Source organism: Arenibacter algicola, from assembly GCF_018860365.1.
Taxonomy (GTDB): Bacteria; Bacteroidota; Bacteroidia; order Flavobacteriales; family Flavobacteriaceae; genus Arenibacter; species Arenibacter algicola_B.
This window is the reverse complement of the sequence record NZ_JAHKPO010000014.1, coordinates 461372-576714: the sequence shown is the minus strand read 5'-3', so window position 1 is coordinate 576714 and position 115343 is coordinate 461372. Positions and strand designations below refer to the sequence as shown.

Annotated in this window: 108 protein-coding genes, 1 tRNA gene and 1 pseudogene (2 of these 110 running past the window's edge); 82 read left to right on the top strand and 28 right to left on the bottom strand. The window is 36.5% G+C overall.

All coding sequences use genetic code 11. From position 1 onward, the window contains the following. The 13 genes from KO529_RS13805 to KO529_RS13745 form a co-directional block, all read left to right on the top strand. Positions 1-342, top strand: the 3' portion of a protein-coding gene (locus tag KO529_RS13805) for a DUF1572 family protein (RefSeq protein WP_215948449.1). Its footprint begins 213 nt before the window's first position; only the last 342 of its 555 coding nucleotides appear in the window; the start codon falls outside the window, past its left edge; its stop codon occupies positions 340-342. Positions 343-359: 17 nt separating this feature from the next. Further along, positions 360-689, top strand: a complete 330-nt coding sequence (locus KO529_RS13800; RefSeq protein ID WP_215948448.1) for a cupin domain-containing protein — start codon at positions 360-362, stop codon at positions 687-689. Positions 690-996: 307 nt separating this feature from the next. Next, positions 997-1812: an alpha/beta hydrolase gene (locus KO529_RS13795; protein ID WP_215948447.1), complete on the top strand. Its 816-nt coding sequence runs from the start codon at positions 997-999 to the stop codon at positions 1810-1812. A 389-nt stretch (positions 1813-2201) separates the two neighbouring features. Beyond that, a complete protein-coding gene (locus KO529_RS13790; protein WP_215948446.1) occupies positions 2202-2774 on the top strand; it encodes a Crp/Fnr family transcriptional regulator in 573 nt (190 codons plus the stop codon). Positions 2775-2849: 75 nt separating this feature from the next. Further along, positions 2850-3539 (top strand): DUF4386 domain-containing protein, encoded by a 690-nt coding sequence (locus tag KO529_RS13785; RefSeq protein WP_215948445.1) that lies wholly within the window; start codon positions 2850-2852, stop codon positions 3537-3539. Between the two features lie 89 nt (positions 3540-3628). Next, positions 3629-5038: a S41 family peptidase gene (locus tag KO529_RS13780; protein ID WP_215948444.1), complete on the top strand. Its 1410-nt coding sequence runs from the start codon at positions 3629-3631 to the stop codon at positions 5036-5038. Between the two features lie 183 nt (positions 5039-5221). Then, positions 5222-7489: an amidohydrolase family protein gene (locus tag KO529_RS13775; protein ID WP_215948443.1), complete on the top strand. Its 2268-nt coding sequence runs from the start codon at positions 5222-5224 to the stop codon at positions 7487-7489. A 292-nt stretch (positions 7490-7781) separates the two neighbouring features. Beyond that, the gene (locus KO529_RS13770) at positions 7782-8519 is read left to right on the top strand and encodes a helix-turn-helix transcriptional regulator (RefSeq protein WP_215948442.1); all 738 of its coding nucleotides are present in this window, start codon (positions 7782-7784) and stop codon (positions 8517-8519) included. A gap of 72 nt (positions 8520-8591) precedes the next feature. After that, the gene (locus tag KO529_RS13765) at positions 8592-9125 is read left to right on the top strand and encodes a dihydrofolate reductase family protein (RefSeq protein WP_215948441.1); all 534 of its coding nucleotides are present in this window, start codon (positions 8592-8594) and stop codon (positions 9123-9125) included. Between the two features lie 10 nt (positions 9126-9135). After that, positions 9136-9546: a RidA family protein gene (locus tag KO529_RS13760; RefSeq protein ID WP_215948440.1), complete on the top strand. Its 411-nt coding sequence runs from the start codon at positions 9136-9138 to the stop codon at positions 9544-9546. Between the two features lie 4 nt (positions 9547-9550). Next, entirely contained in the window at positions 9551-9958 is a 408-nt protein-coding gene (locus tag KO529_RS13755) for an SRPBCC domain-containing protein (protein ID WP_215948439.1), read from the top strand. A gap of 197 nt (positions 9959-10155) precedes the next feature. Then, positions 10156-11256, top strand: a complete 1101-nt coding sequence (locus tag KO529_RS13750; protein ID WP_215948438.1) for a putative glycolipid-binding domain-containing protein — start codon at positions 10156-10158, stop codon at positions 11254-11256. 279 nt (positions 11257-11535) lie between these two features. Next, positions 11536-11718, top strand: a complete 183-nt coding sequence (locus tag KO529_RS13745; protein ID WP_215948437.1) for a hypothetical protein — start codon at positions 11536-11538, stop codon at positions 11716-11718. A 38-nt stretch (positions 11719-11756) separates the two neighbouring features. On the opposite strand, the gene KO529_RS13740 is transcribed toward KO529_RS13745, so the two are convergent. The 4 genes from KO529_RS13740 to KO529_RS13725 all read right to left on the bottom strand — a co-directional run bounded on the left by KO529_RS13740 (position 11757) and on the right by KO529_RS13725 (position 15776). Then, a complete protein-coding gene (locus KO529_RS13740) occupies positions 11757-12527 on the bottom strand; it encodes an SDR family oxidoreductase (protein ID WP_215948436.1) in 771 nt (256 codons plus the stop codon). A gap of 20 nt (positions 12528-12547) precedes the next feature. After that, on the bottom strand, positions 12548-13156 hold the full coding sequence (locus tag KO529_RS13735) for a GNAT family N-acetyltransferase (RefSeq protein WP_215948435.1): 609 nt from the start codon (positions 13154-13156) through the stop codon (positions 12548-12550). A gap of 32 nt (positions 13157-13188) precedes the next feature. After that, entirely contained in the window at positions 13189-13962 is a 774-nt protein-coding gene (locus KO529_RS13730) for a class I SAM-dependent methyltransferase (protein WP_215948434.1), read from the bottom strand. 605 nt (positions 13963-14567) lie between these two features. Beyond that, positions 14568-15776, bottom strand: a complete 1209-nt coding sequence (locus KO529_RS13725; RefSeq protein ID WP_215948433.1) for an MFS transporter — start codon at positions 15774-15776, stop codon at positions 14568-14570. Positions 15777-15861: 85 nt separating this feature from the next. Here KO529_RS13725 and KO529_RS13720 point away from each other — a divergent pair, with 85 nt between their 5' ends. From KO529_RS13720 to KO529_RS13650, 15 genes are all read left to right on the top strand, one after another. Further along, a complete protein-coding gene (locus tag KO529_RS13720; protein WP_215948432.1) occupies positions 15862-16656 on the top strand; it encodes an AraC family transcriptional regulator in 795 nt (264 codons plus the stop codon). A gap of 137 nt (positions 16657-16793) precedes the next feature. Beyond that, complete coding sequence (locus KO529_RS13715; protein ID WP_215948431.1) at positions 16794-17168, top strand: pentapeptide repeat-containing protein; 375 nt, start codon at positions 16794-16796, stop codon at positions 17166-17168. A 279-nt stretch (positions 17169-17447) separates the two neighbouring features. Then, positions 17448-17861 carry a RidA family protein gene (locus KO529_RS13710; protein WP_215948430.1) on the top strand — a complete coding sequence of 138 codons (414 nt, stop codon included), beginning with the start codon at positions 17448-17450 and terminating at the stop codon, positions 17859-17861. A 3-nt stretch (positions 17862-17864) separates the two neighbouring features. Further along, on the top strand, positions 17865-18098 hold the full coding sequence (locus KO529_RS13705; protein WP_215948429.1) for a hypothetical protein: 234 nt from the start codon (positions 17865-17867) through the stop codon (positions 18096-18098). Between the two features lie 440 nt (positions 18099-18538). After that, the gene (locus KO529_RS13700; RefSeq protein WP_215948428.1) at positions 18539-18871 is read left to right on the top strand and encodes a metalloregulator ArsR/SmtB family transcription factor; all 333 of its coding nucleotides are present in this window, start codon (positions 18539-18541) and stop codon (positions 18869-18871) included. Next, entirely contained in the window at positions 18861-19364 is a 504-nt protein-coding gene (locus KO529_RS13695; RefSeq protein ID WP_215948427.1) for an SRPBCC domain-containing protein, read from the top strand. The genes KO529_RS13700 and KO529_RS13695 overlap by 11 nt, the downstream gene beginning before the upstream one ends. 74 nt (positions 19365-19438) lie before the next feature. After that, positions 19439-20401 (top strand): SRPBCC domain-containing protein, encoded by a 963-nt coding sequence (locus KO529_RS23670; RefSeq protein WP_215948426.1) that lies wholly within the window; start codon positions 19439-19441, stop codon positions 20399-20401. A gap of 5 nt (positions 20402-20406) precedes the next feature. Next, complete coding sequence (locus KO529_RS13685; protein WP_187586625.1) at positions 20407-20790, top strand: DoxX family protein; 384 nt, start codon at positions 20407-20409, stop codon at positions 20788-20790. Positions 20791-20792: 2 nt separating this feature from the next. Then, positions 20793-21005 (top strand): DUF4287 domain-containing protein, encoded by a 213-nt coding sequence (locus tag KO529_RS13680; protein ID WP_215948425.1) that lies wholly within the window; start codon positions 20793-20795, stop codon positions 21003-21005. 51 nt (positions 21006-21056) lie between these two features. Then, positions 21057-21692 (top strand): DUF998 domain-containing protein, encoded by a 636-nt coding sequence (locus KO529_RS13675; protein ID WP_215948424.1) that lies wholly within the window; start codon positions 21057-21059, stop codon positions 21690-21692. Between the two features lie 5 nt (positions 21693-21697). Continuing rightward, positions 21698-22072, top strand: a complete 375-nt coding sequence (locus KO529_RS13670) for a DUF1801 domain-containing protein (protein ID WP_187586619.1) — start codon at positions 21698-21700, stop codon at positions 22070-22072. A 511-nt stretch (positions 22073-22583) separates the two neighbouring features. Beyond that, complete coding sequence (locus KO529_RS13665) at positions 22584-23159, top strand: Crp/Fnr family transcriptional regulator (RefSeq protein WP_215948423.1); 576 nt, start codon at positions 22584-22586, stop codon at positions 23157-23159. 82 nt (positions 23160-23241) lie between these two features. Next, on the top strand, positions 23242-23625 hold the full coding sequence (locus KO529_RS13660) for a VOC family protein (RefSeq protein ID WP_215948422.1): 384 nt from the start codon (positions 23242-23244) through the stop codon (positions 23623-23625). A gap of 20 nt (positions 23626-23645) precedes the next feature. Beyond that, positions 23646-24023, top strand: coding sequence for a nuclear transport factor 2 family protein (locus KO529_RS13655; RefSeq protein ID WP_215948421.1), 378 nt, complete (start codon positions 23646-23648; stop codon positions 24021-24023). Positions 24024-24056: 33 nt separating this feature from the next. Beyond that, a complete protein-coding gene (locus KO529_RS13650) occupies positions 24057-24305 on the top strand; it encodes a hypothetical protein (protein WP_252734397.1) in 249 nt (82 codons plus the stop codon). 45 nt (positions 24306-24350) lie between these two features. Here KO529_RS13650 and KO529_RS13645 read toward each other — a convergent pair whose 3' ends face one another. Continuing rightward, positions 24351-25349 carry a GlxA family transcriptional regulator gene (locus tag KO529_RS13645; protein ID WP_215948420.1) on the bottom strand — a complete coding sequence of 333 codons (999 nt, stop codon included), beginning with the start codon at positions 25347-25349 and terminating at the stop codon, positions 24351-24353. Between the two features lie 557 nt (positions 25350-25906). Between KO529_RS13645 and KO529_RS13640 the strand changes: the two genes are divergently transcribed. Next, positions 25907-26494: an SRPBCC family protein gene (locus tag KO529_RS13640; RefSeq protein ID WP_354667779.1), complete on the top strand. Its 588-nt coding sequence runs from the start codon at positions 25907-25909 to the stop codon at positions 26492-26494. A gap of 15 nt (positions 26495-26509) precedes the next feature. Then, the gene (locus tag KO529_RS13635) at positions 26510-26761 is read left to right on the top strand and encodes a hypothetical protein (protein WP_215948419.1); all 252 of its coding nucleotides are present in this window, start codon (positions 26510-26512) and stop codon (positions 26759-26761) included. 8 nt (positions 26762-26769) lie between these two features. On the opposite strand, the gene KO529_RS13630 is transcribed toward KO529_RS13635, so the two are convergent. Further along, positions 26770-27198, bottom strand: coding sequence for a DUF1330 domain-containing protein (locus KO529_RS13630; RefSeq protein WP_215948418.1), 429 nt, complete (start codon positions 27196-27198; stop codon positions 26770-26772). Between the two features lie 148 nt (positions 27199-27346). Between KO529_RS13630 and KO529_RS13625 the strand changes: the two genes are divergently transcribed. The 6 genes from KO529_RS13625 to KO529_RS13600 all read left to right on the top strand — a co-directional run bounded on the left by KO529_RS13625 (position 27347) and on the right by KO529_RS13600 (position 30014). Continuing rightward, a complete protein-coding gene (locus KO529_RS13625) occupies positions 27347-27673 on the top strand; it encodes an ArsR/SmtB family transcription factor (protein ID WP_215948417.1) in 327 nt (108 codons plus the stop codon). 3 nt (positions 27674-27676) lie between these two features. Then, positions 27677-28141 carry an SRPBCC family protein gene (locus KO529_RS13620; protein WP_215948416.1) on the top strand — a complete coding sequence of 155 codons (465 nt, stop codon included), beginning with the start codon at positions 27677-27679 and terminating at the stop codon, positions 28139-28141. Between the two features lie 6 nt (positions 28142-28147). Next, entirely contained in the window at positions 28148-28522 is a 375-nt protein-coding gene (locus tag KO529_RS13615) for a DoxX family protein (RefSeq protein WP_215948415.1), read from the top strand. A 5-nt stretch (positions 28523-28527) separates the two neighbouring features. After that, a complete protein-coding gene (locus KO529_RS13610; RefSeq protein WP_215948414.1) occupies positions 28528-28884 on the top strand; it encodes an iron chaperone in 357 nt (118 codons plus the stop codon). A gap of 5 nt (positions 28885-28889) precedes the next feature. Next, a complete protein-coding gene (locus KO529_RS13605; protein ID WP_215948413.1) occupies positions 28890-29249 on the top strand; it encodes a DUF4180 domain-containing protein in 360 nt (119 codons plus the stop codon). 390 nt (positions 29250-29639) lie between these two features. Further along, the gene (locus KO529_RS13600; protein WP_215948412.1) at positions 29640-30014 is read left to right on the top strand and encodes a VOC family protein; all 375 of its coding nucleotides are present in this window, start codon (positions 29640-29642) and stop codon (positions 30012-30014) included. 167 nt (positions 30015-30181) lie between these two features. Here the strand turns inward: KO529_RS13600 and KO529_RS13595 are convergent, their stop codons facing one another. Beyond that, on the bottom strand, positions 30182-30559 hold the full coding sequence (locus KO529_RS13595) for a Fur family transcriptional regulator (protein ID WP_187586584.1): 378 nt from the start codon (positions 30557-30559) through the stop codon (positions 30182-30184). Between the two features lie 90 nt (positions 30560-30649). On the opposite strand from KO529_RS13595, the gene KO529_RS13590 reads away from it, so the two are divergent. The 24 genes from KO529_RS13590 (at position 30650) to KO529_RS13475 (ending at position 57494) form a co-directional block, all read left to right on the top strand. Further along, positions 30650-31651: an NAD(P)/FAD-dependent oxidoreductase gene (locus KO529_RS13590; protein ID WP_215948411.1), complete on the top strand. Its 1002-nt coding sequence runs from the start codon at positions 30650-30652 to the stop codon at positions 31649-31651. A gap of 248 nt (positions 31652-31899) precedes the next feature. Next, positions 31900-32529, top strand: a complete 630-nt coding sequence (locus tag KO529_RS13585) for a class I SAM-dependent methyltransferase (protein WP_215948410.1) — start codon at positions 31900-31902, stop codon at positions 32527-32529. Between the two features lie 146 nt (positions 32530-32675). Continuing rightward, complete coding sequence (locus tag KO529_RS13580) at positions 32676-33491, top strand: AraC family transcriptional regulator (RefSeq protein WP_215948409.1); 816 nt, start codon at positions 32676-32678, stop codon at positions 33489-33491. 201 nt (positions 33492-33692) lie between these two features. Next, positions 33693-34061, top strand: coding sequence for a VOC family protein (locus KO529_RS13575; RefSeq protein WP_252734396.1), 369 nt, complete (start codon positions 33693-33695; stop codon positions 34059-34061). Between the two features lie 197 nt (positions 34062-34258). Next, positions 34259-35347, top strand: coding sequence for a helix-turn-helix domain-containing protein (locus KO529_RS13570; protein ID WP_215948408.1), 1089 nt, complete (start codon positions 34259-34261; stop codon positions 35345-35347). Between the two features lie 139 nt (positions 35348-35486). After that, positions 35487-37826, top strand: a complete 2340-nt coding sequence (locus KO529_RS13565; protein ID WP_215948407.1) for a TonB-dependent receptor — start codon at positions 35487-35489, stop codon at positions 37824-37826. Positions 37827-38554: 728 nt separating this feature from the next. Further along, positions 38555-39100 (top strand): pyridoxamine 5'-phosphate oxidase family protein, encoded by a 546-nt coding sequence (locus KO529_RS13560; protein WP_215948406.1) that lies wholly within the window; start codon positions 38555-38557, stop codon positions 39098-39100. Positions 39101-39215: 115 nt separating this feature from the next. Then, a complete protein-coding gene (locus tag KO529_RS13555) occupies positions 39216-39863 on the top strand; it encodes a hypothetical protein (protein WP_215948405.1) in 648 nt (215 codons plus the stop codon). Positions 39864-40367: 504 nt separating this feature from the next. Then, positions 40368-41591: an efflux RND transporter periplasmic adaptor subunit gene (locus KO529_RS13550; protein ID WP_215948404.1), complete on the top strand. Its 1224-nt coding sequence runs from the start codon at positions 40368-40370 to the stop codon at positions 41589-41591. Positions 41592-41711: 120 nt separating this feature from the next. Next, positions 41712-44900 carry an efflux RND transporter permease subunit gene (locus KO529_RS13545; RefSeq protein WP_215948403.1) on the top strand — a complete coding sequence of 1063 codons (3189 nt, stop codon included), beginning with the start codon at positions 41712-41714 and terminating at the stop codon, positions 44898-44900. 11 nt (positions 44901-44911) lie between these two features. Beyond that, a complete protein-coding gene (locus KO529_RS13540; protein WP_215948402.1) occupies positions 44912-46378 on the top strand; it encodes an efflux transporter outer membrane subunit in 1467 nt (488 codons plus the stop codon). Between the two features lie 254 nt (positions 46379-46632). Beyond that, on the top strand, positions 46633-47526 hold the full coding sequence (locus KO529_RS13535; RefSeq protein WP_227020828.1) for a helix-turn-helix domain-containing protein: 894 nt from the start codon (positions 46633-46635) through the stop codon (positions 47524-47526). A 128-nt stretch (positions 47527-47654) separates the two neighbouring features. Next, the gene (locus KO529_RS13530) at positions 47655-48335 is read left to right on the top strand and encodes an SDR family NAD(P)-dependent oxidoreductase (RefSeq protein ID WP_215948401.1); all 681 of its coding nucleotides are present in this window, start codon (positions 47655-47657) and stop codon (positions 48333-48335) included. A 447-nt stretch (positions 48336-48782) separates the two neighbouring features. Further along, complete coding sequence (locus KO529_RS13525; protein WP_215948400.1) at positions 48783-49334, top strand: dihydrofolate reductase family protein; 552 nt, start codon at positions 48783-48785, stop codon at positions 49332-49334. A 351-nt stretch (positions 49335-49685) separates the two neighbouring features. Further along, positions 49686-50243 (top strand): TetR/AcrR family transcriptional regulator, encoded by a 558-nt coding sequence (locus tag KO529_RS13520; RefSeq protein WP_215948399.1) that lies wholly within the window; start codon positions 49686-49688, stop codon positions 50241-50243. 11 nt (positions 50244-50254) lie between these two features. Next, complete coding sequence (locus KO529_RS13515) at positions 50255-51130, top strand: alpha/beta fold hydrolase (RefSeq protein WP_215948398.1); 876 nt, start codon at positions 50255-50257, stop codon at positions 51128-51130. 308 nt (positions 51131-51438) lie between these two features. Next, complete coding sequence (locus KO529_RS13510) at positions 51439-51867, top strand: DUF1330 domain-containing protein (RefSeq protein ID WP_215948397.1); 429 nt, start codon at positions 51439-51441, stop codon at positions 51865-51867. A 75-nt stretch (positions 51868-51942) separates the two neighbouring features. After that, a complete protein-coding gene (locus KO529_RS13505) occupies positions 51943-52743 on the top strand; it encodes a class I SAM-dependent methyltransferase (RefSeq protein ID WP_215948396.1) in 801 nt (266 codons plus the stop codon). A gap of 260 nt (positions 52744-53003) precedes the next feature. Continuing rightward, a complete protein-coding gene (locus KO529_RS13500) occupies positions 53004-53561 on the top strand; it encodes a helix-turn-helix domain-containing protein (protein ID WP_215948395.1) in 558 nt (185 codons plus the stop codon). A gap of 239 nt (positions 53562-53800) precedes the next feature. Beyond that, entirely contained in the window at positions 53801-54589 is a 789-nt protein-coding gene (locus KO529_RS13495; RefSeq protein WP_215948394.1) for a hypothetical protein, read from the top strand. A 207-nt stretch (positions 54590-54796) separates the two neighbouring features. After that, on the top strand, positions 54797-55480 hold the full coding sequence (locus tag KO529_RS13490) for a hypothetical protein (RefSeq protein WP_215948393.1): 684 nt from the start codon (positions 54797-54799) through the stop codon (positions 55478-55480). 216 nt (positions 55481-55696) lie between these two features. Beyond that, the gene (locus KO529_RS13485; RefSeq protein ID WP_215948392.1) at positions 55697-56242 is read left to right on the top strand and encodes a hypothetical protein; all 546 of its coding nucleotides are present in this window, start codon (positions 55697-55699) and stop codon (positions 56240-56242) included. 69 nt (positions 56243-56311) lie between these two features. Further along, positions 56312-56956, top strand: coding sequence for a hypothetical protein (locus KO529_RS13480; protein WP_215948391.1), 645 nt, complete (start codon positions 56312-56314; stop codon positions 56954-56956). Positions 56957-57236: 280 nt separating this feature from the next. Then, positions 57237-57494: a hypothetical protein gene (locus KO529_RS13475; RefSeq protein ID WP_215948390.1), complete on the top strand. Its 258-nt coding sequence runs from the start codon at positions 57237-57239 to the stop codon at positions 57492-57494. Between the two features lie 11 nt (positions 57495-57505). Here KO529_RS13475 and KO529_RS13470 read toward each other — a convergent pair. Next, positions 57506-58644: pseudogene (locus KO529_RS13470) on the bottom strand (IS3 family transposase). Positions 58645-58663: 19 nt separating this feature from the next. Here KO529_RS13470 and KO529_RS13460 point away from each other — a divergent pair. Then, complete coding sequence (locus KO529_RS13460; protein WP_354667783.1) at positions 58664-59743, top strand: AlbA family DNA-binding domain-containing protein; 1080 nt, start codon at positions 58664-58666, stop codon at positions 59741-59743. 140 nt (positions 59744-59883) lie between these two features. On the opposite strand, the gene KO529_RS13455 is transcribed toward KO529_RS13460, so the two are convergent. Beyond that, positions 59884-60168: a helix-turn-helix transcriptional regulator gene (locus tag KO529_RS13455; protein WP_215948388.1), complete on the bottom strand. Its 285-nt coding sequence runs from the start codon at positions 60166-60168 to the stop codon at positions 59884-59886. A 1134-nt stretch (positions 60169-61302) separates the two neighbouring features. Between KO529_RS13455 and KO529_RS13450 the strand changes: the two genes are divergently transcribed. The 3 genes from KO529_RS13450 to KO529_RS13440 are packed head-to-tail and all read left to right on the top strand — an operon-like array spanning position 61303 to position 68674. Next, the gene (locus KO529_RS13450) at positions 61303-64338 is read left to right on the top strand and encodes a SusC/RagA family TonB-linked outer membrane protein (protein ID WP_215948387.1); all 3036 of its coding nucleotides are present in this window, start codon (positions 61303-61305) and stop codon (positions 64336-64338) included. Positions 64339-64349: 11 nt separating this feature from the next. Then, on the top strand, positions 64350-65762 hold the full coding sequence (locus KO529_RS13445) for a RagB/SusD family nutrient uptake outer membrane protein (RefSeq protein ID WP_142188836.1): 1413 nt from the start codon (positions 64350-64352) through the stop codon (positions 65760-65762). A 20-nt stretch (positions 65763-65782) separates the two neighbouring features. Further along, the gene (locus tag KO529_RS13440) at positions 65783-68674 is read left to right on the top strand and encodes a M16 family metallopeptidase (protein WP_215948386.1); all 2892 of its coding nucleotides are present in this window, start codon (positions 65783-65785) and stop codon (positions 68672-68674) included. A gap of 92 nt (positions 68675-68766) precedes the next feature. On the opposite strand, the gene KO529_RS13435 is transcribed toward KO529_RS13440, so the two are convergent. From KO529_RS13435 to KO529_RS13420, 4 genes are all read right to left on the bottom strand, one after another. After that, on the bottom strand, positions 68767-69039 hold the full coding sequence (locus KO529_RS13435) for a DUF6520 family protein (protein WP_215948385.1): 273 nt from the start codon (positions 69037-69039) through the stop codon (positions 68767-68769). A gap of 124 nt (positions 69040-69163) precedes the next feature. Further along, on the bottom strand, positions 69164-69628 hold the full coding sequence (locus tag KO529_RS13430; protein WP_215948384.1) for a MauE/DoxX family redox-associated membrane protein: 465 nt from the start codon (positions 69626-69628) through the stop codon (positions 69164-69166). A 108-nt stretch (positions 69629-69736) separates the two neighbouring features. Next, positions 69737-70690 carry a helix-turn-helix transcriptional regulator gene (locus tag KO529_RS13425; protein ID WP_215948383.1) on the bottom strand — a complete coding sequence of 318 codons (954 nt, stop codon included), beginning with the start codon at positions 70688-70690 and terminating at the stop codon, positions 69737-69739. A 74-nt stretch (positions 70691-70764) separates the two neighbouring features. Next, positions 70765-71142, bottom strand: a complete 378-nt coding sequence (locus KO529_RS13420; protein WP_215948382.1) for a DUF7793 family protein — start codon at positions 71140-71142, stop codon at positions 70765-70767. 226 nt (positions 71143-71368) lie between these two features. On the opposite strand from KO529_RS13420, the gene KO529_RS13415 reads away from it, so the two are divergent. Then, complete coding sequence (locus KO529_RS13415; protein WP_215948381.1) at positions 71369-73795, top strand: aminotransferase class I/II-fold pyridoxal phosphate-dependent enzyme; 2427 nt, start codon at positions 71369-71371, stop codon at positions 73793-73795. A gap of 89 nt (positions 73796-73884) precedes the next feature. Further along, complete coding sequence (locus KO529_RS13410) at positions 73885-74730, top strand: RteC domain-containing protein (RefSeq protein WP_093979785.1); 846 nt, start codon at positions 73885-73887, stop codon at positions 74728-74730. A gap of 586 nt (positions 74731-75316) precedes the next feature. Here the strand turns inward: KO529_RS13410 and KO529_RS13405 are convergent. Together KO529_RS13405 and KO529_RS13400 are read right to left on the bottom strand one after the other, a co-directional pair. Further along, complete coding sequence (locus tag KO529_RS13405) at positions 75317-76537, bottom strand: site-specific integrase (protein WP_215948380.1); 1221 nt, start codon at positions 76535-76537, stop codon at positions 75317-75319. Positions 76538-76775: 238 nt separating this feature from the next. After that, positions 76776-76860 (bottom strand) — tRNA-Ser (locus KO529_RS13400). 109 nt (positions 76861-76969) lie between these two features. Between KO529_RS13400 and KO529_RS13395 the strand changes: the two genes are divergently transcribed. From KO529_RS13395 to KO529_RS13355, 9 genes are all read left to right on the top strand, one after another. After that, positions 76970-77728, top strand: a complete 759-nt coding sequence (locus KO529_RS13395; protein WP_215948379.1) for a sulfite exporter TauE/SafE family protein — start codon at positions 76970-76972, stop codon at positions 77726-77728. Between the two features lie 13 nt (positions 77729-77741). Next, complete coding sequence (locus KO529_RS13390) at positions 77742-78374, top strand: NAD(P)H-dependent oxidoreductase (RefSeq protein ID WP_215948378.1); 633 nt, start codon at positions 77742-77744, stop codon at positions 78372-78374. A 51-nt stretch (positions 78375-78425) separates the two neighbouring features. Beyond that, positions 78426-79631, top strand: a complete 1206-nt coding sequence (locus KO529_RS13385) for a DegT/DnrJ/EryC1/StrS family aminotransferase (protein ID WP_215948377.1) — start codon at positions 78426-78428, stop codon at positions 79629-79631. A gap of 214 nt (positions 79632-79845) precedes the next feature. Next, a complete protein-coding gene (locus KO529_RS13380) occupies positions 79846-82914 on the top strand; it encodes a SusC/RagA family TonB-linked outer membrane protein (RefSeq protein WP_215948376.1) in 3069 nt (1022 codons plus the stop codon). 17 nt (positions 82915-82931) lie between these two features. Then, positions 82932-84590, top strand: coding sequence for a RagB/SusD family nutrient uptake outer membrane protein (locus KO529_RS13375; RefSeq protein WP_215948375.1), 1659 nt, complete (start codon positions 82932-82934; stop codon positions 84588-84590). Positions 84591-84729: 139 nt separating this feature from the next. Beyond that, entirely contained in the window at positions 84730-86784 is a 2055-nt protein-coding gene (locus KO529_RS13370) for a glycosyl hydrolase 115 family protein (protein WP_215948374.1), read from the top strand. A gap of 10 nt (positions 86785-86794) precedes the next feature. Next, positions 86795-89101: a GH92 family glycosyl hydrolase gene (locus KO529_RS13365; protein WP_215948373.1), complete on the top strand. Its 2307-nt coding sequence runs from the start codon at positions 86795-86797 to the stop codon at positions 89099-89101. A gap of 108 nt (positions 89102-89209) precedes the next feature. After that, positions 89210-93268 (top strand): hybrid sensor histidine kinase/response regulator transcription factor, encoded by a 4059-nt coding sequence (locus KO529_RS13360; RefSeq protein ID WP_215948372.1) that lies wholly within the window; start codon positions 89210-89212, stop codon positions 93266-93268. A 139-nt stretch (positions 93269-93407) separates the two neighbouring features. Continuing rightward, positions 93408-94196 (top strand): 3-keto-disaccharide hydrolase, encoded by a 789-nt coding sequence (locus KO529_RS13355; RefSeq protein WP_215948371.1) that lies wholly within the window; start codon positions 93408-93410, stop codon positions 94194-94196. Between the two features lie 82 nt (positions 94197-94278). Here the strand turns inward: KO529_RS13355 and ribB are convergent, their stop codons facing one another. The 11 genes from ribB to KO529_RS13300 form a co-directional block, all read right to left on the bottom strand. Further along, positions 94279-95421 carry a 3,4-dihydroxy-2-butanone-4-phosphate synthase gene (gene ribB / locus KO529_RS13350; protein WP_215948370.1) on the bottom strand — a complete coding sequence of 381 codons (1143 nt, stop codon included), beginning with the start codon at positions 95419-95421 and terminating at the stop codon, positions 94279-94281. After that, entirely contained in the window at positions 95418-96833 is a 1416-nt protein-coding gene (locus KO529_RS13345) for an LptF/LptG family permease (protein ID WP_247097113.1), read from the bottom strand. Before KO529_RS13345 ends, ribB begins: the two co-directional genes overlap by 4 nt. A gap of 72 nt (positions 96834-96905) precedes the next feature. Then, entirely contained in the window at positions 96906-97550 is a 645-nt protein-coding gene (locus KO529_RS13340; protein ID WP_215948368.1) for a LolA family protein, read from the bottom strand. A 31-nt stretch (positions 97551-97581) separates the two neighbouring features. Beyond that, on the bottom strand, positions 97582-99969 hold the full coding sequence (locus KO529_RS13335; RefSeq protein WP_215948367.1) for an FtsK/SpoIIIE family DNA translocase: 2388 nt from the start codon (positions 99967-99969) through the stop codon (positions 97582-97584). Between the two features lie 128 nt (positions 99970-100097). Continuing rightward, on the bottom strand, positions 100098-100463 hold the full coding sequence (locus tag KO529_RS13330) for a diacylglycerol kinase family protein (protein WP_215948366.1): 366 nt from the start codon (positions 100461-100463) through the stop codon (positions 100098-100100). Further along, positions 100456-100962, bottom strand: a complete 507-nt coding sequence (gene tpx, locus KO529_RS13325) for a thiol peroxidase (protein WP_215948365.1) — start codon at positions 100960-100962, stop codon at positions 100456-100458. Before tpx ends, KO529_RS13330 begins: the two co-directional genes overlap by 8 nt. A 188-nt stretch (positions 100963-101150) precedes the next feature. After that, positions 101151-101408, bottom strand: coding sequence for a DUF6952 family protein (locus KO529_RS13320; protein WP_072861224.1), 258 nt, complete (start codon positions 101406-101408; stop codon positions 101151-101153). Further along, the gene (locus tag KO529_RS13315; protein WP_215948364.1) at positions 101389-101703 is read right to left on the bottom strand and encodes a thioredoxin family protein; all 315 of its coding nucleotides are present in this window, start codon (positions 101701-101703) and stop codon (positions 101389-101391) included. The genes KO529_RS13320 and KO529_RS13315 overlap by 20 nt, the downstream gene beginning before the upstream one ends. A 75-nt stretch (positions 101704-101778) precedes the next feature. Next, positions 101779-102423, bottom strand: a complete 645-nt coding sequence (locus KO529_RS13310; RefSeq protein WP_215948363.1) for a peroxiredoxin — start codon at positions 102421-102423, stop codon at positions 101779-101781. A gap of 386 nt (positions 102424-102809) precedes the next feature. Continuing rightward, positions 102810-104285, bottom strand: coding sequence for a Na+/H+ antiporter NhaC family protein (locus tag KO529_RS13305; protein ID WP_215948362.1), 1476 nt, complete (start codon positions 104283-104285; stop codon positions 102810-102812). A 61-nt stretch (positions 104286-104346) separates the two neighbouring features. Continuing rightward, positions 104347-105567 carry an aminotransferase class I/II-fold pyridoxal phosphate-dependent enzyme gene (locus tag KO529_RS13300; RefSeq protein ID WP_215948361.1) on the bottom strand — a complete coding sequence of 407 codons (1221 nt, stop codon included), beginning with the start codon at positions 105565-105567 and terminating at the stop codon, positions 104347-104349. A gap of 156 nt (positions 105568-105723) precedes the next feature. Between KO529_RS13300 and KO529_RS13295 the strand changes: the two genes are divergently transcribed. Then, complete coding sequence (locus tag KO529_RS13295) at positions 105724-106182, top strand: Lrp/AsnC family transcriptional regulator (RefSeq protein ID WP_215948360.1); 459 nt, start codon at positions 105724-105726, stop codon at positions 106180-106182. A 116-nt stretch (positions 106183-106298) separates the two neighbouring features. Beyond that, positions 106299-107705, top strand: coding sequence for a dihydrolipoyl dehydrogenase (gene lpdA, locus KO529_RS13290; protein WP_215948359.1), 1407 nt, complete (start codon positions 106299-106301; stop codon positions 107703-107705). Between the two features lie 106 nt (positions 107706-107811). Here the strand turns inward: lpdA and KO529_RS13285 are convergent, their stop codons facing one another. Both KO529_RS13285 and KO529_RS13280 read right to left on the bottom strand, forming a co-directional pair. Beyond that, the gene (locus KO529_RS13285; protein WP_215948358.1) at positions 107812-108048 is read right to left on the bottom strand and encodes a CDGSH iron-sulfur domain-containing protein; all 237 of its coding nucleotides are present in this window, start codon (positions 108046-108048) and stop codon (positions 107812-107814) included. Between the two features lie 54 nt (positions 108049-108102). Beyond that, positions 108103-109302 carry a heparan-alpha-glucosaminide N-acetyltransferase domain-containing protein gene (locus KO529_RS13280; protein WP_215948357.1) on the bottom strand — a complete coding sequence of 400 codons (1200 nt, stop codon included), beginning with the start codon at positions 109300-109302 and terminating at the stop codon, positions 108103-108105. A gap of 134 nt (positions 109303-109436) precedes the next feature. Here KO529_RS13280 and KO529_RS13275 point away from each other — a divergent pair, with 134 nt between their 5' ends. From KO529_RS13275 to KO529_RS13255, 5 genes are all read left to right on the top strand, one after another. Continuing rightward, entirely contained in the window at positions 109437-109970 is a 534-nt protein-coding gene (locus KO529_RS13275) for an NADPH-dependent FMN reductase (protein WP_215948356.1), read from the top strand. A gap of 6 nt (positions 109971-109976) precedes the next feature. Beyond that, on the top strand, positions 109977-111275 hold the full coding sequence (locus tag KO529_RS13270; RefSeq protein ID WP_215948355.1) for an anthranilate synthase component I family protein: 1299 nt from the start codon (positions 109977-109979) through the stop codon (positions 111273-111275). An 84-nt stretch (positions 111276-111359) separates the two neighbouring features. Beyond that, positions 111360-112205 carry an alpha/beta hydrolase gene (locus tag KO529_RS13265; RefSeq protein ID WP_215948354.1) on the top strand — a complete coding sequence of 282 codons (846 nt, stop codon included), beginning with the start codon at positions 111360-111362 and terminating at the stop codon, positions 112203-112205. A gap of 32 nt (positions 112206-112237) precedes the next feature. Then, positions 112238-113542 (top strand): tRNA lysidine(34) synthetase TilS, encoded by a 1305-nt coding sequence (gene tilS, locus KO529_RS13260; protein ID WP_215948353.1) that lies wholly within the window; start codon positions 112238-112240, stop codon positions 113540-113542. Next, positions 113542-115343, top strand: the 5' portion of a protein-coding gene (locus KO529_RS13255) for a protein-disulfide reductase DsbD family protein (RefSeq protein WP_215948352.1). The gene runs 181 nt beyond the window's last position; 1802 of the gene's 1983 nt are visible here — the first part of the coding sequence; it begins with the start codon at positions 113542-113544; its stop codon lies off the right edge, out of view. The genes tilS and KO529_RS13255 overlap by 1 nt, the downstream gene beginning before the upstream one ends.

Sequence of the window (115343 nt, the reverse complement as noted above, 5' to 3'; positions counted from 1 at the left end):
AACAGAGATGCTGAATTTGAAAATACTTTTTCAGATAGAAGTGAGCTTATGACCTATTGGAATAAGGGGTGGTATTGCTTATTTAATACTCTTGGTCAACTAAAGGAAGAACAACTGGAGTATATTGTGTATATCCGTAACGATGGACATACAGTTACAGAAGCAATCAATCGCCAATTGGCACACTATTCTTATCATATCGGGCAGATCATATTTCTTAGTAAAATGATCACGTGTGAAAAATGGGAAAGTCTTTCAATTCCACCTAACCGGTCCAAAGAATATAATTCTAGAAAATTTACTCAGGCGAAATCAAGACGACATTTCACAGATGACCTTTAAATACATATCCTGAAAAGATGGCTATTAACAAAATATCAGAACTTCTGGCACTTACGGAACTAGAAGAGTCGGGAAAGGAGTTCATAACTCTTTTTCAGAAGGGGCAGCTTACAGTGGAAATTTATAAACCCCATATGTTCGATAAGCAAACTCCACATGATCGCGACGAGTTTTATCTTATTATTTCAGGAGAAGGTAAATTTCAATTGACAGAACAGACCACTACTTTTAAATCTGGGGATTTTCTCTATGTCCCGGCCTTTTCGGAACATAGGTTCATTGAATTTACTAAAGATTTTGTTACCTGGGTTTTCTTTATAGATAAAGAGAATAGTATGTCAGAATAAAATGGATCCAATTTCTAAAAAGTAAAGTATCGAAGAGTAAAAAACGGATATTATCAAGTTCTCTAACCATTAGATCACAATGGCACTTGGACCCAAATTCAATTAAATTTTTGCTTGAAAACAGATACCTATGCCTACCATAAAGTCATAAAAGTGGGACCTATCCCGTAAAGCAGTACTAAACTGGTAACGTGCTATCTTCAATCAAGCTATTTCAGAGGCCTAAAAGGTTTCGTATCAAAGAAACTAAACTGGACTCTTTAGCAGATTTAAAAATAAGGTATAACAATAACAAAAATAAAGAATCGTGAAAATCAAAATTTCAACCCTCGGAATCATATTATGCCACTTTATAGTGAATTCACAATCCATTGCCAGATTGGATGATATTAGATTAGGTGCATCAATCGAATTGTTTTCACATGTTTTGGAAGAAAACAGGACCATTAATATATACCTGCCAGAAAGCTATGACAATAGTACTGGCAATAAATATCCGGTAATTTATATCCTAGATGGCGGTATAAATGATATCTATATACCGACTGTGGGGCTGATTAGATTTCTTTCTTCTAAAAAAGGCCAGCAAATTTCAGAATCCATAGTTGTTGGAATTGAAAATGTGGATAGAAGAAGGGATTTTACAAAACCTTCCAAAATTGAGAGCGATTTGATAAATTTTCCGAGTTCAGGGGAATCTGAAAAATTTTTATCATTTCTTTCCTTGGAGTTAATGCCGCTAATTGAGAAGGAGTATCGCACAGATAATATAAAAACTATTATAGGCCATTCACTAGGTGGTTTATTGGCTTCGGAAATACTACTTACCAAATCAGAGCTGTTTGACAATTATTTAATAATAAACCCGAGTTTATGGTGGAACGACAATAAAATATTGTTTTACAATACAGCAAACATTTCCTTTAATAAAAAAATATATGTAGGTGTGTGGGAACGGGAAAATGACAAAAAAATTACCGACCAATTTGTAAAAAAAATAAAGAAACAGGCCTTGGCTTCACCAGATAAAAAAATTAGGGTTCAATATGACATAATAGCCCAAAATGAACACAGCAATGTTGTTTATCCTGCCTTATATAACGGATTAAGAAAACTAAAATAATCGATACGGCAAAGAGAGGTTTTCAGTATGCCTCCCATAGTTTTTATGAATGTAGAAGTTTTCAAAATAAAGGATAGTCTCCATGAAATGCATTAGGGTTATATCTCCTAAATTGCTAAGTTCCCAGAAAAAAAGAAAAAACTAGGAAGCCACATAAATGGATAATAAATTGAGCGCCCATTAAAGAGATGGTGGCTGGACAATCAAGTGAGAAGTATACCTCCTAGCAAAAGGCAATAAATCAATTAATCAACGACTAAGCCTACAAAATAAATTTATTACATTAGACCTATACTTGTAAAGGGGCCAAGAATTATTCCCATGAATATTCCACATTCGAACTCATGAAAATTCTTTGAAGGGTGGGCTAAACAATAAAGTATTGAATTTTGAAAAGTAAAATATTAAAATATCTCTCAAAATACACCGAGATTACAGAGCAGTTAGAGAATGCAATAAACGAAAGTGCATATTTCAAAAGCTATAAAAAAGGGGATATCCTACTTAAGGAAGGAGATTTTTCAAATGAATGTTATTTCATATTGGAAGGTTGTATTAGAAGCTATTTTATTAAAGATGGAGAAGAAAAAACTATAGAGTTTTATACTGAGAAAGAAGTTGTTACACCTTCCAATATAGGCAAATCAACGCCTTCCCAATATTTCTTGGAATGTTTGGAAGATACAGTTGTAAATGTAGGCAATCCTGCCTTGGAAAATGAAATGTATCACAAGTATCCACAATTGGAATCCCTATCCAGGGTGATCGCTGAAGTAATATTAACAAAACAACAAGAATCATACACCGCATTTAAATCTTCTACACCGGAGGAGCGCTATTTACAATTGCTAAAAACAAGGCCCAATTTGCTCCAAAGAGCCTCTCAACATCAAATCGCTAGCTACTTAGGTATAAGACCGGAGTCATTGAGCCGAATTAGAAAAAGATTAATTAACAAATAATTGACTTCTTAACTTAAGTCAACGAGTTAAAATCAACGTCATCATATTTTTGTGCAAATTTTAATAAATAAAAATATGACGAACGTATTCAGAAAAAAATCAATATTCGTTGGTGTATTATTAATTTCAAGCATAGCTGTAGGTATTCTAAGTATAGACCCGGTCATTGATGGGATGGACAACCTTGTGAATATTTCCCACCATTCAAAACCGATACTTATTAGAGCATTCATGCAGTTTATCTTGGCTCTTATTTATGCGAGCATACCTATTATACTTTATTCATTATTTAGGACATTTAATACTGGACTGACAATTGGATTTCTAGTTTTTAGAATTATAACTGTGGTTTTCATTTTAATCGGCTGGATGAGCATACTGCTGCTATTGACCTTGAGTCAGGAATTCATACAAGCTGGAAGTCCTGACTTGCGTTATTTTCATACGTTGGATAATTTGATTCGATCAGGCAGAGATTTAATAAACCATGTAGCAATGCCTTTAATCCTGAGTGTAGGTAACTTAATGTTCTATTATATTTTGTATCAATCCAAGCTTGTCCCTAGATGGCTTTCAATTTGGGGGATTTTCGCCACTATTTTGAGCAGTGTTTTGGCCAGCATACTGCTTATGTTTGGTGTTATAAACATTATTACACCTACCTATATTACATTAACCTTCCCTACGGCTTTGTTGGAATTGATTTTAGCAACTTGGTTGATAGTTAAGGGATTTGATACTAATATTGTAAATTCTATTTCTTAAAAAAGGTGAAAACCAATTATAACATAATCATATTACTCCTGTTTTCTTTTTGCATTTTTGGACAAAACGAATTATCACAAAAACAAGTTTTGGAAGACTATACCATTTTCAAAGAAATTATAACAACGGGCCATCCAAGTTTATATGAGTACACTTCAAAGGCGCAGTGGGATAGTATTTTTTACGATTTTGAACAAACACGGATAAAAGATCTAACAGAGTCTAAAGAGCTTTTTAAATCCATAAATTCAATAGCAAAAAATGCATATGATGGACATTTAGTCATTTATCACCCTAAAATGGATACAGTACCTGAATTATTTCCATTACTTTTAAAAATAATCGATGGAAAACTTTATACGGATACCGATGATTTTGGTATTCCTCTAGGAGCAGAAATAACTTCTATAGAAGGTTTAAAAAGTAATAGAATTATTCAAGAATTTTTGAAATACGCAGCATCCGATGGGTACAATCTAAATAAAAAGTATAGACAGATAGAGAAGGAATTTGGTATACTCTACTATTATGAATATGGAGAAAAGGAAAGCTTTACCGTCAAGTATTCTATCAACAACAGCGAATTAAGAACAATCGAAATTGTCCCAGAATCATTTGAAAGTTTAGAAAATAGATACCCTAAGAGAAGCTCACATTTTGCAATGTATCACGGAAATACCAATTGCGTAGAACATTTTAAAAATACATTAGCTGAAAAGTGGCCCTTCGTATATTACATGGACTCCATTAAATCCGGTGTACTAACTGTCAATTCTTTCGGTTTAGACCCGAAAGAGTTCAAATCAAGGTTGGTTGATCTCTTTAAAGATATAAAGAAGAAAAGGGTGTCCAATCTTATTTTGGACATCAGGCAAAACATTGGAGGATACAGAATAAACGCAATTAATTTATTCTCTTTTTTAACAGAGAAACCTTTTAAGCAAAGAATATCTGAAAGTACGGTCACAGATACTCTTCCCAAAAAAAGGTATGTGATTCACAGTATGGCCGATTACAACGAGTTTTTTAAAAGATATTTTGCTTCTGCTGAAAAGAAAGTTGGACGTTGGATATTAACAAAAGACCATGCCCAGGAAGAAATGATTCCTTACAAAAAACCATTTAAGGGCAAGGTGTATGTATTAATAGGAGGAAATACTTTTTCTGCCGCTTCGGCTTTTGCGTTGAATGCAAAAAACTGTCAGGAAATTACACTTGTTGGCAATGAAACAGGAGGAGGGTATTATTTTCATACGGCACAATATTCTGCACTTTATAAATTACCCAATTCAAAAATTATGGTTCGCGTGCCATTTGTAAAAATAGATAAATATGTTCTTGACAAAACCGTCCCTAAGGGTAGTGGAGTACTGCCCGACATAGAAGTTGAACTAACTGTGGAGGACTTAATCGACGGAATTGATAGCCAATTGGATTATATCGTAAAACATTTAATAGAAAAACAAAAAAAGCATGGTAACACTGTACATAATGACTAGGGTTTTCATTTGTCCATTTAAGTTCAAGGCTATTTACAAACACTGTCAAATGCCAGATTTGGCACTTCGCACAAAAGCAAAAGAACAGAATGTATAAAAATCTGTTTTCAGGTACGGCAGTCATCAAAGTTTTTCATTACCATCAATTTATCAATTAAAGATGATACTAATTATATTGGTCCAATGAACAGAATAACCATAATCGTAATTTTAACATTCACCTTTCTAATTTCACTCCTAGGATGTGGACAGAAACAGGCAACGGATATACAATCCACAAGAATTGACATATCGGATTATTTCCAAAGTTTTATTTCCTTCGACTCTCCGAATATTGCCTTATCCAATGCTAAAATAATTGATGGAACAGGGAATCCATCCAAAACTTCACAGACTGTTCTGATAGAAAATGGAATAATAGTGGGGATTGGAGATGCCAATGACATTCAAATAGCAGATGATTTTTTTGAACTAAATTTATCTGGCAGGACTATTATCCCAGGCATAATCGGTATGCACAACCATATGAGAATACCTGAATCCGCAATGCTATCTACATCACCCAAACTATATTTAGCAAGTGGTGTGACTACAATCCAAACTTGTGGGACAGGAAATCCCTTTGAAGAGTTAGCTATCGCAAAATCGATAGATAGGGGAGAGCAGCCTGGTCCTGAAATCATTAATTCCGGGCCATATTTCACAGGTCCAGAGGGTAAATCGAATTTCATAAGATTTACCAATGAAAAAATGGTCAGGGATACCATTCGATATTGGGCAAGCAAAGGAGTACAATGGCTGAAGGTTTATAGAAATACCAGGCCACAGGACTTAAAAGTAATAGTTGATGAAGCACATAGGAATAATCTAAAAGTAACAGGTCACCTTTGTGCCACAACTTTTACCGAAGCTGCAGAAATAGGGATCGATGCCATAGAACATGGATTTATACACAGTTACGACCATGGAACAGAAAGGGAAGCTGGAGTTTGCTCTAAAAATAACGACTTTAGAACAAATCTGGACATTGACAGTGATACGGTCAAAGATGTGCAGCAAAACCTTATAAACAATGGGGTGGCACTAGGTTCAACACTTGCCATTTTTGAAGCACAAGCTAATGTAATGGCAGATGCCAGAGACCTTGAAGTAATGGCTCCCATTCATAAAGAAGCGTATCACCAGCGTAAATTACGTAAGAAAGAACAGGGTAACGACTGGTATTTTAAACCAGAATGGTTGGTAAAATCAATGGCATACGAACTTCAATTTTTCAGGCAAGGTGGATTGCTGGTAGCAGGTCTTGATCCTGGCCTCCACAATATGCCCGGATTTGGAGATCAAAAAAATTACGAACTATTTATTGAGGCTGGATTCAAGCCAGAGGAAGCCTTACAGGTAATGACCTCTAATGGAGCTAAGCTACTGTCAAGAACTGACATAGGGACAATTGAGAAAGGAAAGTTGGCCAATATTGTAGTTCTCAATGGAGATCTGGAAAGAAACCCTAAATTTATTCGAGAAGTGGAAATTGTATTTAAAAATGGTATTGGCTTCGATCCAAATAAACTGATTGAATCTGCAAAAGGAAATGTTGGTTCGGAAACAGACAATACTATGGTATATTTTGGCCAAAAAACTCCTTCGAATGAACCAGAACTATTCGCGCCGAATATAATTTCAAAACCTAATAGACATGAGTTCGGCTGTACAATATCGGGTGATGGGAATGAATTCTATTTTGGAGTAGATAATAATGGCGTTACGGAAATTCATTACACGAACTTATTAGAAGGTGTCTGGTCTCCACCCAGTAAACTTTTCGATTCGGCTTCCGTAAGCTACAATGATCCAATGTTATCTTCGGATGAGAAAAGATTGTATTTCATATCCAATCGTTCACTAAATGAAGATATTACTAAAGATGATATGGATATTTGGTATGTAGAAAGGGTAGATAAACAATCAAACTGGTCAGAGCCAATCAATTTAGGGTTACCGATCAACAGCCCTTTAAATGAGTACTATGCTTCTTTTACAAATGATGGTACACTTTATTACGCATCTCAGGATAAAACTTTAAATGCCCCAAACTATGCTTATGATATAAACCGTTCCAAATATGTTAACGGAAAATTCGTCAAACCTGAATTACTATCCGAATCAATAAATACCAATAGATACGAAGCGGATGTATTTATTGCACCTGATGAGTCGTATATGATATTTTGTTCCATTCGTAAAATTGGGAAAGGTCAAGGTGATTTATATATTAGTTTCAAAGATAAAGACGGGAAATGGGGCGATGCGGTTAATATGGGAAGCACAATTAATACTGAAAAGCACGAACTTTGTCCTTTTGTAACTAAGGACGGAAAGTATCTCTTTTATACCAGTAATAATGATATTTATTGGGTAAGTACGGAAATTTTAGATAATTATAGGGAATAATTTGGGATGGAAAGAAATTCAGTTCATAATGGCCCAAAGGGAAAAATGAATTAACCTATGGTTACCTGTTTAGATGGCTGCATAGCCAAGTCATATGATGCCCGTAGAATGAAAAAGTTAGTTGATAAAGAAGGAGAAGATTACGGTTGTCCAGTAATCTTCGCAACCATTTGTACTATTGTTTTTGATCTAAAGATCTATGATTACTTGTAAAAGGAGAATTGAAATTTTACCTTAATGGCCAAGATGCCCAAATCGGGATAATATTTACATCGGTTGCATAAAAGCATTTATGAAGTATAAAGAAGTAAATCCTGGAAAACACCTTCAAAACAAAGTTCACAACTTCTGGGAGCTAAAAGGTGAAGTCAAAAGCTATGGTTGGGAGCGCATTTTTCCTGATGGTTGCCCAGGTTTAATCATAAACCTTGGAGACAGGTGCCTAACTGATAATGGGGCTACACGCATGGAGCACGGTAAAACCTATGCAGTAGGTGCAATGACTTCTTTTAAAGAAACCTTTATAGACGAAAACACACACTTGATAGGTGTCTGTTTTAAACCCTCCGCCTTCGCATCCTTTTTCACTTATGCTTCTCTGAGTGAAATAAAAAATCAAACTGTTCAATTCGACCAAAATCTATCTTTTGACCGAGACTATTTTTTCAATGGTAACTACACTGACTATTTAAACCAGTTCTTCAATGACAAGGTATGTAGAAAGTCTATAAGGTTACGCACGATAGTAGATGCAGTACAGACTTCTAAAGGTCTATTAACAATTGATGAGTTGTCTAAACAAAACGGTATTTCAACAAGGCAACTAGAAAGACTATTCAAAGATTTTATAGGGTTAACACCAAAAGAATATTCCAACATCATTCGGATTCAACAAGCATTAGCCTTAATATCATCAAACAACAACCATAAGGCGTTATTAGATATTGCATTTGAATGTGGGTATTATGATCATTCCCACCTAACCAATGCTATAAAACGTTACACAGGTTATTTACCCTCCGAACTTTAAATTGTCGCATTTTTCCAAAGAAAAACACTAGTCAACTTTCTATTTTTGTAGAAAATTAAAATTTCACACTAAATGAGAAAAATAAAATTATTTATAGCAACCAGTTTAGACGGATTTATAGCGCAACCAAATGATGACCTTAGTTTTTTAAAGTTAGTTGAAAAAGAAGGAGAAGATTATGGGTATGCTTCATTTACGTCAACCATAGATACGATTATTATTGGCCGTAAAACCTATGATTATGTTGTAAAAGAGATTGGTGCTTCTCACTACGATAATGGAGAAAGAGATGTGTATGTCATGACAAGAACGGAACGTCCAGACAACGGCAGAATTAAATTTTACACAGGTAACATAAAAGACTTGGTAACACAACTTAAAAGCGAAGCGGGTAAAGACATTTATTGTGATGGTGGTGCTGAAGTTGTTAACGAACTACTTAAAAATGACCTTATTGATGAACTTACTATTTCTATTGTACCTATTCTTCTTGGCAATGGCACAAGATTATTTAAAGAAGGTAGACCAGAGCAACTATTGGAATTTATAAGTGCCAAAACATTTGATACAGGATTGGTACAGTTGTATTACAAGCGAATAAAATAAACAACGAACAATGATGAATAGAATGGAACATATAAATCCGGAAGGGCTAATAAAAAATTCTGCGTTTTCTCAAATCATAACAACTAAAGGAAACGGAAAGACAATTTATATAGGTGGACAAAATGCAGTAAATGGAAACGGAGAAATTGTAGGGAAAAATGATATTTTAAAGCAAACTGAGCAAGTAATGAAAAACCTTGAAATTGCTCTTAAATCTTGTGGAGTAAATTTTGAGAGTTTAGTGAAATTAAACATTCACATTGTTCAAGGGCAGAATGCTTATGGTGCATTTCAAGTTTCACAGAAATTTTTAGGACAAAACCCAAACCCACCGATTATTACAGTTTTGTATGTTGCAGGACTAATAAATCCCGAATTTTTACTTGAAATTGATGCTATCGCATTTAAACCTGAAAAATAAGAAAATGGAAAATCAACTCGGAAAAACCAAAGATGTAGGATTTCAATTTGGAATAAGAAAAACCTTTTCTGTTTCGAGTGAGAAGGTTTGGGACTTTTTATTTTCCGAGAATGGACTAAATATTTGGTTGGGTAAATTGAAAAATGAACTTGAAATAAAAAAGGAATACGAAACTGAAAATGGCATAACAGGCCTTGTCCGTGTTTTTAAATCAAATTCACACATTCGCTTGAATTGGAAACCTGTCCATTGGGAAAACGTGTCAACCGTTCAAATTCGAGTTATTGGAAATCAGACAAAGGCAACCATAGCCATCCATCAAGAGAAATTATTGAATACCGAACAGCGAAATGAAATGAAAGCACATTGGAACGAGATAATGAAGAAAATTGGCGCTAAAATATTGATATAATGTATTTTACAAATTATTTATGGCTCAATTCTGAATTTCTTTGATGACCGGCTGATAAGAATTTGAAAAAAGTAAAAGCTGTACGTTCAAAAAGATAAAACGAATAAAGCCAAAACTGAAAACAACGAACTCTCAACCAATAACTATCCTAAAATAGAAAGATTCTAATATTAATTTTGATATTACATTTTTCAAATATGCAAGCACAAGACAAAATAATAGTGTGGAAAAGCACTTATGTAAACACAACCGAATTTACCACCATAAATTTTAAAGACACGATTGAAGTTAAGGGACACATCACAGGTCAAGGATTGGGGAAATTATTGAATGTTAATTATCTGCTTGAAATCAATGAAAAATGGGAAATTCAGTCAGTAAACATCAATTTTCAATCCGACAGTACGTTTAACATCTCACTCACAAAAAACAAAGACAATCATTGGGTCAATGAAAAAGGCAAAATCCTCGAACAATTAGATAACTGTATAGACATAGATATTGCCTTGACCCCTTTTACCAACACATTACCAATCAATAGGCTGGGTCTAGCAGTTGGAGAATCCAAAGAAATAAAAGTCGTTTACTTTGAATTACCTAACAAAAATTTTTCGCCTGCCAAACAGCGATATACCAATTTAGGTAATGGCGTTTACAAGTATGAAAATCTTGCTTCCGGATTTACTGCAAACTTAAAAGTTGACAGTCAAGGATTTGTTTTAGATTACCCAGGTATTTGGCATAGAGTGTTTTCAGAGCATGAAGCTACTGCAAGACAGAAGGAAGGATTTGCTTCTTCACTGATTTCAGATAACGCAAGTGACGAAATTGCTGGAAATAATATTTACGATTGGCTTATAGGAAGTTGGAATGTAGAAGCTGTTGATTATTTAGAAAACAATGAAATATTAAAATCACAAGGTGAATGGCATTTTGCCTATGTTCTTGAAGGGCGGGCTGTGCAAGATGTTTGGATTGCCCCAAAGCGTTCATTAAGAACGCCAAAACTAAAACAGCCAAGAATTCGTTATGGTTCGAGCATACGTTATTTTGATGCAGAATCAAAAAAATGGTGTGTTTATTGGTTCAATCCCGTGAGTAGTACAGTAAGTAAACTTTATGGTTGGAAAGACAAAGGTAATATTGTACAGGAAGGAACCGATGAGGATGGAAATATAATGTGGTGGACATTTCAGAACATAACCAACAAGTCATTTCATTGGAAAGGAGAAATTAGTACCGATAACGGAGAGACTTTTACTTTACAAGCAGAGTTCTTTGGAACACGAAAATATTAAACACCAAAACGAAAGTATTTTCTACAACAATAGAGATACTTCAAACCATTGGACAACCTGACCCCGACAACCGTATATTTTGGATTGGATCAAAGGAAATTCAAAAATATCAACTGATAAAGTAAAAATGTTGCTCAAAAGAATGAAAGAGCACCAAATTCAAGAGTTATAACTATTAACATATAAAACAATGAAGAATCCATTGCTCATTTTTATGACCATATATTGTGCTGTCCTCTATTCACAGGTCTTGTTTTTAAAGCAAATTCACACATTCGCTTGAATTGGAAACTTGCCCATTGGGAAAACGTGTTAACCGTTCAAATTCGAGTTATTGGAAACCAGTCAAAAACAACCATAGCCATCCTTCAAGAGGAACTTTTAAATGGTGTGAAGAGAACCGAAGTGAAAGCATATTGGAGCGAGATTATAAAGAAAATAGAAATTGAACTATTGGGATAGTGCTCTAATTTTTGGTTAAACATTTAATGTTTTATAATTCAAATAGAATCCCGTACAAAAGATTCCCAATTAACCGTTCCCATTTTATTGGAGCATAAATTAATACGACTTGTAAATAATTTATAGAAAACATGTTCATCAATAGGATTTTCAATTTGGATGTGTTTTCCAGTATATTTTTGATATATATTGATTATTTCATTAATATCGAGTGCTTTAGGCCCACCAATTTCTACTATTTTATTTCTAGGAACTTCTACTGAATCACTAATAATAGTAGCTGCATCTTTGGTATCAATGGATTGAAAGGTCATATCCTTAGAAGCTCGAAATGTGGTTTGGTTGGAATCCATGAAAGCAGTAATAATTCTTTCTAAGACAAAATCATGAAACTGTGTGAATCGAAATATAGTATAAGGTATTTTGGATTCTTTAATGATGCCTTCAACCTTATGCTTATTTTGGTAATAAGGGTAATCACTTTTATTTGTACCAACTATAGAAATATAAATAAAATGAGATACAGATGCAGAATTTATTGCTTTAAGTAAATTAATAGTTCCTTTATAGTCTACATTTTCAGAATCTCTAGGATTGCTGGCACAATGTATAATTATATGAAATTTTTTCAGACTTCTTTCTATGCTTTCATTATCTGTTAAATCTCCTTTTAATAAAGAAACTCCTTTTGGTAATGTCACATTTTTATTCCTAGCAAGTATGGTAGTTTTATATTTTTGTGGTGAAAGAATACTGGCAATTTTGTAACCTAAATTCCCTGTGCCTCCCGTAATTAAAATTTCTTTCATTATTATTCGTTTGTAAAAAATTATGAAAATAGGGAATGGTTAATTTTATTTTGAAGATGAAACTTCACAAAATTAAACCATTCCTCCTTTAAAATGCTTAATACAATCATATCAATACGGTTCCCAATAGCGTCTAAGCTAAAGTTTCGCAATACACCTTCTTCAATGCAACCTATGTTTTTCATAGCATGAATGCTTCTTTCATTCTTGATATTGGCCTTAAAAGCTACACGTTCATAGCCTAATCTTTCAAAAGCAAGTTCTAAAAGTAGATATTTTGAATTTTTATTTACATAGGTTCCTTGATATTCTTTACCATACCAAGTATAACCCAATTCCATTGTCTTGGTCTGTTGATTAATTAAATAAAATCGTGTGCTTCCCACTACTTTATTTTGTAGTTTATCAATAACAATAAATACGTAATCCCTTTGCTTTTCCCGAGAGGTTAATGCATTATCAATATAATTCTTAAGGTTATCTTTTCCGTCAGCTCCAAAAGTATTGAATTTCCAAATATCGGGTTCGTTTATAGAAAAAGGTAACAAATATTTATAATCATTTACGGTCAATGGCCTTAAAATAATTTTATCATTTTCTAAAATGTAATCTTTGTTAAAATCAATCATTCCGTTTTATTTTAATTTCTATTGTTCTTGAATCAAGAAATTATATTTTGTTGTTTTTTCCCTGAGAAAATATGAATCGGATAATGTAGAAAATACTCACTATTAATTTCTGTGACATTTATTCCTAAATCATCTACTCCAACATCTGCAACAATCATATCTTTTAAAGCTATTGGATTACTCGGAAAAGATGCTTCAAGCTGCTCATTAAGTCCAATTTTCATGGAATAAAAATCAGTATTAACATTTTTGAAACCTACTTTTTCAAAAAGACGATAAAATTCAGTTAATGAAAGTGCAGCAACATGAGAACAATCTCTATTTCTCTCCATTTCATTGTATTTTTTAATTTTAGTGTCTGGTAAAGAAACATCAACAACTATAACTACTCCATCGGGTTTGCAGACTCTTTTCATTTCAGACAAAACTTTAAGAGGATTCAAAAAATGATGAAAACCAAACCTTGAAATTACAATTGAAAAACTGTCATCATCATAAGGTAAGTTTTCTACATCTCCGATTTGCCAAGTAAGGTTTTTAAGATTAAGTTTTGTCTGTAACTTTTTTGCTTCATCCAGCATGCCTTGCGTCATATCAATTCCAGTTACATGTTTGGTATGTTTAGCAAATTCACACGAAACTATGCCAGAACCACAGGCAATATCTAAAACTTCATCATTCTTAGAAACCGATGATATTGAAATTAACTTATCTAAAGAATCACTATGCGACGTTATCGAAGTGTATCCACTAGCTTGTTTTGAAAATTGTTCTACAATGTTTTCATTATGTTTTTTAGTGTCCATAAATTTATTATTTTAATTTTCTCCAAAGTTCTAAACTTATCACTAAGTCACAATTACTATATTTGGACAATGAATAGCGAGTATCAGACAAATATTAAAATAGATTGGCTTTAAAACAGTATTATGAAAACAAAGCCAATCTATTTTAAAACGGAAAAATTGTATATTTGGATTTACTAGCAGTTCTAAATTGGGAAGGCTTACATAACCACTAACCGTTCTAATTAGTCTCTCCTTAGTTTCTTATTAGTTAATTGAATACCAATATTATAAGTTTTTTTTCAATATTGATGTTTATAATTGCAAGGTAGGAGGTAATAAAAATCTTATCCTGTTTATATGCTTCTTTAATAAACTAATCAATTGTAATTGATGAATAAACTCCTCATTGTAAATCAGTAAGATTACAAATAAATGGGGAAAGAAAATTTTTTCTAATCTCTAGTATTGGTTGTATTTTTATTAATTGTATTAGAACAATAAATAGCTATATGTTTCATCTTTCTTCTATATCATTTTTGTGCTATATTTCAATTTAAAATCACTTTAAAACAATTATCTAATTATAATGAGAAAGCAATAAATTAAAATTCGCGTTAATAAAACTATGCTTTTTTGCTTTCTAAATTGGGTAAAAATCCTGTTATAACTCCAATTAAAGGTAAAAAGGCACAAACTTTAAATATATATACAATACTAGTTTCATCGGCAAGTTTTCCTAAAATAGCTGAACCCAAACCACCCATTCCAAAAGCAAATCCAAAAAACAGTCCTGCGACTAAGCCTACTTTTCCTGGAAGTAATTCTGTTGCATAAACTAATATTGCTGAAAAAGCAGAGGAGATAATCAATCCTATTACAATGGATAAAATTCCAACCCAAAATAAAGACACATAAGGTAGCAAAAGTGTAAAAGGAGCCGCACCTAAGATAGAAATCCAAATCACATATTTTCTTCCAAACTTATCCCCTAATGGGCCACCTATTAAAGTTCCGGCAGCTACCGCACCTAGAAAAGTAAATAAATAAATTTGTGATCCCTGTATGGATACATTGAATTTTTCTATTAAGAAAAATGTATAATAACTTGTGATACTGGTTAAGTAAAAATATTTAGAGAATATTAAAGCTAGTAATACCATCAATGAGAATGTTATTTTTCTTTGTGATAGATGATGTCTTGCTGTTTTTATAGTAGCAATTTTATTTTGCTGTTTTAATTCCAGCTGACCACTGTACCAAACAGTTACTTTATATAAAACAAAAATACCTGTTAAAGCAATAAGACAGAACCAAATAATGTATGATTGTCCAAAAGGAATTACAATTAACGCCGCTAGTAATGGCCCAACTGCACTCCCTGCATTTCCTCCTAACTGAAAAATTGACTGTGCTAATCCCTTTTTTCCACCTGAAGCTAAATACGCTACTCTAGATGACTCTGGATGAAAAACAGAAGAACCAATACCAATTAAAGCGACTGAAAAAAGTAAATAATAAAAACTAGACGCAATAGAAGCAATAAACAATCCTAACAAGGTAAAACTCATTCCAAATATCAAGGAATAGGGTTTGGATTTTTTATCAGTATACATGCCCACAAACGGTTGTAAAATAGATGCGGTGACTTGATAAATTAAAGTAATCATTCCGATTTGAGTAAAATTAAGATCAAATTTTTCTTTGAATAATGGATAAACAGAAGGAATTACAGCTTGTAGTAAGTCATTTATAAAATGAGAAAAACTAATTGTAAAAAGTATGGAATAAATTGTTTTTTGAGCTATTTCTGTATTTGTATTAATGCTTTTCATAAGTGGTTTTTGTATGTTTAAATAGCTGAATTATTTTTCACAAATATCCTAATAAATGTATTGCCTGAATTGGTATATTTGGACAATGAATAGCGAGTATCAGACATATCGATTAGTTGATTTTGGTTTTCAAATTAATTCAGATTTTCCTGTAATAGGATATTCGGAAATGGTAACCAATTCTATTTGTATATCACATTCACATCCAAGAGCACAACTTCTTTATGCTACTACTGGTGTAATGAACGTAGTAGTTAATAACCAAATTTGGGTAGTGAATCCATTACAAGGACTTTGGATTCCAGGAGGAGTAGAACATCAAGTTTCTTTTCAAAAAAATGTCAAATTATATAGTGTCTTCATAGATCCTTCTTTTACAGATGGATTGCCAAAAACTACTTTTTCATTTGGCATTTCCTCTTTTTTAAAACAATTACTATTTAAAATTATTTCTTTTAATACAGTTGATACTGTCTCAATTTCAGAAAAAAGAATTATGATGGTCTTTTTAGATGAAGTTACTTTAATACAACCTAGTATTACTTTTTTACCAACAACTAATCATGTAAGGTTAAAGAATGTTGTACAGCTTTTACTTAACGATGTTGCTAGTAAGCAAACGATAGAATACTATGCTGAAATTTCAAGTATGAGTAGTCGAAATTTATCTCGTTTATTCATCAAAGAATTAGGTATGAATTTTAGTGATTGGAGAATTCGTTTAAAACTTTTAGAAGCAATAAAAAGATTAGGTGAGCAACAATCTGTAAAAGAAATAGCCTTTGATTTAGGATATGAAAGCTCGAGCTCATTTATATATATGTTTAAAAAACATTTAGGTAAAACACCATCAAATTATATATTGAAAAGTAAGGATTGAAATGTGTGAAATAGTTAAATGTTAATTAATTAAAAACCTTTATACAAAAAATTAATACATTCGAAATTTCTCTTTCACTGTGTAAATGTTTTACAAAGAGTTTGTAACAACTGATAAATAATGAGTTTCAAAATTGTGTGTTACAAGGATCTGAATTTTCACAAAATCACATCAAAAACTGTAATTTTTCAAATGCCAATTTATTTAAGGTAAAGTTTATTTCAGGAACTTTTATAAATATAGAAGTGATAAAAACTGTTTGGAATCAAACCTCTTTTATTAAAATCTATTTTGAAAACATTGTTTTTGAAGTAAATATCGACAACTGTTCTTTTGATAATTGCAGATTCAAGAAAGTAACATTTCAAAATGCAGTATTAACCAACACTTTTTATAAAGGTAGAAAATTGAAAGGAGTTAATTTTATCAACTGTAAAGCAGATAAAATGACATACGAGTTTTTGAAAAACGCAAAGGCAGATTTGAAAGAGGTTACATTATTATCACAATAAACAACTATGATAACTGGCAAAACACCATACTAAAACTTGAGCATAGGCCTTCACAAATGACTTTACTGTAAGAATAGAGTTGAGGCTCTCAAAATTGTTATAGAGCATATAGTAATTGAGGTTGAAAACAAATCATTAGTCAATGGAAAATATAAAAGAGCATATCAATCAAATGGATTTTGTAAGAATCCCATTTACAATTATTATTTTAGTTCTTATAAGTAGGATAGAATCAATGATTATGTCCAATTGTTACCTGCAAGCTGAAGACAACGAACAATGGAGAATAAAATGGAGCATATAAACCCAGATGGATTAATAAAAAATTCTGCTTTTTCTCAAATCATAACGACTGAAGGAAACGGAAAGACAATTTATATAGGTGGACAAAACGCAGTAAATGGAAACGGAGAAATTGTAGGGAAAAATGATATTTTAAAGCAAACTGAGCAAGTAATGAAAAACCTTGAAATTGCTCTTAAATCTTGTGGAGTAAATTTTGAAAGTTTAGTGAAATTAGGCATTCATATTGTCCAAGGGCAGAATGCTTATGGTGCATTTCAAGTTTCACAGAAATTTTTAGGACAAAACAACCCAAACCCACCGATTATTACAGTTTTGTACGTTACAGGACTAATAAATCCAGAATTTTTAATTGAAATTGACGCGATAGCATTTAAACCTGAAAAATAAGAAGTGGAGAATCAAGTAGGAAAAACCAGAGACGTAGGATTTCAATTTGGAATTAGGAAAACTTTTCCTGTTTCGAGTGAAAAGGCATGGGATTTCTTGTTTTCCAATTCTGGCCTAAATATATGGTTGGGTAAATTGAAAAATGAACTTGAAATTAAAAAAGAGTTCGAAACTGAAAATGGCATAACAGGTCTTGTCCGTGTTTTTAAAGCAAATTCGCACATTCGATTGAATTGAAAACTTGCCCATTGGGAAAACGTGTCAACCGTTCAAATTCGAGTTATTGGAAATCAGACAAAGACAACCATAGCCATCCATCAAGAAAAATTATTAGATGCAGAACAGAGAGCTGAAATGAAAGTTTATTGGAATAAAATAATGAAGGAAATTGGAACTGAACAATTGCGATATAGATAATAAAGTAATCAACAAATTTAACTATAAGGACTTAAACAAGTGGCCTCATTATATACAATGTGTTCATTCTTGTTTTTATAAAACAAGATTCTTTCTTTAAAGAAGAAAGATTAAAACACCTTTTTGCGATTCTCGTACGCAAAATCATTTGAAAATGGTTTGGTGCAATTGAAGTAGTCAAAAATAAACCCTAATACATTCAAAAAAAATTTTGCGTAGTTAAATGGCTTCATATATATTTGTAGTCAAATAACTTCATAATGATATTAAGAAGAGACATATTTCAAGCAATTTCAGACCCAACAAGACGAGCGATATTAGTATTGCTCACTTCGCAAGCAATGACAGCAGGAGCAATTGCCGAAAACTTTGATGCAGCGAGACCTACCATTTCAAAACACATACAAATTTTGAACGAATGCGATCTTGTAGAAGCCAACCAACAAGGTCGGGAAATCTACTACGAACTGAAAATCGAGAAAATGAAGGAAATCGATAAATGGTTGGAACAGTTCAGAAAGATTTGGGAAAACCGTTTTGACCAACTTGACAATTTATTATCAACTCTTAAAAACAAAAAATATGAAAAATAATTTGCAATTCGACTTCATTGTCGATAAAGAAAAAAACACGCTTTCCATTGTTCGTGAGTTCAACGCAGAAAGGCAATTGGTTTGGGACTGCTACACCAAACAAGAACTGTTAGACCAATGGTTTGCACCAAAACCATTTACAACCAAGACCAAATCAATGGATTTTAGCAATGGCGGACATTGGCACTACGCCATGGTTGACCCTGAAGGCACAGAGTATTGGGGTTACACGGAATATCACGATATAAATCCCATTGATTATTATCGTACAATCGATGCATTTTGTGATAGTGAAGCTAAAATCAATGAAGACCTTCCAAGAGCAAAATGGCTCGTGGCTTTTAACGATAAAGGCGAAAATTCTACCGTTACCACTGTTGTTACCTATGATTCACTAAATGACCTCGAAACAATTATAAATATGGGAATGGAAGAAGGAATGATAGCAACGCTTGAGAAATTAGATGAACTACTGGCAATCTTAAAGAAATAAGATGATGAAAAAAAGTAAAATCATTTATTTGAAAGTAGCTATGATGCCTTTAGGAACATTAAAAAATAATTAGAATGAAAAGTAGTCTATTATTCAATTTTTCGGTAAATAAGGAAAATAAAACCATTAACATTCAGCGAGAGTTTAATGCAGAACTTGAATTGGTATGGAAAGCTTGGACAGAAGCTGAATTATTAAATCAATGGTGGGCACCCAAACCTTACCATATAGAAACAAAGAGTTTGGATTTAAAAGTGGGCGGAATGTGGCTTTATGCAATGGTAAGCCCCGAAAATGAAAAAACATGGTGTAAGGCAGATTATAAAGAGATTGAACCAAATAAGTTATTGTCTTGGCTAGATGCGTTCTGTGATGAAAATGGGATTGAGAACACATTAAAACCACGTTCGCTATGGACAAATCTTTTCACCGAAAAAAATGGGGTTACCCTAGTAGATATTATCTTAAAACACGATAAACTGGAAGATATTGAGACGATGATTAAAATGGGCTTTAAAGAAGGTTTTGAAATGGCTCTATCAAATTTAGATCAGTACATCGAATCACAATTTAAATTACGTAAACAAAACAAACCGAATAATATGGCTAGAGTGTCCACCTATTTAAACTTTCCTGGTAATACAGAAGAAGCTTTTAACTTCTACAAACAAGTTTTTAAATCCGATTTCATAAATGGCATCAAGCGCTTTGACGAAGTCCCAGATGACCATAATCATCCACCCATGGACGAATCCATTAAGAAAATGGTGTTACACGTAGAGCTTCCCATTCTTGGAGGTCATATTTTAATGGGTACAGATGCACCCAAAGAATTTGGGATGACTGTAAATCTAGGAAACAATATGCACATCAATCTTGAACCAGAATCCCGAGAAGAAGCTAAGCGGCTTTTTGATGCACTTTCGGAAGGTGGAAATATAGAAATGCCTATTCAAGATATGTTTTGGGGTGCTTATTTCGGTAGTTGTGCGGATAAGTTTGGAATCAATTGGATGATTAATTATCAAAACCAATAATGACAATGAAAAAGAATAAAATCATATTCTGGACAACTACTTCCATCATTTTTGTAATGGAAGCATTAATGCCTTTGGCAACGCTTTTATTTGCGCACGAACATTTTAATGCTGGAACTAAACCCTTGGGTTACCCCGATTACTTTGCCTATGCTTTAATAGTTTGTAAGATATTAGGGGCAACTGCAATAATGTTCCCAAAACTTCCTGCTAAGCTAAGGGAATGGGCATATGCAGGTTTAACATTCAACTTACTATTTGCCGTCATTAGCCATTTGGCAGTAGATCAAATTATATCATATATCCTAATGCCTGTAATGGTGGGAGTTGTGCTAGGAGTTTCCTATGTCCACTCACAAAAAATCATATTCAAATCTAAAAATATATAATTATGTCATTTCAAACATATATCAAAAACATTGAAGAAAAAACAGGTAAAACTGCTCAAGACTTTCAAGATTTTGCTGAACAAAAAGGGTTTACCAAAAACGGAGAACTAGTTGTAAAAGCTACAGAAGTAACCAATTGGCTTAAAGATGAATTTCAATTAGGTCACGGACACGCAACGGCAATGTATGCTTATATTAAGGGAAAAAGAGATTAATAACATCCATTATATAATATCTAATTGTACTATCCTCCAAATTAAAATTAAATGAAAAAGTTAACCATCTCCAAGTTAGGAGCCATTGTATTTATTATCATATTATTCATATTACATTTCGTAAACACATCTGTCAATCCAAAATGGCAACCTATCAGCGTATATGCCATTGGTACCGCAGGTTGGTTAATGAATATTGCATTCTTTTTACTTGGTATAAGCTTTTTAACTTTGGGCTTATACTTAATTAAAAACTTCCCAAAAACAGGTGCAAAAGTCGGAGGAATCCTATTAATACTAGCATCCCTAGGTAATTTTTTAGCAGGCATTTTTAATACGGATCCCATTAGTACACTTCCCGACCAAATGACAATGAGCGGTCAAATTCATAACTCAGCTGCAGGGCTATTGGGTTTTATGATTTTAGCTACAGTGTTTATAGCATTCCAATTCATAAAACGTGAACAACTTAAACCATTTGGAAAAAACATGCTTGTTTTAACTGTAATTCTTTGGGGTTCAGAGTTAGCTTTAATTGTTACTATGGGTATTTATATGAGTGAAACTAACGGTATGATAACACCAGAAACTCCAATTGGTTGGCTTGGCAGAGTTGTAATAGTAATTTGTGCCATTTGGGTTTGGGCTTGTGCAAATTATCTACAAAAATCTAATTTCAAAAATTGATTCTAATGAAAACCGTTAATCAATTCCTTACAGATAGAGTTAAGGAAGAATACCAACCTATTATTACAAAATTCAGAAACTTAATTCACTCGAAATTCCCATTTTTAAACGAAGAAATGCGAGGGGGAACCGAGAAATATTACGGAGTTCCTGTTTACCGGAACAATAAAATCATCATAACGGTGAGCCCCACACAGAAAGGAGTTACGTTCTCATTTACGGATGGTAAACTATTTGAAGATAAGTATAACCTACTGGAAGGGGTTGGTAATAAAACTTTAAATCTTAGAATAAGTGATAGTAAAGAATATAGTGACGAAGTATTTGAATATTATATTTTGCAAGCAATAGCATTAGATCATAAAAAAGATTTAATATGAAAACATCCATTCCAAGAATGGTTCCTAATATCTAATCCAGCAATATGGAAGGATGTAATAAAAATTAAACAAATTATTGAAGAGCTTATTCGCAAGGGTCAGGGTATTTTGTAGTTTTTTTTGGTAACATGGAATTTTGGCCTAAATAAACTAAAGGATTGAATTATTCCAATCCTTAAACTCTTATAGAGAAGGGACGCAAAATAATTAACAAAACAAAAGCACTTTTACATGCTATTTAAGATTGAAAATAAAGGCACAAAGTTTATCTATTAATGATGTGATGGAGGGAGAATGGAAATTCTAAAGAGACTCAGGTCCATTATGGCAGGTGGGGAGTTTTAAAAGGGAAGAGTAAGAAGATCGTTGGTTTTGCTATAACTAGGATGTAAAACTAAAAAATAATGAAGCTTTTAAAAACGATAAGATTATCAAACGAACCTTAATTCAATCATTTTCAACACCTTATAATATTATTCTATTTTCTTATTTTTAAACAAAATATAAAATAATGACGGATTCCTTTTTCAAAAAAATATATAGCCATCCAAACATTAAAAATGATAACTATAAGACCATTATAGAGGCCCATGAAAGGGTTGAGTTTTTCAAGAACGACACAATACTTAATGAAGGAAAGGTGAGTAACGCATATTATTTAATTAAAAAGGGATTGTTTAGGTCGTATGTAATTGATTATAAAGGTAACGAGATCACTACCGATTTTTTTGGTCCAAATGATATTTTAATTGAAGTAGCCTCTTTATTTCTCCGTATTCCTTCCAAAGAAACTATTCAAGCCATAACAGACTGTGAAGTTTATAAAATCGATTTCAACGATTTCCAAAATTTATATAGCACCATAGACGGATTTACAGAATGGGGACGAGCTTGGATGTCCCACCAACTTTTTATGGCAAAACATCGTGCTGTTAATATGCACACACAAAGTGCCTCACAACGATATTTAAACTTAGCAGAGGAAAAGCCCCTAATCATTAAGGAAGTTCCGTTAAAACACATTGCTACTTACTTGGGGATTACTGATACATCTTTAAGTAGAATAAGAAAAGAAGTACTATCTTAAGTAGATAACTTGCCATAGGACAAGATTTTAATGATTTTCTTTTTTCACTTTTGTTATACAAATAATTTAAAAAATAGAAAAGATGAAAAAATTTAATCCTGTGGTGTGGTTCGAAATTTATGTAAATGATATAGATCGAGCTGCAACGTTTTACGAAAAAGTACTTCAAGTTGTGTTAGAAGATATGAGCGACCCAACAGATTCATCTGTACATATGAAATGCTTCCCTAGTGATATGGAAAATTACGGTGCAGCCGGAGCTTTGGTAAAAATGGAAGCAGTAAAACCTTCTACTAATGGGAGTCTCATTTATTTTGGATGTGAGGATTGTAAGGTTTTAGAAGATAGAGCAGCAGAAAATGGAGCTGAAGTAATTCAAGAAAAAATGGCTATTGGGGAACATGGTTTTGTATCTATTGTTAAAGATACAGAAGGAAATTCTATTGGATTTCATTCGATGAACTAAGAAAAATAGAATGACTCCAAATGACCAGAATAATATCAAGACCTAATTGCGGGAACTCGCCCAAAATGGAATTCATAAAACAATTTAATATTGCCTTTGCCAAAGGGGATGCTACCTTTCTTACCAACAATGTAACGGACGACATTGATTGGAACATCATTGGTGACAGGAAAATAGTAGGGATAGAAGCATTTGCAGAAGAATTAGAAAAAATGCAATCTTTAAAAACCACTGAATTGATAATAGACCAAATCTTATCCCATGGCAAAGAAGGAGCTGCAAATGGGGTAATGATAATGGAAAATGGAAATAAGTATGCCTTTTCGGATTTTTATATTTTTCAGGGTGCAAAGGGTGAAAAAATAAAAGCCATTACGTCGTATTGCATAGAGATTTAGATTAACCATGACTATAGAAATGGTTTGAAGAAAATGAAAATTAATGAGCACTTAAAGGTTAACATTACCATTGTTGAGATTTTCAAAACCAATGTTAACAACCAACAGTTAGCAAATAGAATAATTGCTGACCTCATTCAATTATATCCGGATTACCGTATCAATTTCGATTTGGAAGATTGTGACAACATATTAAGGATTGAGGATAACGATTTCATTGACATTTTAGGTGTTGTTAACTATGGTAAAAAAAACAATGTTAAAATCAAACTTATAGTTTAGTGAGATAATTTGATACTATTTACACACTTTATGAGATAGTCCTAACTATATATAGTATTGAGCATCAACATTGTATTTTTCTTTATACGCAATGGGTGTCAAACCTGTAATTCGACCAAAGACCTCTCTAAAAGCCTTGGTATCGTTATAGCCGACTTCATGCATCACTTCACTAACAGATTTTCGCGTACTTTCAAATGCTTTCTTTGCTGCTTCCACTTTTAACCTTTGTAAATAATCTAAAGGCCGTAAATCCGTTGCCTTGATAAATCTGCGGTCAAAACTTCTTCTGCTCAGTCCAAATTTTGTAGATAAATCTTCAATGGAAATTTTGTCTTGATAATTGTTTTCCATAAATAACTGAGCTTCCAGAATAATTTCATCATTGTGATTTTTATGTCCATTAAAAATCAAAAATTCAGATTGTTGGCTTCGGTTAACATCTACCTGAAAGTATTTGGCACAGTGAATTGCCGTTTGCCTGTCATAAAATTTTTGAACCAAATACATCAATAAATGCAAAAAAGAATATGCCCCACCATTGGTGTAAATTCCGTTTTCATCGGTTATCAATTTATCAGTTTGGATACCCACGTCCGGAAAGAACTTTTTAAATTCTTCTTCCTTAGCCCAATGGGTAGAACATTTTTTTCCTGATAGCAAGCCACTTGACGCCAACATAAAGCTACCAACACACATGCTAGCTATTTCAGCACCTTCCTTATACTGTTTTTTTATCCAATCAATCAAGATTTGGTTGTTGGGTGTAGCCATCTGATAATTACGAATCAATGTGGCTGGCACAATGACCAGATCAGTTTTTGTGCATTCAGAAATGGAGACATCTGATTTTATAGACAAAAAACCGTTGTCAAAAAACTTTTCATTAGTTGCGCTTACCAAATTAATGTGAAAAACAGATTTCTTGCCCTTATTCTCAAAATAAGCATTTGCTGCTACAAACACTTGTAAACTACCAACTATACAAGCCACAGTACTCATATTTGTTTGGTCATCTGGAACAAGTATACTTAAGTGTCTCATATTAAATTAAACCGTTAATCGAATATAATTTATTTTAATGTCTAAATCAACCCTTCATAATGTCTAAATACCACACCTTACAAGTGTGTAATACCCATTAAATTTGAATTAATAATAAATAACATACAAGTTGGGAAACTTTATATACAACTTCTCAAATGATAAGACTGCAAGTGAAGTTTTTAATTTTTTATTAGATATTACTAAATGGTGGGTATGATTTTATGAAGAAACCATAACTGGAAGTAGTCAAAATATTGGAGATGGGTTTTGTTTTTTTGCAGGTGGAGGCATACATATTACCAATCAAAAGCTAGTTGAATTAATACCCAGTAAAAAATTGCTTGGTTGGTAACAGAAAGTAACCTTTCATATTTAAAAGATCACAACGAATGGAATAACACTAAATTGATATTTAATATTAGTAAAAATTCAACGGGAAATACGTGGGTTCAGTTTACACCTAAAGGTTTAGCACCACAGGTTGAATGTTATAATCAATGTTCCAGTACTTGGTTACACTATTTAGAACAACTCGAAACAAAACTTAATAAAAAATGAAAAAACTAATACTATTCCTTTTTATTTCTGTATTACTAATGAGCAATTTAAAAAGTAAAGTGATAAATCAAAACTTAATAATAAATCAAATGGAAAATCAGAATTACACGTCAACTATTATAGTAAAAAAAGATGCTCAAACAGCATTTAATGCTATCAAAAACTTTAGAGCTTGGTGGTCTGAAGAAATTATTGGAGAAACCGGTACCTTAGGTGAAACTTTTTTCTACCATTATAAAGATGTGCACTTGTGTAAAGTAAAATTAATTGAAGAGCTACCAAACAACAAGTTGGTATATCTAGTAACAGACAACGAGTTTAGCTTTGTGAAAGACAAAACAGAATGGATAAACACAAAACTAATATTTGAAATATCCGAAGAAGGCAATCAAACAAAAGTAGTGTTTACCCATGAAGGGCTAACACCTGAATATGAATGCTTTGAGGTATGTAATGATGCATGGACTAGTTATATACAAGGAAGCTTAAAAGGTTTAATAGAAACAGGTTTTGGCAAACCCAATGCAAAAGAAGGTGGTCTAAATGAGGAATTAGTTAGAAAATGGGGGCTACCTGATAAATAACAGTTTTAATTAATTATGAATGTAAAAAACAGCTTGGTCAATAGAAATATTATCGAAATTTTCAAAACTAATGTTAACAACCGACAATTGGCCAACAAAATAGTTTATGAGCTCAATCAGTTATATCCTAAGTATCGTATCAATTTCGATTTAGAAGATCGTGATAAGGTACTTCGTGTGGAAAGCTATACTAGTATTGATGTTTTGGGAATTATCAATTTTGGAAAATTAAATAACCTAGAATTAAGCTTCTCGGCTATTAAATGATTGTAATTTTACAGCTCATTTTTTATTTCAGTTGTAGGCAATAAACGTGAATCTTCAAGCGCAGCAGTTCGGTGACCTGCATATTTTAGATAGTCCTCACTTTGTGCAAATTCCATGAATTTCATTACCGATTGATGTTTAACCAATAAAACAGCATCCCATTTTTCAGTTTCTGGTCCAATTAAATATTCCTTGCTTTTTCCATAAAATATAATTTCACTTCCTATTTCTTGAAGCCGTGGTATTGTAGCATCAAGGTATAACTGATAAGCTTCTTCTCCACTAATTTCTTGTTTGGAACTTAGATATTCTATATTTGTGTAGTCAGCCGTTTCTTTAAACTTTAGTAAATTAAGCATTATAATTTTTCCCTTGTCTTTAAAGTTTTGATAAAATTGTTTACCGCTATCCGGCGTACCTTCTAGATATTTTTTCATAACAGACTATTCGATAATTTTAAGGTTTAATAAACGTCAAATTGCAGCCATCTAATTTAATGGAAAACACATTTTCAATTAAATTTTTCCTTCAAAATTTTGTGCAATCAAATAACTGCGCTTATATTTGCAGTCAAATAACTGCATTATGAAATTAAGAAGAGACGTTTTTCAAGCCATAGCTGACCCAACAAGGAGAACAATTATCACATTGGTCGCAGCAAGTGCAATGACACCAAGTGCTATTGCAGAGAATTTCGATTATTCTAGACAAACTATTTCCAAACACATTCAAATTCTGACTGAATGTGAATTATTGGAACAGGAACAAAAAGGTAGGGAAATCTATTATCAACTAAACCCAAAGGGGATGAAACAAATAGCAGATTTCATTGAACCTTTTAGGAAAATGTGGGATGAACGCTTTAACAACCTGGAAACTATAATGAAGAAACATCAATCAAAATTGAAATAGATTATGGAGCAAAAAACCAACATCAATGCCCTAGAAGGCAAGCAAGATCTAACCATTACTAGAGAATTTGACCTTCCAGTAGAACTTGTTTACAAAGCATATACCGAAGCTGAATTTATTGCACAATGGATGGGTACTAACGTACTAAAGTTAGAAAACAGAAACCACGGAAGTTATGAGTTTGAAACCTCATACGATGGGAATGTCATGTTTAAGGCCAATGGAACCATACACAAGCTTATTCCCAACCAAGAGATGGTACGAACTTTTGAAATGGAAAATACCCCTATAGGTGTACAATTGGAGTTCTTGAATTTTGAAAAAGTTACAGAAGACAAAAGCAAGTTAACCATTCAGATTATTTATAAATCAGAAAAACACCGAGCAGCACAATTAAAACTGCCATTTGCATATGGATTAAATATGGCCCACAACAAACTTGAGGAAGTACTTTCAATTCAACAATAAGTCCATATGAAAAAAAGAGATAAAATAATCTATTGGATAGCCACAGTCTGGTTGTCATTAGGAATGCTTTCCACTGGGATTGTACAATTGATAAAAATGGAGGAAGAGGTACAAGGCATAAATGCTTTGGGCTACCCAACCTTTTTGTTACCAATACTTGGTGTATGGAAAATCCTAGGTGTTATAGCCATCTTAATTCCCAAATTCCCTTTAGTGAAAGAATGGGCCTATGCTGGCTTTTTCTTCACTATGACTGGCGCAATGGCTTCACATATAATAGTTGGCGATGAAATGATAACGCTTTTTGGGCCCGCATTACTCTTGGCACTTACAATTACCTCCTGGTATTTCAGGCCTGCTGATCGTAAAACACGAAAATAGTAAAAATGGAAGATTCAAAACCGAAGACAGTGGATGAGTATATCCACATTTCACCGGTAGCAGCGCAAGATGTAATGATACAGCTTAAAAACATAATCGAAACTACAGCGCCCACCGCTGAAGGCGGTATAAGTTGGAATGTGCCTATTTATAAGTATAACGGCATTCTTGCAGGTTTTTCCTTGGCTAAAAATCACGTAAGTTTTGGCATAGATGCAATAACAGAAGACGTGAGAAAAGTACTCGAAAAAAAAGGCTATAAAACGGGAAAGAAAACCATTCAAATAAAATTCGACCAAAAGGTTCCTGTAGCTGAATTAAAACAGTTAATTAAAGATCAGGCTAAAAGAAACGAAATATAAATCAAATGGAGATTAAAGAACATTTGGTAAGTGGTATTAAAATCGCAGAGGTTATTTCTAACGAGATAATTATTGAGAATACCGAAACCGCTTTAGATATACTTGGAAATTTATATTACCAAGGTTTTTATAAAATCATAATCCACGAGAAAAACATAACTCCTGCCTTCTTTGATTTAAAAACAAAAATAGCAGGAGATATACTGCAAAAATTTAGTCAATATAGAATGCCGTTATTTATTGTTGGGTGCTTCTCAAAGTATGAAAGTAAAAGTTTAAAGGACTTTATTTACGAAAGTAACAAGGGAACGCATGTTAATTTCGCGTCTAATTTTTCGGAAGCTATAAAATTTTCATCAAAATAGATATGAAAAACTATCCTAAAGACAAATTAATACAGGCCACAACAGTTATTGAATCGCTATTACATAAATGTGAAAAGTCCATGCTAAAACTTAGGTATAGAACGTCACAGCATACTTTGCTAAAGAATAGAATCGAGGCTCTCAAAATTGCTTTAGAACTTATAGAAAGTGAGATTGAAAACAAATGGATAGACAATGGAAAACAAAAAAGAACAGATCAATACAAATGGACTTTATATGAATCTGATTTTCAATTATTACTTTAGTTCTTATAAGTAGGATAGCATTACCAAACGTTGGCATTCATTGGGGAACAACACATTGCAGACCAACGACAGAAATTAACAAATAAGTAAACTATAATTTGACAAACTAAAAAACATAAGGACAATGGATGTTAAATTTGAAGCAGGAATAAATATTGCGATAAAAATTCCGAAAAGTAAATACAAGAAAACGGTTGCTTTTTATAGGGATATTTTGAAGTTATCCGTTGAAGAAAAACCTATTGACAGTCCAACTATATCCAAAACTCACGAAGTTAAATTCGGAAGTAATATTATATGGTTAGACTGTGTTGACAACTATACACATTCAGAAACTTGGTTACAACTTACAGTTCCAGACGTAAATGAAGCCACAAACTATTTGCAATCAAATGGAGTAGAAACTTGTGACGAGCTTGAAGAACTTCCAAAAAATATGCATTGGATACAAGACCCAGCAGGAACAGTATTCAATGTGCAAAGAAGAGAAACAAAATAGTTTGAATGGAAAACAACGAACCGCTAACAAAGTGTAGTAAACTTGGCTAGGGCAAAGTGTATAATTTTAGTTTTAGTTTATTAATTCTGTTTGGCCACGTGAGACAAACCTCAGTTTCGAAAATCCAGCCACTTTTCATACACAAACGATGATGACAATATAAAAACCTACGAACAATCATTACAAGTACCAGTCAGAACACAATTTGCATTTTGAACTTCGTAACCATTAGGAACTGAACACTCAACAGGAACTTGCAGGCACTCAATCGTATCACACGACAAACAACGAAAATGAAAATGAGGTTGAATAACTTCTTGTGGGTTCTCACATTTTTTACAAATGGCAAAATACTGTTTTCCGTCTTCTGCAACTATTTTGTGGACTATCCCATCCTCACAAAACCTGTTCAATACTCTATAAATTGTAGCCCTATTGATTTCAATATCCAACTGCCTTTCAATAGCGTCTTGACTTAACGCCTTTCTCGAATTCATTAATAAGTTTAGCACGGCCTCTTTTGTAGGTGTATTTCTTCGATTCATGTTTTATTGCGAATAAGTTGCAATAATACAAAAAGATGGTATATTTGCCAAGCCATTATTGCGACTATTTCGCATTAAATTGTTTGTATAATGAACAGAAGACAATTAACTAAACTATTAGGATTATCAGGTATAGTACTTACAATACCACAACCAATTACACTCTTTGCTCAAAACAATAACAATATGGATAAAAAAGAATTTGAAGTCATCATAATAGGTGGAAGTTATGCTGGACTTTCAGCAGCAATGGCATTAGGGCGTTCACTTCGCAGGACCTTGGTCATTGACGCAGGTAAACCATGTAATCGGCAAACGCCACATTCACATAATTTTTTAACTCAAGACGGAAGTACACCAAAGGAAATTTCTGAAATTGCCAAAAGTCAAGTAGCAAAATACGACAGCATTGAATTCTATGACGGACTTGCTGTTAGCGGTAAAAGAAACAATATAGGATTTGAAGTCACTACTTCAAAAGGCGATGTTTTTACAGCAAAGAAATTGGTTTTGGCAACAGGAGTTAAAGACCTAATGCCAGATATAAAAGGTTTTTCTGAATGTTGGGGAATCTCAGTTGTGCATTGCCCATATTGTCACGGTTACGAAATAAGAAACAAGAAAACTGCCATAATTGCCACAGGAGAAAGAGCGTTTCACCTTGCATCTTTAGTAAACAATTTAACTCAAGAAATTACGATTATTACTTCGGGATCAAAAGACTTTGAAGTAAAGCAACTCGAAAAGTTAAAACAACACGATATTCAAATCATTGAAAAAGAAATTTCTGCAATAGAACATCATAATGGACAAATGGAAAAAATTGTATTCAAAGACGGTAGTACGGAGTATTTTGAATCAGCTTATGCCTCTATTCCATTTGAGCAAAATTCAAATATACCCCAAGAATTAGGTTGTAAAATCACGGAAAACGGACACATTGAAGTGAATTTTATGCAGAAAACCAGTGAAGATGGCATATTTGCTTGTGGAGACAACAGCACAATGATGCGCTCTGTATCAATGGCAGTTAGCAGTGGTACTATCACAGGTGCAATGGTAAATCACGAATTGTCACAAGAAAATTTTTGATATGGTAGAAGTGTTTATGACCAACGTAAAATCAGAAATTCTATCAACTGAAATTCTACAATTCTTGGAAAATGGATATCCACAGCTAAAATTCAATTTTGACCTGGAAGATTTCAACAGACCATATCCTTGCGGTCATTCCATTTTAAGAATTGAAGGAAAAACGATCGATACAAATTCAATAACCCAACAACTTAAAAGTAAAGGAATTGAATGTGAATTATTAGCAGATAAAATTTGTAGGTAGTATGGCAGAGTTTTGGGAAACAGCATTTACCGACAAACAAGAAATGTGGGGAATGGAACCTGCAAAATCTGCCCATTTGACAAAAGATTTTTTTGTAGAAAATGCCATAAAAAATATTCTCATCCCGGGAATTGGATATGGGCGAAATGCCCGACCATTCATCGAAAATGGAATAAAAGTAAGCGGAATTGAAATTTCAAAAACAGCCATCGCGTTAGCAAAAAAACATTATGGAAATGAAATGAACATTTTTCACGGCTCTGTAAAGAAAATGCCGTTTGAGGACAAAAAATATGACGGAATTTTTTGTTATGCCCTCATTCATTTATTGGACTGCCAAGAAAGAGAAAAACTGATACAAGACTGCTACAACCAATTGACAGAAAATGGATTTATGGTTTTTACCGCCATAACCAAAAACACTCCTCAATTTGGAAAGGGTAAATTGATAAGTAAAGACCGTTACGAAATTCATAAAGGAGCAAAAATATTTTACTACGACCAAGCATCAGTTCATACGGAATTTAACAAGTATGGGCTTTTTGAAATTACAGAAGTAAATGAAAACCAACCAATGTATCTGATCAAATGCAAAAAGAAAAAAAATTACCACCCTCAACAGGAGGTATAATGAATTGCCAGCCGATTTCCCATGTGGAAATCCTCGCAATTAACTATCTTCGGTAAAGGCGGACAATTTCCGTTAGAAATGTCTGCAACTAATCATATACAATACCTTTGTACTTCACTATAAAAAAAACGACCTAGACAAATATAATGGACTACCAAACATACGAACCACAGATTGACTTAAAATCACTTGTTAGTTGTTATTGGACTTTGGAAGTGCCTAAACAGTCTGATTCACAAAAACAACGAATAGTACCTGATGGTTGTATTGAAATGGCGTTTATTCTCGGAGATGACATAAAAAGATACACTTCCGAAAATGAATTTATACTTCAGCCTCGTGCTATGGTACTCGGACAAACCATTGAACCTTTTTACATTGAGCCAACAGGGTTTGTTAAAACATTCGCTGTCCGATTTTATCCTTATGGATTTGCAAACTTTGTTTCTGAACCAATTAGCAAATTGGCAAATAAGGAAACACCCATAAACCAACTTTTTGTACTAGAAAACGCAGATGAATTGGAGCAAAAAATAATCAATGCGAATAATACGGAAGAACGAATAAGTATTATTGAAAAATTTCTTTTGGATAAGCTTAATGACGAAAAAACGATTAATAAAATTGTAATAAACACCGTTGATTCCCTTCTATTATCAAACGGAAGTGCTTCGATAAATTCAATCCTTAAAGACGACTTGTCCAAGCGAAGACAACTCGAAAGAAACTTCAAAAGGCAAATTGGGATAAGCCCTAAACAATTGGGAAAGGTAATTCGATTACAAACCGCTTTAAAAATGTTGCTTGACCAAAAATCAGAAAACCTTACCGATATTGCCTATGAAAGTGAATATTTTGACCAAGCACACTTCATAAAGGACTTTAAGGAATTTACTGGAATAAACCCTAAAGAGTTTATCAAGCACGAAAATTTAGCTCTTTCCGCCCTTTTTTACAAATAGCATAAGGGTGTCGCATTTTTACAATTTCAAAGGATTTTCTACTGCTATTTTTGTTCCGTCAACAACAAACGGAAAATGAAAGACCTTATACTTATCTAAATTATTGCTTTGACTTTTGGAGGTGTATCCTGTAAAAATAAAGGGACTTCTGCTACCGAACCAAACGTAAATAAATATACAACAATCGATAAAGACAAGAATATGAAAAGTTTTATTTCACTTTTTGAAATTCCTGCAACGGATATTTCCCGAGCAATCAATTTTTATCAAACAATTTTAGACATTAAAATTGAAAAAATGGAAATGCCAGGAATGGATATGGGAATATTCCCTTATGATGGACAAATGGTTACAGGAGTTATAGTGAACAGCGAAGGGTACAGACCTTCGGCAGATGGAGTAACCATTTATCTAAATGGCGGTGACAATCTTCAACATATTCTTGACAAGGTTGATGAAAATGGTGGAAAAATCATCATTCCAAAAACCTCTCACGCAGATGGAAATGGATTTTTTGCTTTGTTCACGGATACAGAAGGAAATAAACTTGGACTAAATTCCCCAAATTAGGAGAAGAAAAGGGAACCCCTACAATAAATAAAAGCAATAGCGGTTCGGGTGCAAACTCGATCCGTTTTTGTGTTTAATTAGGTATATTGCTACACGTTTAAGCCGCTACTACTTTATACGGTACCGTTGTGTAAAACCTAAACCAAATAGGGGAATTGGAATCAACTTAAAAATAAAAAACCACCTAACACAATTTAATGAATACTCTTGTCGTAATTTTATTATTCGGTTCTCTTTTATTACTCTCATTTTTATTAATAGCGAACCCAGTAAATGTCAATAAGAAGGCGAATTTTTGGTTTGGACTAGTTCTATTTTTTTGGTCTTCTTTTTGGCTCGAAGAGATTCTTGTTTTGATACGTTTAGATATTCAGAGTAACCTATTTTGGCTACCTATTCGTTTTTTTCAATTTTTAACTCCCGTTGTATTTTTTTATAGTATAGCGTATTACGCTAACCCAAATTTCAGATATGGAAGAAAGGATTTTATTCATTTTCTTTTCCCAATAATACTACTTATTGTTTTAATGGTTAACCAATTTTATGGCGACAACGCTGACCTATCATTAGTCTTAAATGCCTTGGTTATTATTCAGGCATTTTATTTTATAGTCTTGTCTTATATCAAAATTCAAAAGCACAAACAAAGAATTCGATTGTTTTCATCAAATACGTTTCAAATCGATCTCAAATGGTTGGAGTTAATCATTCTTGCAATTTTCACCTTAGTTGCTTTTATTGGCATCTATAATTTATTATTCGTTGAAGCAGATTTAAACTTATTTGCAAATATTGTATCGTTATCAATTGTATACTTTATTGCATATAATTCACTTAAACAAAAAGAGATTTTCTTATTGGATGAAAATGAACGTAGCCTTATTATTTCATCTGAAGAACAAACAGAAATAAATAAGAGAAAATTAATATCTGATGACGAATTAGAATCTCAAAAAGAGCATCTTATAAAACTAATGGATGATCAGAAACCTTATTTAGATTCTGAATTATCTCTTGCACAATTAGCTGAATTAATGAATTTTACACCACATCAGCTTTCCTATTTAATTAATGCTGCGTTTGAAGAAAGTTTTTTTTGGTTTGTTAATAGGTATAGAGTACAAAGAGTAAAAGAATTGCTTTTGGATAAGGAAAATGAACATTTGACCATACTTGGCATTGCATTTGAATCGGGCTTTAATTCAAAAACTTCGTTTAATACCACCTTCAAAAAGATTAGCGGACAAACTCCTTCAGAGTTTAAAAAAAATGGTGCAGCTTTATAAAATCGAACTCCAACATTATATTACACCCTTATTTTCAAGTACTTACAAAGTATCAAAAACAAGTTCAGTTATATAACTTCGAACATAGGGACGAACATTCTAATCTAATTTTGTAGCTAACTTTAACTACAATTTAATTATGACTAGAAATATCTTACTACTAGTATTTTCGCTTTCATTATCCATTATAAACGCACAAGATATAACACAAAATATTAAAGGTTCAGTTATCGATAATTCATCCAAAGAAACTATACCTTTTGCTACAATAACAATAATCGGTACTGATCCGATTATAGGTACCACCTCTGATATGGATGGTAATTTTATTCTTAATAATGTTCCTATTGGCAGATATGATTTACAGATTTCTTACTTAGGTTATGAACCTATTATAATGCCTGAAGTTATAGTTACTTCTGCTAAAGAAGTTGTTTTAACCATAGCCCTAACAGAAAGCGCATTCGCTCTAAGTGAAGTTGTTCTTAAACCAAAGCTTGTTAAAGCTAAACCTCTTAATGAAATGGCTTCAGTGAGTACGCGTATGCTGAGTGTAGAAGAAGCCAATAGGTATGCAGGGGGATTTGATGACCCTGCACGTTTAGCTTCTTCCTTTCCTGGGGTAGCTAGTAGTGTTGGCAACAATGCCATTGTAATTAGAGGGAATGCCCCAAAATATTTACAATGGAAAATTGAAGGGGTGGAAGTTTCCAACCCAAATCATTTTGCTGATTTAGGATCTTTTGGTGGTGGCGGATTAACGGCTTTGAGCAGTAATTTGCTAGCCAATTCCGATTTTTTTACAGGAGCTTTTCCTGCTGAATACAATAACGCATTGTCCGGGGTTTTCGATATAAGAATGCGAAATGGTAATAGCACAGAATTTGAACATAGTTTCGAAATTGGAGCCATTGGAATGGACTTTGCATCGGAAGGACCTTTAAGCAAAAAAAACAACGCTTCTTATCTCGTAAATTATCGATATTCAACATTAGGTCTTGTTTCATCAATGTTGCCAGATGATGCCGATGGCACAAATTATCAAGATTTATCTTTTAAATTAACGCTACCTACTACAAAAGCTGGAATATTCTCTGTTTGGGGAATTGGATTAATAGACGAGTCTGGGTCAAAACCGGAAACTGAAACTGATAAACAAATTTATTATCAAGATATTGAAAAGCAAGATGTAAAACAGTATATGGGAGCTTTAGGTCTAAATCACAGGCTTGTTTTTGAAAATTCTGCATACTTGAACTCTACATTATCATTATCTGCCAATGGAATCGATTTAAAAACAGATAGGCTAGACGATACTTCTCAATTACAACCTGAAAATGAAATAAACAATAAAAACTACAATATTACTTTCAAGTCTACCATTAACAAAAAATTCAACTCAACACATACTAATAAAACAGGAATCATGGTAAGGGGTTTAGGATATGACCTAAATTTAAAGGAAAATCAAGGAGAACCTGAAAATGGTCCAAATTCATTAGTTGACCAAGATGGTTTTAGCTCTATAATATCTGCATTTTCAAGTTCCTCTATTTCATTAAAAAAATGGCAACTAAATATTGGCCTAAATTCTCAACTGTTTACATTGAATAACAGCTTTGCTCTTGAACCACGTTTAGGACTGAATTATCAGCTGAACGATAATAATGAAATAAGTTTTGGATATGGATTACACAGTAGAATGGAACCGTTAAACATTTACCTTGCCAATACCGGCAATTCCAGGTCCAACCAAGCCAACAGAAATTTAGATTTTTCAAAAGCACATCATTTCGTAATGGCTTATGATTGGAATATTAATGAAAAATTACATTTAAAAATAGAACCCTATTTTCAATATCTATTTAATATTCCTGTAATAGAAAACAGTACTGAATCACTTATTAATTTACAAAATGATTGGTTTATCGATGATACCTATGCAAATAATGGAAAAGGTAAAAATTATGGGCTCGATCTAACTTTAGAGCAATATGTAGATAATGGATTTTATTATTTGCTTTCCGGTTCTATATTCAATTCAGAATATAAAACAGACACTAATGTTTGGTACAATACCAGATTTAATAAAAATTACCTCCTTAATACTCTAGTTGGAAAAGAAATTAGAATTGGTAAGAAAAAACAAAGTTTACTTGGAATAAATTTAAAATTAAGCCTTCAAGGCGGTGACAGATATTCAAAAATTGATCCAACTGCTTCATTTATGGAACAAGGTGTTGTTTACAATGAAACTACACCTTTTACCGAGCAATCAAAGACATCTATCATATCCCATTTTACGATCAATTATGAATGGTATAAAAAGAAATCCGCACAAAAATTATCTTTAAAAATACTTAATGCAACAAACTACAAAGACTTTCAAGGTCATAGATACAATATTAAGACCAATAAAGTGGAGGAATTCAGAGAAGCATTAATGATACCGAATATTAGCTACAAAATATCATTCTAAAAATAAAGGTAGCGAACAACGCAGAATAAAATTAATAACTAGTTCACGGGTATAGTCAAAAATCTTCACACTTCATGTGATTATAATTCCCAGATAAATATTAACCCGCAAAACAAATCTTGGTAAAATGATCTATTATTGGTTACACATAATCTATACCTTTTTTGGATCAAGAATATTCTGAAAAAAAAATCTCTCTGCACAAAACAAATCTCCAATATTGGAAAGAATTAAAAAAGATCAAATCCCTAAACATTATCAGCGATTTTTAAACCTTATTTTTATGAAACAAGCATATCAAAAAAGACCTAGACAATTTAAATTTTATAGTACTTAACAGAAATGCCATCACAACGATTATAGCGAAAACTCTTAAAGGCGAAATATCAATAAAATACCAAAGCACCACAAGACTGGTTATCATTTCCCCAGCAGCAAGTGCCTAGCTCCAAAAAAGCAACTGACCCAATTGTAAATTCTCAAACACCAAGGACACTGTTGCAATATGCATTTACAGTTATCCGCACTTACTTCTTAAATAAATGTCTTTCTATATAGTTATATTTTTGACCAGTCACTTTATGCTGGTCGTAACAAAAATAGGGTAGGGGAGAAATTGTGACAACCTCTTAATTTATAATTAGGTCACAAAAAAGATTTACTAAATTAGACCTATAAAGGAAATATAGTGAACATTTAAATCCATTAGTTGGGGCTAATTTAAATATATGGGGAAGAAATTAGATTTTATTACCACTGAACTGCAAGAATTCATTGCGAATCAAAAACTATTTTTTGTAGGTACAGCTTCCAATGATGGGAGAGTTAATGTGTCTCCAAAAGGTACCGACTCATTTAGAGTTATTAGTAAGAACAAAATTATTTGGTTGAACTTAACAGGAAGTGGAAATGAAACCGCTGCGCATTTATTAAAGAATAATAGAATGACTATTATGTTCTGCGCTTTTGAAGGGAAACCTTTGATTTTAAGACTGTACGGAAAAGCAAAGATTTACCATAGAAGAGATAGTGAATTTCATAAATATTACAATATGTTCCCTGAGAATGTAGGTGCCAGGCAAATTATCGAAATGGAAGTAGAATTGGTTCAAACTTCTTGCGGCTTTGCGGTGCCCTTTATGGATTTCAAAGAAGAACGCACAACTTTAAATTCATGGGCGGCAAAACAAGGTGAGGACAAAATTCAAGAATATTGGAAAAACAAAAACAGCATAAGTATTGATGGATTTGAAACGAAAATCCTTGACGATTAAAGGCTGGCTACATTGTGATATAATACATGATTATTCCAAAAAAATAGTATCTTTTTTCACGCTTAGTTTCATTCCCTAACCCTTGTACCTAATTTAACAACCCTACTTATACAAATTGAAAATCAATATTCATCTAATTTCAACAGTTCATAGCGATAAAGGCAACTGCACATCTGAAAGTCTATTTAAAATACTCAATAGGATTAAACCTGATGTTGTTTTTTGCGAAGCTTCAATAAAAATGTATGAGGAATTCAAAATAGGATCGAACCAATCTACTCTTGAGTTAAATTCTATTAAAAAATTAAGTGAATTTCATTCGTTCTATTTTGTTCCAGTTGATACTTACCCACCACTAAGTACCAACATCAGAAATCAAATTGAAGAAATCAAAATATCATTAAAGAAGGACGAAAAATTCACAAAAGTTTGGCGTAAAAACGAAGAACATACACATCTTTTAGGCTTTGAATATTTAAACAGCGACGAAAACAACAAACAATTTGATAAAATATTAAAAAGAATAAACTACATAATACCTCGATTAGGTACTTCGGAATATACAATCACGTTCAAAAAGTGGTTGAATTTCCATGACAACCGTGAAAATACAATGCTAGAAAACATTAACTCATATATTGAAAAAAATGAATTTGAAAACGCAGTTTTTCTTTGTGGATCAGCACACCGAAAGTCAATTACAAATAAGATTAATGAGAAAAAAAATACTCGCCTGAAATGGAACTTTCAATTACCGGAATAAAAACTAGGTATAGAACTAAGTCTTCATGAGGCCACTACTACCAGTCCCCCAAAATATACGAGAGCGAAACTTGAGGACCGTGCTGGCTAAACCCTGATACAATTATTCCTTATTCTGGAGGTTTCTTAATTTCTGGATATTTCAGTTCGTTTTGGGCCAATATAAAAAATGGAAATACTTAAAATTGAGGTTTTCACAAATTTGTTTTATCTATTATTTTCTTTTAGGCCATGAAAATAAACCAACTAGAGAAGGCTACTTATTCTAATTGGTGACTATAATTTCGGAGCTGCTTTCCACTATCCTAGTTTATCGCATAATATCTTCATATAAAAGAATGTCTTTTTAGAAAACTGTATAAGAGTGTTTTCGGAGATTAAATAAAAAAAACTAAGAAGATTAGATTTTGGTCATTTATATAAACATAATGGTTAGCCATTAGGGAGCAGCTCATTATAAATTTGCTGTGTCAAAACATTAATCAAAAACCTAAAGAAGAACAAGATGAAAAAATTTGATATAAATACCCAAAAAATTTCCAAAAGTGTATTGGCACTTGCCGGATTGCTTTTCATTGTAATTATTATACTCGCTTTCACGTCAGGGGATGCCGAAGAAATTGAAACTGTTGCGGCTCCACAGGCCATGCCGGTAGAGGTGTCGTCACCACTAATAGAAAAAATAACCGAATGGGATGAATACACAGGCCGTTTTGAGGCAAGTAACCGAGTGGAAGTACGGGCACGTGTTAGCGGATTTTTGGAAAGTGTCAATTTTGTTGATGGGCAGATGGTCAACAAAGGCGATGTGCTTTTTACTATTGATGACAGGCCTTTTAAAATTGCTCTTGACCAAGCAAATGGAGATCTTAGTCAAGCACAGGCATCCTTAAAAACAGCACAGGATAATTTTGAAAGAGTAGAATCACTTCGTGAATCAGGAGCTGTGTCCATTGAAGAATACGATCGTAGAAAACAAGCCCTGGAATATGCCAAAGCGAGTATTCAATTGTCACAAGCAAGGGTTGATAATGCAAAATTAAATTTGGAATTCACAAGGGTTACAGCACCAATGGCCGGTCTAGTGAGCAGGGATAAGGTGAATGAGGGCAATTTAATCGATGGTGGCTCTTCCAACTCCACCTTGTTGACCACTATTGTTGCTACAAGTCCTATTGATTTTTATTTCACCGGAAGTGAGTCCGATTATTTAAGATATGTTCGTTTGGCAAGAAACGGTGAACGAAGATCTGCCCGCTCTGAGGGAATACCAGTATTTATAAAACTTCAGGATGAAGAGGATTTTGTGCACGAAGCTAAAATGGATTTTGTGGATAACGAGATAGATATCAGTACCGGAACGATCGAAAGCCGGGCGGTGCTTGAAAACAAAGATCATTTGTTGGAACCCGGAATGTTCGGAAAAGCAAGGATAGCTGGAAGTGCCGAACACGAGGCCATTATGATTCCAGATGAGATCATAGGTACCAACCAATCCATTCGTTTTGTATACGTATTGGGTGAGGGCAATCTTGTAACGACAAAGAATGTCACATTGGGGCCATTACATTCCAACGGATTGAGAATCATTAGGGATGGAATTTCCCAAGAGGATAAATTGATAACGAATAACATTCAAAAAATAAGACAGGGAATTGCTGTCACCCCAATAGAAACCGAATTTCAAAAGAGTGAATCGGGAGAGTTGGCCATTGCCAAAATAGAGTGATAGCCGTCACATAAATAGAAACCCAAAAATTATTCCAGTCCCTTAAATTGCTCCTCCGCGTCCATAAATTGGAGGGAGAGAGGAGCAGGAGGGATGCTATATTTCAATTCTAGATAAATTATGAAATTCAGTCACATATTTATAAAAAGACCCATTTTTGCTGCAGTACTGAGTGTACTCATACTTATTGTGGGCGGTCTGGCATATGTATCCTTGCCAGTTTCTCAATTCCCGGATGTTGCGCCACCAACGGTAGAGGTTGTGGCCCTATATCCAGGAGCAAATGCCAAGACTCTTTCGGAAACAGTAGCAGCACCTCTCGAAAAAGAAATCAATGGGGTGGAGGGGATGATCTATATGACCTCCCAGTCTTCTGCTGACGGCCGTGTAGTGCTGCAAATAGCCTTTGAACTGGGAACCGATCTGGACAGGGCACAGGTGCAGGTTCAGAACCGTGTTGCCATTGCAGAGCCAAGATTACCGGAATCGTCCCGTCGATTAGGAATTACTACCAAAAAGATATCACCTGATATCCTATTGGTGGTGAATATGTATTCCCCGAACAAAACCTATGACCAAACCTACATGGGGAATTATGCCACCTTGCAATTGAAGGACCAATTGGCACGTATAAAAGGTATTGGCGATATACAGATTTTTGGGGCTGCTGAATATGCCATGCGAATATGGTTGGATCCTGATAAAATTGCCAATTTGGATTTGACCGCAGGTGAAGTGGTTGCTTCACTTCGGGCTCAAAACGTACAAATTGCCAGTGGTACTTTGAATACCTTGCCTTCAGGTAACCAATCTGCCTTCGAAATTAATATTCAGACCCAGGGCAAGCTTGTAACTACCGAACAGTTTGAGAATGTCATCATCAAGTCGCATGGAGATGGCAGAATTGTACAATTAAAAGATATAGGAAGGGTTGAATTGGGTGCTCAAAATTATGCTACCAAGGGATACTTGGGAAAAAATCCTGCTATAGCCATGCCTATTTTCCAACAACCGGGAGGTAATGCTTTGGAAACAGCTGCTGAAATTCAAGCCAAAATGGTGGAGTTGTCCAAGAATTTTCCAGAAGATCTGGAATATAAAATTGCTTATAATCCGACTGAATTCATCCAAAAATCTGTAGATGAAGTATACCATACAATTTTTGAAGCCATCATTTTAGTGGTCTTGGTAATCCTTTTGTTTCTACAATCCTGGCGAGCGGCCATCATTCCAATTCTTGCCATACCGGTATCACTTATAGGAACCTTTGCCGTTATGCAGGCCATTGGGTTTTCTTTGAACAACCTTACGCTGTTTGGTTTGGTATTGGCAATCGGAATTGTAGTGGATGATGCCATTGTCGTGGTTGAAAATATGGAGAGGTATTTGTCAAAAGGACTTTCCCCTAAAGAGGCTGCCGTTAAGACCATGGATGAAGTGGGAGGTGCTTTGGTGGCCATAGGTCTGGTTTTGATAGCGGTTTTTATTCCGACAGCATTCTTGGAGGGCATATCCGGACAATTTTACAAACAGTTTGGATTGACCATTGCAGTTGCAACGACCATTTCCGTGTTCGTTTCCTTAACATTGAGTCCGGCTATGGCAGCTCTATTAATGAGGCATGAGGAAAAAGATCATAATAAAAAGACGCCCATATTACTCAAACCATTTGTTTTTGTTGGTACTGCCTTTAATAATTTCATGGAAAAAATTTCCATGAACTATGGTAAAACTGTTCAAAAACTTATTAGAACATCAATAATGGTATTAGTGGTGTACGGTGGACTGGTATTACTTACAGGAATAGAATTCAACAGGGTGGCCAAAGGGTTTATTCCGGCAATGGACCAACAGTATTTTATCACGATTGTGCAATTACCGCCAGGCTCTTCCTTATCTAGAACTGATAATGTCATGCAAAAGGTATTGGATATTGCTTTGGATATGGACGGAGTTGAAAATGCGGTTGCATTTACTGGATTTGATGCTGCTTCCTTTACGAATGCTTCCAACGCCGCTGCAGTATTTTTACCCTTGGAAGATTTTGAGGTAAGAAGAAAAAAGGGCCTAGGATATGAAGCATTGCTAGGTACCCTACAACAGAAATTGGGACAGATAGATGATGCTGTAGTTCTTGTGATTCCTCCTCCCTCTGTGAGAGGGATAGGGAATGCCGGTGGGTTTAGAATGATGGTACAGGATAGAGGGAATGTTGGAACGGATGAACTCTTGAACGCCACCTATGCATTGGCCGCTGCAGCCAATAATGACCCAATTCTTAATAATGTATTCACTTTTTTCAACAATCAGACCCCTCAATTGTATTTGGATATCGATCGGGTTAAAGCAGAAAAATTGGGGTTAAATGTAGGTGATGTATTTCAGTCCTTGGAGATCTATATGGGATCCGCATTTGTCAACGAATTCAATTATTTAGGGAGAACCTTTCAAGTGACTGCACAGGCCGATGCGCCAAACCGTTTAACACCAGATGATATATCACGGATCAAGGTTCGAAATAAAAATGGGGAAATGGTGCCACTTGGAACGATCACTACCCAACAAAATATTTCCGGACCCTCAAGGATTCCAAGGTTTAACTTATATCCTGCAGCTTCGTTAAATGGGAATATTGCTCCTGGATATAGTTCAGGGCAAGCTTTGGATAGAATGGAACAGTTGGCGGAAAAGATTCTACCACAAGGTATTTCATATGAGTGGACGGAATTGGCGTATCAAGAAAAACAGACGGGAAGCACGGCAGGCATCGCATTCTTATTGGCCGTCGTATTTGTCTTTCTATTGTTGGCGGCTCAATTTGAAAGTTTGGTACTCCCTCTAGTGGTCATATTCATTGTTCCTATGGTATTATTGTCTGCAATGATCGGTATTGACTTGGCAGGGTTGGACAACAACATAATGGTCCAGATCGGACTTATAGTTTTAGTAGGATTGGCGAGCAAGAACTCCATTTTAATCGTGGAGTTCGCCAAGCAATTGGAAGATCAGGGCAAGGACTTGAAAACCGCAATTTTGGAGGCCACTAAATTAAGGCTAAGGCCCATTTTAATGACAGCAATGGCATTTATTTTAGGTGTTGTGCCTTTAGCTATCGCCACCGGCGCTGGTGCAGAGCTCCGTGTTTCATTGGGTATTGCTGTATTTAGCGGTATGCTCGGAGTGACACTTTTTGGGATTTTCCTGACACCGGTATTCTATTATTTGGGAAGAAAATGGTCCGCCACATCTTCCAGCACCAACACAATTAAACCTGTGCCAACAAGCATTGAAAAAACTGAATTAACTTAAATTTTAAAAAAATGAAGAATTTGTTTATTGTCGCCATATTGTTGTTCCTGTTGGTTTCCTGTGGAATTACCAAACGCGATTTTAATGTGGCGCCCAAAGCGAAGGTTGAAGAGAATTTCTTAGAAGTAAATAGTTCCAATGCTTTTACCAAAGTTGCTACGGCCCAGAATTGGTGGTCAGAATTCAACGACCCCATTTTGAACTCTTTAATTGAAAAAGCAAGAAAACATAATATGGATATCAATTCTGCCGTAGCGAACGTTTTTGCCTCAAGGGCTTTATTTAAAGAAACAAAATTTGATAGAGTCCCAACAGTGACGGCCAATGGCAATTATACGAGAACCCGTCTTGGAGAAAACGTCTTTGTACAAGGGAGCAATCCCACTTATAGCAACTACAATGGCAGCTTCGATGCTTTTTGGGAAGCTGACCTGTTCGGAAGGGTTTCCAACCGTATTAAAGGGGCCTATGCCAATAATCAATTGGCGGTAGCCGATATGCAAGGGGTATATGTAAGTATTTTTGCCGAAGTGGCCAATAATTACATGGAATTGAGAGGTTCACAATACCTATTGGATATAGCACATCGTAACTTAAAAGGGCAACAGGATACTTATGATCTGACGGTTAAATTGTCGGAGGCTGGAACAAGCAATAATCTTGATGTTTCTCGAGCGTTGGCGCAATTGGAAAATACCAGAGCTACGATTCCTCCTCTAAAAGCAAATATTGAAGCATTGAAAAATAGATTGAGCGTCTTGATTGGAGAAGTGCCTGGTAATCTGGATTCGACCATGGTAGAGAAGCAACCTTTGCCAAGTTTACCTTCATCAGTGGCTTTGGGAGATGTAAATGAACTATTACGTCGCCGTCCGGATGTACGTCGGGCAGAAGCTGCATTACAAATACAAATTGCCAGGTACAATTTGTCTGTGGCAGAACTTTATCCTAAAATTCAATTTGTCGGATCTATTGGGTTTTCTGCCGTTGATTTTTCAAATTTTGGAAGTAAGGAATCCTTTACTTGGAGTGTCATGCCCAATATAAGTTGGGCTGCCTTTAACCTGGGAAGGGTGAAACAACAGATCAAGGGGAACGATGCCTTAACATTTGCATCACTGAATCAATATGAGAAAACCGTATTAAATGGATTGGAGGAGATCCGAACAGCTTTGAGCAATTATTCGAACGAATTGCAAAGAAAGGAAACATTAAGAGCCTCTTCGGAGGCCAGTGCAGAGGCCGCCAAATTTGCCAAACAGCGATATAATGCCGGTCTGGATAGCTTTATCGACTTTTTAAGTGCCGACAATTCGCTTCTTCAATCCGAAAACTTGTTGGCAAGAAGTGAGATTTCTTCGGCAACATCCCTAATAGCAATATATAAAGCTTTAGGTGGGGGCTGGGAAATTATTTCCGAAAATGAATTGAACAACAAATTTGAGCAAATGAAACACCTCGAGGATAATTCAAAATAGCGCTAATTTTAAGGGTTCTATCGGGACTGCCATTTTTCTGTGAGGAATATGGCAGTTCCCTTTTTCGCGAAAATAAAATTATTTTTTGCACTAATGGATAAGTATTTCGCTTGGATATCAGTATAAGGTCAGGGTATTGGATAGGTTTAAAACGAGTGGTGAAATATGCAAATATGGAGTTATATTGATTTGTTTCATTTAACTATTTTAATGACTGACGGCCCAACTTTAAGACCATTATTTTGTAATTTTATATGATGATAAAAACCGAAATTCCTGTTTTTGAAACAAGCAATGATTTTCATGAAGCGATTGGATTTCCCCATAGAAGCCACATCCCTAATTTTGATGTGTATGCCTTCGAAAGGTTGGAGCCTTCCACAAGGCGATGCATGCCACCTTATCGACAAGGTTTTTATTATATAGGTCTATTAAGTTATGTTGGGGAAAGCAAATTGAATCTGAACACTGACTGGCTTAGTCTAGATGGATATCCATTATTATTTGTAGTACCAGGGCAAGTTTTCTCGTGGGTATGGGATGCAAAAATAGCTGGATTTAATATTATGTTCAAAAAGGAATTTTTGATGCATGTAGTCCCTAATTTAATTGAGGATTTCCCGTTTTTAAAAATGTCAGAAAACAAAGTGTTGGTCTTGACAAAAGAGGAGCACGAATCCCTTTATTTTGATGCCGAAAGAATGCATTCTGTATTTAAGAATCCTCATCCCTACCAAGAAAAAATGCTGGAAGGCATGTTGCTCACTTTTTTGTATTACTGTAAAGCAGTTTATGAGCGCTACAAAACGACTGAAAATCATTTGACAAGTGCACAAATGATAACCCAAAAATTTGAAACCCTAGTTGATAAAATGTATGTGGATACCAAGAATGTCAGTGATTATGCCGATCAACTCAACATTACACCGAATTACCTGACCACTACGGTAAAAAAATTAACAGGTAAAAGCGCCAAGGATATCATTCAGGAAAGGCTACTAGTTGAAAGTAAAAGCCTGTTGAAATTTTCAGGCCTGGATATAGCGGAAATTGCCTATAGACTCAATTTTCAAGAACCCACCCATTTCACGAGATTCTTTAAAAAGTTAAGTGGTACGACACCAAATAAATTTCGTCAATTGAATTGATGGAGAGCGATTTATATTTGTAATTCGGATACAGTGCAGTAAGTCACTATTTGGGTCATTTATTAAAGAAAAGTGGTTATTTTTTGAGATTGTTTTTAGTTAAATTTGTAGAGTTAAATAGTTTTGCCATGAATGTTAATAGAATTGCAGTTGTCACAGAATCCGGTAATGGGTTGGGAAAATCATTTGCCCATATTTTATTGAACAATAATTATAATGTAATTCTTGCTGCTAGTAAGAAAAGTTTCGAATTGCTTTCTCAAGATGGAGGAATTCTTCAAGACTATAAGTTGGTAAAAACAGATTTCACATCAGCAGAAAGCCTATTGGAATTAAAAACAAAAATAGATTCTGAATATGGGAGATTGGACCTTTTGGTCAACAATGCTGAAATAGCCAATGGCTTTGGTCAAAAAATCGATCAAATCAACCTAGATGAGGTAAGGCTTGTATATGAGACAAATTTATTCGCAGTCATCAGGATTATCCAGGTATTGAAGCCTTTGCTTGAAAAAGGTATAGATCCCAGTATTATTAATATAACTAGTGCATTGGGCGATATCAATAAAATGCGGGATGACGAATTCTGCTATTCCAACTATTGTATGACTGCTTATGCGACTTCTAAAGCTGCATTGAATATGTTTACCCATTTACAGTGCAAGGAATTCAAGCCTTCAAAAATTAAAATCAATAGCTTCGATCCTATTGCCTTAAAAAATTGCACCCATAACTCCGTTACCATCTGCGATGGTATAAAAGATGATTTCATTGCCCTTATAAGACACGTGGAATCTCCTATTCAGTAGGTGGCAATCCAGTTACTCTTTTTGGCCTTTTGTTTATTTATTAGGTGTTCAATTAAACGGCTTTCAGAATATAAAGATTGACATACAGGTAATTTGTCAGAATAGTATTCATTTTCTTCCGGGATGCCCATAAACCCATATGAACAATTTTTAAATCCATAACCAGCATATTTTTAAGGGTGTATCTAAATTTCCCCCTCAAATGCCTTTTCCCGCAACTTTCTTTTCTCGGAATTGTTTTTCTTTAGGCTAGCCAGGGAAGGCTCGACTTAACCAAAATAGGGGAGAAGAAGTAAAGTTAATAAGCCCCCCTTAATTAATAACCCGGCCAACAAAAAAGATTCATTAAATTAGATCTACAAAAGATTTATAGTCAACACCTATATTCAATTGTTGGCGGTCATTGGAAAAATGGCTTTCTTGAATCAAAAGTTGTACAGATAAAATATGGGTAAAATAATTGGAGCTTTAAATATGACACTTGACGGAATTTGTGACCACACTGCAGGAATTCCCGATAAAGAATTACATCAGCATTATGCAGAACTATTAGGACAGGGAGACGCAATATTGTATGGCAGGACTACGTACCAACTTATGGAATTTTGGCGAGCGGTTTTAGAAAACCCTTCCGAAGAAAAATCAATGAACGACTTTGCAATAGCCATTGACAAAATCCCCAAAATTGTATTCTCTCATACCCTTAAAAATGTAGATTGGAAAAGTGCAACCTTGGCAAGAAGTGACTTAAGAGATGAAGTATTAGAACTCAAAAAACAATCAGGTAGAGATATTCTTGTTGGTAGTCGCAGTTTAATTATACAACTACTGAAACTTAACTTAATTGATGAATTTCAACTTTGCATATATCCAATGGTGGAAGGAAAAGGTTTGCCATTCTTTGAAGAAATAAACGACAGGATTATTTTTAAACTCGTTAAGACAAAAACTTTCAATAGCGGTGCCTTACTTCTTTATTATCAACCCAAAAACCAATGAGAAAAACAGCGAAACTCCAACAATGACCCCTATTAAAAGCAGTAGTCCAATTACTAAAATCTGAAAATTATTTTTTATCCATTCTTAATGGCAATAATGAGGTATTGGATTTTCAGCTTTAATCCCGGGGATTTTATAGGAATCCGTGGCCAGCAATTATTATCGGTTCAATCTAAATTACACCTCATTTACCGTTTCCCTCTACTTACTTGCCAATGAATGTAATACTCCTTAAAAATATAGGGTAGTGGACGATAGTGCCATTAACCTTTAAGTTATGAATTTTGGCAACGATAAAGATTTACTATGCAATATGTCACAATAATGTGACATATTGCATATATTTGCGACATGCTAGATACAAAAACTAAAATTATGTCCGCCGCAGTAAAATGCTTTCAGAGTAACGAATCGATTTCTTTGGAGAAAATTGCTGAAGAAGCTGGGGTTACTCGCAGAACGCTGCATCGATACTTTGAAAATCGCCAAAACTTAATGGAAAGCTGTAAAAACGAGATGCTCGAAAGTTGCAATAAGGCAATGAATGAAGCCTATGAAAGTGATGATGACCAAATCAAAAAACTTAGGAATATGCTGTTTGCTGCAATTGAACAAGGAGCAAAATATTCATTCATCAAAAGATTCTATGAGAATAGTAGTTTTTCGGATTTAGAAAGTAAAAATGAATTTGAATCCGATAACGTCAAAACCAGATGGTTAAAAATAATCAAGAACCTTCAAAATGAAAAACGCATTAACCATGAACTAACCATTAATTGGATTTTTAATTTGTTCGGATCAATAATTGAAACTACGATTTATGCAGTTGAGTCAGGGGATGTGGCCAAGAATGATAGTAAGAAGTTTGCTTGGATTTCCTTCAAAGGAGCTATCGGATTAAAAGAATAAAACCTAACAATATGAATCAATATTCAACAGAAAGTCTTATCAAAAAAATGCCTGGTTTCTCCAGTTGTTTTCAAAAAGTTAATGGAATAAATATTCATTATGTGAAGGGAGGAGGTGGAGAACCTTTGATACTATTGCCAGGCTGGCCTCAGACCTGGTGGTCTTACCACCATATAATGCCCTCTCTTGCTGAAAACTATACTGTAATTGCAGTTGACCTTCGTGGAATGGGGGATAGTGATAAACCAAAAGAGGGATATACCAAAAAAAATATGGCTGGTGATATCAGAGAATTGGTGGTAGCTTTAGGATACGACAGAGCTCATATTGTCGGGCATGATATTGGTGCCAATGTAGCTTATTCGTTTGCGGTCAATCACTCTGATAGAATTAATAAATTGATTCTTTTAGATAGCCCACCTCCCGATGAAAACATGTACAAACTTCCTATGTTGCCTGTAGGACTACCAGTATATCCTTGGTGGGTAGCTTTTAATCAGTTAAGCGAATTGCCTGTCCAATTGCTGGAAGGTCGTTTCCAATTGTTGATCAACCATCTTTTGGACAAGCTACTTATAAATAAAGATGCCATCAATGATTTTGACCGCTCAGTGTACAGTTATCATTATAATAACAGAGAAAACATAAGTGCCTCAAATGCATGGTATCAAACCTTCGGAGAAGATATTGCAGAACAGAAGACCTATCCTAAAATTAAAAATCCTACCAAGGGAATTGCGTCATCTGCTACTCTCGACATCCTAGATAGTTTTCTTTCTCAGAATGTTTTTGAATATGAAATGATGGAGATAGAAGGTTGCGGGCATTTTCTTCCAGAGGAGAAGCCTGAGCAAATTACGAAAGCCATTTCGGATTTCTTGAAATAAACTCAATAATTATCATAAAAAGAAGACTGGATAAAATACTATCAACTAAAACTAAGTCTTCAAGTTTGGCTCCCGCATTATATGAGGGACTGGCAGTACCGACCACACGCAGACTTAGTTATTATTTTGTACCTGGGCCTAGTCAGAAATCCATAACTTGTTAAAAATAAAGAAATCAAATTTTCATATCTAAGAACTGGCAAAATAGACACGGAATAGATCAATGTCGAATAAAATAAAATAGCAACTTTGGCTACATGGTTTAATCCTATAATGTTAAGCGCAACTTAAATTAAAACCTAAATTATATGCAAAAATATATCAATGCAAATCCCGAGTCCGGAAAGAGGTTTTATCAGGACTTTCACGCTAAAGGAAAAATTGTAATGTTGAACTTGCTGAAGTTTCGTGAAAAAGCTGATTATACAAACTTTAGCGAAATAAAACCCAAGGATGAAATTAAGGGTGAGGAAGCCTACCAAGTGTATCTGAAAAAAACTTTTCCTGAATTAAAAAAAGCTGGAAGCCGAATCATCTATTACGGAAAAAGTAATAATTTCTTAATTGGACCTGAATCCGAAAATTGGGATGCTGTTTTGGTAGTTGAGCACGAGTCTGTATTGAAGTTTATGGAGTTTGCCCAAAATAAGGGTTACTTAAAAAATGCCGGACATAGAACTGCTGCATTGGAAGACTCCAGATTATTGCCTTCAACTGAAATCAAGGACTACACGTAATAACCAAGAATTTTTCCGGTCAGAATGGGCGTATAATGTTGGTGATAACCATAACCAAAATTCATGAAATCCAAAATGAAACTAAACAAAATCGTAAAAAGAGATTCCAAAGTAGGGTCAGAAATATATAATAATAGATCATTGGAAGTAGATTATCGTACTTTAAAACCCTTATTGAGAAAAGATATCAGAGTACTTGATGTGGGCTGCGGAACGGGAGCTATTTCCAAGGATGTTGCGGCTATCATTGGAAATGGCGGAAAAATAATTGGGATTGATAAGGACCCTAAATTTATAGAAAATGGAATTGCTAATTATGGACATATAAAGGACTTAGAGCTGATCTCTACAGACATATTTGATTTTAATCCCGATCAGAAGTTTGATTTGATTATTTCTGCTAGAATGCTTCAGTGGTTATCCAATCCGAAAGAAGCTCTGTTAAAAATGAAATCATTACTTAATCCCAATGGTGTTATATCAATATTGGATTATAATCACAAGAAAATTCAATGGAACCCAGATCCACCACAGAGCATGATTGAATTCTTTGAAGCATTTCTTAAATGGAGGGAGAATGCGGGCATGAATAATGAAATAGCCGATTCTTTGCCTTCTTTATTTCAGGAAATTGGGCTTAAAAATATACAAACATTAAATTCCGATGAATACTATACTCGGGATAGAAAGGATTTTAAGTCTAAAGTAGGTATTTGGAGTAAGGTAGCTGGATTAAAGCAAATATCCGAAGAAGGTTATATAGAGGATTCCCAGAGACTATATGCGGCAAAGGAATATGATAGTTGGGTGGAAACAGAGGCTATATCCATGACAATGAATCTGTCTGAAACTAGAGGAGAAATTGCCAGTTACTAATACAACTCACAAATAATATGGACTTGGACCAGAATTTTATTGTTTGCGTATTTTTATAAGAACGTGAAATCTTTGGGATTCAGAGTTTAACAAAAAAGCAAGTACAATACGTTAAGCTTTAGTCATAATGTTACATAACATTGATTTGCCACTTTACGACATTAGCTGACAAATCAAATGTCGTGCATAAATCAGACTATTACCGTTATCCATAATCAATTTAAAATTTACTTTTAGGGTTGAATAATTGTATAAGTGATATGAATAAAATTGCAAAAAAAATAAGCGAAATCCGGAAAAGCAAAGGACTGACTCAAGAAGAATTAGCTGAACAATCAAATATAAACATAAGAACTATTCAGCGGATTGAAAGTGGTGAAAGTGAACCACGAGGTAAAACTCTAAACCTTATTTGCGATGTTTTACAGATCGATATTTCGGAATTGATTCCTAACGAGGATTCAATGACAAATAATATTGGAGTATTAATTATAAATAAATTTTTCCTTTTAGCATTAAATATGATGTTAATGGGAATGATAGGTTATTTAACATTAGATTCAAACGCTAATCTTAACAGCAGATTTGGTGGATTGATGTTAAGTATATTTCTACCTTACTTTATAGTTACGTTGACAAAAAAGATGAATAATAAAGAGCGTATGTTTAAATTTGGATTTGGGTATATCATCTACTTTGTTTTTATCATGATAAAGCACGGGTTTCCAATTGGATTCGGCACTGGATTGTTTCCTTGTCTTCTTATAAGTCTGTCGGTCTTATATTTTGGTGCGGGTTTGATAAAATACTTGGATTAAAAGGTGTTAGCACAAACCACCTCTTTACGGTTTTCCACGACTTAGTTTTCAAATAAATGTTCTTCTTTATGTCAATCATAAAGTGAGCCCAGGAAGGCTATATGGACCAAAATAGGGTAGGGGTATTTAGAACAGTTAGCTCCCAATTAATATTAGGGCAAAGAAAGATTTACTAAATTAGACCTATAATAGGAATATACACACTAGTAATTATATACAATTGTTATGGGCAAGGCAAAATGAACATCTCGAAAATAAATGATACAAAGCAAACTATTGGCTTTTTTGCCACCACGATTGCGTGGGCATTTATGAACATCGCCAACGCAATTTATATTGTGATTGAAGACGGAAAAGCAACGGATAGCGGAGTCATTATTTTTTGGTCAGGCTTATTTATTTTTCTGACGTGGGTATTATTTCTGATTTGGCCGATAGAAAAACTAAATCATTCCGATCCAATATTTAAAACGATAATCTTTATCCCATTATCTATTCTTTATGCTGGAATAGCATACGCAATAATTGTCGGCTCATTATTTCAAAGTTTTGAATTAGTTTTAATGTTCTTCCCACAAGCTTTATTAGTCGGATTTATTTTCGGACTTGCGTATATAAATCTAATTAAATCCAAAAAAGTTGTTGACTTATTATTTGGAAAACCAATAATTAAAATGGGCTTTTTTTTATCGCCACTTTTATTCCTTGGATTGTTCCTTTACCTTTTTCCGTTGGTTGCGCCGAATATCGCCTATCGATTTGTGCCAGATGCAATTCGAGATAATATTGTTGCGAAAACAATCCCAAAATATAGTGTTGGCGACGAAATCGAACCGCTAAAAAAAGATTTACCAGGCTATTTGGCTCATATTAAAAATGGAAAGGGAAATATGTTTGCAACTATGGAAGATTTTGCATTTGTATTACAAGTAAATTGTGGTAAAATAATTAGATTGGAATACGGAAAAAACCAATCCGAATTTGACGGAACAGTTTACGGTAAAATGACGGAAAAACCCTGCCCATAACACTGTATAAAAAAAATAGGGCAAGTATGTGCTAAATCCAATGTTTCAGGCATATTTGCGAGGTCGCCAAATCTTTTGATTTGGCTTTCAGTAAAATAATATAAATCAAAATGCAAAAGATTTGGCTTGTGGATAATCCGAAAAGTAATTGCTTATTTACAGCCCTACTTCTTTTATACTAAACGTTGTAAACAATTATAAAAATTCATGAGTACAGAAACAATACAAATCATACTCCAAATTGTTTTAATCGTAATTGGCTTGTATTTGGCTTTTTTTAAGAGTTATTTTTCGGAACAGGGAAAGCAAATAGCTCTTAAGGAACACGTCGAAGAATTAACTCATAAAGTGGAAAGAGTAAAAGCTGAAATTGATATTATAACTAGAAGTAAAATTGATATAAACTATAATGAGAGATTAGCTATCATGGATTATAGCACCGCTTACTTTGACTGGAGAAATTCTCTTTTAGATCTGTACCCATCAGTAATTAATTCTAAAAATTTCGAAAGTATCGATGTTTATTTTGACCAAATAAATATTAAAAAAATCAAGACAGATAATGCTAGAGGTAATGCAGAATTATTCTTAGATATAGCGGAGTTTTCAAAAAATACGCATCAAGCCGTTATGAAATGTATGGAATTACAAACTCTTACGGAATTATCATTTGGGAAAATTGGACTACAATTCCTAGAATTAAATCTTGAAAAAGAATACACGGAATCATCTAAGCAAATGGAACTACACAAAAAGTATTACGAAAATGTTTCAGTTTTAAGTGATGAATTTCGCCAAACAAAAATCGACCTGTTTAAGGAAATAAAACAAGAAGAAAAAGTAATGCAGTCTTATTTGAAGGAGCTTCTTTTGAAAAACATTGAGAAATAAATAACTTTTTACAAAAACCTATAAACAATACGAGCTTAGGTTTTAAACGCCAAGGTTTGCGTATTTTTATGAGGTTGCGAAATCTTTGGGATTTCGCTTTGACACAAAAAAAGAAAAAACAAAACCAAAAGATTTCGCTGTGTGCGTGGCGGAAAGCAAACGCTAGTTTGCTCCCCTACTATTCATAGCTAAAACTTTACCACAAATTTGAACAAAATGAGCGAAATAGAATTATTAAAGAAATTGGTTGACTTAGAAAAAACCAAGAACACTTTAGAAATACAAATAGATGTTTGGAATGGAGATGGCAAAGTAGTAGAATTTAAACGAGAACTCGATCTAGTCGAAGCTGAAATTGCAGAAAAAATAAATGAACTTCAAGAAATAGAAGATAAAAAGTATAGTAGAAAAGCTAAAAACTCTATGTACAGCCAAATACAGGCCTACATTACCGAAATAAACAAAGTCAAAGAGGGATTAAAATTATCACGAAACCAAGGTTTAGGTTTGGAAAACTACCTCTTCTCTGGAATTTTGAATGATTTACGATATTATATAATCGACGATTTTGGAGGTCATAGAATTCCAGCATATTTAATGTACACTCGCTCTGACGAAAATTCTGTGGAAGTATCTGAATTATCTGATTTCCTAAACACAGAATTACACAATTTGAGCGAAATTGAAAATCCTAACTATATAAAATTAAGGGAATTTTACGAAGACTTTAAAAATAGAATGATTAAGAAATTCGTGGAATAAAAACTTGTGTAAACTATGGGCCTTAATAAAGCTAGTTGATAACTGTTATTTAAATTGAAATTATAATATATGTTTAAGAAAATTGGAAGTTATTTTAAGAATGAATCACTTAAAATACAGATAATTGCAACTTTAGTAGCAACACTAACTGTTTGGATTATCACTGTGATTTTTGGAATGTTAAAAGGATTGAATATATACTCTTCTATTCAATGGACACTAGACTTGCTGAATTTTAGAATAAATTTATTATGGTTCTTGATTACTTTAATAATCTTCTTTCTTATTGTAATCAGAATGAATAAAAAAACTTTGAATAAAATAAATGACTTAACTTATTCTAAGCAGAAAATAGACTATAAAACTGATTTTTTAGAAAAACGCATTAATGGAAAATTAGATACTTCACGATTTGAAAGATTTAATGATGTTTATGATTATAGAAGATTAAAAAATCATCCCTTTCACGAACAATACACATTAAATGATATTGAGTCGTTTTTAGAAATAATAAGAAGAGGAAATAAAAATTCTAATATCTACGATTTACAAAATGGTATGTCTGGCCTTATTATAGAATTAAATGAAGTAGGAAGCATTCATAGTTCTTTAAAAAACAGAATCAAAGAAGAAATTAAGAACTGCTTTACTGATGAATTTTTACATCAAAAGGAGGAATTAAACAAAACTTTAGACACAATAAAAATCTATTGAAAACTTTTGCCAACAAAACATAAGCGCAATACTGACTTTAGGGCTAACCTAAAGGTCTGTGAATATTTATAAAGTCGCTAAATCTTATAGATTAAGCTTTGGACAAGAAAAAAATAAAACTAAACCCGCCCTAACGTAGCCGTTAGGTACGGGCAGGCAAAAAGCTTTAGCTAAGTGCGCGGACAGAAACGAAAAGTTTCCTTTCCTCCGCACTACACTTAGCTCAAGCGTTGTAAATAACGTAAAACAACATATTATAATTCTTTGAACATCTTCAAATATGATAAATTATAAACAGGTTTTAGTGATTTGGCTTGCTATCGGAATTCTGATAGGCGGTTATTTTCTTATAGAACCTGAAAAGGAAAAAATTGAAATAAAGGAAATAAAAGGCGATTTATTATCTCCTGGCGTTAGAGGTCGTATAATATATGAAGATCAAAAATATGGACCTAAAATTTTACTTGTAACACTTGTTGGTGCTATATTAATAGGTGGTTTAGGATATTACAGTACAAAGAAAAGTGAGGATTTGTAGCCTTACCCTTTTTAGGACATCTCTAAATTCAACAATTTTTCTTTAATATTGGTCGTTTCGGGGAAGAATTCTTCCCCGAAACGGTCTTTGTATTCCCTAGGTGGTATACCTCCCAAAGCGGAGTGGGGATGCTTCCTGTTGTAGTCCTCCCTCTATTTATCGGTCAGGGTTCTTATCTGGTGCAGATCGTTGAACCACAATGCATCCAGTACATCTTCCCTATAAAACCGGTTCAGGCGTTCCATATAACCATTTTGCATGGGCTTTCCAGGTTGAATGAACCTTAGTTCGACCCTTTTCCTTTTGCACCATTCGGCCAAGGTCTTGGAGATGAACTCCGGACCGTTGTCGCAACGTATCGTTTTTGGGAGACCTATTTCCTCTTCCAAGTTTTCCAAGGTCTCCACGACCTTTCTGGCCGGATAATTAAGCCCTACGTCCATGGCCAATGCCTCACGGTTGCAATCGTCCATAACATTGAACACCCTTACTTTTCTTCCGTCCGAAAGCACGTCCGCCATGAAGTCCATGCTCCATACCTCATTGATCATTGTTGGTACATCCAAAGGGTTCTTTTCCCTTGGGGGCAGTCTTTTCTTATGTTTTCTGCGCAACTTTAGCCCCATCTTCCTATAGACTCGCAGTACACGTTTTCGATTCCATTTATGGCCTTCTCGACGAAGCCGTTTGTAATACACCTCAAAGCCCCTTGTCGGCAGTTCTTCCGCCAATCTTGATAGTGCATCGATGACGTCGGTATCGTCCTTTTGCGTGTGGTAGTACCACATGGAACGGGCCAGCCCGATCAATTCGCAGGATCGCGATACACAGACCGAATACACCTCTTGTAGGTATTTGGTACGGTGCTTCTTGTCGGAAGGCCCTAGAACTTTTTTGACAGTACGTCCTTTAGCATACGTACATCCAGACTTACATCCGCATACATCTGTTTGAGCTTGCGGTTTTCATCCTCAAGCTCCTTCAGCCGTTTCATATGGGCCACTTCCATGCCACCATATTTCTTGCGCCAATAGTAAATGGTACTCTTGTCGATGCCGAGTTCCCTGGCAACTTCGGGCACTCCGCGTCCCTGTTCAATCTCTTTGAGAATCTTAATGATCTGGCTTTCGCTAAACTTGCTTTTCTTCATGTGACAGTTAAAATTTAAAATTAATAAATTCGAATTTTATACTGTCCTATTTTTAGGGAAGGCTACAAAAAGGGTAAGGCTACATAATGATTTTGAAAATATTCTTTTACAATCAGAAACTTCTATTCTTGATTTTAAAAAGAAAATGTATGATTTCGAAAATGAGAAACAAAAGGCAAATTCTCACTTAATTAAAGACGTAATATCATTTTCAAATACCATTAGAAACGAAACTTCATATATCGTTTTTGGTATAAAAGAATTAGAAAACGGAAAACTAGACTTAATTGGAATTGAAGCAAATATAGATGAGGCTTCTTTACAACAAAAAGTTAGCAGTAATGTTTTTCCCAAGCCAATCTTTAGCTATTATCATATAAATCATCAGGAGAAAGTTTTTGGAGTATTGGAATTTCTAGTTCAAAAATTTGATCTACCATTGACACCAACCAAAAATTTGAAAGGTCTTAAAGCAGGTTCTGTTTACTACAGAAATGGGACTTCAAATACGGAGGCAACTGGAATGGATGTCATAAGAATAAATGACTGGTTAAGAAGTTTGCCTGAGCAACATACAACAACCTCAGTTACTGAGGAAATTTCAATTTTAATAAGACGATTAACTCAGAAAGAAGAAAAATTATCTACTATAATAGCAGATATTTTATTTATGAGTAAGAAGTATAAGCTTGATCATTTAATAGAATTTTGCACAGCCGAAATTCAAGGAATAAAAACAAATGATGATGGTGCATTTGATTATAGGGTACACAAAGTAATGATCTCCTATATGGATGCAAATTTTACTCCGAAATTTTTTCAAGTGACCCAAAGTATGGTTAGAAAAGAAATGGAGGAACACGAGTCTTTCTTTAATACGCCAATTTTAATCCCTTTTTCAATTCCGCAATTAGAAGAACATATAGAAAGAGTTACAGCAGGTGGCGGAACGAACATTGCTACAGGAAAAACGGACACCCAAAGGCTTCTCGGAATGGATAAAAAATATGATTTATATATTTATTATTTCGAGGATGATTTTAGGACGATGTATAGAAATATTCGTCAAAAGGCTATAGATCTATTGATGTCCGTTTAATAAAAAGGTGCCAACAATGAATAACATAAATTGCGATATACCTTTCAAAAATGGCATCTTTGACAATTAATAAAAATCGAGTTGGCCTAAATTTATCTTTCTGCAATTAATATAACACAATATCTACTGTACGTCTAAATCTAAAGATTATCTATTTTATCTAATTCTTTTATATACTTATCTACGTTAATATCTATTTCAAATAGATTTATTGCCTTTAGATTGAGTGCCTTGGCTAAATAGATTAATTTATCTAATGTAGGATTCGCTTCCCCTCTTTCGACAGTTCCTATTAAGTGTTTGGTTAACCCTATATTATTGTCAGCGAGTTCCTGTTGAGAAATGTGTTCTTTATTATAATCTTTACTCGATATTTTTTCCCTAAGTTTTAATAAATGTTTTCCAAGTTTTTCCTTTTCAGTCACCTTACTTCTATTTATCTTTTGCTAAATGTCTCATTTATGCAGAAAAATTATGGTATGATATATCTTACCGTATTAATTATTTTTTTATATTTGTCTCAGTAACATATGTTTGCGATTCTTCTTTGTTTGAATTAGTCTAGAAGCAGTCGCTTGGATTCCCGGTCTAAAAACTGGTAACTTAATGCACGGGATGATAAGCAAGATGCCCATGACCCGGGGCATGGGTTTTCTTATCAGAGTGTACTAAACCAGTATCTTGGACCTTAAAGTGAGTTACAGCCCACTTTATGCCAAGCGTTGTTCTATTTAGAAGTTTTGCAAGTAGTAATTAAAAGGCTAAAAGAGCTATGAAACACAGCTTATGTAACTTTATTGGTAAAACCGCCGCTAGGCACCTTACTACATTATTGCAACATACCGTGTACGACATTCTCTTTACCAAAAAGCCCAAGAACCCAATATAGGTTTTGCATTATTATGGGATTTGTGTCGTACCCTTTTTTCCGGAACTCGAAAATCTTTTTATCCCATAATCCACGATCCACACATTTTTGGCATCCGGCCAAATAACGACAAAGCAGCCTTATAACCTTAGGTTAGCCCATTGCCCGCTAGCTGTATTACCAATAGCTAATGGAGTAGGGTCAACTTTGCACAGATCCTAGATTTTGAGATGACGAAAATCTTATAAGTCCTGGTACTGAAAGTGTTTAATTTTTTACATCAGCTGGCGTAGCCAAGATTCCTTATCCGCGGAATAGTTAGCGAAAGCTCCGGAGCAGGAGCGAATTAATGAGCGACGCGGAGTTTCGCTTACGGTTTTTCGACCTAGTTGTCGAAAAAATTCATCGGAGAAGGCGCCTTTTTCTTTGTTTCGTTTCTTTTGGCCGAGCAAAAGAAATGAAAAATGAAAGTAGATATGGAAATAATACACAAATCATCAATGAACCTCTAAAATCAACGGATCAAAAGTTAAACACTACGATATTCTAAAGAATAATAATGTTCAATCAATAAAATCCATTGCCTATGACATAGAACATATACAAAAAATAGCCTCCCAAACCCTGTTTGACCGACAAGTTTGGAAGGCCTTAACTAAATAAAACTAAGTTTCATCTAATCTTCAAAATTATGAAAAATAATCTTGAGTACAGGGGTGTTATACGCCTATGTTTTCTATATATCTGCTTTCTTGTTCCCCCACCTTACTTTGCCCATTTCCCCCATGGGCATTGTTTTAATCCTTTTTCCAACCTTGATACCCAACAACAGCACCAGATTTCCGGTACCGTTACCGACAATTACGGCCCCATGCCCGGGGTGCATGTGCTTATCAAGGGAACCAGTAATGGCACCTTTACCGACGCCAATGGGGAGTACTCCCTTTTGGTAAACAATAGGGATATCCTGGTCTTTTCCTATCTGGGCTACCATACGCGGGAATTGCCCGTATTGGGCAGGACTACCTTGGACGTAGAAATGCAGTCCGAGATCACCGAGCTTCAGGAGGTGGAGGTCAATGCCGGGTATTATACGGTAAAGGAAAAGGAGCGCACCGGGAGCATCAGTAGGGTCACCGCTAAGGAAATAGAGCTACAGCCTATTATTAGTCCGTTAGAGGCCCTTCAAGGGCGCATGGGAGGGGTAGAGGTGGTGCAGAGTGCTATTCCAGGAACCGCTACAAGCATAAGGATCAGGGGACAGAATAGTCTTCGCAATGCCTTGGACGACAATGGTAACCTCCCTTTATATATCATAGACGGCCTACCCATAAATTCCAGTCCCATATATAGCTTTAGCGGATTGACCAGCCTAACGGGCTTGGATCCCTTAAACACCCTAAACCTTTCCAATATAGAAAGTATAGAAATCCTGAAAGATGCGGATGCTACTTCTATTTATGGCTCCAGGGGAGCAAATGGAGTAATACTGATAACAACCAAGCGGGGCAAAAACTATGAAAAAAGAACTGATATGGAAGTGCGCCTATACTCTGGAATAGGTAAGGTCTCCAACACAATGGATCTTCTAAATACGGAACAATACCTTGCTTTGCGCAGGGAGGCGTTTGATAATGATGGGGTAACGCCTACGGAAGTGAATGCAAGGGATCTCCTGCTATGGAATCAGGATAGCTATACGGATTGGCAAAAGGAGTTGTTCGGTGGTACGGCAGTAGTGACCAATTTAAATTTGGCGGTAGCGGGCAGCACTGAGAATACGTCCTTCCGTTTGGGAGGATCCTACCACAATGCCGGGAACGTTTTTCCTGGAGACTTTGACTATGATAAATTAACGGTGGGGCTTAACCTGGATCATCGCTCAAAAAATGACAAATTCAGGATGAACCTATCCCTCAACTATGGTATAGATAACAACGATCTGTTCAGTAGTACCAATTATGTGGATTTGGCTTTGAGCCTTTCTCCAAATGCACCGGAACTTTATACCCCAGATGGCCAATTGAATTGGGAGAATTCCACTTGGACCAACCCCTTGGCGACACTAAACAATAGCAGCCGGGCCAAAGCCAATAATCTTGTGTCCAACCTTGGTCTATCTTACGAATTGACCTCCGGGTTACTTTTAAAGGCCAATATGGGGTACACATCACTTGAGAGTGAAGAGAAAGTTAAAACACCTATAAGGTCATACGATCCAGCACTTTGGGATAGGATATCCCATCGGTCCCTACATTCCTTCACTAAAAGAAAATCATGGATCCTGGAGCCGCAACTGGTACATAACCTTAGCGTTGGTAAAGCAAAATTGGACGCCTTGGTAGGGCTGACATTTCAGCAAAGCAACAACAATGATTTGCGGATAATCGGAACAGGCTATGCGGATGAGCAATTCATAGGAAATTTGGCCGCAGCAGATAGGGTAACGGTAACTTCAAATCAGAATCCAACCTATAGATACAATGCACTTTTTGCTCGTATTGGTTTTAATTGGAATGCAAAGTACTTTATTAATCTTACCGGTAGAAGGGATGGATCATCCCGTTTTGGAGCTGATAAGCGATTTGCAAATTTTGGGGCAATAGGGGGAGCCTGGATCTTTTCTGAAGAAAATTTTATAAAGAACAATCTTCCTTTTTTATCCTTCGGAAAGTTTAGGGGCAGTTACGGTGTCACTGGCAGTGATCAGATAGGCGACTATGGGTATTTGGATACTTATGAGGCCACACCGGGCCCAGGAGGGTTATATCCCACAGGACTGAGAAATCCAGATTATTCGTGGGAGTCCAATAGAAAGTTGGAAGCCACTGTGGAACTCGGCCTATTTAGGGATAGGGTCAACCTTGGAACCAGTTGGTACCGCAACCGTTCTTCCAATCAGTTGGTGGGGTATCCCCTTCCCGCAACAACCGGATTTTCTTTGGTTCAGGCCAATTTGCCTGCCACCGTGCAAAATACAGGTTGGGAATTCGAATTGTCCTCCCTTATTGTACGGTCCGACCATTTCAATTGGCGAACATCCCTTAACCTCACAATTCCCGATAATAAACTGTTGGACTTTCCGGATCTGGAACAGACTTCTTACCGTAACTTATATAGGGTTGGTAAACCTTTGAACATAGCCCTGTTGTACCAGTATGACGGTATAGATACGGAAACTGGTTTTCAACGCGTATTGGACGTTAATGAAGATGGTCGATATGATTATGTCGATAGGATAATCGTCACTGATCTAGGAAGGGAATATTATGGAGGAATAAACAATGAAATCACGATTAAGAACTTCTCCCTTACTTTTTTATGGGAATTTGTAAAGCAGGACGGATACCTCCCTGGTAGTTCCGCTCCGGGAAGGTTTGGAAATTCCCCAAAGGATTACTCCAAGGTACAAAATGGTACCATTGAAAATTCGGAAAGGCCAGTAGCATCCCAATCCATCACCGCCTTCAGGGCATACCGCAACGCCCAAAGTAGCAATTTCGGTATCGGGGACGCATCCTTTATAAGGTTAAAGACCCTGGCATTGAGTTATGATCTGCCCAAGGCCCTTTTCCATAACAATGCCGCACGTGCCTGTAAAATATTCCTGCATGCTCAAAATCTATTTACCATTACGGACTATAAAGGGTTGGACCCTCAATTTCCCGGTGCAAAAGTGTTGCCCGCGATTCGAAACCTGAGCTGTGGTGTACAGTTTAACTTTTAAAATTTATGCTTATGAAATTAAAGATTCAAATCGAATATATAATTGCAATAGGGACAGTTCTCCTGTTCCCGCTAGGATCATGTGAGCGCTTTGTGGATGTGGAAGTTCCCGACCACAGGATAGCCAGCACAACTGTTTTTGCCAATGACGAAACAGCGATAAATGCCATCAACGGAATCTACAACCAGTTGTTCAATACATCTTTTTCATCGGGCGGGAATCGTTCTGTGACCTTTTTGGCCGGCCTCTCCGCTGATAATTTTCAAACAACTTCGTCTACCGATGAAATTCTGGAATTTGCAGAGAATGATATTACCGTAGCCAATAGCTTCAATAAGGATCTCTGGTCAGGTGCTTACAATATGATTTATATGCTCAATTCGATTCTGGAAGGAATTGAAGGCTCCATCTCACTGTCAGAAGATGTTCGGGACCGTATAGAGGGGGAAGCCAAATTTGTAAGAGCTTTTACCAATTTTCATTTGGCCATTATATATGGAGATATCCCTCTGTTATTGACTACAGATTACCGGATCAATGCGGTTGCGCCAAGGAATACTTCGGATGATGTTTACCAACAGGTACTAACGGACCTAGAAGATGCTATTGCCCTACTTGAAACATCGTATCCGGAAGATGAACGGACCAGGCCCAACAAATTTGTGGCCATGGCAATGTTGGCAAGGGTTTATCTCTATTTGAAGAATTGGCAACAGGCCGAGAATTACAGCAGCCTGGTCATCGAAGAAAACGCTACCTATGAAATTCTCGAAAATCATGACTCCGTCTTTCTGGCCAATAGTCGCGAGGGCATTTGGCAGATTTCCCCTGTAGGCAGTGGCAATAGTTTTACGCATACCAATGAAGGCAACCTTTTTATAAAGACGCCTACAACCCTAACGCCGGTGGCATTGTCCAATAGTTTCATTGATTCAAGGGATGTAGGGGACGAGCGTTTGCAACATTGGGTAGGCATGTATACGGATGATACAGGGATATACTATTTCCCTAATAAATACAAGGTCCAATACGATGCGTCTGGAGGTGATATTACTGAATATTCCATGGTTCTGAGATTGGCCGAACAATACCTGATAAGGTCGGAAGCAAGGGCCAAACAAGGTAATCTGATAGGAGCAATAACCGATTTGGATGTGATAAGGAAACGATCAGGATTGGAACCTGCCGCAGAAACCGCCCCTAATAGCTCTGAAGCGGAGGTATTGGAAATGGTATTGGAAGAACGCAGGTCAGAACTGTTCGCCGAATGGGGACATCGGTGGTTCGACCTTAGGCGAACAAATAATACAGCTACCGTTTTAAAACTGAAAAGCCCAAATTGGCAAGATACGGATACACTGTACCCAATACCCGAGGACGATAGAATAAAAAATCCTAACCTAGATCAAAACCCAGGTTATTAATTATAAAAGCTTTTCTAGACATGATAAACAAAACAATAACATCTGGGCTATTACTTATTTTTTTAGTGATCAGCATCCTAATACAAGCACAGATTACAAAAAGTAGGGTGGACCCATTACCGTTGGATCCAGGAATTAGATATGGACGTTTGGAAAACGGTTTTACCTATTATATAAAGTCCCTTGCCACTCCGAATCCAAGGACCTATATGCGCCTCACCATAAAAGCTGGAACATTTCAAGAAGATGCTGATCAATCGCAATTGGCCCATTTTACGGAACATATGCCGCATATCCGAACTAAAAATTTCACCAATATACTCTATGCACCAGATCTATTGAAATCCTTGGATATGAAGTTAAACGATATAAGCGCCAGGACAGACGGGACCAATACCAATTATTGGTTTGACCATCCCACTGGAAGTGTCAGGGCCTTGGATACCGGGTTACTTTATTTTCATGATATTGTTTCTGGAAATGTGGAATTCCGTAAAGAGGATGTTGATGGGGAGCGTAAGGCTTTTTTCCAGGAGTATGTCCTTAGGGATGGCAAAAAAAATTATGTGGACAATACCATGATGTCCCATATTGTGGGGTGTTCGGTCCTACAGCCCCATCCGGTCGATTTTAGAGAATATATTCAGACCTTCGACCCTGATGCTTTGAGTCGCTTTTATCTCGATTGGTATCGCCCGGATATGGCAGCGCTGACCGTAGTGGGCAATATTGATGATGTCGATGCTTTGGAAAGGAAAATACAGACAAGATTTTCTGATATTAAAAGCCCTGAAAACCCAAGGCCTTGGCAGAATTGCCAAATAGATTACTTAAACAGACCTGAACAGTTTATTGTTCTTGAAAACCCCTACAAAGATTTGGCCATTGAGAATGAAGAAGTAACCATTCGTGCTTTCATTAGAGATAATGACTATAATAAAAGTACTTGGCAAGGCCTTGAGTGGAAACTGGCCAAGAGTCTATTTCAAGAGCTGTTAAGGGAAAGATATGGCCAAGCACTAAAACATTATAATTTACCCTACAAAATTTACAACCACATAGAAGCCAATCCTTCAGCTATGGAAATAAGGGTCATTACCAAAAAGGGAAAGGAAAAGCCAGGGGTCCAAACCGCTTTTGGTATATTACGGGAGATAAGGAATAACGGTTTTACCCAAGCCGAGTGGAAAAAAGCCAGACAATACCGGTTACAACAATTGGACGATACCAATGATCATTCACCCTATTATTGGGTAAAGCAAATAGAAAATCACTTTGTAGAGGGAGAAGCGTTGCCCAAGGATAAAACAGCCCATCTAGAAAAATGGATGACCAACCTATCCTTGGAGAAATTCAATAATATGGTCAATGATTTTCTTGATGATATACCAGAAGATATAGCAATAATTGCTCCTATAGGTCATAAAGCAAATAGTTATTCTAGGGAAGAGCTAGAACAATGGATACAGAAAGCAAAGGAGGTTCCAAACAACAAACATAACCCGAATGATAGGCCCAATGTAATCATAGAAGCCAAACAATCTGCACTACTGCAACAAAAGGGGATAGTCAGTATTACCTCCAGAAATGAAAAACCCGGAATGGAAATCAAGGAAGTGGTGCTGCAGAATGGGATGAAAGTAGTATTGCAGTCCGGCGAGCCATCGAAGGACGGCCGTAAAGAAAAAATTCAAATTCATGGCTTTAGTACCAAAGGAGCATCCAGCTTTCCGAAGCGAGAATATTTCTCCGCTATTTTTGCACCTGATATTGTACGTAATGCAGGGGTCGGTACAATGGATAAGTTTGATTTGGAACATGTCCTTTCTGGGACAAGCTTCCCTTATGGGGTACACCCCTATATTGATTATTACGAAACGGGAATTAAAGGTGAAGCCGCATTAGAAGATTTGGAAAGTATATTTCAACTTATATACCTATACTTTACTGACCCTAGAAAGGATATAGCCGCATATAAGGACTGGAAGGAATTGGAGCGCAATGCTTATTTGAACCCCACATATAGTATTCCTGCAGAGGATATGAACACTTCTATCCAGGAGCACTTGCAGGACAGTACCATAAGTCCCCAGGGGACAAAACGATTTAAAGGGCTAAAATATACGGATTGGAACAAGGCCTATGAAATTTACAACTTGCTATTTGGCCAAGCAAGTGATTTTACTTTTTTGATCAACGGTAACTTTCCTGAGAACAAAGTACTGTCCTTGGTAATCAAATACTTGGGAAATTTGCCAAACAGAACAAATGGTCTAGAAGTCCGAGACAATCAAAGGATCCGAAAGACCCTACCGGAAGGCCCCAGATATATTGATTTAGTTCCAATCGGCCCACTAGAAAAAGTACAAATAAAAATGGAATATATCAGAATGGCAGATAATATTGACCAATGGCAGGAACAAATTAGAGTAGATGCATTGGCTAAGGTGGTATCTTTTAGATTGCGTGAATTACGTTACTTAAATAAACGTGCGGTTTACTTTCCTAGGTCAAGTGGTTATGTTAACAAATGTCTACAACGCAATGTTGTTTCTCTCAATGTCGATAGTTCACCAGAAGATTTAGAAATTGTAAAATCGGATATTAAGAATATTATTCATGAATTAAAAAATACTCCGGTGAACGAGGGAATTTTTCATGATGCTGTTTTGCGATTTCTTTATCCTAAATATAGTAAGGCCAACCTCCAGCGAAATAAAAAAACACTAGTAAAATTATATGAGCAATATCGGTTTGGGGAGCCTTGGGTAAACCCAGATGAAGTGGAAAATTTTGTCAAGACCCTTACAACAAAGGATATTATGGAAACTGCAAAAAAATATTTAAATGATGAATACCTTTTTGAGTTTGTCTTGAAAAACAAGGATACTCCGAATATTATGGTGAAGTAATATACTTACTTCACCTAATTAAAACAGTAAAAACCCGGGAAGCAATAGCTTTCCGGGTTTCTTCCTAATAATTCATTGCGTTATTGCCCTGCTCAAGGTATAATATAGGGCTCAGGATTATTGCTCTTTCTGGTTTGTGAAAGAGTATCGTCAGTGTAAACAGTGTATTCTGTTTGATTGGGGTCGTCTTCAAAGACGACTTTACAATCATTCCCGTTTCCCTGACAAGGATCCAGTTCCAATTCAGTGGGTACACCATTATAATTGATCCAAGCTCCGGATCCAGTGTCGCCCATGAACGCAAAAGACAATCCAATGGCAAAAATAAATGCCAACATCGCTAATATCAATTTTAAATTTTTCATGATACTATAATTTTAATTAATAATAAGTGCCTACTCTTTTACAGGTTTTCGGTCTTCCCCCTGCTCTTGTCGCGCAACAAAATATCTTCATCATTTTACTTTTTATTTGTGGTCCCATGACCATTTATCGGCCTTGAGGGGTCTTCTTCCAGGGTATCCCCTTATTTTTGAGGGAGGACCATATAGCCATTAGGGCCAATAGGAGCAATATCGCATTGAGCACCAAATGCTGTTCCCAGGACAGTAGCGAGATAACGCCCCCACAGGAACAGGGCCTATAGGGGGCAAAAAAGACAATGGCCAGGGTGTAGCCGGTAAACAGGAGCATCAGAACTGCTGCCCCGTAAAGACCTATCAATCTCGTTTTTTTCCAAATCAATAACAGGGCAACAGCCAGTTCCGATAACGGTAGGGCCCACGAAGCCAAGGAAGCCATGGCCTTGCCCCCAAGTATGGGCGAATTCCTGATACTGTCATAGAACAGATGCCCTTCCAGGAGTTTGGTAAGTCCGGCATAAGCAAATAGTACAATAAACAGCAAACAGGCCGTTTGTACAATTGTCTCCCTATGCTTTTGATACCATTTCATATCATTTGTATCGTTTTGATATTGAATGGTATAAAATTAAGCTGGTTGATTTATCTCTCTGGGATAATAACTGTTCTGAAAAGGATTAGTTGAAATATTGTGTTGCGGTCAGGAGTTGAGCCTTAGGTCTCTAGGCGTGTATCCATACCTTGCTTTAAATTCCCTTGAAAAATGGGTAGCATTCTTAAATCCATTTTGCCGTGCAATGCGTTTAAAAGGTTCATTGGAACTTTTCACCAAAACATGCGCATTTCTAAGTCGCTCATTTTTTAGAAACTGAAACACCGTCATTCCAAACAACTCCTTAAAACCTTTCTTTAGTTTATACTCATTAGTGCCAAATTCATGGGCCAACTCCTGAAGGGATGGGGCATTTTTATCTAGATTGTTTTTGAGATAGGTTCCAATGGCCCTAAAAGTTTCCAGATCGGATACGTTTAAGAATGACTTTTCAACCAAAGAATGTTTGGCTCTAGGAAGTCGTATCTGTTTTAATATTTTGGATTGTAATTTTCTTTCGTAAAGTTTGGTGTTTTTTATAATATCCGATGACAATAGCATATACCTGGCTTTAGGATATTTCTCTTCGGGGAGCTCAACTATCTTACAATATGCTGGAAACTGCAAATTCACTTTAGTCTTAAATACAAGCCTTAGATTACTATCAAAATCATGGTCCGAGCTTAGCGATTTTGTATAATCGACCCATTTTATGGCCGATTCTTTTTCAAGTAGATTTACCAAGGGTAGATCAAGTAACTCTTTACTTTCCCAATGTAATAATTGGGTGACATCTTTATTTGCATAGCTTATATTGAAGTTCTTATCCAAGAAAAAAATCATTTGCACCAAATGCATATACGAGTCGTGCATATTAACATACCCCTGATGTAAAAAGGAATCCTTTATTTCTTCGGCAACAATATTCACTATGGCAGTAAGAGCCTCCAGCTCGTCCCGCTTATCCGTTCTTTCTAACCGATAAGAAAAGTTACCCCTTGATATTTCGATCAAGAGTTGAAATACTTTATTTAGCCTGCCATTGTATGTTACATTTTCCATAGATATCGGCTATTTTACCCAATTGCACTTACTATTTATGGACACTATATTCTATTCAGATTTAGTTGCTACCATCATTCGATAAAGTCAGATAGGAATTGTAATCCTTCCAACTCACTGCTTACGACCTTAGTGGGAATAGGGGGCATATTGGCCAACATGTATAGATCGGTCAAAATTTGGGATAAGGGATTATCGGAAATAAAAGCTACGGCTATTGTAAGCGACGAGCCTTCGTTAGCCAGAAATCTTCTGGCATCTTTATTTATGTCTATTATGCCTCGAATATCACAGAGTATAGGATATGCCCTGCCTTTTTGCAGTTTTAAACGATCCGACACTATTTCCATGGCACCGGCCAATTGAATCGCAATATTTTGCTTGTAAATAAATCGGACTATTCCATTATCTATACCATACTCAGCATATTCATTTTCGAAACTTTTTTTCATGGTAACTTTCCAAAAATGCAACTCAAAGTAATAATTTTTATACAAATTCTGTAGGAATATCGATAAAATGCTTCAGAACTTATCTGTAAGGGATTATTAATGATCTATAAAGGATTTAATATAGTTCCCGGATAGCAATAGCTAGGTTTATAGCCTTGATTTTATGTAGTTTATAGGTCTAAAATTGATTGTACGATAATTGAATAACCCATAAACCAACTTGAAAATGGCAAAGATAAAACCCAATAATTTTCTTGATACCGTAGATAGTGTATTTAACGATGCCAAAAAGCAGGGGATATTACATCTGTATGCAGAAGGTGATCGGTTTACCGGGAGACATATAAGAATAGGGGATAAGGATTTATTTCATTTCGGAACTACCGGATACCTCGGTTTGGAACAAGATCCAAGATTAAAAAAAGCAGCTGTGGACGCCATCAATAGGTACGGGACCCAATTTCCGCTCTCCAAAACCTATATCTCACACCCCTTGTACAAGACATTGGAGGACAAGGTAACTGAAATGTATTCCAGTCCTGTTATTATTACTAAAAACAGCACTTTGGGACATTTGGGAGTCATACCCAGTGCCGTTGAGGATCAAGATGCCATAATTTTAGATCACCAAGTTCATTGGAGTGTACAAAGTGCCGCAAAACTTCTAAAAGCCAGGAGCATTCCCATAGATATGATCAGGCACAATAATCTGGAAATGCTAGAGGACAAAATTAGAAAACTTTCTTCTAAATATAAGAGGATCTGGTACATGGCAGATGGAGTATATTCCATGTTCGGTGATGTTTCTCCAGTGATGGAGCTTATGGAGCTTTGCAACAAATATCATCAACTACACTTATATTTTGACGATGTGCACGGCATGAGCTGGATCGGGAAGAATGGTACGGGATATGTCCTGGACATTTTAAAGGAGCTACCGGAACAGGTATTGCTTTTTGGAACTTTAAGTAAGACATTTGGCGCAAGTGGTTCCGTATTTACATGCGCCAATGCAAAAATGTACGCAAAAATTAAAAACTTTGGCGGACCCTTGACCTTTTCTGCCCAATTGGAACCAGCATCAGTAGCAGCCGCGATTGCCTCCGCTGATATACATTTATCTTCCGAAATCTATTCCTTACAGGCCGATCTTATGGATCGTATAGCGTATTTTAATATGCTCCTTTCCGAATCGGACCTCCCACTGGTCGAACATAACAATTCACCAGTATTCTATATAGGCACCGGAATGCCGGTAACGGGATATAATTTTGTAAACCGCATGATGAAGGAAGGATATTTTGTCAATTTAGGATTATTCCCTGCCGTACCTGTAAAAAATACGGGTGTACGCATTACTATTTCAAGGCACAATCAAAAGGAAGAAATCAAAGGTTTGGTGGAAGCCATGCAATATCATTATCCCCGTGCTTTGGAAGCCACCAATACGACGGATAAAACAGTAAGATCGGCATTTAAACTAGCAGTAATTGAAAAAGGAAAAATTGACACAAAGCCTAAAATTGCACTCAATGTGCAATATGCCAATAGTATTTTCAAAATACCAAAAAATCAGTGGGATGGTTTGTTAGGGAAATACGGCACTTTCGATTGGGAAGGTCTCCGATTTCTAGAAGCGGTTTTTTCAAAGAACAAGAAAAAGGAGGAAAATTGGAAATTCCATTATTACATTGTTCAAGACCTATTGGACAAGCCTATATTGGCCACTTTTTTTACCTACTCCCTTTGGAAGGACGATATGTTGGCTCCGGAATCGGTCTCCCAGAAAGTAGAGGAAATGAGAAAACAACATCCCTACCACATGACTTCGCATGTTCTTGGGATGGGTTCATTGTTTACGGAAGGTAAGCACTTATATTTGGACACCTCCCATCCATTATGGCATGAAGCCTTACTCCAATTACTTGACGAACTGGAAAAGTTGGATCGTAAATTCAATGCCAAAATGTTAGTGTTCAGGGATTTTATCAAGGACGAAAAACTAAATGAGTTTTTCCATAATCATGGTTTCATAAAAGTGTCAATGCCGGACTCCAGCAAAATATCCAATCTCAACTGGAAAGATAACACTACCTATATTTCAAACCTATCCAAACGCTCCAGAAGTCATTTTAGAAAAGATATTGAGCCTTATATAGAACGATTTAAAGTAGTGGTCACGGATAAAATCGAACCTAATCAACATAACAATTTCTATGATCTAATGGAAAATGTTAGGCAAAACAATCTAGGCCTCAATACCTTTCCGTTTCCGAAAAAAATATTTCAAATAATGAGCGATCACCCAGGTTGGGAGTTTATAATACTTAGCCTTAAGGCAGCATTTGCCAAGGATGGCAGGGAGCTGGTGGTAGGAGTAATGTTTTGTTACAAGAATATTGATAATGCCTATGTTCCTGCCTTTATTGGAATGGACTATGAATATGCCAAAGTTCATCAGGTATATCGTCAGCTATTATACCAGACCATAAAGAGGGCAGGGGCGACAGGATTTGAAAAAATACCCTTTGGAATGACTTCTGCCTTTGAAAAAAGAAAGCTTGGGGCAATGACCATATCACAGATTGCCTATGTCCAATCCAAGGACAATTTTAATTTGGAATTGGTAGGGATGCTCGAAAACAGCAGTTGAAATAATGAATTAGCCCCACTAAAATATAATTTACCTGAACTTAATCTTCTGAATTGCTTTTCACCAACATAGCATTAAAAGTTAGTAGGATGGATAATCGATTCAAGCACATTATTGATGGCTATTTTGAGAAACTGGAGGAAATTCTACCAAGTAAAAGGATAGACCTAAAAAAAAGCAATGAAGGAATTCATCTGAGCAATAATGCCCTTTATTTGCTGAAATTAATAGTGGAAAAGAAAGGTTTCAAATCCATTGAGGAAGAAATATATTTCTTTAAAAGGGTAAAATCCGAGCCCTTGAGCTATCTGGTCTATTTTAGCGAAGTCAGGTCTTGTGAACTCTTGATGCCCAAGATAGGTCTTGGAAATCAATTGAACTTTTTGGAAAAGAAAATTAAGCGCATCAATAAATTCTTCAATAGAAATTGGGACTTTGTCCATTATATGGAACAAGAACTTACCTACCTGGACGTTCAATATTTTACAAGGTCTAACCAAGTATTTCCCCTTTACTCCCTACCAGAAGCCTGTTATCTGGATCCCAAGTTCTTTACTTCTCACGATATGCTATGGGCAAGAATAAAGGGAATGAATAAGTTTATCCTATACCTCCAGAAACTTATAAAACTATTAAAATTAGAGAAACACAAAGCTTTGCAGATTGAGAAGCCCAAGAGGGCATTGGTTTGGAGTGCCTCCAAAGCAGCCTTAACAGAATTGATATATGCGCTTTACTCCAGTTCAGCGGTTAACAATGGCAAGGAAGATATAAAAGGTATTGCATCGGCATTTGAGGACTTGTTCAATATTCGTTTGGACAACATTTATAAAACCTATGCTGAGATAAAAAGTAGAAAAGATAGCAAGACACGATTTTTGGAGGAACTCATCATAAGATTCAATCAAAAAGTATATGAAGATGATGGTATATAAAAAAATCAGCCCCGAATTGTTATTGTTACTTTTTAAGACTGACAACATGAACAATGATAAATAGAAAAGAGGACGCACCCCTACGTCCTCTTTTTTTGAAGTTTGAAAAATAGATTCGTTATACAAACTTATTTTTCAAGTCTTAACTTATGAATAACAAATATAGCCTCCAACTGTCATCATGATGTTCTTATTAAAAAGGAAAATTGCCCCAATCGCTAAACAACAACTTGTATTGCCTGGGTAAAGACGTTAAAAATCTCATAATAAATTTCCAATAATTCTATAAATATTTATAAATTTAGTTAAGCTTTAAATTAAGTAATTGATTTTGAATAATTTATTTAAACTTAAGGTACAGTCTTATTTTTTGGATCAAAATATCCTTAAAAAAATTCAGTTGGTAGAACTCATCAAAAAAGATTATCCTAAAATGAAATATAGCACGATCATGGCCTATATTTCCTTATTAAAGACGCAAGGGGTTTTAGATAATCCCTCAAGAGGAATGTACACCCTTAAGTATAAAGATTGATTTAAGATCAAAATAGAGGACAAAAAAATGTTTCTAAGTTACAGCTATGATCTAGCTATTAAAATTTAATCTCTTCCTCAACATTTTCATATCATCACTTACCTTTCTATCAAGTATTTTGGCATAATGTTGGGTGGTTTTCAAGGATTTATGTCCCAACATCTTACTCACAGATTCAATAGAAACACCATTGGTCAAAGTTACGGTTGTGGCAAAAGTATGTCTGGCCAAATGAAAGGTTAAATTTTTATTTATACCACAAAGATCAGCTATCTCCTTAAGATAGGCGTTCATTTTTTGATTGCTCAACACAGGTAATATTCTATCTCCGTTTAGAATAGCAGGATGTTCGGCATACTTGTCAATAATAGCCTGTGCCGAAGGCAGGATGGGTATATTGCTACGGGTGTCCGTTTTGGATCTTTTTATTTTTATCCAATTTTCACCGTCAATTCCCAAGACCAGGTTGTCATTGGAAAGCTTTTTCACGTCTGAATAGGCCAATCCCGTAAAGCAGGAAAAAAGAAAGATATCCTTTACTTGATCCAATCTGGCATTATTGATTTCCTTTTCCAACATCTGCTGAATTTCAGATTCGGTTAAAAATTCACGGTCTACAATTTTCAACCTGCCCTTCCAATGAAGGAAAGGATCTTTTTGGATCCAATCATTCGCAAATGCAATCCGGACTATCTTTTTAAAATTGGTAATATACTTCACAGCAGTATTATGGGAACAATCGCGTTCAGTTTTTAAGTAATACTCAAACCCATCAATAAAGGCGTGATCAACCTTCTTGATTGGAATATCCTCTACCTTATACTCCTTTTTAATATATTCTTCTACATGCTTTTTGGCCGTACAATACCTTTCAACAGTGCCAGGAGCATAATCTTTGCCCACCAATGCAGCTATCTTGTCATTATGATCCTGGAAAATTTTTAACAACATTTTATCCTTGTCTGATTTACCAAGAAAAATATTCTTAATCAAATCAGCGGTAATCGGATCGTTACGATCCATGAGATTTTCATGAATTTGGTATATCTTATAACGAATCTTGTCCATATAAGCGTTCAATTCACGAACCTTAGACGAATTACCTTTCATTTTTCCGGCTGAAGCGTTCCATTTTGTCCTTAGTACCTTCCTCTTAATACTGAATTCACTCCGCTTACCATTTACGGTTATTCTAGCATAAACAGGGGCCTCACCTTCATTATCCATATCATTTCCTCTTGGATAAAAAAGAACTGAGAATGTTGTTTTCATAGGTGCGTATTTAAAATGCGGAATAAATATAAAAAATTAATTGTAATATATGATTTGTAACCGATTGAAAATTATACCATTACAGCTAATTCGGTGCGTAAATTTTGTTTAAAAAATACGCACCGAATACCGCACCTTTTCTATGATATTTTATGGTTTTATTTGATATTTTGGAAAATTAAAAAAGCCCGAAAACATAATGTTTACGGGCTTTTGTTGGAATTTGGTAAATTCCCAGCGGAGAAAGAGGGATTCGAACCCCCGGAGGTGTGACCCTCAACAGTTTTCAAGACTGCCGCATTCGACCACTCTGCCATTTCTCCTTAGCGGGTGCAAATATAGAAACCTTTTTTTTCTTTTTAAAAGAAAATGCAATTTTTATTTCAGAATTTAAATTAGGCTAGATTCTTTCCAAGAACTTACTTTTGCCTAATGGAAGAATGGTACCATTATGTACTTTTGGCTTTGGTAGGTCTCGCAGTTGGTGCGCTAAATACTTTGGCTGCCGGTGGCTCCCTTCTTACATTGCCCATCCTGATTTTTCTAGGCTTACCTGCCAGTGTTGCCAACGGCACCAACAGGATAGCCGTCCTTACCCAAGGTATTGCCAATGTTGCCGGTTATAAGAGTAAGGGCAAGACAATAGCCAGTCCGTTTATTTTGTATCTTTCCATAGTAGCCACGGTAGGTACGCTAATTGGTTCCAAACTGGCCATAGATATTAATGAAAACGCCTTTAATAAGATATTGGCCATTGTAATGGTCCTTATAGTTATTGTTATGCTTATACAGCCCAGAATACGCATTAATGATTTTGAGGAAATAATTACGGGAAAACGACAGTTTTGGGCCATAGTCTCCTTTTTCTTTATTGGTATTTACGGTGGCTTCATACAAGCCGGAACCGGTATTTTTGTTTTATTGGCATTATCAACGATCAATCACCTTACCTTAATGAAGTCGAACGTTATTAAGGCTGTGGTTATGGTAGTGTACACCAGTGCAGCCTTAATACTTTTCGGGTTGAACGGTAAGTTGGATTGGGAAATAGGCTTAACTTTGGCCTCAGGACAGACACTCGGGGGATGGTTAACCAGCAGATGGTCCGTAGACAAAGGAGACAAAATCGTGAAAATCCTACTGATTATTGTAGTCATTTTCATGTCCATTAAACTATGGTTTTTTAATTAAAAGAAAATATATTTTGGATATTATCAAGAAATTGGAATGGCGCTATGCTGTAAAGAAGTTCAATGCCGATAAGATATTGACGGAGGATAAGCTGGAAAAACTTAAGCAGGCCTTTAACTTAACGGCCACTTCTTATGGATTACAACCCATTAAATTATTAGTAGTTCAAAATAAGGAACTGCAAAAAGAATTGGTTAAGTTTTCCTATGGACAAAAGCAGGTGGCACAGGCATCGCACGTTTTTGTTATTTGTATTGAAAAGCAAATTGATAAGAAATTTATTCATGACTACTTTGCCAGGGTACAGCAAATTAGAAATACTTCAGATGAAATACTTGATCCTTTCAAGGGCGCCCTTATTGAAACCTTTTCCAAAAAGGAAATTGAGGAGGTCAGGGTTTGGGCCACGAATCAGGCTTATTTGGCATTGGGAACCCTTCTGACCGTTTGTGCCTTGGAGGAGATCGATGCCTGTCCAATGGAAGGATTTGTACCTAAGTCTTACGATGAACTATTGGGACTGGATAAACTAAAACTGACTTCGGTCTTAGTACTTCCCGTTGGATATAGGGCAACGGATGATATGTTCGCGTCCCTAAAAAAAGTACGTAGGGACTTGGATGAAAGCATCATTCATATACCCTGATCCAATCTCAAAAAAAATCAATTTAATAACCTAATAATTAAGAATTAAGATATGCCAGGATTTGAACTTTTTGGAGACCAGGAACGCGAACAAGTAAACGAGGTTTTGAATTCAGGAGTATTGATGCGGTATGGTTTTGATGGCATGAGGAATGGTCATTGGAAAGCTAAAGAATTGGAAAAGGCACTGGAAAAGCGCATGCAGGTAAACCACGCACAATTGGTGAGCAGTGGTACCGCCGCCTTAACAGTGGCGTTGGCCTGTGCTAAAGTAGGGGCAGGGGACGAAGTTATTTTGCCTACCTTTACCTTTGTTGCAAGTTTTGAAGCAGTCCTCTCCGTTGGTGCTATTCCCATTTTGGTAGATGTGGACGATACCCTTACATTAGATCCCGTAGCAGTTGAGAAGGCCGTTACCAGTAAAACCAAAGCCGTGATGCCAGTGCATATGTGCGGTTCCATGGCGGATTTGGCAGCATTAAAAAGTATATGTGACAAACATGACCTAATTCTACTGGAAGATGCCTGTCAGGCCATTGGTGGTAGCTATGAAGGAAAACCTTTGGGCAGTTATGGAGATCTGGGATGTTTTTCATTCGACTATGTAAAGACTATTACTTGTGGGGAAGGTGGCGCTATTATTACCAATAACAAAGAATATTATAAAAGTGCCGACCAATATTCCGATCACGGTCATGACCATATTGGAAAGGATAGGGGAGCGGAGGACCATCCCATTCTTGGGTATAACTACAGGATTTCCGAATTACATGCAGCCGTAGGCCTTGCACAAATTGAACGTTTGGACGATTTTATAGCCACCCAGAAAAAAAATTATTCCATCATACGTTCTGCCTTGGAAAAAATCCCTGGAATTAGCTTTAGGCGGGTACCAAAAAACGGTGTTGAGAACTATTCCTTTCTCAGTTTCTATCTGCCAACAGAAGAAATGGCCAGAAAGACGATCAAGGCTTTTTCTGAAAATGGCGTGGATGCCTGTTTTTATTGGTTCGACAATAATTGGCATTATTACCGAAAATGGGATCATTTAAAGGACATTAGTAGTCTCAATGTTTTTTCCAAAGAAATTAAAGATGGACTTCCTAATTATGAGGTTTCAGATTTCTCCAAGTCCGATCATTGGGTAAGTAGAAATATATCCTGTTTGATCAAATTGGGATGGACAGATGAGGAGGTTACTTCAAGAACCAAAAAAATGGTAAATGTTCTCCAGAATGTTGTCGTCAGTCAGACATAATTAACTCTTAAATTTTTAACATTTCAGGTTTCAAATTGGCAATATGCCTTAAAAACCTATTCATAATTCACTTTAATTATCATCATAAAAGAGGGCTCAACGCCCTCTTTTATTGATTTTGATCAATTCCTCCATGTATTTGGAAAATATGTCCATTCCTTCACATTTCTTTAACATTAATTTAGCAGTAGTTAAAAAACAAACTCAATTAAACATGAAGAAACTTAAACTTTTGATACTAGTCTTTCTGATGGGTATCACAACTGTTTCCTGGGCTCAGACCAATGTGACGGGAACAGTAATGGACGAGCAGAACGTTCCGCTCCCTGGGGCGAACGTAGTAGTAAAAGGCACTAACAATGGAGTGGTGACAGACTTTGATGGAAATTTCTCCATTAATGTCAAAGATGCTAAAGCGAGGTTGGTGGTATCCTATATAGGGTATGTGGCTAAGGAATTTACCTTGGACGGTTCATCCAATTACACCATAACCCTTGCTGAAGATGCTACTGGTCTTGAAGAAGTTGTTGTTATTGGATATGGTTCGGTAAAGAAAAGTGACCTAACCGGAGCGGTTGCCTCCTTAAATACCGAGGCATTGACCGAACAGAAAAAAACTGATATCGGCCAGGCTATGCAAGGTCGTGTTGCTGGTGTAGATGTAAGGGCCCTTAGCTCCAAACCCGGTGCACCACTTTCAATAAAAATTCGTGGTAATACCGTTATCACCAACAATAATGCTGGTAGAGATGGTGTTAGTGACAACCTGGAAGACGATTTATCTAAACCTCTATACGTGGTTGATGGTGTGTTTTTTGAGGATATCAATATTCTTAATCCAGCGGATATAGAGCAAATGGATATTCTAAAGGATGCTTCAGCTACAGCTATTTACGGTTCACGTGGCGCCAATGGTGTGGTTATAATTACGACCAAAAGTGGTATAGAAGGAAAGACAGTATTCTCCTATGAATCTACTTTTGGTTTACGTTCCGCCACTAATATTCCAGATATGTATTCCGGTGATGAATATGTAGCTTTTATAGATGACCTTTTAAAAGCCAGAGCTTGGCGTGGACTTTTTTCCAATGGTAATTTTGGAACGGTGGACGACTATAACAATGCAGTTATTGATCGTTCTACGGAATTTCAGTCTTCCAATGAAGAAGCCAATAACGTGGCCACTGGACGGTATACCGATTGGTTGGGCGATTATAGAAAAACAGGGATTCAGACAAGTCACACCCTTGGAATGTCTGGTGGTAGCAACGGATTAACGTATAACGGATCCCTAGGGTACCTTAGTGATGAAGGAGTAATGGGCATTGAAGGTTACGAGCGTTATAATTTAAGCGCATCCCTTTCAAAAAAGGTGACCGATCAACTTACAGTTGGAGTAAAAACCTATTTGGCACTTTCTGAAAGGGAAGAAGGAAGTAGGGAGTTATTCAGAAGTACTTTCAGATTGGCCCCAACCGTAAACTCTTTTGACCCCGAAGGAGAGGTAAGCCTATTCCCGGATGATCAAGATCAGCGTTTTGCCAATCCTTATTATGATGCAACTGGTGCTTGGAGGGTAAACACTAAATCGTTAGATGTTATTGCCAATGTATATTTGAATTACAAACCGGCAAGCTGGATCAATTTTAAGACTCAATTCGCCCCCAACATCAGCACTACTAGGTTCGGGGAATACAGAGGCTTATACACTAAATCTTCAAGAAACGATGCTAGTAGGATACAATCCCACTACGATTCCCGATTTAGAACTTCCTATACTTGGGATAATATAGTGGATTTTGATTTTGACTTCTTCAAGGGACATAATTTAAAGACCACACTTATTTCCTCCCTATACTATAACCAAAATGAGGGAAGTGATATACAGACCAGGAATTTTGATACGGATGCCTACTTGTTCTATAATACACAGGCTGGTACCGATATAAGGGATTATGGTAGTTTTTACGGTAAACAATCCTTGGCTTCATTTGCAGGGAGATTAAACTACAATATCCAGGACAAGTATCTATTTACCTTCACAGGTAGGTATGATGGTTCATCCAAACTTTCAGTAGGCAACAAATGGAACTTTTTTCCATCTGCAGCATTTGCCTGGAGAGTTAGTGAAGAAAATTTTATGGAGTCCGTAGACTGGATCAACGATCTAAAATTGAGGCTTAGTTATGGTGAATCCGGTAATGACACCACAGTTCAACCTTACAGTTCACTTTCTTTCTTGAATAACACCAACTACTTGTTCGGTGATGCTCAAGGTAACGGAAAGTCAGTGGCTGGATTATCGAATAGTAATTTAACATGGGAGATTTCTAAGGAATATAACTTTGGATTGGATTTTGCCATGGTCAATAACCGTGTTCGACTTGGGTTTGAATATTATAACAAAGAAACTGAAGGAAGTATTCTTGACAGACAATTGTCATCTATAACCGGATTTGGTAGTGCTGTAGGTAATTTTGGATCTGTCCGCAACAAAGGGATAGAGCTTACCTTGAACACCGTAAATGTAAGAACAAAGGACTTTTCTTGGAAGACCAGTATCAACTTTTCCAAGAACACCAACGAAATTTTAAAATTGGATGGCGATTTGGATGAGATTCCTTTCGGAAGTCACGGAGTCCTAAAAATTGGAGAAGCCGTTGATGCGATCTATGCATATGATAAAGTAGGTATATGGCAATTGGACGAGGCCGCGGATGCAGCTGTATATAATGCAGTTCCTGGTCAATACAAATATGTGGATCAAAATAATGATAACTTGATCAATCAGGACGATCAGGTAGTTTTAGGTTCCATTTCACCAGAGTGGACCGGAGGTATGACCAACAGTTTTGCTTACAAGAATTTGGACTTTAGTGTACAAATGTATACAAGACAAGGAGTACTGGGACATTCTGAATTTTACCAACATTTTGCACCATATCAAGGTGATGATGGAAAATTCAATAAAGTGGATTTAGATTATTGGACCCCTAACAATCCGGATGCAAAATACCCAGCCCCAGAATACGGGCACCCAGGGGAGTGGTATTTTGAAAATTTCGATTTTGTTCGTATTGGTAACATCGGTCTGGGATATAATTTTTCAGATAGCCTAATGGACCAATTTAATATGTCTAGCCTACGTTTGTCTTTGGATGTTCAAAACCCATTTACATTTACGGATTACAAAGGACCGGACCCAGAAACGGGCTTACAGAACTCCTACAACATGACATACTCGGTTAAAACCGTATTGTTTGGCTTAAAACTTACCTTTTAACTTATAAAATATTCAAGATGAAACTGATAAAAAACAAAATATACGTTCTGGTTTTACTGGGAGTATTCATTGGCCTCAGTGCCTGTGAAAGTTATATTGAAGAAGACATTTTTTCCGATATAACCAGTGAAAACTTTATAGATGAAAATACGGCCGATCAATTGGTAGTAGGTATCTACTCCAATTTGCGAAATGTATACAAGGATTACGGTCTACAATTTTTAGGTACCGATATTTTTACGAGTAAGGGAGAAGTGTTCTCTTTTTCTTCGACCAATGATTATTTCGACCTAAACTCCGGAGTTGGAGGAAGTATGTGGTCCCGTAATTACAATGTAATCGCCAAAGCGAATACAGCTATTAATCGCTATGAAAATGAAATTAACTTTAGCGATTCCAGATTGGATGATAAAGCCTATGGCATTGCTCAGGCTAAAGCTTTAAGGGCATTGGCATTTTTTAATCTAGCACAGCAATACGGTGGGGTAGTTTTGGAATTGGATGAACCTAATAGTATTCGTTCCGATTACGCCAGAAGTACAGAGCAAGAAACTTATGCCCAGATTATAGCAGACTTGGAGGCCGCTATTCCAAATTTAATGGATGCCCCGCAAACAGGACGATTTTCAAAAAGGGCAGCACAACACTTGTTGGCGGAGGTTTATTTAACAAGAGCATATTCTTCTTTTGCCGATTCTTCGGATTTTGCAACGGCTGCGGCCTTGACAGAACAGGCAATTGGCAATTATGATATAAGAAGTCAGACTTTTGACCAAGTTTTTGACTATGGAAACCAAGTAAACCCGGAGATACTATTTGCCATACAATACGGAAATTCTGGCGATGCAGCGGATAGAAATAACAATAAGCACTCCATTTTCCTGAACAGTGTTAACGATTATCCTGGAATAGCTAGAACCAATCCTTATGGAAGAAGTGATTTTGGTGCAATGCCAACCCCATTCTTTTACTCTTTGTTCACCGATAATGATGATAGGGAGCAAGCTACCATGCACAGAGCTTTAATTGCAAATGAAAGTGTGACCTACAATTCAGATTTCGGAACCGACCTTATTGTGCCTGGCGACACTGTGATATATTATCCAAAGGTTGCACTTGATGCGGCAGAGTTGGCAGATAAATTAAATAGATATTATGTATATCAGCCAGATCAATATTTATTCGGTGTACCAGCAAATGTTGATGGAGCTATTTACCAATACAGTTCAAACCTTAACCGTACGAATTTCCCAATATTTAAGAAGTTTGGCGATGTAGATTTTGATGAATCCGAAGGAGGTTCGCGCGATACCTTTGTATTTAGGGTTTCAGGAACTCATTTATTGGCCGCAGAGGCTCATCTAGGAGCAGGTAATACTACCCAAGCCCTATTTCATATCAACCGTGTTCGTGAAAGGGCTACTGGCGTTGCCAATGCCTATGCCACAGTTACCATAGATGATATTTTAAACGAACGTGCTTTGGAATTGGCCGGTGAGGCAAATCGCTGGGCGGTATTAAAGCGTACTGGGAAACTTCAGGAACGTATTGGACTATACAATCCACATGTAATAGATCATGGAGCCTTTGATCCAAGTATTCATTTATTGAGACCTATTCCTTCAGGGGAATTGGAACTTTCAGATGGCTCATTACAACAGAACCCAGGTTACTAAAATTTTACAGATTAATTAGTTAGTTTTTTTTTGAGTTAGTTCCCCCTTCAAAAATGGGCAGGTTAATTCGCCTGTCCATTTTTATTAAAAATCAATGAACAATTCCCTTAGGGATAGTATATTTAACAGCAGAATTAAAATGATCAAAATCTTCCATATAATACCAAGAAACATTTGGGGCCTATTTTTAGGGATGCTAATACTGTCATCCTGTTCCAGCCCACAAACGGAGCATTATTATTTGGTGCTGGGAAATAAAGCAAACGAGGTAGAAATAAGTACTGCCGAAGATTTAAAGTCAGACCTATCAAAAGTGCTTGAACTGGAAGGCCGTATAATTTCCGATATTGATAATATTCCAAAAGGCACACCTACATTTATTTTGGGCACTCCCAAATCCAATAGTCTTATAGCCAGCTTGGTTAAAAAGAAAGCCATAATTCTTTCTGAAGATAATCCGGGACCAAGGGGAGGCATATGGCACAAAACAAAATTGAAAAATAAGCAGGAGGCCATTGTTCTCGCCGGATCGGATGTACAAGGTTTTCAGTACGCCGTATACGACTATTCCAAAGAAATTTTGGGTATTGACCCTCTTGAATATTGGACAGGAAAGAAAGCTTTAAAGAAAACGAACTTGGATTTGGTCAATTTTGAAAATCGAAGAATTGCGCCTCCCAAAGTTCCCATTCTATGCTATTTCGAAAACGACGTGGATGAACTGGCCAACTACAGAGGCAAATTATTGGAGTACGACTGGGAAAGCTATACCCAAATGATTAACTCCCTTGTTAGATTACGCTACAACGCCATCCAGTTTTTTGATATGTTGGGACGACCAGAATTTTTTATCCGTCCGGAATACAAAGAGCTTAATCCCAATTATCAAATAGACATAGAATATCTGGATAAGATGATCGATTATGCCCATCAAAAAGGAATGAAAGTTCAGATAGATTTCGCTTTGGGATATCAAATACATCCCATGTCCGAGGACAAGGCTACCTGTTGGAGGGATTATAAAGAGGAGTGGGTAAAGGCTTGGAAGTATTATTTGGAGGAAACTCCTCTAAAAAAAACAGACATATTTATTCTAAGGCCTAGGCACCAAGTCTGGGATTGGGAATATGAAAGTACTTGTGGCGAGAATAAAATAGAGGTGTTCAATGATGTGTATAAGGTGTTTGGCGAATTGGTGGATCAATATAAACCCAATGCAGATAAGGTATTGATCTGTTATTCCGATGGCATGGAGATGTGGAACGACGGATTTAGACCTCCAAAAGATTGGATAGTGGCATGGTCCGATGATGGTTTTGGCGATTTTGAACATTTGCCCAACACTACTGATGGCTACAATTTTGGAACTTATATGCATGCCGGTTTTTGGTTGAACCACACAGTACATAACCCATATCCTGAAACTGTGGAAACCGTAATGAAAAATATGTTCCAAGATTATGATGCTGATAAATATTGCTTGGTGAACGGACAGAATTTTAGACCATTCCTACTTAATCTAGAAGCCTATAGTGCCGTTTGTCAGGATCCCGACAGTTTTGATTATGACGATTTCTATAAGCAATGGGCCAAAAGATATTTCAAGGAAAATCAACGTGAATCTGCCATATCCTCCATGAAATTGTTACATGAAGCGCAAGAAGGAAGGATTGGATACGTTCAGCATTTATGGGAAATACGGGAGTCTATTTCATACCTGTCGGACTCCCCAATAGAAAGACCTGGGAAGACTCCAGTGCCACATGATTTTAAAAGAGTTGAAAATGACCTGGAACATGTGAAAAAAACTCAGAATTATATTCAACAATCCCTGGAGACCGCTGAAAAAGGACTGGATAAAAAAGATTTGGAAGCTGATTTCTATTACTCATATGTCTATCTGCCAGCACTACTTTACAACGACCTAATCTCGTTTGAAGCTTCATTACATAATATGGCATTGTTGAAAAAACAATATGAGGATACTGGAAAAAAAATATACATAAAACAAGCCTTGGACCTATGGCCTGAGATAAATCAAAAATTAGAGGTCATTTATCAAAACAGGAACTCTGGGGATAAGGAGGAAAAGTGGGCCAATTGGTATTCCCCAGAAATCCGCAGACCCAATAATGGCTTTCCTACTATAGACATGCTAACCACAATTAAATTAAGTTTAGAGGATAAATTATAAAAGTGTACAAATGAAAAAACTATATTCGGGACTTCTTATAGGATTACTTACGGCAACAATTAACTACTCCTGTAAAACAGAACAAGCACCTTCGCAAAATCTAGCGCCAAATACCGCATCACCTGTAGATCTGGTTTATCCACATCTCGATTCCGAAAACTCCAGATGGTTCTTTTTTTCCTCGGCCTCAAGACCTTTTGGTATGGTGAATTTAAGTCCAGACACAGAAATTAAGGGTGCCTGGGGTAGTGGATATAGATACAAAACGGATACCATTAAAGGATTTAGCCATGTACACGGTTGGCAGATTTCAGGGCTTTCCGTAATGCCGGTAAGCATTACCCCCGAAAACGAGACTGCGATATACAAAGATTTTTATTCCAAATTTAATCACGATGCAGAAAAGGTTTCACCTGGCTATCACTATGTCGAAATGGAACGCCAAGGAATAACCGCGGAGCTCACCAGTACCAAAAGGGTCGGGTTCCACAAATACTCCTTTCCCACCAACGGAAGTCCGGCAATACTATTTAACCTTAACACCCTTTTGGGTCCTAATGGAAATGTAAATGGGACCTTAGAGAAAATTGGAAACAAAACTCTTTCCGGAGAGCTGGAAATGACCCCAACCCATAGGCGCCCAAAACCCTTCAAACTCTTTTTTAAAATAGAATTGAACTCGGAAATCAGCGCTATTGCTCAAGACCCAGAAACCGGTAATTATTTGGTTTTTACAGATGAAAACAACCGGGATGTCTTAATGAAAGCCGCTATATCGTATACTTCCACTGCAAATGCCACTAACAATATGAATTCGGAATTGAACCATTGGGATTTTCAAAAGGTGGTGGACGATTCCAAAGCGGAATGGAATGGCTTTCTTGGCAGAATCAAAATTGAAGGAGGTTCGGAAACACAACAACGCCGATTTTACACAGACTTATGGCACGCCTTGCAAGGCCGTAGGGTAATAAGTGATATTAATGGGGCCTATCCCGATAATACCGGAGATAACTTCAGAATAGGACAAATACCTTTTAATACAGAAGGAAAACCAAAGTTCAACCATTATAATTCCGATTCCTTTTGGGGTGCCCAATGGACCATAAATACGCTTTGGGGCTTGGTCTACCCTGATATTATGGAAGATTTTGTTCATTCCCTTATTCAATATTATCAAGACGGTGGCTTAGTTCCACGGGGGCCTTCAGGAGGCAATTACACCTATGTTATGACCGGGGCATCATCCACACCGTTTATTGTCAGCGCTATACAGAAAGGTATAGTTACGGAAAATTTGGAGGATATATATCAGGCATTAAAGAAAAACCATATGCCAGGAGGGATTATGGAAAAGGCCGGTTATGAGCACAAAACCGCCCTAGGCGGGGGATTCAAGTACTATTTAAAGAACGGATACGTACCTTATCCGATACCAGAAGGTAACTTTGGTGGACATCAGGATGGAGCCAGCCTTACCATGGAGTACGCTTACCAAGACTGGACTTTGGCACAATTGGCTAAAAAACTAGGGCACAAGGAAGACTATGATATGTTTCTGCGGCGTTCTGAAAATTTCAAAAATGTGTTCGACAAAAGCTCGGGCTGGATGAGACCTAAGGATGTGGATGGGGTTTGGTACAAAGATTTTGACCCATACGAACACCAACACGGATTCATTGAATCTAACGGAGCACAATCTACTTGGTTTGTACCCCATAACCTTGGAGGTCTGGCAGAACTGATGGGAGGTAAGGAAAAAGCAGTGGACAAGTTGAACGCACAATTTGAGACCGCTGAAAAATTGGGGTTTGCAGCGGGCAATTCGCATGCACAGGAATTACACCCGGAATATAGGCGCGTTCCTATAAACTATGGAAATCAACCGTCCATCCAAACAGCATTTGTATTTAATAAGTTAGATAGGCCGGATCTAACACAATATTGGTCCAGAAAGGTTGTAGGCAAGGTTTTTGGTGGACTTTCTCCTGCAACTGGCTATAATGGCGATGAAGATCAAGGACTTATGGGAAGTTTGGCCGTATTAATGAAAATAGGGCTTTTTCAAATGAACGGAGGAACGGAAAATGATCCTACTTATGAGTTGGGCAGTCCAATTTTTGATAGGGTAGAGGTTAGCCTTCATCCCGATTATTTTGCTGGAAAATCATTTTCCATAGAGGCTAAAAATAATGGGCAGGAACAATGGGCAATTAAAAATGCCAAATGGAACCAAAAGGCTTTAAATGACTATTCCATTAAGCATTCGCAATTAGTGAAAGGCGGAGAACTAGAATTGGAACTAGGGGGGGAGTAAGCCTTCCTAGTTCTGATACGGCACAAATTTAAAAAAGCTTCAAATGTAGTGGCCAAAGCGTATGGTTCTTAAATACCGTATCTTGCAATAAATTAAAATCGTTTCCCATTGAAAGGCATCATTAGCCATATTATCCTTTATATTGTTTCAATTTGGGGTCTGTTTTCGCAGACCATCCAGTTTGAACATTATAATGATGCCAATGGCCTTTCGCACAATTCTGTAAGACATATTGTCCAAGATAAAAATGGTTTTCTATGGTTGGGTACTTTTTCTGGTCTAAATAGATTCGACGGTTATCAGTTTAAATCCTTTTTGAGTTCCTCCTCGGTTTCCAATACCATCCCAAATGATGATATTACCGCATTGGAATTGGACGAAGAAACCAATAACCTGTGGATAGGTACGCGTAATGGACTTACTTTATTGGACATTGATACCCAAAAATTTACTACTTTTTTACCAAACCCTAAGGATAGCAATAGTTTGCAAGACGAAGAAATAAGGTCTGTGCATATAGATCGATTTAAACAAATTTGGGTAGGCACCAAGAATAATGGACTTTTTGTATACCATCAGGACCAAAAAATATTTGAAAAAATAGAATTGCAAGGGTTCCATTACATTAAAGAAATCTACGAGGATTCCAAGGGCCATTTATGGATAGGTAGTTACGAAACCGCGGGCCTAGCCAAAATTACTTTGGATAGCCTAGGAAGCCCTGTAAAAATAGACACATACACCTTAAATGTTCCTGATTCAATTGAATTAAACCCCTATGTAAATTTCATCTATGAAAATGGCGATCTTGATATTTTTGTGGGCACTAGAAGAGGACTTTACAAATTCAGCAAGGAAAACAATGAATTTACTAACCTGTATATAGAAAATGTAAAGACAAGGGACAAACTTGGCCCGTATTTTATCTCCATCGCCAGAGCTCCTGACGGCAAGTATTGGTTGGGTACCTTAGGTGGTATTTTGGTAGTGGAGAATCTTGAGGATATCACAAATAAAAAATACGCTTGGTATTATTCCGAATTGTCCAACAGTGACTCCCTAATAGATGATCTAGTCTATGAGCTTTATTTTGATGAATTGGGCTTGTTATGGATCGGTACGGAAAACGGATTGGATAAGTATGACCCATTTAGCAATCAATTTAGAGTAAACAAAGGCATATCCAAATATCTGGATAACCAAGTACCTCGAATACGTGGCTTTTCCAAAACTTTTGACGATAATGTTATTGTGGCTACTAGGCACAACGGGTTATTTATTGTCCAAGATGACAATTCCTGTTCTTCCTGCCAAAGTGTTCTACCATTATACCAAATTAACCATGACATTGCCAGTATATATTCTATAAATGGAAAAATATTCTACTGCGGACTTTGGAACGGGAAAATATTGATCTACGATTATCCAGCCAACACTTCCGAAGTCATTGACATTGGTTTTGGCCCCAACCCTATATTGGCATTTGCCAACCTTGGAAACAACAACTTGGCTATTGGCTCGCATGGAGAGGGCTCTATTATTCTAAATACTGAACAAAACCAACCTGAAAAGTCCGAGGGTGTGCTTCTCTCTTCCCGCGAAATAAACCAGATTGCTGTAGACTCTCTCGGGACCCTTTGGTACGCTACGCAGACAGGAATCTTAAAATATGATCCCCTAACCAATAAGGCTAAAGCTTACAATCCAAAATTAGGAGGTAAAACAGGCTTGTCCCATGGAAACGTAAGTGACCTAGTAATAGACCCTTCAGGTAACATTTGGGCGGCCACTAGAAAAGGCCTGGACCACTACGATCCAAGTTTGGATGATTTTATACCTGTAATAGAACCCAAAGATTTAAATGGTACCTGGATAACGAATGCTGTAACGGACAATATTGGCAATTTGTGGCTAAACATGAATAATAACCGTTTGGCCAGGTACAATACGGTTTCGAAGGAACTAAACATGTACTATACGGATAGTGGAAATAGATTGGATATTTTTAGTTCAAGAGGTTTTTATTACGCTAGCGATGACCGCATGTATCTGGCAGGTAAAGACGGAATTATAAGCTTTTCTCCAAAAAACCTAAAGGACAACGACAAGTCGCCTCCGCCAGTAATTACCAATATTCGAATACAGAATAATGAAATAGAGATAGGAGATGTGCTAAATAATCAATTAGTTCTTAAAGAGGATATTAACAATGGGCGGACATTGATACTTGAACATGATAACAAAAATTTTTCCCTAACCTTCTCACATCCATCCTATACTAATGAACGTTTCAATAAATACAGCTATAGACTACTGGGTTTTGATAATCAATGGACCACAGTAGACATTAGACAACGCACCGTACAATATACCAATCTTTTTTTTGGAGATTATGTTTTTGAAGTAAAAGCAATGAACAGTCATGGTATCTGGAGTCCCGTTTCTACCTATGACATAGAAATACTTCCTCCATTCTGGTTAACCTATAAAGCACTCTTACTGGATTTATTAGTTATTTCTGTAGTGTTCTATTTTGTTAGAAAACAAATTAAGGCAAGACTAATTCTAAAACAAGAGCTGTTGTTGGAAAAGGTAAAAAGGGAGCGAGATGAAAAACTAAACAATGAAAAACTTAAATTTTTCACCAATATATCGCACGAGTTGAGAACCCCTTTGACCCTTATATTAGGCCCCGCAAAACAATTGATAGAGGAGGGAAAAGAATCTGGCAACCAATTCCAACAAAGCAGGTTCAATCTAATCCACCAAAATGCCAACAGACTTTTAAATCTTGTGAATCAAGTACTGGATTTTCGTAGGGCACAATCGGGCGAATTACAGTTGAAAGTCACTAAAACCAATATTTTTCAACGAACTACCAATACCTTTAGATCTTTTCAAGAACTGGCAGATGATAAGAAAATCAACTTTAATATTGTCTGCGACAATCAAGATATAGAAGGTTATTTAGACTGGGACAAGTATGATAAGATACTGTACAATTTGCTGTCCAATGCATTGAAATTTACCCACAAATATGGACACGTAGACCTATTTGTAAATACGCGTCAGGAGAACAACGGGCAACAATTAATTGTTGAAGTTAGCGACGATGGTATTGGTATCCCTAAAGAGAGTCAAGCAAAGATATTTTCAAGATTTTTTCAAGCCTCCAATAGTAAGGAAAATAATACCGGATCCGGTATTGGTTTGTCCCTGGTAAAGGCATTGGTGGAATTGCATAAAGGAACTATAGAGGTAGTGAGTGAGTTGGAAAAAGGAAGTACTTTCACATTAAAAATTCCAATTTCCAAGAAAGCCTATTCAGACGATGAAATTTTTGAGGTGGTAAAGCCCGATACTCCTGAGGAATCCCCTCAACTAATAACAGCTAAAAAGATAATTCAAAGTACCCACCTAAAAGAAAGGATACTAATTATTGAGGACAATGTTGAATTGCGAAATTATTTAGTGGAGTACCTTTCGGACCATTACAAGGTTTTTGAAGCGGAAAATGGTAAAGTGGGCCTTGATCAATGTAGAAAAGTAAAACCCGTACTATGCATAGCCGATATTATGATGCCAGAAATGGATGGGCTGGAATTCTGTAAAATTTTAAAGAACGATGACGATATAAGTCATGTCCCTGTTATTTTATTGACAGCACTTTCGGATAGTGATGATAAAATTCGAGGTTATAGTAGTGGTGCCGATGGGTATTTGGTAAAGCCCTTTGAACCTTCCTTGCTAAAAACGAGAATTGAGAACATCATCAAATCACGTATGGAGCTGAAAAATAAATTTTCAGGGGAAGTGGAAAGTGAGGTTACCACTTTGACACACTCGCCCGCTGATGAACTTTTTATGGAGAAACTCACACAATTGATCGAAGATGATATGGGTAACCTGGAGCTTAACACCTCCTTTTTGTGTCATGAATTAGGCATGAGCTCTTCCAAATTATACAGAAAAATTAAGGAGATAACAGATTTGGCTCCAAATGAATTTATTAGAACCATTAGGCTTAAAAAGGCGGCACATTTGCTAAATACCAAAAGGTATAATGTCAGTGAGGTAACTGTCCTGGTCGGATTTAACGATCCTTTGTATTTTAGTAGATGTTTTAAAAAGCAATTTGGTTACCCTCCAAGTAATCTCATCAAGTAAAGTTGTCAAATATTTACACAGTGCCGAGTTTCCAGATAATTCCCTTCCATAACAGAAACATATCTAAACTCTGGGATAAGTTTAAGTAATATTGCTATATTTAGTCCTCAAATAATTTACGTTTAAATCCATTAGTAATATGAATTCCAAGACTATTTTCCTTTTCCTATTTTCTATTGCTTTTTCATTCCAAATAGGTGCACAAAACAAACATATTAGTACTCCTCCTGAGGTTTCTCCTATGCCCATGAAGGCAGAAATGACGGAAATATGGGAGCCAGAAGTAAGCGTAGTGACCCCGGCAAAAACATTGGGAGATGCCCCTTCGGATGCTATTATTTTATTTGATGGCACAAACTTGGATCAATGGGTAAAACAAAAGGACAATACCCAACCAGCTCCCTGGAAAATTGTAGACAACGACTATATGGAAGTGGTACCAGGTTCTGGAGGTATAAGTACCAGGATGAAATTTGGTGATTGCCAGGTCCATATAGAATTTAGCGCTCCGGATGTGGTTGAAGGTTCAAGCCAGGGTAGAGGCAATAGCGGATTATTTTTGCAGAACAGATATGAATTGCAAATATTGGATTCATACAATAATCGTACCTATAGAAACGGACAGGCCGGCAGTATATATAAAGATCATGCACCCTTGGTAAATGCCATGCGCCGTCCATTGGAATGGAACACTTACGACGTAATCTATACAGCCCCAAGATTTAAAAAAGATGGCCGCTTGGATGCCAAGGCAAAGATTACCGTGCTGCACAACGGTGTTCTAATACAAAATAACGTAGAGATTAGTGGTAACACCTATTATATTGGTTTGCATGATTACCCATCTGCCCATGGGGACGATGTACTTTCTCTTCAGGACCACGGCAACAAAACACAATTCAAGAACATCTGGGTAAGACCCTTGTAAGTCTGGACTACCTTGAGCTAAAATAAAATGCCGAAGGAAATTGATCCTTCGGCATTTAATATTTAAGATTTAATCGTCCTTATTAATACGTTACGTAATCCACAATTTCCAGTCCGTATCCTACAAGCCCTACTCTTTTAGTTTGGGTAGAATTGGATAACAGCCTTATTTTGGCAATATCCAAATCGTGCAAAATTTGGGCACCAACGCCAAAATCCTTGGCGTCCATATCCACTTTAGGGGCCTTGTATATTCCTTGTTTTTGCAACTCCTTCAGTTCCCCCAATCGGCCCAAAAGGTTCAAAGATTCGGTTTCCTGATTTATAAAGACTATTGCCCCTTTGCCTTCTTCATTGATGGCATTGAACATGTCCTCCAATTTTTTGTCCGGATTGTTGGTTAGGGTGCCTAATATGTCATTGTTGATCAAAGTAGAATTTATACGGGTAAGCACCTTTTCATCTTTTTTCCAGGTTCCCTTGGTCAAAGCTATATGAACTTGATTATTGGTGGTCTGTTGGTATGCCCTCAGTCTAAATTCGCCAAACCTGGTAACAATATTAAAATCTTCCTTTTTACGGATCAGGCTATCATGTTCCATACGATAGGCTATCAAGGCTTCGATAGACACAATTTTTAGATCAAATGTCTTGGCTACTTTTACCAATTGGGGCAATCTGGCCATAGATCCATCCTCGTTCATGATCTCAACGATGACCCCGGCAGGTTTTAGTCCGGCCAAACGGGCAAAATCAATGGCCGCTTCGGTATGTCCCGTTCTTCTTAATACACCACCTTCTTTGGCTACAAGGGGAAATATATGCCCCGGCCTTCCCAAATCATGGGCCTTAATACTTATATCTGTCAGCGCCTTAACGGTACTTGCACGATCTGCGGCAGAAATACCTGTGGTAACACCATGACCCCTTAAATCTACAGAAACGGTGAAGGCGGTTTCCATAGGATCAGTATTGTTATGGACCATCATGTGAAGACCCAATTCCTTACATCTACCTTCCGTGAGCGGTGCACAGATCAACCCTCTACCATGGGTAGCCATAAAGTTGATCAATTCTGGAGTGGCCAATTCTGCAGCTGCCAAGAAATCCCCTTCATTTTCCCTATTTTCATCATCCACTACAATAATTACCTTGCCTTGCCTTATATCCTCAATAGCTTCCTCAATGGTATTTAGCGTAATAGCCTTTTCAACTTTTGTTGTCATGTCACTGCAATTTTATCTTTCTTCTTAAATACGCCCTTAAAATAATCCAAAATACTCCCAAAGGACATTAATCCTTTGTCTGCCGTTGCCCTTCTGGTTAGAAAAACACCTAAAGGTAACATTATAAATGTAGATAGCCATGCACCTATAATAGGATTAATATTCCCCTCCTTGGCATAATTCCCGGCAAATACACCTATAAAGTAATAGGTTAGGAATAGAACAATTGCGATAACCATAGGCAAACCTAAACCTCCTTTTCTTATAATGGCACCCAATGGGGCCCCAACAAAGAACAAAATAATACAGGATAATGCCAATGCATATTTTTTGTGGAGCGATAAAATGTGAAGACGATATATCTTATACTTTATTTGAAGCTCATTTTTCTTTCCCTGAATACTTGTTATAATATTGGAAGTGGCACTTTTTGCAGAACTTAATATCTGTGTCTGGTGCCAGGAAGGAAAGAGGGCCAATATACTATCGGTATCCTTCTTGGTACCCAAAGAATCCATTTCTTTCTTTTTCTTGTCAATATTAACTTGGCTTAAAGAATCGGGCTTTTTCAAGGGCACGAAAGCACCCATTCTTCCAACGATATTCTTAGAAAAAGCAGTTACCAATTTTACATTGTCCTCTTTTAGGGAATCTATATCCTTGGTTAAGCGGGAAATATTTTTCATCTTATCCGTACTTACATCCCGCTCCTCATCCAAATCTACGTCGTTAAGGTCCGAAAGATCCTTGTTTATGGTATAAGTCTTAAAATTGGCCTTGGTAAAAGGATTTTTCTTCTTCTCCTTGTTATTTTTAGTGGTCACGTCCCAGTAATAATGCCCATCCTTTAATACCAACTGCAGAATGTCCGATTCCTCACTACTAATAAGCTCTCCTGATTTGGCCTTGATAACAGTGGTATTGACCTTTGTTTTGGATTTTTCATGGATAATGACATTTTCCAAGAATCGATCATTTTCCCCATATTTACGGTCTACCTTCATGTTCATTTCCGTACCTTCCAAATCACTAAAAACTCCCTCCGAAATAATCGCCGCGGGTTTAACCTTGGCAATATTCCTTCTTAAATTGTATATTTTTTGTTCTGAAATTGGAATAATATTATTGGCAAAATAAAAAGTGACCCCCCCTAAAAACGTAACAAAAACAATGAGGGGCAACATGGCCCTCTGTAAGGAAATACCAGAGGCCTTCATGGCCGCAAATTCATAATTCTCCGCAAAGGAACCAAAGGTAAGTATGGAAGAAAGCAATACCGTCAAGGGAATTACCCGTTCCATTAGATTGGGCATAAGGTAAAACAGGAATTTTCCAATTATGAAAATATCCAATCCCTTTCCCGCAAAATCATCAATAAACAACCAGATCGTTTGAAATACGAAGATAAACATCAGTATTACGAACGAACTGAAAAAATTAAAGAGGAACCTCGATAATATATATCGGTCTAGAATTCTCAATGTCTAATTTCTTATGATGTAGTACCCATCATTTTTATACTTGTTCTCGTCAAAAGTAAATAAGGTTTTGGACAAGGGCTGGTCTATTTTAAAAGAATTAACAGTAATGGTTGTTTTTGTACCGTTCTTCCCCGTTTCAATAAGCTTGTAGATATGCTTGGTCTCCACATCTATGCCCAACAGAATAGATTTGATTTCTGAATTGGTATCGATGGGTGTCAACTTCACAAACTGTATTTTTCTTCCTTGGATATTTTGCAGAATATCCCAGTCATAGTTATGTCCCTGCTTGTAGAAGGTAAGCATTTTAGATGGCGTAATGGTGTTTTCATCATCCAATTTTTCTTCAATGGTCACCTCTTCATTTTCTGGAACAACGGTATAAACCTTTTTCCCATCATATATTTGCTTGGAGCCCAAATAATTGAATAAATACTTATCACCCTGCATAGTTACATCCCCTCTTGTTTCGGTGTTTATGTTGGCCTCCTCGTTATTAAGACTATATTTAAAGTCTACAAAAATATTGTCGTAACTTTTTACCTTATTATATACTTCATCCAACAAAGTTTTGGCCTTCGCAGAGTTTTGGGCCATAGATACTGAAGTAGTTAATACCAATAATATAATAGATAATTTAATTTTCATTTTCTTTTATTTAAAATTTTAACGGTGCCTTCTATGCACTTTCATTGCTTAAAAGTTGATCCAAGGCATAAATATCAGGTACCAATACCTGACGAGCCTTACTACCTTCAAAAGGACCAACAATACCTGCCGCTTCCAACTGATCTATAATTCTCCCGGCCCTATTGTATCCCAATTTCAACTTTCGCTGTATCAAGGAGGCCGAACCCTGTTGTGCTATTACAATTACTTCTGCCGCTTCCCTGAACATGGCATCACGGTCAGATATATTATAATCAATACTTGTGCCAGAATCATCATTTCCTGAGTATTCCGGAAGTAAATGCGCATCTGGATAAGCCCTTTGCGAACCTATAAATTCAGTAATCTTAGCAACCTCTGGGGTATCCACAAAAGCACACTGAATTCTGGTAACATCATTGCCCTGTGTAAATAACATATCCCCACGACCAATCAATTGATCGGCACCTTGGGTATCCAGAATGGTCCTCGAATCTATTTTTGAGGTAACCCTAAAAGCTATCCTAGCTGGGAAGTTGGCTTTTATAATCCCTGTAATTACATTAACCGAAGGTCTCTGGGTTGCAATGATCAAGTGAATCCCAATAGCCCTGGCCAATTGTGCCAATCTGGCAATAGGGGTTTCCACTTCCTTACCGGCGGTCATGATCAGATCGGCAAACTCGTCTATGACCAACACTATATAAGGTAAGAACATGTGCCCATCATTGGGGTTCAGTTTCCGCGCCTTAAACTTGGCGTTGTACTCCTTTATATTACGAACCATGGCCACCTTTAACAACTCGTAACGGTTGTCCATTTCTATACAAAGCGAATTTAAGGTGTTGATTACCTTATTATTATCCGTAATAATAGCTTCTTCGGAATCAGGTAACTTGGCCAGATAATGCCTTTCAATCTTATTGAATAGCGTAAGTTCCACCTTTTTGGGATCTATAAGAACAAACTTAACCTCTGCTGGATGCTTTTTATAGAGCAAAGAGGTCAATACTGCATTTAGACCAACAGATTTCCCTTGTCCAGTGGCTCCTGCCATCAATAAATGGGGCATTTTAGCCAAATCTACTACAAAAGTTTCATTGCTAATGGTTTTTCCAAAAGCAATGGGCAATTGCATTTCCGCCTTCTGAAATTTACTGGAGGCGATAACGGAACGCATGGATACGATAGTGGCATTTTTATTGGGTACTTCTATACCAATGGTTCCCTTTCCGGGTATAGGAGCAATAATCCTAATGCCAAGTGCCGCCAAGGACAGGGCTATATCATCCTCAAGATTTTTTATTTTTGAAATTCGCACCCCGGCGTCAGGTACAATCTCATATAGTGTAACCGTGGGACCAATGGTAGCCTTAATCTGAGCAATACCAATTTTATAGTTCTTTAGGGTCTCAACAATTTTATTCTTATTCTCCTCCAGCTCCTCCTGGTTGATGGTAATACCACCCGTGGCACCATGCTGATCCAAAAGATCCAATGGGGGAAACTTAAAATTGCCCAATTCCAATGTAGGGTCAAATTCACCGAAATCCTCCACCAACTTATCCGAAATATTGTCCGATTCCTCTTTCTCTTCCTTAATTTTTTCCACTTCCATGGCAATAGTATCCTCTTCTGGACCCACCTTTACTTCAAACTCCTCGTCATTGTCCTCTTTTGCCAAAACGGGGATATCTTTCTTATGGGTGTAGGTGTCTATTACCACTGGGGTTTCTTCCTTTTCATCTTCCTCCGTAAATAAAATATCGTTCTCCCTGTCACTGTTATCAACCTTGGCAGCCTTACCGTTTTTAAATTCGGTAGCCAAAGATTTTCCTTTGTCGTTTATATAAGCAACTGCCTTGTCCGGTGAAAATTGGAACAACCTTACCAAAATAACGATCAAACCAAAAAGTAATAAAAGAAAGACCCCGACTTTCCCTCCATAATCCTGAAGAAAATCGTTCATCTCGTACCCGACCATACCACCTAACAACGGTTTTCCAGATGCAAAGAAGCCCAGGGCAACAGAGAACCAGATTATAAATACCAAGCCCCATATCCATTTTCGGAGCAGCCCTTGTTTCTGCATGCTCAAAAACATGTACAGCCCAGTTGTAAAAAGTAGAAAAGTAAATATGATTGAAGAAACACCAAATCCTTTATAGAGCACAAAATGACTTACGTTGGCTCCAAATTTGTTCAATAAATTTCTAGCCTGTTCATTCCTGTTTGCAAATTCTGTCAGTAAGCTTTGATCGTCTTGCCAGGTAAAATAAAAGGAGACAAAAGAAAAGAACAGCGCTATACTTAAAAGCATTAACAACCCCCCAAAAATAATTTTGTTCTGTTGCGATAGTTTTAAGGAAAAGCCTTTTTTAGTGGGTGTTGACTTTGGTTTTTTTACCTTTTTTGCCATTAAATCTTAAATTCTGGTGGCTAAATTACAAATTTACTTATGAACTCATTAGAACTTTTCCGATTGAAATAGCATTTTACGGAAACTCTGTACAAGCACGATAGGGAATAAGGTGCAACTAATAAATCTTATAAGAGTTTAGGAATATAGATGATAAGGCCTATAATGGATGCAGCAATGGATACCAACATGACCGCACCGGCGGAAATATCCTTAATAAACCCAATTTTTTCATCAAATTCGGGCTGGACAAAATCCGCAATTTTTTCCACGGCCGTGTTTAATCCCTCTATTCCCAGGACCAATCCAATTGCCAGAATTTGAAGGATCCATTCCGTGTTGGAAATTTCAAAATAGAATCCAGCAGCAGTCATCACCAAGGTAATAAAAACCTGTATCTTGATACTGGATTCTGTTCTTATTAAGAGTAATGCTCCCTTTAAAGCGAAACCAACACTCTTTATTCTATTCACCAAGAAGCTTTCCTTAGGCATCCATCAAGGCTTCTAATGCCGCTTTGTAATTGGGCTCGTCAACGGTTTCTGCAACCTGCTCGGTATAAATAACCTTTCCTTCCTCGTTCAATACAACCACTGCCCTAGAATGAAGGGATTGAAGTGGTCCGTCCGAAAACTCCAAGCCATAGGCCTTTCCGAAGTTACCGTCCTTGAAATCGGACAACATTTCTACATTTTCTATTCCTTCGGCACCACAAAAACGACCTTGGGCAAAGGGAAGGTCTTTGGAAACACATAAAACCTTAGTGTTCTCCAATTCGGCAGCTTCCTTATTGAATTGCCTTACAGATTGGGCACATGTACCCGTATCCACACTGGGGAAAATATTTAATACCACTTTTACACCTTTGTAATCGTCCAAATGTGCATTGGACAAGTCTCCCTTGGTCAAAGAAAATGCGGGGGCTTTACTTCCTGCTTTAGGTAGTGTTCCTATAGTGTTTATGGGGTTTCCTTTAAGTGTTACTGTTGCCATGATTATTTTTTTAAATTTTGCGTGAAAATAAAAAATATATGATTGATATGTTAGGAATAATGGATAAAAAAGTAGGATTACAAAAAGCCTAGTCCAGAGGGTAAACTAAAAGAAAATCCCTCTAACCAATGAGTTGCACAGTGGAATAGAGGGATTAACCGCAATTGGTCTGATGGATTCCTTTACAATTATTTGTCTATAGAACCAACTACCCGTTGCATAAATTCGTTCAAGGCCTCTTTTTGGGGCTTACCTTCTTTAATGGATTTTTGTACCTCCAAGGCTCCGTATAGATTGGAAATCAATTCACCAATAACATCCAATTCCTCATCTTTTAATGAAGACACTTCGGTGATGGACTCCAATGTTTCTATGGTTTCCAATACATAATCCTCATCATTTTCAGCTATAAAGCTCGTAAGGTGTTTAATTACTGGTAATTTCACTGATCAAATCTTTTAAAACTTCATACTTATTGGTCTGTACCTGATTCTTGAATTCACCATCGCTAAAAATGGCAAAAGTGGGAAGATTGTCCACGTTGGCCAACTTTCTGGATTCAGGAAATTTCTCTGCATCTGCAAGAACAAAGGTAATATCCTCGTTAATGGAGGCCTCTTTTTTAAACTTGGGCTTCATTATTCTACAGTTGCCACACCAGGTAGCCGAATATTGAACAACCACATTTTTATTTTGATCAATAATCTCTTTCAGATTATCATTTTCCAATTCAACTATCATAAATTCTAAATTTAATTTTATAAAAAAGGAGTCAATTCAAAATATAAATTGACTCCTTATATTTAATTTCTGAATTTAGTTTGCGTGTGCAGACAAATAACTGGCAACACCATTCCTATCTGCGGTCATAGCATCTTTACCTTCTTCCCAGTTGGCAGGACAAACCTCTCCTTTTTCTTGAACGTGGGTATAGGCGTCTATCAATCGTAAATATTCGTTTACATTCCTACCCAAAGGCATATGATTAATTCCTTCATGGAATACGGTACCTTCCTCATCTATCAAATAGGTGGCTCTGTAAGTTACGTTGTCTCCATCTACCATAACAACACCGGTTTCCTCATTATACTGCTCATTGGTTATATCCAATATACCTAAAGTAGAGGCCAGGTTTCTGTTGCTATCTGCAAGAATAGGGTAGGTTACCCCTTCAATACCTCCATTATCCTTAGCTGTATTCAACCAAGCAAAATGAACTTCGGCAGTGTCACAAGAAGCTCCGATAACCAAAGTGTTTCTTTTTTCAAATTCTCCCAAAGCAGCTTGAAAAGCATGCAATTCTGTTGGACAAACAAAAGTGAAGTCTTTTGGATACCAAAACAAGATCACTTTTTTATTGTTTTTTTGAGCTTCCTCCAAAACATTCAATTTGAAAGTGTCGCCCAAATCGTTCATTGCATTAACGCTAAGATTTGGAAATTTTTTACCTACTAAAGTCATATTTATAAATTTTATACTATTAATTTCTGATGTAAAATTACAGCTAAATAAGGCGGATTGCCAGATTCTGGATTTAAAAAACTTATTCCAATATAACTATTGTATATACCTATGCCCATTATGGATTTTACTTGCGAAGTTGCAAAAAAATGAACGGTAAATTTCGCGATATAGCAAAGATGAGAGCTAAAAAATATCAAATTTGTTTTTTGAAAATGGAGCGAGTTTTAAAAAAAATCAATTATTGGTCTATTACCCATTTTGTTATAAGAGGTTTACTCATTACCTGCCCACATATAGTTTGAAAATTGGTCAATTTGATGAAAAATTATGGCAGAAATAATCACACCTAATTATAGAATAATGACTTGTCCATTACGCACTGATCAAGCAGCTGCCGAAGAGGTCTTAAGCTGCCTTATCTTAAGATGTAGTGCTGCAAAGAACAAGGTAGTAAAAGGACTTAACCAATTGAAAATGGCGTACACAAAATATTCTGCAACACCAACACCCAATACGCTCGATTGGTAGGCCCCACAGGTGTTCCATGGAATCAACACCGAAGTTACCGTTCCGGAATCTTCCAAGGTCCGACTCAAATTCTCGGGAGCCAAGCCCTTGTCGTGAAAAGCTTTCTTAAACATTTTACCCGGGATAACAATAGCCAGGTACTGATCACTGGCAATAGCGTTTAATCCAATACAGCTCAATACGGTACTGGCAAATAGCCCAAATACAGAAGATGCAATAGACAATAAGGATTTGGTAATTCGGGCCAACGCCCCAATACCGTCCATTATACCCCCAAATACCATGGCACAGCAAATAAGCAATATGGTCCATATCATACCTTGCATGCCTCCGGCACTGAACAGATCGTTCAACTTTTCGTTTTCCGTGACAATGGCGGTATCAACAAAAATAGCATTGAAAATAGCTGTTACATTGGAATCTGACAGGGTTTTCAATACTTCGGTTTGAAAAAACAGGGCAAACACCCCAGCCAGCCCTACACCAGTCCCCAAGGCAATCAGTGGTTTTGTTTTGAGAAGTATGAGTGCTATTACCACTCCTGGCACTATAAATAAATACGGGCTTATATTAAAGGTATTTTTAATAGTGTCCAATAATGCGCTTACATCCGCACTCCCAGAAGTCTCTATATTGAAGCTGATTACCGTAAAAACAACCAAAGTAATCAATATTGTAGGCACGGTAGTAATGGTCATGTACTTTATATGCGTAAACAAGTCAGTCCCTGCCATGGCGGGTGCCAAATTGGTGGTATCGCTTAAAGGGGACATCTTATCTCCAAAATAAGCCCCTGAAATTACAGCTCCGGCAATCATACCGGGATCAATACCCAATGCAGTTCCAATACCCACAAGTGCTATACCCACAGTTGCTGAAGTAGTCCATGAGCTTCCTGTGGCCACGGAGATTATAGCAGCAATAACCACGGAAGCTGGCAAAAAAATAGAGGGATTCAAAACCTTAAGTCCGTAATAGACCATGGCAGGGATAACACCACTAACCAACCAAGTACCCGCCAATGCCCCTACCAAAAACAAAATCATTATTGGGACAAGAACGCTTTTTAGGTTTTCCAGCACTTCAAGCCACATGGTTTTTAATGAGGTCTTATTAAAAAACCCAACAATAGCACTAATAGCGCCACCGATTAATAAAATAATCTGATTGGAATATTCCCCGAACCATTCCCCATCGGCATAGAAAATATTATAGGCCAACATCATCATCAAAAGAACAACTGGGATAAGGGCTTCCCAGATATTCAATTCCTTGTTTTCTACAATATGTTCATTCTCGGGTCCAGCGGGATTGGTACTCAGGTTCTGCATTTAGAAGCTATTTGTTACTTCGTAATATTACGATTTTGATATCTCTTCTGCAAACCCAATATTACACCTTTACACTTGAAGGTTTTAAAATATTCAATTGGATCAAACAGTCCTTCATAGCCATGTAGGTCCTATCAATATGATCATCCAATCCTATGGAAAATCTAATTAAACCATTGGACAGGCCCATTTCCAATTGTTCTTCCATTGGAATTTCTGAAGAGGTGGATGTTCCCGGTGCACTAAATAAGGTTTTATAAAAACCCAAACTAACCGCCAAATACCCCAAATGTTTCTTCTGCATTAGTTCCATTAGGGCATTGGCCTTCTCCAGAGACCCCACATCCAAAGTCAATAGTCCACCAAAGCCATATTCAGGATTAAATTGTTTTTTCATAACCCCATGCCCAGCATGTGATTGTAACCCAGGATATACTACCCCTAGTCCGTCTTTTTCAAAATTTTCGGCCAAGTACATGGCATTCGTACTATGTTTCTTCATCCTTAAATGCAGCGTTCTCATATTCTTTAAGATGGAAGAAGCCCTTAAACTGTCCAATGTGCTGCCCAACAGCATTCCAGCGCCATTATTCACATCCTTTAGGCCTAAACAGAAATCTTTGGTGCCACAAACCGCTCCGGCCACACAATCGCTAGTACCATTTATAAACTTGGTTAAACTATGGATAACAATATCGGCTCCCAATTTTGCAGGAGAAATGGATAAGGGCGAAAAAGTATTGTCCACCACCAAGGGAATATTATGCTTTTTGGCCAGTTTGGAAAGAGCCTCAATATCTGCCACCTCCAATAAGGGGTTACTGACCGACTCACAATAGATCATTTTTGTTTTTGGGGTTATGGCCATGGCCACTGCGTCCAAATTGGTAGTATCCACAAAAGAAGTTGCAATATTGAATTTCTTTAAAAAGTTCTTCATTAGGGCGTAAGTACCACCATAAATGGTCCTGCTGCTCACAATATGGTCCCCGGCATTGCACAACTGCAATATCACAGCACTAATTGCCCCCATACCACTGGCGGTTACATTGGCCGTTTCCGTGCCCTCCACAGCCGCCAATGCCTCTCCCAAATAAAGGTTGGAAGGGGAGGAGTGCCTACTGTAGAGATAACAGCCTTCCGTATTGCCTTCAAACGTATCGAACATAGTCTTTGCCGATAAAAAAGTATAGGTGGAAGAGTCGGATATAGAGGGATTAACCCCTCCGTATTCTCCAAAATACTGTAAATCCTGTAAATCATCAGATGCCTTAAAATCCATAATAAAATATTTATTTTACTATAAAATTAAGGGTATATCAGTAATTAATCAACCAAATAAAATAAATGTAGATTATAAATCTATATATTACATATTATTTAGTTTATTTTTATACTAGGAAACAAATAATAGCCAAACCAAAGAAAATATATCACCATGAAGTTTGACGAAATAGACATAAAACTATTGGGATTGCTACAAAATGACAGCAAAAAAACCACTAAGGAATATGCCCTTCAATTAAATCTATCGGTTACGGCCGTATACGAACGCATAAAAAGGCTGGAGAAGTTGGGGGTGGTAACCAAATATGTAGCTTTGGTGGATAAAAAGAAGGTAGACAAGGCTTTTACGGTACTTTGCCATATTAAACTGGTGCAGCACATTAAAGAGTATGTACTACAGTTTGAGCGGGAGGTACTTAAATTAAATGAGGTAGCGGAATGTTATCACACCAGCGGGGATTACGACTATATCCTAAAAATATACGTGGCCAACATGGAAGAATATAGGGAATTCATGATCACCAAACTTACGGCCATAAATCATATTGGAAGTACCCAAAGTTCATTCGTTATCAATGAGGTAAAAAGTACTACAGAAGTGTTCATATAATAACATTTGTCCATAAAACGTTCATATCCCAAGGAATATGAATGTTGTCCAAGAATAAAACATTCGTATTTTTGTATTCACATTAATGAAACTAATCTTTTCAATAAAATAATAATATGACCCAATATGATGTAGCCATTATAGGCTCAGGTCCTGGTGGATATGTTGCAGCAATCCGTTGTGCCCAGTTAGGAATGAAGACTGCGATAATAGAAAAATATTCAACTTTGGGCGGTACATGCCTTAATGTAGGGTGTATTCCTTCCAAAGCATTATTGGACTCTTCCCACCATTACGAAGATGCCGTAAAGCATTTTGAAGATCACGGAATTGAAATTCCTGGAGAAATCAAGATCAACCTAGAGAAAATGATCGGGAGAAAACAGGCCGTGGTAGACCAGACCTGTGCTGGGGTAAAGTTTCTTATGGACAAAAATAAAATTGATGTTTATGAGGGCCTAGGGAGTTTTAAGGATGCAACCCACATCAATATAAAAAAGAACGATGGTAAAACAGAGACCATTGAGGCAAAAAATATAATTATTGCCACAGGTTCCAAGCCATCCAGTCTGCCCTTTATTAAATTGGACAAGGAGCGCGTTATTACATCAACAGAAGCCCTAAAACTTAAGGAAATACCCAAACACCTTATAGTGATTGGCGGTGGTGTTATTGGATTGGAATTGGGACAGGTATATAAACGCCTTGGTGCAGAAGTAACAGTCATCGAATATATGGACCGTATTATTCCTGGTATGGACGGAGCACTTTCAAAAGAATTGCTGAAAGTAATGAAGAAGCAGAAGGTGAAATTTAATTTATCCCATAAAGTTAAATCGGTAGAGGCAAAAGGCAAGGAAGTAATTGTAAAAGCTGAGGATAAAAAAGGGGAAGAGATAACTTTTAAAGGAGACTATTGTTTGGTTTCTGTAGGAAGAAAGCCTTATACAGATGTATTAAACATTGAAGCTTCGGGTGTTAAACTGGAAAAGAACGGTACCATTGCCGTAAATGAACACTTACAGACCAATATAACAAATATATACGCCATTGGTGATGTTGTAAGAGGTCCCATGTTGGCGCATAAGGCAGAAGAGGAAGGAAGTTTCGTAGCCGAAATATTAGCCGGACAGAAGCCCCATATTGATTATAACTTAATTCCCGGAGTTGTTTATACATGGCCTGAAGTAGCCGCTGTGGGAAAAACGGAAGAACAACTAAAAGAAGCCGGAGTAGCCTATAAGGTAGGTCAGTTTCCAATGCGTGCCTTGGGACGGGCTAGGGCCAGTATGGATTTGGATGGTTTCGTTAAAATATTGGCGGATAAAGAGACCGATGAAGTTTTGGGAGTACATATGATCGGAGCCCGAATGGCAGATCTTATTGCAGAAGCGGTTACGGCAATGGAATTCAGAGCTTCGGCCGAAGATATTTCCAGAATGAGCCATGCACACCCAACCTTTGCAGAAGCTGTAAAAGAAGCTGCTTTGGCCGCCACCGATAATAGAGCCCTACATGTTTAAATAATTAAACATATTGATAATAAAATAGCCCCGTTAGATTATGTCTAACGGGGCTATTTTATTATAGTAATTCCTTAAATATTATACATCTGGATTCAAATTGTATTTACAACTTGTGGGTACCGTCGCAATAAGGTGGATTCTTGGTAAGTTTACAGGTACATAAATGGGCCCTTTTATCCTCTTCAGCTTCAAAAATTAAAGGGGGTGTGGCATTTTCGGCCTTGTGGGAACCATCACAAAAAGGTTGAACACTACTATGGCTACAGGTACACCACTTATATTTTTTATCCTTCTCCAATTCCACCGCAATTGGTGAAAATTTTTTATTCGTCTCGCTCATCTATATTTTTTGTGCGAAAATAAGCGAAACTCAAGTAGTAAAAAGATGGAACTACTAATTTTTTACCATTCTAAATAAGCGTATCAAAGATAGCTTGGATTTAAGCACGAATGCTTTTAATAGGGGCTGACCTTCCTCGTTCAACCAGGCTTCTCCCTTTTGTTGAACTAACTTAACAGCTGAAGACAATTGCAATTTTATATAAACTTTGTTTCTTTCATATTGTAGCGCCAGCATAGTAGTTGCCACCATAAAGGCCAGAGCACCGGGAATTACTATAGTAGGGGACAAACTGTGGTTCAGGAAGTAATAAAGTCCCAAACCTGTGAAACTTCCGTATAAAATAATATAATGGATCACATAGATAGATAAGGTACTTTGTCCTATCTTAAGTACGCTACTATTGCTCATAAATTTTCTAAACAACATAAATATGGCAAATACCAAGGAGACATCCCCTAATCGTATAAATAGATAGTTATTAAAATAAACTTTCGAAAACACTAACATTCCGGTCCAGTTATACAGCTTTAAAAAGAAGCCTGAGGAATAAAACAAAAGACCAAAGCCCACAATGGTAAAACTAGCAATGGCAACAGGATATAAAAATTTAAAATTCTTGAATCTATTGAACAATACAGACATAAAAGCCCCAATAGCAGCATACCCAAACCATGGTATTATTGTGAACACAGATCCATTGGCCTTGGTCAGGTAATTGGCTATCATCTCCGGCAGATAATGATGGGCGTATTGTTTATAATTTGGTTCCAGCACGAATAAGACCAGGGTAGTGGCCAATAACACTCCAGGGAACAAATATTTATTTCTGGAGCTGGTAAGAAGATAGATACCAATAATCCCCAAAATAGAAAGACCAATACAGTGCAAAACATCTACCAAATAAAAAGAACCATAAATCTGGCCCTTTAACAATCCAAAGAAGTTTAATCTAAGCAAGTAACCTATGGCCAATAACTGCAACCCCCTTTTTATCCCTTTTTTTACCCTTGGGTTATTAAACCCAATCTCATTCCCTTTTATCAGCAAATAAGTAAAAATAAAACCGGAAACCGTAAAAAAGACTGGTGCCGTAACCCCCCTAAAATATTTCCAAACAGAATAAACCGCATTGGAATTATCCCTAAATGCATTATCCAGCAATCCATCCACGAAATGCCCCTGTAGCATCATAAGGATGGCCCATGCCCTCATAGCATCAATAAAATACAATCTCAGGTTGTTATTCCCCATATTAACTTTTATGTACACCCTATATACTTGTAAAACAGTGGCTTTGGATGTTTTCGCGTGCAAAATTATGCAATTTCCTCGCAATTCAATCTATTTTACGGTATTTTCGTTGTGCAAACATTTAAATAATCAAGATGTCCCGTATACTGGCATTTGCCGGAAGCAATTCCAGCACCTCCATCAATTATAAATTAGTAAAATACACCACCTCCCTTTTTATGGATCATGAGGTTGAGCTTATAAATATGGCCGACTATAATTTTCCTGTCTTTAGTGAGGATTTGGAAAGGGAAGAGGGATATTCCGATTTACTGCGAGAGCTAAAAGATAGGATAGTACGTGCCAATGCCTTGATTATTTCTGTAAATGAACACAACAGTAATCCTTCCGCTTTTTTCAAGAATGTATTGGATTGGTTGTCCCGGGTGGACAGGAATTTCTTGGCGGACACAAAGATTTTACTAATGTCCTGTTCTGGAGGCAGAAGGGGAGGCACTGGCTCCTTAGAGGTTGTCAAGGGAATGTTACCTCGATTTGGGGGCGAAATTACAGCTACCTTTTCTTTACCGTCCTTTAATCATACCTTTGACAAGGCCAAGGGTATAACCGACCCTGAGCTTGCCGAAGGCCATAAAAACGCTTTGGAAATATTCTTGTCACAAATTTAAAAGTCTTTGCGAAAAAAGGTTTCATTTACAGTTCCGGACATTGCAGGTTTTAAGCAATCCCTATTACATTGGTCCCAACAATATTATGAGTTTGTTTGGCTGGACAGTAATGGACATAAAAGCAAGTACAGCTCTTTTGATGGTATGCTTGCTGCGGATGCACTAACATCTATAGTAACGGATACCCAAAACGCATTTGAGGATCTAAGCAATTACCAATCCAATACTAAAGATTGGATTTTTGGCTATCTCTCCTACGACTTAAAAAATGATACAGAACAACTTTTTTCCAGCAATCCCGATGGCTTGAACTTTCCTGCGCTGTATTTCTTTCAGCCCAAAAAATTAATAGAAATACAGGGAACAGTGGTCACCTTCCACTACCTAAATATGGTGGCGGATGAAATTGAGGAAGATTTTAATAACATCCTGGAAGGACCTAAACCATTTGCCCCAGAATTGGAAAATCAATCGGATGTCAAAATTAAACTTAGAATATTTAAGGACGAATATTTTAGTCGTGTAAATAAAATGCTGAACCATATCCACAGAGGAGATATATACGAAGCCAACTTCTGTCAAGAATTTTATGCGGAGAATACTAAAATAGATGCTTTAAGGACTTATCTAAAACTCAATTCCATAACCAGGGCACCTTTTTCTGCCTTTTTAAAAATAAACGATAAATACCTATTATCCTCTTCCCCGGAGCGTTACGTTAAAAAACTGGGCAACAAAATTATATCCCAGCCAATTAAGGGCACTGCAAAACGCTCATTGGATAAAAACGAAGACAGGCTATTGGTAGAGGCCTTGGAAAAGGACCAAAAAGAAAGGGCCGAAAATATTATGATTGTGGATTTGGTAAGGAACGATCTATCCAAAAGTGCTTTGAAAGGTTCTGTAAAGGTTGAAGAACTCTGTAAGGTATATTCCTTTGATCAGGTGCACCAGATGATCTCCACTATAACAGCAGAGGTCTCCAGCACCAAAAATCCGGTGGATATTATCAAGGAAACGTTTCCCATGGGCAGTATGACCGGGGCTCCAAAAGTGTCTGCCATGCGGATAATAGAGGAGCTTGAAGCCTCGAAAAGAGGACTCTATTCTGGAACGGTGGGTTATTTTACCCCTGATAACGAATTCGATTTTAACGTGGTCATCCGAAGCATTCTCTATAATAAAACGGCCCAATATGTCTCTTTTTCCGTAGGGAGTGCCATAACTGCCAAGGCAATTCCAGAAAAAGAATACGAGGAATGCCTGCTTAAGGCCAAGGCTATGAGACAGGTACTTGAAAATTAATAGGCCATTTGGTAATATTCAATTTTCAATCTACCTTAAGCGTTTATAAATTTAGGTATACCTAATACTCTATATTTAATAACTATGGATGTAAGAATGCTTGATCTTCATTATAAGAACATCCCCATTAACGCATGGTATTCCAGACCCAAAATAGTTAGAGGTGCCGTGGTACTGGTACATGGTTTTGGCGAACATTCGGGCCGCTACATGTACGATGTGATCCCAAGACTTTTGGAAGAAAATTTGGCCGTATTTTGTTATGACAATATTGGTCATGGAAAATCTGGCGGAAAACGGGGGCATTGCCCTAGTTATATGGCACTTTTGGAACTATTGGACAATATAATTGCAAAGGCAAGAATGCTAAACCCCAATAAGCCCATATTCCTTTACGGACATAGTATGGGGGGAAATCTGGTATTGAACTACGACTTGAGAATAAAATCGGATTTGGCCGGTATTGTGGCGACGAGTCCATACCTTAAATTGGCTTTTCAACCCCCTAAATGGAAAATGATCTTAGGCAAAGTTATGTTGAAAATAATTCCCTCAATTACAATGTCATCTGGCCTGAATCCACAACATATCTCCAGAATAAACCAGGAGGTGGAAAAATACATTGCAGACCCTTTAGTTCATGACCGAGTAAGCCCCATGTACTCTTTTCCCATAATGGCGGCAGGGGAGTGGGCTATAAACAACGCCAGCAAACTAAAGGCAAAAACCCTTTTATTGCACGGTACCGGCGATAAAATTATAGATTATAGAGCTACCGAAAAATTACACAAAAACTCCAATAGTACCGAACTACATTTAATTGAAGGCGGCTATCACGAATTACACAAGGATGTTGGAAGCAAAAACACTTTGGATATAATCGGCATTTGGCTAAGGAACAGCTTGGACCAGTTCTATAACCAAATGTAGTTGCTGTCATTTTTCTTGTGTAAATTAGCCGTGTGTTAGAAAACTTTAGGAATCACATAGACCTACACTTTCCCCATCTAAAAGAAGGTAAATTTATATTGGCCTGTAGTGGGGGTGTGGACAGTGTTGTCCTGGCACATTTATGTAACTCCTATCGGTTGGATTTCTCCATAGCGCATTGCAACTTTAAATTGCGCGGGGAGGAAAGTGATAAGGATGAAGAACTGGTCAGGGATTTGGCCGAGAATTTGGGCAAGGAAATTTTTGTGACCACTTTTGATACCCACGGGTATATGGCCCAACATAAAACCAACTTGCAAATTGCTGCACGGGAACTCCGCTATAATTGGTTTTCGCAAATAATGGCAATTCACTATATTAAAACCCTTGTCACAGCCCATCACGCCGATGACAGTTTGGAAACCTTTCTTATCAACTTGTCCAGGGGAACGGGAATCGAAGGGCTTACCGGAATACCATCGCATACCGACACCATCTCCAGACCCTTATTACAATTTTCCAGGAGCGAGATCAAAAGATATGCGGAAGTCAATGCCATTCGTTGGAGAGAGGATGCCAGTAATGAAAATACCAAATACTTAAGGAATAACATTAGGCATAATATTATTCCGAAGTTAAAGGAACTCAATCCCTATTTTTTAGAAAATTTTTTAAAGACCCAAGAATATCTTCGGCAGACCCTAGAAATATCCAATCAGCAAATAGTCCAATTAAGAAAGCAACTTTTTTCAAAAGAGGACGGAATAGAAAAGGTAAATGTAGACTCCCTGTTGGCACTTAATCCTACCAAAGCATATCTCTTTCATTTCCTTCGGGAGTACGGGTTTACACAATGGGACGACATTTACGGACTTCTAAGCGCCAACAGCGGAAAAGAAGTGCATTCAAACACCCATAGATTACTGAAGGACAGGGACTTTTTGTTGTTAAAACCCATAACGCTTAAAAATACCGAGGTTTTTAATATTGATGACGGACAAGAGGCGGTATTAGAACCTATATCCTTAAAATTCAGCACGGTTAAAGCCATTGGGGAAACCTCTTCTAAGATAATTTATGTAGATAAAGAAACGTTAAAGTACCCATTAACAGTCCGTAAATGCCAAAAAGGAGATTATTTTTACCCCCTTGGAATGTCGGGTAGGAAAAAAATATCCAAATATTTCAAGGATGAGAAGATGGATGTTTTTGCCAAAGAAAACCAATGGTTGGTGTGTTCTGGCAATAATATTGTCTGGATAATAGGAAAACGTGCCGACGAACGTTATAAAATTACGGATAGGACTAAAGAAATTTTAAAGATTACATTAGAATAATGAAACATATACTGGGATTGATTTTAATGGTGTTCAGTTTTTTCTTGGGGTTTTCCCAGTCGGATAATGATCCGGCCATATGGACCTATGAAGCAGAAAAAATATCGGATACCGAGTACAAGCTTATCTTTAAGGCCGATATATATGAAGGCTGGCATATCTATTCCCAGTTTACGGATGAAAATGGTTCTTTGCCAAGTGAATTTACATTTGAAAAGGCAGGTGAGGACTATGAATTGGTAGGAACCACTACAGAAAGTGAAACCCTTACCGAATACTCCGATATTTTTGAGGTGGATGAAACTTTCTTCAAGGAAAAGGCTGTCTTTACCCAAAAAATAAAATTATTGAATCCGGAGGTTAAACAGGTTACCGTTGATTTGTTCTATCAAATCTGCAAGGAGGTCTGCATCCCAAAGGATGAAATATTCCATATTTCCCTGACCGGAGAGGAAATAGTTGTTGCGGAACAGAATGTGGACCAGCGAAGCCTGGATATGAGTGCTGCCTTAATGCTGGACCTTAAGCACAAGGAATTGTTGGTTAACGGGGATATAAATGCCGTGAATGAAAAATCTGGTCTTTGGACCATTTTCGTTTTAGGCTTTTTGGGCGGCTTAATTGCGCTTCTAACTCCCTGTGTATTTCCTATGATACCATTAACAGTATCCTTTTTCACCAAACAAGGGGCCAACAGATCCAAAGGAATTGCAAATGCCTTGCTGTACGGTTTTTTTATAGTACTTATTTACTTTTTATTGAGTTTGCCCTTTCATTTGTTCGATTCTGTAGATTCACAAATATTGAATACCATTGCCACCAATGTATGGCTAAACCTATTCTTCTTTCTCATTTTTATATTTTTCGCCTTCTCCTTTTTCGGATATTATGAATTGACGCTCCCTAGTTCATGGGCCAATAAAATGGACTCGGCCTCCTCCAAGGTGGGAGGAGCTTTTGGAATCTTTTTTATGGCAGTTACCTTGGCCATTGTATCCTTTTCCTGTACAGGTCCTATTTTAGGAGGATTGTTGGGCAGTACTGCTTTGGCGGAAGGAGACGTGGCTACCAACCTGTCCATGGGGATGGTCGGTTTTGGAGTGGCCCTGGCCTTGCCCTTTGGCCTTTTTGCATTGTTCCCTACATGGCTTAATTCGCTGCCTAAATCTGGAGGATGGATGACTACGGTAAAGGTTACCCTTGGTTTCTTGGAATTGGTATTGGCATTTAAATTTCTGTCCAATGCGGATTTAGTAGGGAACTGGGGAATTTTTAAACGGGAAATATTCTTGGGGATTTGGATATTATTATTTGTATTGCTTTCCCTTTACTTATTCGGAATATTTAGATTTCCGCACGACGGACCAAAACAACGATTGTCGACTGGCAGGAAGCTTACCGCCGTCCTAAGCACAGCTTTTGCCGTCTACCTAATATTGGGGCTATCCAAAATAACCGATTTGAAATTATTGAGCGGTTTTCCGCCACCACAGTTTTATAGCATTTTTGAAACAGAAAGCGATTGCCCTTTAGGAATAGATTGTTTCAAGGATTTTGACAAAGGCCTTGCCCATGCCAAAAAGGTAGGCAAACCGGTACTGTTGGATTTTACGGGATGGGCCTGTGTAAATTGTAGAAAAATGGAGGAAACGGTCTGGAGCGAGCCGGATATCTATCCTATCCTTAAGGACGAATATGTTTTGATATCGCTCTACATAGATGATAGAAAGGAATTGCCTGCCGAAGAACAATTCGATTTTAAATACGAATCCGGACGCGTAAAAAAAATTAATACCGTGGG

Excerpts from the sequence above, each read along its gene's own strand:
- KO529_RS13800 (WP_215948448.1), top strand. The coding sequence starts at position 360 with ATGGCTATTAACAAAATATCAGAACTTCTGGCACTTACGGAACTAGAA.
- KO529_RS13785 (WP_215948445.1), top strand. The coding sequence starts at position 2,850 with ATGACGAACGTATTCAGAAAAAAATCAATATTCGTTGGTGTATTATTA.
- KO529_RS13775 (WP_215948443.1), top strand. The coding sequence starts at position 5,222 with ATGAACAGAATAACCATAATCGTAATTTTAACATTCACCTTTCTAATT.
- KO529_RS13770 (WP_215948442.1), top strand. The coding sequence starts at position 7,782 with ATGAAGTATAAAGAAGTAAATCCTGGAAAACACCTTCAAAACAAAGTT.
- KO529_RS13765 (WP_215948441.1), top strand. The coding sequence starts at position 8,592 with ATGAGAAAAATAAAATTATTTATAGCAACCAGTTTAGACGGATTTATA.
- KO529_RS13760 (WP_215948440.1), top strand. The coding sequence starts at position 9,136 with ATGATGAATAGAATGGAACATATAAATCCGGAAGGGCTAATAAAAAAT.
- KO529_RS13755 (WP_215948439.1), top strand. The coding sequence starts at position 9,551 with ATGGAAAATCAACTCGGAAAAACCAAAGATGTAGGATTTCAATTTGGA.
- KO529_RS13750 (WP_215948438.1), top strand. The coding sequence starts at position 10,156 with ATGCAAGCACAAGACAAAATAATAGTGTGGAAAAGCACTTATGTAAAC.
- KO529_RS13740 (WP_215948436.1), bottom strand. The coding sequence starts at position 12,527 with ATGAAAGAAATTTTAATTACGGGAGGCACAGGGAATTTAGGTTACAAA.
- KO529_RS13735 (WP_215948435.1), bottom strand. The coding sequence starts at position 13,156 with ATGATTGATTTTAACAAAGATTACATTTTAGAAAATGATAAAATTATT.
- KO529_RS13730 (WP_215948434.1), bottom strand. The coding sequence starts at position 13,962 with ATGGACACTAAAAAACATAATGAAAACATTGTAGAACAATTTTCAAAA.
- KO529_RS13725 (WP_215948433.1), bottom strand. The coding sequence starts at position 15,776 with ATGAAAAGCATTAATACAAATACAGAAATAGCTCAAAAAACAATTTAT.
- KO529_RS13720 (WP_215948432.1), top strand. The coding sequence starts at position 15,862 with ATGAATAGCGAGTATCAGACATATCGATTAGTTGATTTTGGTTTTCAA.
- KO529_RS13710 (WP_215948430.1), top strand. The coding sequence starts at position 17,448 with ATGGAGAATAAAATGGAGCATATAAACCCAGATGGATTAATAAAAAAT.
- KO529_RS13700 (WP_215948428.1), top strand. The coding sequence starts at position 18,539 with ATGATATTAAGAAGAGACATATTTCAAGCAATTTCAGACCCAACAAGA.
- KO529_RS13695 (WP_215948427.1), top strand. The coding sequence starts at position 18,861 with ATGAAAAATAATTTGCAATTCGACTTCATTGTCGATAAAGAAAAAAAC.
- KO529_RS23670 (WP_215948426.1), top strand. The coding sequence starts at position 19,439 with ATGAAAAGTAGTCTATTATTCAATTTTTCGGTAAATAAGGAAAATAAA.
- KO529_RS13685 (WP_187586625.1), top strand. The coding sequence starts at position 20,407 with ATGAAAAAGAATAAAATCATATTCTGGACAACTACTTCCATCATTTTT.
- KO529_RS13680 (WP_215948425.1), top strand. The coding sequence starts at position 20,793 with ATGTCATTTCAAACATATATCAAAAACATTGAAGAAAAAACAGGTAAA.
- KO529_RS13675 (WP_215948424.1), top strand. The coding sequence starts at position 21,057 with ATGAAAAAGTTAACCATCTCCAAGTTAGGAGCCATTGTATTTATTATC.
- KO529_RS13670 (WP_187586619.1), top strand. The coding sequence starts at position 21,698 with ATGAAAACCGTTAATCAATTCCTTACAGATAGAGTTAAGGAAGAATAC.
- KO529_RS13665 (WP_215948423.1), top strand. The coding sequence starts at position 22,584 with ATGACGGATTCCTTTTTCAAAAAAATATATAGCCATCCAAACATTAAA.
- KO529_RS13660 (WP_215948422.1), top strand. The coding sequence starts at position 23,242 with ATGAAAAAATTTAATCCTGTGGTGTGGTTCGAAATTTATGTAAATGAT.
- KO529_RS13655 (WP_215948421.1), top strand. The coding sequence starts at position 23,646 with ATGACCAGAATAATATCAAGACCTAATTGCGGGAACTCGCCCAAAATG.
- KO529_RS13650 (WP_252734397.1), top strand. The coding sequence starts at position 24,057 with ATGAAAATTAATGAGCACTTAAAGGTTAACATTACCATTGTTGAGATT.
- KO529_RS13645 (WP_215948420.1), bottom strand. The coding sequence starts at position 25,349 with ATGAGACACTTAAGTATACTTGTTCCAGATGACCAAACAAATATGAGT.
- KO529_RS13640 (WP_354667779.1), top strand. The coding sequence starts at position 25,907 with ATGAAAAAACTAATACTATTCCTTTTTATTTCTGTATTACTAATGAGC.
- KO529_RS13635 (WP_215948419.1), top strand. The coding sequence starts at position 26,510 with ATGAATGTAAAAAACAGCTTGGTCAATAGAAATATTATCGAAATTTTC.
- KO529_RS13630 (WP_215948418.1), bottom strand. The coding sequence starts at position 27,198 with ATGAAAAAATATCTAGAAGGTACGCCGGATAGCGGTAAACAATTTTAT.
- KO529_RS13625 (WP_215948417.1), top strand. The coding sequence starts at position 27,347 with ATGAAATTAAGAAGAGACGTTTTTCAAGCCATAGCTGACCCAACAAGG.
- KO529_RS13620 (WP_215948416.1), top strand. The coding sequence starts at position 27,677 with ATGGAGCAAAAAACCAACATCAATGCCCTAGAAGGCAAGCAAGATCTA.
- KO529_RS13615 (WP_215948415.1), top strand. The coding sequence starts at position 28,148 with ATGAAAAAAAGAGATAAAATAATCTATTGGATAGCCACAGTCTGGTTG.
- KO529_RS13610 (WP_215948414.1), top strand. The coding sequence starts at position 28,528 with ATGGAAGATTCAAAACCGAAGACAGTGGATGAGTATATCCACATTTCA.
- KO529_RS13605 (WP_215948413.1), top strand. The coding sequence starts at position 28,890 with ATGGAGATTAAAGAACATTTGGTAAGTGGTATTAAAATCGCAGAGGTT.
- KO529_RS13600 (WP_215948412.1), top strand. The coding sequence starts at position 29,640 with ATGGATGTTAAATTTGAAGCAGGAATAAATATTGCGATAAAAATTCCG.
- KO529_RS13595 (WP_187586584.1), bottom strand. The coding sequence starts at position 30,559 with ATGAATCGAAGAAATACACCTACAAAAGAGGCCGTGCTAAACTTATTA.
- KO529_RS13590 (WP_215948411.1), top strand. The coding sequence starts at position 30,650 with ATGAACAGAAGACAATTAACTAAACTATTAGGATTATCAGGTATAGTA.
- KO529_RS13585 (WP_215948410.1), top strand. The coding sequence starts at position 31,900 with ATGGCAGAGTTTTGGGAAACAGCATTTACCGACAAACAAGAAATGTGG.
- KO529_RS13580 (WP_215948409.1), top strand. The coding sequence starts at position 32,676 with ATGGACTACCAAACATACGAACCACAGATTGACTTAAAATCACTTGTT.
- KO529_RS13575 (WP_252734396.1), top strand. The coding sequence starts at position 33,693 with ATGAAAAGTTTTATTTCACTTTTTGAAATTCCTGCAACGGATATTTCC.
- KO529_RS13570 (WP_215948408.1), top strand. The coding sequence starts at position 34,259 with ATGAATACTCTTGTCGTAATTTTATTATTCGGTTCTCTTTTATTACTC.
- KO529_RS13565 (WP_215948407.1), top strand. The coding sequence starts at position 35,487 with ATGACTAGAAATATCTTACTACTAGTATTTTCGCTTTCATTATCCATT.
- KO529_RS13560 (WP_215948406.1), top strand. The coding sequence starts at position 38,555 with ATGGGGAAGAAATTAGATTTTATTACCACTGAACTGCAAGAATTCATT.
- KO529_RS13550 (WP_215948404.1), top strand. The coding sequence starts at position 40,368 with ATGAAAAAATTTGATATAAATACCCAAAAAATTTCCAAAAGTGTATTG.
- KO529_RS13545 (WP_215948403.1), top strand. The coding sequence starts at position 41,712 with ATGAAATTCAGTCACATATTTATAAAAAGACCCATTTTTGCTGCAGTA.
- KO529_RS13540 (WP_215948402.1), top strand. The coding sequence starts at position 44,912 with ATGAAGAATTTGTTTATTGTCGCCATATTGTTGTTCCTGTTGGTTTCC.
- KO529_RS13535 (WP_227020828.1), top strand. The coding sequence starts at position 46,633 with ATGATGATAAAAACCGAAATTCCTGTTTTTGAAACAAGCAATGATTTT.
- KO529_RS13530 (WP_215948401.1), top strand. The coding sequence starts at position 47,655 with ATGAATGTTAATAGAATTGCAGTTGTCACAGAATCCGGTAATGGGTTG.
- KO529_RS13525 (WP_215948400.1), top strand. The coding sequence starts at position 48,783 with ATGGGTAAAATAATTGGAGCTTTAAATATGACACTTGACGGAATTTGT.
- KO529_RS13520 (WP_215948399.1), top strand. The coding sequence starts at position 49,686 with ATGCTAGATACAAAAACTAAAATTATGTCCGCCGCAGTAAAATGCTTT.
- KO529_RS13515 (WP_215948398.1), top strand. The coding sequence starts at position 50,255 with ATGAATCAATATTCAACAGAAAGTCTTATCAAAAAAATGCCTGGTTTC.
- KO529_RS13510 (WP_215948397.1), top strand. The coding sequence starts at position 51,439 with ATGCAAAAATATATCAATGCAAATCCCGAGTCCGGAAAGAGGTTTTAT.
- KO529_RS13505 (WP_215948396.1), top strand. The coding sequence starts at position 51,943 with ATGAAACTAAACAAAATCGTAAAAAGAGATTCCAAAGTAGGGTCAGAA.
- KO529_RS13500 (WP_215948395.1), top strand. The coding sequence starts at position 53,004 with ATGAATAAAATTGCAAAAAAAATAAGCGAAATCCGGAAAAGCAAAGGA.
- KO529_RS13495 (WP_215948394.1), top strand. The coding sequence starts at position 53,801 with ATGAACATCTCGAAAATAAATGATACAAAGCAAACTATTGGCTTTTTT.
- KO529_RS13490 (WP_215948393.1), top strand. The coding sequence starts at position 54,797 with ATGAGTACAGAAACAATACAAATCATACTCCAAATTGTTTTAATCGTA.
- KO529_RS13485 (WP_215948392.1), top strand. The coding sequence starts at position 55,697 with ATGAGCGAAATAGAATTATTAAAGAAATTGGTTGACTTAGAAAAAACC.
- KO529_RS13480 (WP_215948391.1), top strand. The coding sequence starts at position 56,312 with ATGTTTAAGAAAATTGGAAGTTATTTTAAGAATGAATCACTTAAAATA.
- KO529_RS13475 (WP_215948390.1), top strand. The coding sequence starts at position 57,237 with ATGATAAATTATAAACAGGTTTTAGTGATTTGGCTTGCTATCGGAATT.
- KO529_RS13450 (WP_215948387.1), top strand. The coding sequence starts at position 61,303 with ATGAAAAATAATCTTGAGTACAGGGGTGTTATACGCCTATGTTTTCTA.
- KO529_RS13445 (WP_142188836.1), top strand. The coding sequence starts at position 64,350 with ATGAAATTAAAGATTCAAATCGAATATATAATTGCAATAGGGACAGTT.
- KO529_RS13440 (WP_215948386.1), top strand. The coding sequence starts at position 65,783 with ATGATAAACAAAACAATAACATCTGGGCTATTACTTATTTTTTTAGTG.
- KO529_RS13435 (WP_215948385.1), bottom strand. The coding sequence starts at position 69,039 with ATGAAAAATTTAAAATTGATATTAGCGATGTTGGCATTTATTTTTGCC.
- KO529_RS13430 (WP_215948384.1), bottom strand. The coding sequence starts at position 69,628 with ATGAAATGGTATCAAAAGCATAGGGAGACAATTGTACAAACGGCCTGT.
- KO529_RS13425 (WP_215948383.1), bottom strand. The coding sequence starts at position 70,690 with ATGGAAAATGTAACATACAATGGCAGGCTAAATAAAGTATTTCAACTC.
- KO529_RS13420 (WP_215948382.1), bottom strand. The coding sequence starts at position 71,142 with ATGAAAAAAAGTTTCGAAAATGAATATGCTGAGTATGGTATAGATAAT.
- KO529_RS13415 (WP_215948381.1), top strand. The coding sequence starts at position 71,369 with ATGGCAAAGATAAAACCCAATAATTTTCTTGATACCGTAGATAGTGTA.
- KO529_RS13410 (WP_093979785.1), top strand. The coding sequence starts at position 73,885 with ATGGATAATCGATTCAAGCACATTATTGATGGCTATTTTGAGAAACTG.
- KO529_RS13405 (WP_215948380.1), bottom strand. The coding sequence starts at position 76,537 with ATGAAAACAACATTCTCAGTTCTTTTTTATCCAAGAGGAAATGATATG.
- KO529_RS13395 (WP_215948379.1), top strand. The coding sequence starts at position 76,970 with ATGGAAGAATGGTACCATTATGTACTTTTGGCTTTGGTAGGTCTCGCA.
- KO529_RS13385 (WP_215948377.1), top strand. The coding sequence starts at position 78,426 with ATGCCAGGATTTGAACTTTTTGGAGACCAGGAACGCGAACAAGTAAAC.
- KO529_RS13380 (WP_215948376.1), top strand. The coding sequence starts at position 79,846 with ATGAAGAAACTTAAACTTTTGATACTAGTCTTTCTGATGGGTATCACA.
- KO529_RS13375 (WP_215948375.1), top strand. The coding sequence starts at position 82,932 with ATGAAACTGATAAAAAACAAAATATACGTTCTGGTTTTACTGGGAGTA.
- KO529_RS13370 (WP_215948374.1), top strand. The coding sequence starts at position 84,730 with ATGATCAAAATCTTCCATATAATACCAAGAAACATTTGGGGCCTATTT.
- KO529_RS13365 (WP_215948373.1), top strand. The coding sequence starts at position 86,795 with ATGAAAAAACTATATTCGGGACTTCTTATAGGATTACTTACGGCAACA.
- KO529_RS13355 (WP_215948371.1), top strand. The coding sequence starts at position 93,408 with ATGAATTCCAAGACTATTTTCCTTTTCCTATTTTCTATTGCTTTTTCA.
- ribB (WP_215948370.1), bottom strand. The coding sequence starts at position 95,421 with ATGACAACAAAAGTTGAAAAGGCTATTACGCTAAATACCATTGAGGAA.
- KO529_RS13345 (WP_247097113.1), bottom strand. The coding sequence starts at position 96,833 with ATGTTTATCTTCGTATTTCAAACGATCTGGTTGTTTATTGATGATTTT.
- KO529_RS13340 (WP_215948368.1), bottom strand. The coding sequence starts at position 97,550 with ATGAAAATTAAATTATCTATTATATTATTGGTATTAACTACTTCAGTA.
- KO529_RS13335 (WP_215948367.1), bottom strand. The coding sequence starts at position 99,969 with ATGGCAAAAAAGGTAAAAAAACCAAAGTCAACACCCACTAAAAAAGGC.
- KO529_RS13330 (WP_215948366.1), bottom strand. The coding sequence starts at position 100,463 with ATGCCTAAGGAAAGCTTCTTGGTGAATAGAATAAAGAGTGTTGGTTTC.
- tpx (WP_215948365.1), bottom strand. The coding sequence starts at position 100,962 with ATGGCAACAGTAACACTTAAAGGAAACCCCATAAACACTATAGGAACA.
- KO529_RS13315 (WP_215948364.1), bottom strand. The coding sequence starts at position 101,703 with ATGATAGTTGAATTGGAAAATGATAATCTGAAAGAGATTATTGATCAA.
- KO529_RS13310 (WP_215948363.1), bottom strand. The coding sequence starts at position 102,423 with ATGACTTTAGTAGGTAAAAAATTTCCAAATCTTAGCGTTAATGCAATG.
- KO529_RS13305 (WP_215948362.1), bottom strand. The coding sequence starts at position 104,285 with ATGCAGAACCTGAGTACCAATCCCGCTGGACCCGAGAATGAACATATT.
- KO529_RS13300 (WP_215948361.1), bottom strand. The coding sequence starts at position 105,567 with ATGGATTTTAAGGCATCTGATGATTTACAGGATTTACAGTATTTTGGA.
- KO529_RS13295 (WP_215948360.1), top strand. The coding sequence starts at position 105,724 with ATGAAGTTTGACGAAATAGACATAAAACTATTGGGATTGCTACAAAAT.
- lpdA (WP_215948359.1), top strand. The coding sequence starts at position 106,299 with ATGACCCAATATGATGTAGCCATTATAGGCTCAGGTCCTGGTGGATAT.
- KO529_RS13285 (WP_215948358.1), bottom strand. The coding sequence starts at position 108,048 with ATGAGCGAGACGAATAAAAAATTTTCACCAATTGCGGTGGAATTGGAG.
- KO529_RS13280 (WP_215948357.1), bottom strand. The coding sequence starts at position 109,302 with ATGGGGAATAACAACCTGAGATTGTATTTTATTGATGCTATGAGGGCA.
- KO529_RS13275 (WP_215948356.1), top strand. The coding sequence starts at position 109,437 with ATGTCCCGTATACTGGCATTTGCCGGAAGCAATTCCAGCACCTCCATC.
- KO529_RS13265 (WP_215948354.1), top strand. The coding sequence starts at position 111,360 with ATGGATGTAAGAATGCTTGATCTTCATTATAAGAACATCCCCATTAAC.